This is a genomic window from Sinorhizobium sp. GQ132 (assembly GCF_059758575.1).
The window spans coordinates 56375-138753 of record NZ_JCAXDX010000011.1 but is presented as its reverse complement, the minus strand read 5'-3'; the positions used below and the strand labels follow the sequence as shown (position 1 = coordinate 138753).

Genomic DNA, 82379 nt, shown 5'->3' with positions numbered 1-82379 from the left:
AGTTGTATGTTCTATTTTCAAGCGATGAAACAATGGCTTGCCTCGACGGTTCTGCCGACGGCACCAGCCCCAGTTCCGGCTGGACTGTTCGCAACCGACATATCCTTTTTCGATAAGGGCCACCGACAGGCCGCGCCGCGCCAGAAAATAGGCCGCGCTGGCGCCTACAATCCCGCCGCCGATCACCACAATGTCCGCAGACTTGGGTAGCGTTTCATCACTGCTGATGTGGTGGATACTAGGGGGGCCTCGGCAACCAATGAGAGTTGGCAGTCTCTTCGACTGGTGCCGCAGAATGAACGGACTGCAGCTTCTTTTCGGTATTTTGCGCCGAAGATCGCCGGCATTCGGCGAGTGACGCGGACGAGGCGAGGCGAGCCCTGAGGCGTTTGCGAAGCAATGCGACAGCGCCTGCGCCGGTGGACCCGTACGTGAGTGCGTGGTGTTCGAGAATCTCTGGTCTTCAGGGGGATGCCGCTGAACGTCCCCTTCTCGCGCGTCGCACCCTGGTTTGCTCCGCAGGATAACAGCTTTTGGGGAATGGCTTAGCTCTGCTGAACGACTGCCATGTGGGGCGCAAAGCGGTCGCATAAGACGGGCCTCATCCGCCGGGACACCGCGCCGATTTCTTCCGCCGGTGCGGCGCCGGCTCCACCAAGACTTGAGCAGGTATCACAACGCGATCCTGCACACCGCCCTTCGCCATGAACGACTAGCTGCGGAGGCGAGCCACATGAGGACCCACGATTGACGAGAAAATTCGAGGCTGCCCGGCGGCGCGGGCCGATAGCAGGGCTCCATGCACAATGGCCATCATGATTTGGGCCTCCTGCTCCGGCGAAGCGTCTAGTCGAAACGAGCCTTGCTTTTCTCCATCTCTTAGAACCGATGCCAGCCACTCCATCAGGTTCTGAAAGTGACGCCGAACCAGCCCGGCAACCTCGTCGGGGAGCATCTGCATCTCGCTCGCCAACATTGCGCAGACACAGAAGGGCTGCGAGGCGTCGAGGACGCACTTCTGCCAGTAATCGAGATAGGCTTCGAGTTGGTTGGCGGGGTCCGCGACATTGTTTCGAAGCGAGTTCAGCCCGTCTTTGGCACGCCCTACATAGCGTTCGACTAGGACGGCGACGAGCGCCGCCTTGGTTGGGAAATGGGGTGGATGCTGGCCTTCCGAATCCCGATCGCGTCGGAAATGTCCGCATAGCTGAATCCGTTGTATCCCCCGACGACGACAAGAGACTGCGCGACATCGAGGATTTTTTCCGAGGTACTGAGCTCCATGTTCGGTATCTACCTTCTGATAGGATGATCGTCAAATACATCGCGACTTCGTGAATTGACCGTGCAGGGCCTACCAAGTAGTAGGTAGATCGTTCGATCTCAAGGAGCATCCAATGCATCACCAAACTAAACCGCAGTCGACGTGGCTGCGCTCCTACTACTATGCCCGTGCTGGCTTCTCGATCTTCTGGGTGATCGCGGCCACTTCGGCAGCAAGCTTGTCCCCTGTCGCCTCCTTGCTTCTCGTCATCTACCCCGCATGGGATGCGCTCGCGAACCTCGTCGACGCCAGAGCCCACGGCGGCCTCGCCGCCAACAGGTCACAGATGCTCAACGTCTTTGCCAGTTCAGTCATGGCGATCATCGTTCTCTTTGCCGTGATGAAAGACACGTACGCTGTTCTGGCAGCCTTCGGCATCTGGGCGATCCTGTCCGGACTTCTTCAGCTCTACACCGGCATCCGGCGCTGGCGGTCAGTTGGAGCGCAGTGGGCGATGATCCTGAGCGGCGCGCAGTCAATGCTGGCAGGCGGCTTCATGATCAAGCAGTCGCTCGGTTCCATGCCGCCGACCATTCTTGACGTCGCTCCTTATGCCGCTTTCGGCGCCTTCTACTTCCTGGTCTCGGCAATAGCGCTGACTGTTGCGGCCTATCGTGGGCGGAGGAACCCAGCCTGAGAAGGTGATGAGGCTGCGGAGGAACGGCGTCCCTCCCCGCCTCGCCCGTGTAGTCGGCGGCGCATAGATCATCAGTTTCGTCGTCATGTTGTTCCAGTGTCTTGAGGATCCACCGATTACTCGGGATCAGCGTCGATGCATGCGATGAGGCCGTCGGGGCCGGTGGGACATTGAGCCGACCGATCTCGGGGCGGAAATCTCCGGTGAAATCGACGCGGGCACGGATCCCGGCCGCCTTCAATTCTTCAAGCGAAAGAAGCTTAGTGGCGGTGCGGGACCCGACGAAGAACCGGTCCATGTAGTCACGAACGCCTGCGTGGCCCTCGAACCGCTCCCGGGTCGTCGATGACGGCGTCGTGAGCGAACAGGTGCAGTGCCGCCTGGGCGTCGAAAGAATTGGTAGCGCGGATTAGCGGCTCGACCACATGTCTATAAGGCTGGTTGGTGGTCATGCCTTACCTCCGTGCTGCCAGCTCCTGTAGACGAACTCAAGCGTGTATCCGTCGGGGTCGGTGACCGGGGCCGCGTAGTAGCGAGGATCTGGAGCTGAGAGCCCGGAGGGTGAAGCTCATGCACTCCCGCTGCCATCGCAGCAGAATGGGCGGCGCCCTGCAGCGCGACAAACAGGGTGAGACGTGATCTCATCCAGATTATCGCTTTATAGCGCCACCATCGCCTCGAAATTGGCAACGAATCCTACCTGCACGGCGCGGGCGACGCGGCGCCGTCTTGAAGCCACAAGAACATCCAGCCGTCCGCGCCGAAGCCGTTGAGGTCGGGGTGCCCTGGCGTCCGTCCCTGCCGTCGCAGTCGAGGCGCTGGCTCGTGAAGAACAGCTCCCTTGAGTCCTTGCAGGCATCCGGCCATCAGTGACCGGAATGTCCCGTGGGCGTTGAAAACGGACGTAAAAAGCACTTGCACAGATTGAACGAAGGACAGGTAACCTGCAAGGCTTGTGAATACGCAGGCGCGCAGGTGCGCTCCAAGGTGATCGGGAGGTGCTGCCCATCACATACGTTCCGCCGCCGCGGCCAGGCCTGCAGCGTCGCGTATTCCGGACTGATGGGCACCGATCAGCCTCGCTGCGAGTATTGCAGCCTCCTCGGAATTCAGTGGCAATGCCCGCAATTGCAGTTCGCGACGGAAAATGCCCTCGATCAACTTGAGCTCGTCAGGCCCTAGTGGATCAAGGGTGCATACTCGTTGGTGTCTCATTAGCTCTTCCTCCCGGGCCTCGCGATCGCCTCGGTGCCGGGGGAAAGTCTACGCGTCTTGGTGTACATGGCGAGTCAATACTGCGCCTCAAGGACAAAGGGTCTGGAACCGTACAATCACCGCGGAATTGGAGAAGACTGTCCTTCCGAACCATGCTGGCTTGCACATAGTCGATGGGCAGCCGGCATGCTAGAGTCATGTAACACCGATCCGCAATCCTTGGCAGAAAGCGGCCGACAGAGCCGCGGTGCTCCGGCTCCCAATGAGGGGAAGGCAATGGCGATTCCACCCCAAGCTTCGGTTAACAACCAGTTGCTGGACCTGCTTCCGGAGCTTGACTATAACCAGGTTGCGCCTGACCTCGACTATGTCAAAGTGGCTAGAGGCGCTCTGATCGCTACAGCCGGCGCCCCCATAGACCATGTTTATTATCTCACGTCCGGGATTGGCTCCCTGGTCGCCTCGACGCCTGAGGGTAACAAAGCGGAGGCGGGTATCTTCGGGAGTGAAGGTTACATTCCGACTTCTGCTGCGATGGGTGTAGAGCTCAGCGTCCACGACATCATCATGCAGATCGAAGGAGACGGCTACCGGATGGAGTTCAGCGCATTCCGGAAGTGGATGGATCTTAACCGGAATTTCGCCCGGGTGATGATCCGATGCATTGAGGCCTTCTCGATTCAGCTTACCTACACTGCGGTTTCGAACGCGTTGCACGGGGTGGACGAGAGATTGGCCAGATGGCTTCTGATGTGTCACGACCGTGTACCAGGCGACGAGATTCCGCTGACGCACGAGTTCATTTCGCTGATGCTTGCGGTTCGCCGTCCGAGCGTCACAACGTCGCTCCACGTCCTTGAAGGCTACGGTTTTATTCGCTCGAACAGGGGCAACATCATTATCCGGAACAGGCAGGCCCTCGAAGAGTTCGCCCGGGACGCCTATGGCAAGCCGGAGGCGGAATACCATCGACTTATGACTGCGCTCTTCTGAACCCGCGAAAATACGCATCCAGCCCGCCCTGGTACAAACAATGCTGCCGTCGCGGGCCGCAGGGTGTCGAGAAAAAGGCGAAGTCCCTTTCGGCGATCAGCTTGGCGGTGGCCCCGTCCATGAGGAAGCCGTGTTCGATGCACTTCACACCAGCAGCGATAGCCTTCCGGATCGCATCCGGAGTGAGAGCGTGCGCGGCGACATAGGTGCCCCAATTCTCGGCAATTTCCACGGCGGCCCGCAATTCTGGCTCGGTAAAGGTGGTGACGTCGAGCGGGCTGAAGGGTGAAGACACCCGCCCGCTCGTCTCCATCGGGGTGAGCAGGACGCCGGTCCTCCTTCGCAGGTCGGTGAGCTGGCGGAAATCGCCACGCCCGCTAGTCACTGTGATTATGGCACCGGACGGATAGATGCGCGGTCCGGGGATGATGCCCCGGTCTACCGCCCGCTTCAGGCTGAACGCCGGCCCGCCCACGTCGCGAACGGTGGTGACCCGGCGGCGGCGTTTGCCAAGGTCGCCCGCGATGCGTCCGGGCGGGCGACGTGCATGAATAGTGTGGGAGCCACGGGCGCGACAAGTGGTCCGGTGCCGTTAGGCGAACCTTGGCCCAGGCAGCAGCGGTTTCCGCATTTCCGCGCCTTTATCACTTGGCGCTCACACCATCACCAAAGAGCTTCTGCGCACGGCTGGCTTTGTTTCGATCGATTTCCTTTATCCATGCGCCTTAAGCTGGTTAAGCGAGCGGGCGGAGACCATACATGACCAATCATCTAGGCTCCGCGTCGTCATTATCAAAAACCCTTCTGCCATTTAAGATTTCACCGGCGCCGCCTAAAGACAACCAGAGATAGAACACCGACGCATGATGGGCCCCACTAAGCTGAACTTCGTCCGGTAGCGTACGGCAACCAGAGACGACCTACACTCGTTTTACGGACAACTCGACGAATAGGGAATTTCGCCAGCTATTCGGCTGACGAACCCGTCGGCTCAACTGCCAACAGAAGGCGTCCTTTGAGCTGCGCCAGGGAGGTTCAGATGCAAGTGACGGATGCTTGGGGAGAGTGGTGGCGAGGGCTTGGACATGTTGCCCGATGCAACCGCGACATGGCACGGACACGCGAAGCATTTGATGCTGGGTATGCGGCCGGCCGTCTCACACATCGACTAGCCGCTGATGGCGCAGCCGAAATTGCGCGAGGCACGCGTCCGGGGGCGCAAAGACACGAGACCTGGAGAGCTACAAGAGCAGCGCGGGAGAGCACCTAGCTGCCAGACGGAGGTTTCGCCACGGCCGTCCCTAGATGCCTGCCGTTGAGCAACTTAGAGATTGCCACCACCAACTGTGCCATAGCGAACGGCTTCCCGAGATGATGCTATTGGGGACGCCTTTCGACGCCCTATCGGGAGCGCTGTCTCCACTCACGTAGACGACCGGCATTTCGGGATCGACCTCTCGGCTGAAACGCGCGACATCCCAGCCATCGGGAGCCTGCTGAAACTGCATGTCGGTGATGACCCCTTGTGTGGTGGTCAATGCATTGCTCAAGATTTTCAATGCCTTCTTGCCACTCTCTACAGCAAGACAGCAAATCCGCCTCGACAAGCGTCTGTTCGAAATCGAGCAGAAGCAGCCCCTCGCCCTCTACCAGTAAATCGCGACCGCTTCCATGGTGCCCCCGTCGCGGCCATGCGGCCGTAGGTCTCAAACGCAGTGACGGGCCACCAGTTCGCTAGAACTTCCAACCCCCGCTCGGGTAAACGCCTTTCTCCGCCCTTCTACGGAGGTGTCGAGGTCATAACGGATGTGCCCGGACGCGGCAAAACCAAAACCTGCCGCTTCTGGAGCCTATACGTATGGAAGTGCAGGTAAGAGGATTATATCGAATCTACTTATCGACGAGCACCGCTGACCAGCGAAATGGAATGGGCGGCAGCAATTACGAGCGGGGCGAACTGCTCTTCCGCTTCCTCTGACGTGTACCGGTTGCGCGAGACGCCGATATTGATCGCGCCATAGGCTGCGCCCCTTGCATCGAGGATGGGGGCCGCCACTGAAAGATCGCCGTGGAAATACTCCTCGAAGGCGGCGTAGCCTTGCGCCATCGACTTCGTGAGCTTGGCGTTGAGCGCGTCGAGATGCCAGTAGTGTGCGGCGTGAACGGGTGCGGGTTGGATTTGGAGAGGATCGTATGCGCCTCCGCCTACGGCAGGCACGACAGGATCGCGATTCCCGGCGCCGTACAACAGGCCAGCAGGCGCGTCCCGATAATCACGTCATTGTCGAGGACGTGGCGACTCATGAAGCGTGACACGAAGACGATATCTGTGTCGTCACGAACCGTTAGATTGACGGTCTCCTCAGTCGTCTTACTGAGATGCATGAGGTAGGGCGTGACGCGTTCGACCAGGCTGCTGCTGGCCCGGCTGTAGTGATAGCCGAAATCAAGCGCCTTGACGGAGCTTGGTTTCACCGTTCTTGCTTAGATAGCCGAGCTTTTGCAGGGTGTGGGTGAAGCGCGGGAGGCGCTCATGTCGAGCCCCGTCTCCTCGGCGATCTGCGACAGGCGCGCGTTTCGTCGAAGGCTCTCAGTACGCGGAAGGCAAGCGAAACACCAATGTCCATCAATGATGTTTCGGACGATCAAGGATTATGAGGCACGTTATAGCCTTCACCCGAGCCGGGCCAGCCTTCGCGCAGCCATGCGAAACAGTGTTACCTCTTCTCGATCAGGGACACGAATTCAGCGAGCTCGACTGAATCCCGCCCGCTCCAGCGCGTCCTGCATATCAGGCGACAGCAGGGCGGCAAGGAATGCCTGAACTGCCACCCGCTCCTTCCGGTCCGTAACTAGCGCGAAATCAAAGTGCTCTTGCGTCAGCGGTATGAAACCCAAGCCAGCCGCGCGCGCGACCGGCCCGATCGTGACGCCCCAGTCGGCGCGTTTCTGTACGACAGCGGCGGCGACTGCATTGTGTGAGCGAGGCTGGTTCCAGTAGCCATCAGGGCGCGTCTGGCCGAGCAATTGGTCGATCAGGATGCGCGTACCGGCACCCTGGTTTCGATTGACCATCATGCATTCTGGATCAGCCAGAGCAGCCTCCACCGCCTCCGGCGCATTGCGGCCTTCGAAGCGCGCGTCACCGCGGCGGAACACGATGCCTTGTATGCGCCGCCAGCCCGGCACGAGCTCGATACCCTCGCTAAGGAACGGCGTGTTGTAGACTTGTGTCTGAGGGTCGAAAAGATGGATCGGCGCAAGGTCGCACTCACAGCGTTTAGCGGCTGCAAGACCGCCCAGGCTTCCGACGGCCAACGATCGCACCGAAATCCCTTGGCGCGCGATCTTGCTCACGACAAGATCAAGGCCTGTGCAGTGACTGCCGATCACAACGAGGTCGGGCACTCTGACCTGCGGCGTGAACAGCGTCACCGGCACTTGTGCGCCCGCTGGCAGATGGTCGTCGAAGGCGTCAATGCGGATAAAGCCATCAGCCTGGGCGAAGGCGGTAATCGCTCCCGAGCCCTTGCCGGTCGCATAGGCCATCAGTCCGTCCCGCCCCTGCACCAGCGAGACCATGACAAACTCGGTGCGCCCCAGTTCGGACGGAACGCGGAACGGAAGCTGCGCACTCGTCTGCGCATCAACGCGCGGCGGCAGCCCCGCCATGCGCCGCAGGATGGGCACCACCATATCGTGGAAGGTGAACATGGCCGAGGTCGGGAACCCTGGCAAGATGATAACCGGCTTGCCGCCGCATACCGCCAAACAGAGCGGCTTTCCAGGCTTAAGCGCAACACCATGAGCAATGATGCCCGGTTTCCCGAGGCGGCCAATAATACGGTAGCTGACATCTCCCGCACCCTTGGAAGTACCCCCGGACAAAATCAGAACGTCATGGGAGGCGAGCGCCTCACGCATCGCGGTCTCGAGCCTGGCTTCGTCGTCTGGAAACGCGCCCAAAAAATGAGCCTCGCCCCCGTTTTCGGTGACCGCCGCACTAACGATCGGCCCATTGGCGTCGTAAATGCCGGCCGGCTGCAGCGGTTCGCCCGGTTGCACGAGCTCATCACCCGTGGACAGAACAGCAACGCGGAGTTTGCGGGCCACCGTTACCTGCGGGGTTCCGCAGGCTGCAAGTATCCCGATCTCACGCGCGCCGATCACCGACCCAGCCCGCAACACGACCTCTCCTCGCGCCATGTCCGATCCGGCGGTGGAGACGAACTGCCCCGGCGAGACAGCACGCCGCACTTCGATGGCCCCACCCTCGGCTGGCTGAGTATATTCCACCATGACGATCGCGTCCGCACCGCGTGGCAGAGGCCCCCCCGTGGCGATGGCTGTGGCGGTCCCGGGCAATACCGCAAGTTGCGGGACGCTGCCGCAGGCAATCGTTTCCCTGTTCAGCATCAATCGAACAGGCTGTAGGTCAGAGGCGGCAACCAGATCTGCTGCCCGTACCGCAAACCCATCGACATTGGAACGGTCGAAAGGTGGAATGTCGACCTGCGCCGCGACGTCTTCTGCAAGAGCCAGCCCGAGCGCCTCAGCTAAACTCCATTTTTCAGTCAGCACCGACCAGGGAAACAGCGCTGCTTCGAAACGGGCCAGGGCCTCCTCACGTGACAATATCGTCAGAAATTGCTTCTGGTCGGTGTTTTGCGGGATCGAAGAAGGAGACTTCATCATGAGGCTGCTCAGTTCACATTGCGAAGAGGCATCGCTGTGACGGACGTGCCGACGTCATATCCCTCACTATCGCCCGGCACTGCCAGCCAGGCATCGGCAAGCCGCATGGCCTCCAGTGAAAAATTACCAACCGCAAGCGGCGTCCACATGGCCTGCTCTCTGCCGAGCAGGACAATCTCACTGAGCCCGACCTTCGACGCAATCTTTCGCGAGAGCGGCAAGGTTGTACCAATCCGCTTCGAGCGGCCTGATAAACGGTCCAGGATCGGCTGGACCAATGCAAGAAAGCCGGCAAAGACATGGTCAGGCGCCCCGGCCAAAGCGACCAGCGGTGTACTGCCAAGCAGGCCGATCGCCGTAGTATCGCCAGGCCGCATGGCGATACGATGCGCAATCAACGCGTTGGATAGCGTCAAGGCCTCGGCAGTCGCATCGAGGCGGCCTGCACCAGTGCCTCCGACCAGGAGAAGCAGATCACAATTCTCGCCGGCAAGAGCGGCCGCGATCGAAGCTGCATCACGGTTCGCGGTCTCTATCGCGGCGATCGTCGCATTCGAGGTCATCACACATTCGGCAACGAGGCGCGTCGAGAACGTCTCATGGTTTACGGAAGCGACATCGATCACACGCACGCGCGGGCTGCGTACGGGAATCTGGCTCAACCCTGCTTTGCGAGCGATCAGCAGGTCCGCGGCGCCGACTATCCCGCCTTCGAGAACCGGGGGTCGATGTGCGGTCATGTCCTCCCCCACCCGGCGCACGCCCTGACCGGGAGCAGCCTCGCCGACGGCAAGAACGATTGGGCTGCTGCAATCGATCAGATCGGCTTGCAACACACAGTCCGATCCAGTCGGCATGACGTCGCCCACTTCCACCCGGACCGGGGCCGTCGAAAGCGCCAGAGGTGAGTAGGCGGACGCTCCCACGAGGTCGAGTGAACAACACGCCCAGCCATCAATCGTCGCAATGTCTCGCAACGGCAGTGCCGGCAAGGCAGCCGGCATCGCCGCGGCGACACGACCAAGCGCCCGGTCAAGCGGCTCCGACCGGGGAGCGATAGGCATCAAACCACTGAGAAGCGCCGCAAGCGCCACTTCCAGGCTTATCAGGGCGCTCGTCGGAGGATGCACTGTCATCATCGCCCGATAATGGGACAGATGCGGGCACCTTGGCAACAGACCTCAGATGCGCTGTCCGCTCGCATTTGGAAAGAAGAGTTGCTGGCCATCGATCTTGTACTCACCGATCGCCTTCTGGCCCTCAGGCGCAAGCAACCAGTCGATGAATATCTGGCCCAGCTCCGCCTTGACATCGGGGTGTTTTTCCGGGTTCACCAGCATGACGCCATACTGGTTGAACAGCCGCTTGTCGCCCTCGACGGAAATGGCAAGATCACCGCGGTTCCTGAACGACAGCCAAGTGCCGCGATCGGAAAGGACGTAGGCATTCATGGCAGATGCGGTGTTGAGCGCCGCTCCCATCCCCTGTCCGATGTCCTTGTACCACCGGCCCTTTGCAACCTCGATATCGACGCCCGCGTCCTTCCATAGCCTGAGTTCCATAAAATGGGTGCCCGACCGGTCACCGCGTGAGACAAATGGCGCTTTTTTTGCTTCGATCGAAACTAGGGCGGCCGCGATATCCGTCATTCCACTGACGCTGGCGGGATCACTTTTCGGGCCAATCAACACAAAATCATTGTACATCACGTCGGAACGCTTCACTCCGAAGCCCTCCCGAATGAACTTCTCTTCCTGTGCCTCGGCGTGAACGAGGACCACGTCGGCATCGCCACGGCGTCCGGTGTCGAGTGCCTGGCCGGTGCCCTGCGCCACGACCTTGACATCGATCCCAGTCTCTCTCTCGAACAGCGGAAGAATATAATCGAACAGGCCCGTGTCCTGGGTAGAAGTCGTCGACGCGACGACGATCGACCGGGTTTGGGCCTGGGCCGGCGTCACGCCGGCCAGGATCAGAAGCATTCCCACAGAGAACAATCGGCGGGTCGGCATTTTCAATCTCCGTTCTGTCGATCAAAGGACGAGATCGCCGCGTATAAAGGCCGCAGCCTGCGGCGTGGCTGGACGATCGAAAAAATCCCTAGCATTGGCATGCTCGAAGAGACGGCCTTGTGCCAGGAACACGACATCTCCGGCAAGTCTGCGCACCTGGCCCAGATCGTGTGAAGCCATGATGATCTTGGTGCCCGAATGGGCCGTCGCAAGGATGATTTCCTCCACAAAGCGCGTTGCCGCCGGATCAAGGCTTGCGGTCGGTTCATCGAGCAGGAGAATTTCCGGCTGGCGCGCCAGAGCGCGCGCAAGCGCCAGTCTTTGCTGTTCACCGCCCGACAAACGGCGCGCAGGCCTCGAAGCCAGCGCACTTAGGTCAACACTGTCGAGCAATTCCTCGGTGCGCTGGGCACGCAGGCCGCGCGGGCAACCGGCGTGAGCAAGTCCATACGCAACATTCGCGGCAACCGAGCGCCGCAACATCACGGGCTTCTGAAACAGGATCGCTCGGCGTTCGGGGCCGGCATCGATCCGGCCACCCCAGCTCACGACCCCCCGCGACGGGCCAAGCAAGCCCATGCACAGCCGCAACAGCGAGGTCTTGCCCGCCCCATTGGGGCCAAGAACAAACGTCGGCGCTCCCAGCCCGATCGTCAGGCTTATTCGGTCGAGTATGGTCGTCTCACCGGCGCCCAGCGATACGTCATCGAAGATTAGGGGAAGATTGCTTGCAGCAGCGCGCATTCTAACCGGCCCTTTCCACGGCCCATACCCGCACACCCCAGGCAGTGGCATTTACCAGCAGAATGAGAAGAATAAGGATGATGCCAAGCCCGATCGCAAGGGCAATATTTCCCTTTGAGGTTTCCAGAGCGATCGTGGTGGTCATAGTCCGGGTGAAGCCATCGATATTGCCGCCGACGATCATCACCGTGCCGACTTCGGCCGCGGCCCTGCCGAAGCCTGCAAGCAAGACGGTAACGAGGCTGAAGCGGCTGTCCCACAAAAGTGTCGCAACCCTGCTGGCCCAGCCGACCCCCATGGCGCCCAACTCCTCGCGATATTCGAGCCAAAGATCCTCAACTGTCTGGCGCGTCAGCGCGGCAATGATGGGCAGCACCAGAAATGCCTGCGCGATAACCATGGCGGTCGGCGTAAAGAGGAGACCGAGTTCTCCCAGCGGCCCTGACCGCGATAGCAGCAGGTAGACGCTCAAACCTACGACAACCGGCGGCAAGCCCATGAAACCGTTCAACACCACGACCATTGCCGTGCGGCCGGGGAAGCGGGTCAGCGCGAGAATGGCACCAAGCGGAAAACCGATAACCCCCGCAGCCACGACAGCCGTCAGGCTGACGGCCAGCGACAGGCCGACGATCGCAAATAGGGTGGCATCTCCGGATGCGATAAGCTGCCATGCAGTGAGTGTTTCCGACATGAGGCATCTTCCCTTGTCGTAATTTCCGGCTTTTTTTTCCTATATGTCAAATTATTGAACAATCGCGCAAATATGCATAAAAATGCAGGATGATCCTGCTGACCACATCCGAGGCTGCTGACTATCTTCGCTTGGGAGAGCGTAAGATTTACGAGTTGATTTCGAAGGAACGAATCCCGTGCAGCAAGGTGGCAGGCAAATGGCTATTTCCACAGCACGAACTCGACCGCTGGGTCCTCTCGGGGCTCGTGCAGCCGGCGGGAATGATATCGCTCGAACTGCCACCTATCGTGGGGGGGAGCCAGGATGAATTGCTGGAATGGAGCCTGCGTCAGTCAGGCTCGGGGCTTGCCACATTGGCGGAAGGCACTGAAGACGGCGTCGCGCGGCTGCTGCGCGGAGAGGTCGCGGCCGCTGCGATCCATTTCCATAGTACGGTGGCCGATGCAAATGTCGATGCGGTAGCCGCCATGCCACGGCTAAGCGATGCGGTGCTGGTCGGCTTCGTCCGCCGCGAGCAAGGCCTATTGCTGGAGCCGGGCAATCCCAAATCGCTGAACGGTCTCAATGACGTCCTGACGAGTGGTGCGAGGATGGCCGTTCGTCAACGCGGTGCTGGAGCGGATATGCTGCTTGCTCAGTTGCTGGCGGATTTAGGTGCGAAACACAGCGACCTCAATCGACTGGAGCCGCCCTGCCTGACCGGTCCCGATCTTGCATCCGCCGTGCGGAGCGGCCAGGCGGATTGCGGCATTGCCACACGCGCCGCCGCTCGCACCGCTGGCCTGGAATTCCTGCCGCTGCTGTGGGAAAATTTCGACCTGCTCATGCGTCAGCGAACCTATTTTCAGCCCTCCTTCCAGGCGCTGTTAGGTTTCTTGCCGCAAAAGGTTTTTACCGACCGCGCCGTCGAGCTTACCGGGTATGATACAAGCCCGGCCGGCCGGATCCGGTTCTTCAAGTAGAGCGCTTGCGCGTTCTTGAGAGAATGGACAAAGGATGCTCGAACACCTTGACTGAGCATCGGAACCGTTAAAATGCGTGCAACTTTCGGTCGAAAGGGCAATGCAGCATCCGCTGGCTCATCCCAGATCGATCTCGCCTTCCACGACATGATTCAGGCCGGCGGCCTCCGACGTGATGACGGCCTTGACGATCAGCTTCCCTTGTCCTTTCAGACCTTTTTGCTCCACTGCCTTCTCTATCGCCTGTTGCGAGGTCACCCCGACCTGCTTGAGGAACTTGCGCATGGAGACGTTGAAGGGGTCGGTTTCCATATTCGTGATCATATGATTGCCTCGAACAGAGTGAACAGTAAGGTCGATCCGGCACTTTCCGTTCCTGCAACGGAGACCATCGCCAATCGAGCATGAATCCGTTTGAGGTGCAATGAAGGCGATGCTCGCTATACGCTGCCTGGTGGCAGCCGCTTCCTTCCTCTTCGGCGCGACTGCGCATGGGGCGGAACTGCGCGGCCATGGAGGCCCGGTGCGTTCAATCGCCATAGCCCCTGACGGACAGACAGCGATCACCGGCAGTTTCGATACCAAGGCGATTATCTGGTCGCTTGAAACGGGCGAGGCGCAGCAGGTGCTGCTGTTTCACGAAAGTCAGGTCGATGCCGTCGCTGCTTTGCCGCGGGGGCGTTACGCCAGCGCCGGGGCCGACGGCCGAATCGCAATCTGGGAGGCCGGACGCAGCGCGCCGGTATCCGTGTTGCATGGCCATGACGGGCCGGTTGTCGCACTGGCAGTCGCGCCCGACGGCTCTACGCTCGCTTCTGCCTCCTGGGATACGAGCGTGCGTCTGTGGCCGCTTTCCGGCGCTGCGCCGCGCATACTCAAAGGCCACCATGGCAATGTTAACGCGGTCACCTTTCTGTCCGACGGAACGCTTGCAAGTGCGGGCTATGACGCAGCCATCATACTATGGCCGCCGGGACATGACGCTGCGCCGATGCGAATATCCATGCCGGGGCCACTCAACGCCCTCGTGACGATGCCGGGCGACCGCCTGCTTGCAGCAGGCGCAGACGGGACATTGCGCCAGCTCGACCGAAGCGGCGCGATTGTGGCCGAGGTCAGGGTGTCCTCCGGCCCCCTGATCGCACTAGCGGCTACGGCTGATGAGAAATACATCGCCGCCTCGGCCATCAGGGAGGGCATCGTGTTGCTCGACTCCCGCACCCTGAAGCCGGTTCACACCCTCGGCAGTGCCGGCGTTGCGCCGGTGTGGGCCCTTGCCTTTCCACGCCGTGCCCGAACGCTGCTGGCCGGCGGTGCGGACAACATAATAAGCGAATGGGATGTTGAAACCGGCAGGCGGCTTGGAACCTCAGCCGCGATCCAGGCCGATCTCATGAGCGAATATGCCGGCAATCCGGACGCCGAAGTCTTCCGTGCCTGCATCGCCTGCCATACGCTCGGCCCGGAGGACGGCAATCGCGCCGGACCGACGCTGCACGGCATCTTCGGCCGCAGGATCGCGTCGCTTGCCGGCTATCCCTACTCCCCCGCTTTCCGGCGGATGGATATCGTCTGGACGCCGGAAACGGTGTCGAAGCTCTTCGAACTGGGGCCAAGCATATATACGCCAGGGACCAAGATGCCGGAGCAGACGATCAACGATCCCGAGGATCGTGCAGCGCTGATCCGCTTTTTGCAGGCTGAGACCCGCCGCGACTAAACTCAACCGATTTGTCTGTCGTTGCGTCGCGCTCCCGCAAGTAATCCTCCGTCGTCCGTGGAGCGGGACGGCCCGACGCTTCGTAAGGATCGAACCCTTCATTCATGACGGATTCGACACGACAGTTATCGCACATCCGCACGACATCGAGGCGTCGGGCATTCTCGCCGGAAAACATCCAGTGCTTGCCCTCCAGCTTGTCAACGATGCGCTCGACGGTACTTTTCGTTCCGAATGGCGCGTCGCATCGAATGCAATGGAACGGCTCTTCCTGTTTGATCACCCGGCGGGGCCCATTCCAGGCCTGGAAATCCAGTTGCGGTACCAACGCGATTGCCTTTTCTGGACAAGTCGCGGCACAGAGCCCGCACTGGACGCAGGCGCTCTCGGCAAAATACAAAGCTGGCCGCTCTTCACTGTCGGAGAGCGCGCCCGTCGGACAGGCCGATACGCATGACAGGCACAGCGTACAGGCATCGACATTGACGTCGAGCCCGCCAAATGGCGCGGCCGCTGGCAATGCCGTGCGCTCCACCGGCGTCGGAGCGGCCTCATACAAGCCGATCACCGAGCTTTTCAGCAAGCTGCGCTTGCCTCCGACCGGCAGGAATGTCACCGGCTTTCGCGCATCCGCTTGCGGCACCATCCGCCCGAGAACCGTTTGCAGATCATCGGGGTCGTCCGCTTCGATCACGCCGCAGAGATCGGCTCCATAACCCAGTGATTGTCCAAGAAGATTGGCGATGGTGACGTTTCTGGCTAGGCCGGTCAGGTCATGTTTCCCCCTCGCCGAAGAAAGGGCCCTGATCGCCACCGCTCCCCAGGCGGCCGGTGCAGTCCACGCCTCGACCCCCAGCTGCGTTATCTCATTCACACCGACCGGCAGCACATTCGCGGGCAGTCCCTGCCCGAAACGCGCCAGCGCATCGATAAGCGGCTCTCCATGACCTTCATCGTGAAACAGCACGATCGGATCGCTGCCGCCTACCCTGTGATAGGTGAGCAGGAGCGTGCGCAGGCGTCGAAGCAGGGCCGCCGCATCCGGGAAAGCATAGGCGGCGGCACCGGTCGGACAGGCGGCCGCGCAACTGCCGCAGCCGGCGCAGATATCAGCGTCGATCGCGACATGGTCGCCAGCGGGTGCAATCGCACCCGTAGGACAAAGATTGATGCAGCGCGTGCATCCGGTGATGCGCGAACGCGAATGGGCGCAAAGATCGGCGGAAAAATTGATATAGCGAGGCTTTTCGAATTCCCCCACAAGGCCGGCTGCCTTGGCGATCGCGGCAGCAAGGCCCGCGCGGTCGGCCGGATCCGCTCTCAGATAACCTGCCCGCAATTCATGGGCAGGAAACAGGGGAGCGCCGCCGGAAAGGTCAAGAACTATATCGGCATTCGATAGTGCGCCATCCCGCGGCGCGCCAAAACGCAGACGCTTGCGCGACGATGGCGATGGCATCGCGAAATCGTCGATCGTCAGTTCAAACGCGCCGAGATGACCGCGCGCGTTGCGGATCGTGCCCTGCACAACGGGGAAATCCCAGACGCGATGGGGCGTGACATCGTCCGGCCGCGTCAAAAGAACCGTGACGTTCATCTCGTCGGCAAGCTGCCGTCCAGCCTCGATCGCCGCTTCGTTCCGGCCATAGACGAGCACCACGCCGTTGCTCGCGAGCGTAACGCTGGTCGGCGAAGTGACCGTTTCCGCCGCCATCGCCACGAGTGCCGCGGCTTTCGGCCCGGCGGATGCCCCTTGTGCCGACCAGCCTGACGTCTCGCGGATGTTGACGAAAGCGAGTTCGCCCGCAAAGTCACGTTCCTGCGCGACTTCACGGAAAAGCCGTTCCTGCTGTGTGCAGGCTATCGTGATGTCGTCGCCTCCATTCAATGCGTTGCGGACGCGGTCGAGTTCGGCGCCGCAGAGTTGATTTCCAGATTGGATTTGGTCGCTTGAGCATCCACGGGCGACACTCTGGCCAAAGTCCGGCATGCTGCGTTCACAGGAACAAACAAAGACGGTGCGTGGTCTGTCTGGGATCATGCTCTTCTCCCCCCGCATCACGGCACCGCCCGACAACGGTGGCGCCTCCACTTCGGATGCATTATAAAGACATTAGGCTCGCCGTCATCAGAAATGGGACCGGCATCATGTTTCAGCACGCTTCGGTGATGGACCACGCCATCGAACTGCCCCCGCCCTACAACCTCGTCATGATGCGCGAGACCGGCGACGCTTTTGCACACGCTCGCGCCATTGCCGCCGAATGGGGAGCAGGGACGCTGGTCTGGGCACGACGTGACGATCTGGCAGAGTTCGCCGTCGTGCTGGAACCGGAAATGCCGCTCGTGCATGCACGCCTGGCCATCTATGCTGGGATGAATGCACTGGCCGATGCGCTTGCCACACATGCGCCCCCGTCACGACCCATCACCTTCGACTGGCCAGACGCGATCCGTGTCGACGGGGTCTTGGTCGGCGGCGGACAACTGAGCTGGCCGGCGGGAACCGGCGAGACCGAGACGCCGGCCTGGCTTATCTTCTCGACAATGATCCGCACCACGATCGTGCGCGTCCACGAACCGGGTCTGCGGCCGCTGTTCGGCGCACTGGACGAAGTGGGTTTCGAAGCCGTCAATACCGGCGAGATCATCGCCAGCTTTTCACGTCACCTGATGGTCGGCTTGGACGAATGGCACGACACCGGCTTTGCGCGGTTGGCCAGGCGATGGCTGGACCGCGTGTCGCCCGGAGGCCACAATGGACGGATCGCCGACAACGGGGATCTGCTGGTTCAGGCCGAACCCGGCCAGACTTCCCTCACGAGGCGGAGCCTGGCGCAGGCGCTTGCATCCTGTTCCTGGCTCGATCCCGCAACGGGAATGCCATGGCTTTGAACCTGCCGCGCACCATTCGCCTCGATCCGTCCGATACGTTCGTCTATTCGCGCGCCGCCGAGCCCGGCGAATGGGCAGTATCGGGCACATTCCTTTTCTTCGGCATCGACCCCGAAACCCTCGCCGGCAAGAAACGCCAGGCTTTTCGAGCCGGCTTCCTGGGCATCGAGAGTTTTGGCTGGTCCACCCTCGTTGTCGTGACGGAGGTGAAGGCGGAAGAACGCGCTGCGGCCGTTGAACGCCTGGCCGAACAGTTGGTCGCGCATTGCGGCGCCCCCGATCTTGAAACAGCGCGGCCGGCCGCCGAAGAAGAAATCGCGTTTGCGCAATCGCTTTGCGATCACCCGCCAAACACCATACTTGCCCTCCACCGCGCCAGCGAGCAGACTGGGATCCGGGAGGCGTTCCGTACCCTTCACCCGAAGGTGGGTCGACTGGATATGGCAACGGCCTTCAACGCTATAGAGATTGACGAGGAAAACGACCGGATGGAAGAGTTCGATATCCGGACGTTGGCGGGAAGGCACACGTGAAGGATTTCTGGGTATCTTCGGGTCACCATCTCCTCGATCGGGACGAGGCAGACCGGCTTATAGTGACCGACGCGTTCCTCAAGGCTTATCTCGCTCGCCCCGAACTGCTTCCGCCGGAAGGGGCGTGTGAGGTAGAATTGCGTCTGCACCATGAGCTTCTGATGCATCATCCGCGCCGTCCGGTCACTCAGGACGAGATCGCCGTCATGGGCGACCCGGATGCTCGCGAAAACTGGGCGTTCATGATCTCCTTCCGCGACCGGCTTCTTGCCACGCCCTCGCTTGAGGCCGCTTATCTGCAACTGGCGCTCGGTTCGGCAGCCGACACGCCTCCGCTGTTCATGAACCAGCTCGCGCAGGTCGTGCTGCGCAATGCACTCGACGGCGAGACCGAGCCCGCGGTGTTGCGCGCCGCCGAGCTGTTCTATCGCCCACAGCGGGTAAGCTTCCATGAAGGAGCGCTGCTGCTTGCCGACGCGGAAACAATAGAAGTTCACGAGCAGAACCGCCACACTTCACCGCTCTTGAGCATGCTCGGCGGGCCAGCCGTCACCGAACTCGAAATCCTGGACGAGACGAACGCCGATAGCTATTTTGACAGGAGCGATGCCTTTGACATGGTGCTCCGTCTAGGTGGCGCCCACAGCCCCGCGCGTCGCGGCCTTGCCGACGCAATGGAAGCCTGGATCCGCCATCTGGTCGCCGTCACGGTAACGATCGAACCGGTCGAGCGGATCGAAGACGACAACTGGGCATGGTTCGTCGGCCTTGACGCCGAGGCGACACGCATCGGTAATGCACTGTGGCGAGGCGAGGACCTCGACCCCGAAACGGCGGAGCGTATCGTTGCGTTGTTCCGCCTCCGCTTTTCCGACATTGGCGAGGTCAGGCCCCAAGTGGGTGCTCAACCGATCTGGCTGATCATGGCGATGACGCCCGATCGAATGATCCGCATGAAGCCGCAAAATCTTATTGCCGGTCTGCCGTTGTGCGCTACGGCGCAAGCGACCTAGGAGCGCAGTCATGGTGCGGGAAACGGAAAAAGTCGGTGTGATCGTGGAGAGGCGAGACCTGGATAGCCCATGGGCGGATCATTCCTGGGTGCCAGTCGCCGCGCTCGCGGGCGCACCGGTCGCGACACCATGGACGGTGCTCGAACAGACGACGAGGCTTACGCGCTATTATGCAGGGACATCCGACATTGAATTTTTCGGAACGGATACAGCGATGTACCGGGAGAACCTGCGTTCACAGCGGCCTAGCCTTTGGATCGCCCTCCGACTCACGGATTCAGCTCCGGGGATCGTAGTCCATCTGGTGACAGCAGATCCGGCTGAGGCCGAAGCTCTGACGGAAACCAACACAGACATTATCGAAGCCGTTGCGATGCCGATTGAAATACAGGAGCGCCTTGCCGCATTCGTGGAAGCTCATCATGTCGAGCGTGCGTTCGTCAAACGCAAGCGTGATCGGACAGATCCCGAAGCCATGGCAAGTCGGATTCATGGTGGCTCACAAAGCAGGACGACAAGGGATGAGTGACGGCAGCGACAATCATCTTGCCCGCTGGTCGCGCCGCAAGCTGGCCTCACGGCGAGAGCAAACGTCGGCGGCCCCTGAATTGGACCAGGCATCGGGCGAGGTCGCCGAGAATAACGATCCGGTGGCCTCCTGTCCTGAGCGCAACCAGCCAGAGGCGGAAGCAGTGGAGCTTGAGGGTGTTGGGGTGGTCGAGCCCCTCCCGCACCTCGAAGACCTGACTGCCGAAAGCGACGTTGCGGCTTTCTTGAAGAAAGGCGTTCCGTTGGCGCTGAAGCATGCGGCGTTGCGCAAGGCATGGTCACTGGACCCCGGAATCCGCGACTTCGTCGGCCCTTCGGAATATGCCTGGGACTTCAACAAACCAGGCTCGATGGGGGGGTTTGGTCCGCTCGACGCAAAGGAAACCGTCGTGGGCTTCCTGTCGAATGCGGCGCGTGCCGTTGACACCCTTACGAAACCGGAGGCCGTTCCGCCACATGAACAACGGGCCGATGCCGTGCCGGATGCGGCACTTCCTGTCGAGGATCCAGAGAATTTAGCGACGGAAAAACCAGCCACCGACGAGCCGCCCGCGACAGAGGCGCCAGCTCTCGAGGCGGCAACCAATGTAAGCGCATCGGTTGGATTCAAATCTCACACGCATTGGCCGGACAAGATGCGTCCTTCTCAGCTTCCCGGGGCTTACTCCGGGCCCCGACATGGCGGAGCGATGCCACGCTGATCCGGTAATTGCCGGGATCTTATGTGGTAACCTGTCAAGGTCAGGCTGTTGCATTCGTTCGGTATCGGGTTACTATGAGAAACCCATTCAGGCAGCACGGTCATGGTATGATGAACCCCGACTTGCTTTCAGATCAGGCCTGGGAACAGCCAGATGGAGCGGATGCTTCAATCTTCGGTGCAGGAACAGCTGTTCTCGATGACATCGACCAGGCCCGGGCGGACGAATACGCACTCCTCGCTTCACTATTGATCACCCCGCCGGACAGGGAATCGCTCGCCGAGCTTTCATGCTTGCAGGACAACAGCGATGCACCGCTCGGCCGTGCTCACATTGCACTTGCTCAAGCGGCAGCATCGTATTCGCACGATGCGATCTGTCGCGAATATTCCGAGCTGTTTATTGGCGTGGGACGCGGCGAACTCCTTCCCTACGCATCCTATTATCTCACCGGCTTCCTCAACGAACGCCCGCTTGCGCGCCTGCGGGCAGACATGGCCCGTTTCGGTATCGAGCGCGCCGAGGGCAATTGCGAACCCGAGGATCATCTGGCCAGCATATGCGAGATGATGAGCGGCTTTGCCGGCAATCACTTTGCCGTCTCCCACGACGAGGAGCAGGATTTCTTCAAACGCCACGTCGAGCCGTGGGCCGGGCGTTTCTTCAGCGACCTGGAACACGCTAAGGCCGCCAAATTCTACCGGTCGGTCGGCACGGTCGGTCGGCTTTTCATCGAGATCGACAGCGAAGCCTTCGCCATGGCGGCACGGCAAAACGCATAGGCGCATGCCCGGGCGCCAAGCCCACTGAGGAGGAGGATGCCAAGATGCAAGACGAGCGACAAACGGCATTGGGCCGGCGCTACTTCCTTAAGGCATTCGGCGGCGCAACGACGACCGTCGTCGCGGCCGCGGCGCTCTGTCCCACCGATGCTCAGGCCTACGACCCGGGCGAAGAGGAGATGCGGGGCCGGTATCGCGAAACGGACCACGTCAAGGCCTACTATCGCGTCAATCGCTATCCTGAGCAGAAGTGAGGGTGCCATGCTTACGAAGCGCAAGGATCGGCAGGCAAGCCGCACGCATCTGCAAACCCTGACCGGCGGCATGGCAGCGGCCCCCTTGGACCGGCGGACATTCCTCCGGCGCTCCGGCCTTGTCGCCGGCGGCCTGGCGGCACTCGGTTCGTTCCAACTCGGAACAGTCAAAAAGGCCGCCGCGATCAGCCCCCCCCAACCGGGCGTGCCGATTGAACTCAAAAAGAGCATCTGTACCCACTGTTCTGTCGGGTGCACCGTAACTGCGGAGGTCCAGAACGGCGTGTGGACGGGGCAGGAACCCTCCTGGGACAGCCCCTTCAATCGCGGCTCGCATTGCGCCAAAGGCGCCAGCGTACGTGAACTCGTGCACAGCGACCGTCGTCTGAAGTACCCGATGAAGCTCGTCGACGGCCAATGGGAGCGTACCACCTGGGAGGATGCGATCAACGGCATCGGCGACAAGCTTCTCGAGATCCGCGAGAAGTCGGGGCCGGAATCCACCTACTGGATGGGGTCGGCGAAATTCTCCAACGAAGGCACCTATCTCTTCCGCAAGCTCGCCGCTCTGTGGGGAACCAACAATCAGGATCACCAGGCCCGTATCTGTCATTCGACGACGGTTGCCGGCGTAGCCAACACCTGGGGCTACGGCGCGATGACCAACTCGTACAACGACATCAGAAATTCCAAGACGATGCTCGTTCTTGGCGGCAATCCGGCCGAGGCGCATCCGGTCGCGATGCAACATCTGCTTGAGGGAAAGGAACTCAACAACGCCAATTTCATCGTCATGGACCCGCGCTTCACGCGCACGGCTGCCCACGCCACCGAATACGTCCGCTTCAGGTCCGGCACCGACATTGCGCTGATCTGGGGCATGCTTTGGCATATTTTCGAGAATGGCTGGGAGGACAAGGAATTTATCGCGCAACGCGTCTACGGAATGGATGAGGTTCGAAAGGAGGTCGCCAAGTACACCCCGGACGAGGTGGAAACGATCACCGGCGTGCCCGGCGAGCAGTTGAAGCGCATCGCCGAGACGTTCGCGACCCAGAAGCCATCGACGATCATCTGGTGCATGGGCCAGACGCACCACACTGTTGGGACCGCGAATACGCGGGCGAGCTGCATCCTGTGTCTCGCTACCGGCAACATCGGCAAGCCGGGCACCGGCGCCAATATCTTCCGCGGCCACGACAACGTTCAAGGCGCGACGGACATCGGGCTCGACGTGGTCACCCTGCCCTTCTACTACGGTCTGACGGAAGGGGCCTGGAAGCATTGGGGGCGGGTGTGGGAGATCCCCTATGACGACCTGTTGGGCCAGTTCTCTTCCAAGGAACTGATGGAAACACCCGGCATTCCGTTGACCCGATGGTTCGATTCGGTTTCACTGCCAAAGGAAGACGTCGAGCAACCCGACATCATGCGGTCGATGTTCGTACAGGGCCACGCCAGCAACAGCATCACGCGCATCCCCGAGTCGATGAAGGGGCTTGCCGGACTTGAGCTGCTTGTCGTGGCCGATCCTCACCCTACGACCTGGGCCTCGCTCGCGGTGCAGGCGGGGCGCAAGGACAACACCTATCTCCTGCCGGTTTGCACGCAGTTCGAAACCTCGGGATCGCGGGTCGCCTCCAACCGCGCGCTCCAGTGGGGCGAGCAGATCGTCCCCCCAAGCTTCGAGCAGAAGGACGATTATCAGGTCCTGTACCTGCTCTCACAGAAGCTTGGCCTCGCCGAATGGATGTTCAAGAACATCGCCGTCGAAGGCGATCGGCCGGTACCCGAGGACGTGCTGCGTGAAATGAACCGCGGCGGCTGGTCGACCGGCTATTGTGGCCAGTCGCCCGAGCGGCTCAAGGCGCATATGCGCAACCAGCACAAATTCGACCTGCTCACCCTGCGCGCGCCGAAGGACGACCCGGAGGTCGGCGGCGATTATTACGGTCTGCCCTGGCCATGCTGGGGAAAACCGGAACTCCGTCACCCGGGAACTGCAAACCTCTACAGCACCGGCCTGCATGTCATGGACGGGGGCAGCCCATTCCGCGCGCGCTTTGGCGTGGAACGCAACGGCGAAACGCTTCTTGCCGAGGGTTCTTACACGGAAGGTTCCGAACTCACCGACGGTTATCCGGAGTTCACCATGGCCGTGCTCCAGAAACTCGGCTGGGATCGGGATCTCACCCCAGAAGAACTAGGCATCATCCAGACGATCGGCGATGATATGGGCGACATCGGCAAGGTGTCGTGGTCGACCGACCTGTCTGGCGGCATCCAGCGCGTGGCGCTCAGCCATGGCTGCCACCCCTACGGGAATGGCAAAGCCAGGGCGCTTGCCTGGAATTTGCCGGATCCGGTGCCGATCCACCGCGAGCCGATCTATACGCCCAGGGTGGATCTTGTAGCCAAGTATCCGACCTATCCAGACGCCAAGCAGTTCCGCCTGCCCAATATCGGCTTCAGTGTGCAGAAGGCGGCTGTGGACAATGGCACCGCGAAATCGTTCCCGATCATTCTGACGACCGGACGCCTCGTCGAATACGAGGGTGGCGGTGAGGAAACCCGCTCGAACCGGTGGCTTGCCGAGTTGCAGCAGGACATGTTTGTCGAGATCAACGTCGACGATGCAGCCGAGCGCGGCATCAGTGACGGAGGTTGGGTCTGGGTCAACGGAGCGGAGAACGACGTGAAGGCAAAGGTAAAGGCTCTGGTCACCGAGCGTGTCGGCAAGGGTGTCGCATTCATGCCCTTCCACTTCGGCGGCTGGTTCCGGGGCGAGGACTTGCGAGCCAATTATCCCGAAGGGACCGACCCTTACGTTCTCGGCGAAAGCGCCAACAGTATTACCACCTACGGCTACGATCCCGTAACGGGGATGCAGGAACCGAAGGTTACGCTTTGCCAGATCGTTGCGGTGTAGCGGAGGAACGAAGATGGCACGGATGAAATTCCTTTGTGACGCCGAACGTTGTATCGAGTGCAATGCCTGCGTTACCGCCTGCAAGAACGAGCACGACGTTCCGTGGGGTATCAATCGGCGGCGTGTCGTCACCATCAATGACGGCAAGCCGGGCGAACGCTCCGTCTCGATGGCCTGCATGCACTGTACGGACGCACCCTGCGCGGCAGTTTGTCCCGTTGACTGTTTTTACACCACTGCGGATGCCGTGGTGCTGCATTCCAAGGACCTGTGCATCGGCTGCGGCTACTGTTTCTACGCCTGTCCGTTCGGCGCGCCGCAATATCCACGCGTCGGCAATTTCGGCTCACGCGGCAAGATGGACAAATGCACGTTTTGTGCGGCAGGACCGGAGGCCGACTCGACGGAGGTCGAGTATGCGAAATATGGAGCCAACCGGCTGGCCGAAGGCAAGCTGCCACTCTGTGCGGAGATGTGCTCGACGAAATCGTTGCTGGCTGGCGACGGAGTGATCATTGCCGCGATCTACAAGGAGCGTGTGACGCAGAGAGGCTATGGCTCGGGCGCATGGGGCTGGCATACCGCCTATCGGGAGACAGTGGACGTCTAGGGCATCCTGCAGCCGATAAAGTGATCTGAATGCAGAGAAGATGATCTGGAATCTAAGGATAGAGCGCCATGCATCATCCTTTCACGCTCAGGAAGGACGCTTCAGCGCTTCGGTCGAACATCGGGATAGCCGGAAACGGGTTCCGTTTCGGTACGGTGGTCCGGGAAAATCGAGATAGCGGGTGCTGCTTGGCGTCGCAGCGAAGTTGGGAGGACGGAGCAAATGCGTATCTGGAGCCTTTATCGACTGGTCTCGGCGGCGGTTGCGGCATTCATACTGGCTTTCGTCCTATGGATGGCGCCCGCCGGGGCGCAGGAGCGCGCACCGGTCAACAACCCCGGTGCGCAAGAGGTGAGCGAGCAGCAGCTTCTTGATGAGCTCGGCAAGATCCAGGGTCGGGTCACGATACCCGACGGCAAGGCCACAACGCTGCAACAACCTCAAGGTCGGGACTATCAAACCTTCGAGCGGACTGCTCTACCCTGGGTTGGTGCGTTCATCATTATCGGCACGCTGCTCTCGATAGCGCTGTTTTATCTCATCCGGGGCCGTATTCGGACACAGGCAGGCGAATCAGGTCAAAAAATTCTCCGGTTCAACGCGCTGGAACGCCTGCTCCATTGGACAACCGCAACGGCCTTCATCGTCCTCGCGATCACCGGTTTGAACTTGATCTTCGGAAAGCGCCTGTTGATGCCGCTGATCGGGCCGGAGGCGTTCTCGACCTGGTCGATCTGGGCCAAGTACGCGCATCATTTCGTATCCTGGGCGTTCATGCTCGGCGTCGTATTGATGTTGTTGACGTGGATCCGACACAATCTCCCGGACCGCTACGACGCAAAATGGCTTAAGTCCGCCGGCGGATTCTTCGACCGGTCGAACCAAACGCATATACCGGCGGGACGTTTCAACACCGGGCAGAAACTCATCTTCTGGTCTGTCGTGGTGGGGGGGACTGCGTTGTCGGTCTCAGGCGTGTTCATGCTGTTTCCGTTCTCCTTCACTGACGTCAACGGCATGCAGATGGCCCAATATGTCCATGCCATCGTGGGCCTCATCATGATCGCGGTGATCATTGGGCATATCTATATCGGCACGCTCGGTATGGAAGGTGCCTATCAGGCAATGGGCTCTGGTTCGGTGGACCTGAACTGGGCCAAGGAACATCACAGCGCTTGGGTGGAAGAGCAGCAAGGCAAGACCGGTGCCCGGACACCGCCGCATACTGCCGCTGAGCCGGCGGAATAGACCAGCCATATTCGCACCCGAACGGCGATCTGCGTATCGCGCGTCGTTGCAGAGTTGCGCCACCTGTGCCGCGAAATACTCTGGCAGAACCTAATGCAAAGCAGTTCTGCATTGCTGAAAGGCGAGGCATCCGAGGACGAAAGGGCCAAATTTTGATACCGCTCGGATGTTCGATCAGAGGTTTTAAAGTCACCTGTGCAAAGACGCTCGGAGCCTCCTACGAAGGTTTCTCCTCGTTGTCCGCAGTAACGCTGCCGGGTTCGCCCGACCAGTTCTTTCCGACGAGATTGTGACCTGGATCCCCAACCCGGGCGCCCTCGGTCCTGTAAACCTCCCAAGCAGGCTCTGCCGGCTGTACGTTCGTAAAATAATAGCCGGTACCAAACGCGATCGCTCCTACAACGACTACTCCCGTCACGATTATCCCCATTGCGGCCTCCTTCGCTTCCGTTGCCACTCGATGCAGCCGCGACCAGGTGCCAACGGGCTATTCGTCTGGGCACAATTCCGGCATCTAATCGTTCTCCTACGGGCCGCTAGTCCCGGAGGGATTTTGAGCTGCGCCTGAATTCTGCTGATACCGGATATCCAATGCTGCCAATGCAATCAGCGGCGGTGGCATGGCAACGCCGGCAACTCTCATCTTCCGGGCCGTCTTTTGGCATTCCGCGATATCGTTCGCGTCGGCGAGTTGCTGGGCCGCTTCCATGCTCAGCACAGATTCCTTTGGCGTGCTCATCACATCGGCGGGCGGGAGCGGCGCTGCCCGTGACTCTTTCTGCGGTGCGTTTGCAACCGATCCGGCATTCGCCTGATCCTTGCCCGGCTCAGGCGCATCGGTTGCGACGCCGTCCTGTCCGGTAACGGCCTGCGCCGAATTACTCCCGCCGCCCCCCGAGGGGTCTTTGCCGGTGGTGGTCGTGCCAGCCAAACCGGCCGAGCCTTGCTGGCTCGAGGCGGGCTGCGGAGGCTTTGCCTGCTGAGCGGCCGTCACGGCAGTTTTCTTCGCATCGGCAGCTTGAGGCGCGTCTGGAGGGGGAGCCTTCATGAAGCCAAGAATCTCCTGACACAGGTTGGCCGGACCGCCTGGTGGCGAGGCAGCCGCCTCTATTGGCGAGGCAGATTGGGGAGATAGAGGCGCCGGTGGCGTCGCAGTCTGCGCCAGGCAAGTTGAAGTTGAGAGTGCGAACGCTCCCGCGAGAATGATTTCTCTCATCGCTAGCTCCTTGTCTTGTTGATCAGGCAGCGACTATGGAAATTCCTGCTTAACATGCGGGATCATCGCTTAACTTGCAAGTTCAACGGTAACCGCTGGCACCGATTTTAGGTTCCATCGTTGGCACTCCGAGCCCTTGCGGTAGCGTTGTCCTCGTCCGTTTTGATGGACTACAATCCAAAAGAGCAGTAGGGAAGGAACCGAACGGGATCGCCCGGTGCGACCCGACGGGCGCCATCGGCAAGTTCGACAAGTCCGGTGGCCCAGGAAAGCCCGCTGACCCGCCCCGAACCTTCCGACCGGAAAACCTCAGCGTGACCTTCCGGCGTCAATCGCGCCCGCAGATACTCACGCCGGCCTGCGTGCTTGTTCTTTTCGAAAGCGGCCGGAACCGTGAAACTCATTGGCTCCTCCCATCCCTCGCCGGCCAACGCGGAGACGGCCGGGCGGCCGAATATTAGAGCGCAGATGAAGGCCGCGACCGGATTTCCCGGCAGGCCGAACACCGGAACACCCCTCCACAAGCCAAGCGCCAACGGCCGGCCCGGCTTGACGGCGATACGCCAGCTTTGCATCACACCGGCCTCCTGTAACAGCGCCGAGACATGATCCTCGTCTCCCGCCGAGGCCCCGCCGGAGGTGAAGATTACATCTGCCTCTGTTGCCCCTCGGTCAAGCCGGGCGGCCAGTGCTGCTCGGTCATCGCCGACATGACCAAGGTCTACAGGCGCATGGTCCCAGCGCCGAGCCATTGCCAGAAGCATCGGCCGATTGGCGTCATAGATGCGGCCGACTTCCAGAAGGGCTCCGCCAGCATCCGCGGCGATCTCGTCACCGGTGGACAGCACACCCAAGCGCAGCGGACGGAAAACCGAAACCCTTGTCGCGCCAACGGCAGACAGCAGCGCCAGATCTGGCGGGCGCAGGCGATGCCCGGCCGGCAATGCGACATCGCCGGCGATCACGTCCTCGCCGGCCTTACGGGTATTTGCTCGCATCTTGATCGGACCGTAGAAGGCTATGCGGTTGCCATCGGTGGCGGTATCCTCCTCCAGTACCACCGTGTCGACCCCTACGGGAAGAATTGCTCCGGTCAGGATGCGGACCGCCATTCCCTCCGGCACAGGGCCTAAAAATGGCACACCCGCCGCCGCACGGCCTTCGATCAGCGGCAGCGTCTGGAGTCCCTCGCCGGTAGCCGCATGGGCAAAACCGTATCCATCGACGGCTGAGTTGGCGGCGGGCGGATTGGAGCGACGTGCAACTGCATGGTGCGCCAAAACGCGGCCGAGCGCATCAGAGACGTCGAGTTCCTGGATATCCACAACAGGAGACAGGTTTGCCCGTAGCAGGCCGAGCGCAGTATCCACAGGGGTCCAATCGACGCCCGGCGGCAGGGCGAAACAATCGTTCTTCAAGCGTGGTGGCGTAAGCGGAGGAGGCGTCATCGACATCAGCAAGCCCAATGAAAAACGAGACCGACGGCGCCGATCTTTCGTGTGCTGGTACAGTCGACCGCGTCGTAGAAGGTCATGCCAAATCTCCGTGCAGAATCGCATTGGCGCGCACCATGTCCTGCGGCGTGTTGACATTGAAAAACGGATCGAACGGCGCCGACGCAAACAGTGCAGTCGCGGTGCCATGCCGATCGGCCCAAAGCATGATCTTGCGAAGCCCGCCTGAAAGTTCGGCGTGGAGGTCCTCGCGCAAACCGACAGGCCACAAACCGAAGGTGGGATGGTGGCGCAGCGATCCCGCCTCGTCCGGAGAGGCGGCCAGCGCTATTGGAACCTTCTTTTGTGCCGCCGCGTCGCTGAGCCTGGTCACTAGGTCACGGGGGAGGAAAGGCGTATCGGCCGCCGCAGTCACGATCGCATCCGCGCCCTCTTCGGCCGCCCACTCGAGGCCCGCGAGAACACCCGCCAGGGGCCCAAGGTAATCGGGCAGCGTATCGGCAAGCACAGGAAGCCCGAAATCTGAAAAGCGCGCTGGATCCCCATTGGCGTTAATCGCAAGCTCCGCGCATTGCGGCGCAAGCCGTGCATGTACATGACCGAGCAGCGTTACATCGCCGAGCCGCAGCAAGCCCTTGTCGCCGCCACCCATACGAGTGGATCGGCCTCCGGCCAGTATGACACCCATAATTTTAGTCAATTAGTGCGCCTTTGCGGCGGTGATGTTTCTCATCCTCAGGTACGGTTTCGGGATCAGCATCCCAGATCAGCCTCTCCTCTCCCGTTAAACAGACGAAGCGTTTACCACGCATGCGTCCAATCAGTGTCAGCCCTACCTGGCGCGCAATCTCCACGCCCCAGGCCGTGAAGCCTGAGCGCGACGCGAGCACCGGAATCCCCATCATGGCGGTCTTGATAACCATTTCGGACGTAAGCCGTCCGGTGGTGTAGAGAATCTTGTCTTCAGCTCCCACTTTCTCGAAGAGCATCCAGCCGGCGATCTTGTCGACCGCGTTGTGACGACCGACATCTTCCATATAGACCAGCGGTCGGTCCTCCTTGCACAGCACCGTTCCATGGATCGCTCCAGCTTCAAGATACAGGCTCGGCGTAGTGTTGATCGTGCGGGCCAGCGTGTAGAGCCACGACGTCCGCATTGGCGCGGCCGGCAAGGTCAGCCCCACCAGGCCCTCCATCATATCGCCAAACACCGTACCTACAGCACAGCCACTCGTGCGGGTCTTCTTCTTGACCTTTTCTTCGTACGTCGTGCGGCTCTCGGTCCGGACGACAACCACGTCAAGTTCCTCATCATATTCAACATCGGTAACTGTTTCTGCAGGATCTAGCATCCCCTGATTACGCAGGAACCCGAGCGCGAGGTATTCCGGGTAGTCGCCGATCGTCATAGCCGTGACGATCTCCTGCGAGTTGAGGAAGATGGTGAGGGGCCGCTCCTCGATAACCGAAAGTTCGAGCTTTTCGCCAAGATGGTCCACGCCCATGACAGATCGCGTCAGCCGTGGATTCTCTGTGTTCGGTCCTATGATGTAGTCAGCCGCCATTGGTCACCATCAAAAGAGGGTTGCCGTTATGGGTCTGTAAATAAAGTGCAGTAGCAGGTGATGTCCGTCAAGCAGCCGACGACATCTCGCCTGCCGGTGCGATGCCGTGGCCAAGCGTTCAATGAACAGTTTTCCGTCCGGATTCAGCATGATCTCGGTGACGCTCGGATCATCCAATGCAACGCAGAGCTGATCGCCAAGCGCTTCTTGAAGCTTGCGCACGAGTCGAGGACGGGATCGAAGCTTTGTCGCGGATGTCTCCTTTAAGCTGCTTCATTACGGTGGCCAGCGATTTGAGCGCGATAGTTGGCGGGCCGGAGCTTCTTGAATGTGCTGGTGTCGGCGAGGACCAAGAGCAGGAAGTAGGCGGGCGACTCTATATTCCTTGTCAGCCGGTGAGACTCGTACATTAACAATTGTAGAATAAGTAGTTGATTTTGCGTAGTAATAATGCGGCGAAAACGCAACAAAGAATGGCCTAATCAACCGATTCCGGCCCGGACGGTGCTGAAAGAAATCTCGATGGTAACGCTGTTCGGCATTATGCGAAAAGCCATCTAGCAGGACACGCCCGATCCGGATGCGGCGTCTTCAACTGCAAGGTCTTAGTTGATGGTGAACACCTTTGCTCGGGGTTATCGACAGCCCCCATTCGGGCGACGCGCCGCTTTAACTCCGGAATTCTTCGTATGGAATCGTGTCAAAGCCGCTCAGTAAACGCTTTGATACAACTGCATAAAATCCTGAAACAGGGCAGATACGTCAGGTTCGTAGATCCCGCTCCGCACTGATTGTTGTCAATCGACACAGACAAGGAGAGGCCACATGACTGCTATCGACACATTGTCCCGCCGGAATCATATTGCTGACCGCGCCATCGCGCTTGCTATTGGGTCCATGATGCTGCTGCCGGTCACAGCCCTGCGAGAGGCAAGTGCCGCTGAAACCACCTTAGTCAGTTCCAAGAACCAGCAGGCGGATGAAAGCATTCGCCCGTTTCAAATTCATGTCCCGCAGTCTCAGCTCGACGATCTTCGCAAGCGGATCGCGAACACGCGTTGGCCGGATAAGGAGACTGTCGGCGATATCTCCCAGGGCATCCAGCTCCAACGTGTTCAGGAACTGATTCGCTACTGGGGAAGCGAGTATGATTGGCGTAAGGCCGAGCAGGAACTGAATGCCCTGCCGGAATTCATTACCACGATTGACGGGGTCGATATCCAGTTCATCCACGTCCGGTCGCGTCACCCAAACGCCCTCCCCGTCATTTTAACGCACGGCTGGCCGGGATCGCAGTTCGAGTTCATCAAGACGATTGGTCCACTTACCGATCCAACCGCCTACGGTGGTCGCGCGGAAGATGCGTTCGACGTCGTGATCCCGTCGATTCCCGGTCATGGATTCTCCGGCAAGCCTACCGAACTCGGATGGGGACCGGAGCGGGTCGCGAAAGCTTGGGACGTGCTCATGAAACGTCTGGGATATTCGACCTATGTTTCCCAAGGTGGCGACCACGGTTCGGTGATCTCTGATGCGCTGGCGCGGCAAGCTCCGAAGGGCTTGCTCGGCATTCACCTCAACATGCCCGCGACTGTTCCAGGGGAGCTGATGAGGGGCATCAATGCAGGCGATCCGGCACCGGTGAGCTTATCGCAGCCCGAAAGGGAAGCCTATAGGTCGCTTAGCACGTTCTTCGGCAGGAACGCCGCCTATGGCGCAATGATGGTGACCCGCCCGCAGACCATCGGCTACTCGCTAGCGGACTCGCCATCCGGTCTAGCGGCGTGGATTTATGAGAAATTCGTTCAATGGAGCGACAGCAACGGCGTGCCTGAAAATGTCCTCTCCCGGGACGAGATGCTCAACGACATCACCCTCTATTGGCTGACGAACGTCGGTGCGTCGTCGTCGCGCTTCTACTGGGAGAACAACAACAACAACTTCAGCTCCGACGCCCAGAAGACCAAAGACATCAAGGTGCCCGTGGCAATCACGGTGTTCCCGAAGGAAATCTACAAGGCACCGGAAAGCTGGAGCAAGCAGGCATACCCGTCTCTGGTCTACTACAACCAGGTCGAAAAGGGTGGCCATTTCGCTGCCTGGGAACAGCCGCAGCTGTTTGCCGAGGAACTGCGGGCCGCATTTAAGTCGATGCGTTAGACTCCAATTCCACATCGGTGCGGCTTCCTTCCGGAAGCCGCACGTTCGCTTTGCGGGCTTCGTCCTGCCCTTCAGCGATGATGCCCATAGCGTATGCTATGGCTCATCCCCGCGCTTCTCGCCGGCTCCGGCATCGCCGCGGGGATCGAGTTGCGAGCGTCCGCGCCCCTCCTGCGGCGACGCCCTCGTTATGAAAATTTGTAAGCAGATGTACGGCTGCGTTCTCGCGACAAACTTCGTTACACCGCCGCGCGTTTCGAACATAACGCGGATACACCCGAAAGCTCGTATTCGCGGGTCACTTCAAGCGAAAGGAGATCGATCACATGTCCCGCTACACGCATATCCTCGCGGCACTGGCAGCGAGTGCTCTGGCCCTTGCTGGGCCGGCTTTTGCCGGTCAGAAGCCTACTGTCGTACTCGTCCATGGTGCGTTCGCAGAATCGAACAGCTGGAACGGTGTCGTGCGGGAGCTGGAAAAAGACGGCTATCCGGTCGTAGGGGCCGCCAATCCGCTCAGAAGCGTCAAGGGCGATGCTGATTATGTTTCGGCCATTCTCTCCGGGATCAAGGGGCCGATTATTCTTGTCGGCCATTCCTACGGCGGCAGCGTCATCTCCAGCGCCGCGAACGGTCATGAGAACGTCAAGGCTCTGGTCTTCGTCGCGGCGTTTGCGCCGGAAGCGGGAGAAACCGCCATCGATCTCACCGGAAAGTTCCCCGGCAGTACCCTGGGCCCTACCCTCGCCCCGCCGGTCACCCTGCCGAATGGAGGTCATGATCTGTACATCGACCAGAACAAGTTTCCCGATCAGTTCGCCGCAGACGTTCCGCTCGTTGAAGCCAGGCTCATGGCAGCGGGACAACGCCCTGTCGCCGAAGCCGCGTTGAAGGAGCCGGCTGGCGCGCCTGCCTGGAAGAAAATCCCGTCCTGGTTTGTTTATGGCGACGCTGACAAGAACATTCCGCCTGCCGCGATGTCTTGGATGGCTGAGCGCGCAAAGTCCAAAGAGACCGTGGTCGTCAAGGGCGCTTCGCACGTCCTCATGGTTTCCCATCCGGAAGCTGTCTCTCACCTTATCGAGAAGGCCGCAGCGTCGGGCGAGAAGTAGTCGCAAAGCTCCCGACGACATTATCGCGCGTCGGGAGAATACACCCCACCATCTTAGTGCGGTTCATCAAAATGGTCAGCCGGCGCCCGCCCTACGCCCTGGTAGTAGGGAAGATAGCGGCGCAGGCAGGAAAGACGCGCCTTGCCGAAGCAGCAGTGGCTTCGAAGTCGTCGCGGATCGTGCCGCAGACCACCGGAAACGGCACTTCTGGCAAGGGACGGGCGACTCTCCGACCGATTGAAGCTCAACGCGGCGGCCGCAGCATCGGGACTAGCGTCGGCGACGAACCGGCCTGGATCGCGCCGAGCGGTTCGAAGCCGTAGCGTCGATAGAACGGAATGTTGCGCGGGTTTGAGGATTCCAAATAGGCTGGCGCGTGATCGCGATCGCACCGTGCGAGTGCGTACGCCATCAAGGCGTCGCCGTGACCTTCGCCTTGATGCGCCGGGTCGACGCCGATCAGGGGCAGGTACCAATGGGGTTCGGTCGGGTGGTACGTGGCCATCTGTTCGAATATGGCCGTGGCTTCGGGGGCAAGAGAGCGGGCAACCGTGCTCTCGAGCACCGCACCAAGCCCCTCCTCGTCGGAATGCACCCCGGGCGATAGCCACAGCGCCGCCCCGGCGTGGCCGTCGGTGCAAAAGGCGGTTCCGTTAGCGAATGCGCTGCTCCCGAACGCCCGGATCATTCGTGGCATGGCCGCAAGGTACTGGTGTGCATGCGGCCAGGTCCATCGCGCCATGGGATCCGCTGCAAACGCCAGCACGACCGTTTCGATCGCCAGATCTTCCTCGGCCGCGGCCATAACTCTCACCGTTGGCGATTTCACACTGCCCTCCTGACGCAGGTGGTCCGACGAGACGCCCGTTCTCAGCTACGCATCGTAACCCGGATGGCGTGGAAGCGATACCGGTTGCTGCCGGCTCAGCGGTTCCGGATTCGCTTCGGTCCATTCTGGCCACAAACGACAGTCGGCTTTGAGGGAACAATGACCAGAAGCGGCTGTTAGGGGGACAAAGCTCGAGCGGAGGTAGTAGTTGTGATCCACCATGTCTCGGTAGGGCCGAATGATGTCGGGCGCTCGAAGCGCTTCTACGATGCCGTTTTGCCCATCGTCGGCCTTGTGCCAATGGACGAAGACGAAGGTGGACTGGCTACGGAAGCGTCACTTTTCGGTTCAGCGTTCAGGTTCCGATTGGGCTGAAGCGGCTGCGGATCGCGGATGCCTCGGTCATGCCGTCACTGACCAGCGGTAATACCAACGCCCCCACCATCATGATCGGCGAAAGAAATGCCGATTTCATCCTGCGCGGTATTTGAATCCGGCTGCCTGACGCCCTGGCGTCAGGCCTTCGGCGTGGAGAAGGTTTCCAGCAGGTCCACCAGCTGTTCAAAACGTTCCTTGCCGAAATTGGCCTCCAGATCGGCAAAGATCTTGGCGCTATCGGGCGTGACCTTGCACAGCATCTCTCGCCCGGCAGGGGCGATTTCCAGCATCACGCGGCGGCCATCGCTGTCGTACGCGATACACGTCAGCACCAGGCTCTCGCTCAGCGACAGCGGCCGGAGGTTATCGCCGAGCCTCGTCGCGACCCAGATCGCGTCACCAAACGACTTTCGCGTGCGATGCTGCCAGCCGCCGGCGACCTTGACCAGCTTATACGGGCGACCGCGCAATTCCTCGCGGATGTCGTCGATGATGAGATCGAGATTGCAGTCGCGCCCGACGACCCGCGCCAATGCCTCTCGTTTTCATCGCTCTGTTGCAATGGAGGTTGGGCGTCAATGCTCTTCACGGCACCGCGAGGACTGACCGGTGGCCTTGTCATCGACCTGGAGGCTGGCGCCTTTCGCGAGTGCCAGCCCGAAGGGCAGAACCAGTATGCCGCTGAATTTGCCTTTGGCTGGCGCGTTGAGTTCGACGGCGAGAATACGCTGGCCATTGGCGGCCAAACAGGTCCACACCGGCGCGCTGCAAGGTTGTCGCGAAGGTTCGCCAGTAAGCCGGGACATGGGCATACCCCCCTTGAAACCGCATGGCGAGAACAGGAAGGTCTCGGTGCCGATGCGGCTTGGTAGCCTCCGCAAAAGCGCGATGGCGGAGACTAGGTTGAGGGGCTCTCGTTGCGGCGAGCAACCTTGCCTTACGAGGCGGCACTCCAAACTGCCGGACAAAATCGTGGTTGAAGGCCGCCTGGCTTCCGTATCCCGTTTGGAGAGCGATATCGAGAATGTTCTGGTCGCTACGGGTAAGAAGCGCGGCCGCTAGGTTCAGACGTAGACGGCGCTGATAATTTCCCAGCGTATCCCCGAGTGCACGTTTTAGCCGGCGATTGAGCTGGAACGGGCTTAGGCCCACGGAGCTTGCCAGGTCGGCGAGACCCAAGGTCGGGGAATTGATTGCCTCCATCTGAGCCAGAATTTCAATGATTTCAAAGTCATCTAAAGCTTGCGGCACTTGAAGGCCAAATTCGGACCCCGAATTCGGGAGCAATAAGGGTTCCATCCACGAATGTCCTGCTGCTTGTCATTTCGACATCGTAAGCTCTTCTACGCCATATTAAAAAAGGTGATGTGATACAGCTCTTCGTACTCACCTTCAGAAGCCGCGCCAACTTCGATAAGGGGCGCCCGGCCGAACGTGAATGCCCAACTTTGAATTCGTTATTAGGCGTCAATCAAGGATTGACAGTTATGTCATGCAATAAAGTTCCACTGGCGCTGACTTTAACTTTATGCCAAAATGTCAAATATGCGTGGACGACCCGAACCAAAGCTAAAGCGGCTTCTCCAAGACGTGCCTCCCGGTTTCCTGGTGGATACAGGGTGGATGACCCGTCATGCCATCTCGCGGCAATCCGTTTCCGGATACATCAAACAGGGATGGCTCGAGCCCGTCATGACGGGCGTGTACCGGCGTCCATTCTCGTCAGACGCCAACCCAGAAGCCGCCACCGGTTGGAAAATACCCCTGCTCTCGGCCATCTGGCTCATGCAGCATAGATTTCATGTCGGCGGGGCAAGCGCTCTCTCCCTGCGGGGCCACACCCACTACCTTTCCCCCGGCCACGAATTCCCCCTCTACCTCTATGGCGCCGACATCCCGGCATGGCTGACGAAACTGCGCACCGACGCTCGCATCTCGGTCAGACGCAACGCCCTGTTTGGCGACAGCGCGATAGGAGTGGAAAATTCCGACTTCAGCCTGTCGAATGAAGACGATCCGGAGCTGGCGCAAAGCCCATGGCGCTGGCCGATGCCGATGTCGTCCCCCGAACGCGCAATCCTCGAGATGCTGGATGAACTCCCGAAGGGCGAGAGCTTCCATATAATCGACATGTCATTCGAGAGCCTCGCCAATCTGCGTCCGAGGTTGCTGACGATGCTGCTCGCGCAATGCCGGAGCGTCAAAACCAAGCGCCTTTTCTTCGTCTATGCCGATAAGCACAATCATGCCTGGCGCCGGCACATCGACATGTCGGCGGTCGATCTCGGCAAGGGCGACCGGGCGCTAACGCAAGGCGGTCGGCTGCACCCCCTCTACCGCATCACAATTCCGACCGATCTCATGCCGCAGGAGACCCCGCATGGCACGTGAGCAATACATGCGCCAGGTCGATCTCCTGGTGCGGACCCTTCCCTTCATCGCGCGACACGACGCCTTCGCGTTGAAGGGTGGTACGGCGATCAACCTCTTCTACCGCGATATGCCGCGGCTCTCGGTCGACATCGACCTGACCTATCTGCCGATCGAGGATCGTTTGACGACGTTGAAGGGCATCGACGCGGCGCTCGAACGCATCCGCGAGGATCTGCAGCATAATCTCCGCGGCGTCGCCGTCCAGAGAATTGCCGGCGGCGGCAACAACGACACCCGCGTCCTCGTCAGACAAGGCGGCGCGGAGATCAAGATCGAGACATCGCCCGTCGCGCGGGGAACCGTCCATGCGCCGGAACTGCGCCGCGTGAGCCCATCTGTGGAAGATGCATTCGGCTTTGCCGAGATGCAGGTCGTTGCGTTCGAAGACCTATTCGGCGGAAAGCTTCATGCGGCGGTCGACCGGCAGCATCCGCGCGATCTGTTCGACGTGAAGCTGCTCTATGAAAACGAGGGGCTGACCGACCCGCTATTCCGCACCTTCCTGATCTATGTCGCGAGCTCGGGGCGCCCGCCGCACGAGCTGGTGAGACCATCTCTTGCGGAGCTCGACGACACCTTCGTCAAGGAATTTGAGGGCATGACTATCGAGACCGTCAGCTTGGATGACCTGAAAGCGGCGCGAGCCAGGTTGATGACTGACATCCGCGCCCGGCTTGACGAGAAGGCTATGCGCTTTCTGCTGTCTCTGCATAACGGTGAACCGGACTTCGAGGCTATCGGCCTGCCCCAAGCAGCAGATCTTCCGGCTGTACGCTGGAAGCTGCTGAACTTGCAAAAGCTAAAAGAGCAGAACCCGGCGAAACACGCTGAGCAACGGCGGGAGATCGAGGGAATTCGGCCATAAGGGCTCCGCCGCCGGAACCCGGGCCTCAAGCTATGCGCGTTCGCGCTCACTCGACCGGCGGGAATTCGGCCTCACGTGTCCGCGCCGCAACCACCGAGGGGCGCGCCGCGATCCGATGCATGTAGTAGGCAATTCCAGGCCAAAGTCCGAGTTCGATCGCGAACACTGGCATCCAGCCGAGGATCTTGAAAGGAACCCTGATCGCAGCCTCATCCCGTTTGCAATACGACCATTTCAGGTGCTCCCGCACAGTGATGAAGTCTGCTTGTTTGAGAAATATAGGTGCCGACTGGCCGTAGGCTGTGCAACGGCTAGAGCCTCGGAAATCATGGCATGCAAACACCGAACTCGACCGGATCGGCAGACCACTGGTGGCCGAATGCTTTTGCGGTTTGCTCGATTCCGGCAGGACGTCGAAGAGATCGGCGATGTTTCTAAAAGTTGCACCCTGCACTGCAACTGCTCGTCATGAGAACTCAAGGAGGCGCTTGACCAAGTCGATTCCGCGGCCTATTAGGAAATGAACGTTTCCTAATAGGTCGATCAGATGAGTTTCGAAAGCATCTCTCCTCGCCCCGCCGGGCGGCCACGCGAATTCGACATGCACCAGGCTCTGGATGCGGCGATCCGCATATTTTCCGAGAAGGGCTATCACGGGACCTCGATCGCCGAGCTCAAGGCGGAAATGGGACTGACCGCCGGCAGCATATACAAGGCGTTTCGTGACAAGCGTGACGTCTTCGTCGCCGCCTACGACCGCTATAAGCAAATCCGGGCCGATCTTCTGGATGAGGCGCTGTCCTCAGCCTCCACCGGTCGCGAAAAGATCGCCCGCGTCGTCGGTTTCTATGCCATCTCCGCCTGCGGCGAAACCGGCAGGCGTGGATGCCTGGCCATTGGCGCTGCCGTGGAACTGGTTCTGTCGGACGCCGAGATCGCCGAAAAGGTGGCCGGACACAATCGCCATCTCGTCTCCCGGCTCGAAGGTTTCATCCACGAAGGCCACCAAGACGGTTCAATCCGCCAGAACGTCGATCCTGCGGGGACCGCGCTTGCGCTGTTTTCCTATCTTCAGGGCGTCCGCATCGCCGGCAAAACCGGAGAGCTGGAAAACCAGATGCTCGCTTCCGCCGAAGCCGTCCTGCGCATTCTCGACTGATTGAACCGTCCGCCTCCTGCCTCCCAAGGAACTCTTCAATGACAGCTCCCGTATCCATCGCCCAGACGCAGCATCCGGCCGGGCTTTCTGCCGGCATGACATTTCTCATGGCCGCCGCCTGCGGCCTGATTGCCGCCAACCTTTACTATACCCAGCCACTCGCCGGCCCGATCGCACTCGACATCGGCCTGTCGGCAGAGGCAACCGGCCTGATCGTTACCCTGACCCAGATCGGTTATGGCATCGGATTGCTGCTGCTCGTGCCGCTGGGCGATCTCCTGGAAAATCGTCGGCTGATCGTGACAATGATCGGACTGGTCACTCTTGCCCTGATTGCGGCCGGTCTCTCGACCACACCCGGGCCTTTCCTCACAGCTTCGCTTGCCATCGGTCTAGGCTCCGTTGCAGTCCAGATGATCGTGCCCTTCGCTGCCAACCTTGCTCCGGATGCGGCTCGGGGCCGCGTCGTCGGCAATGTCATGAGCGGGCTGATGGTCGGGATCATGATGGCGCGGCCGATTTCCGGGCTGATCGCCGGCCTCAGCTCCTGGCATGCCGTTTTCTATGTTTCGGCCGTCGTCATGGTCGGGCTGGGCAGCCTGCTGTGGGTGCAGCTGCCGACCCGCCGACCGGCGGCCCGGATGACTTACGGCCAGCTCATCAAGTCGATGGGCAAGCTCCTCGCGACGCAGCCGGTCCTGCAGCGCCGCGCCGCCTATCAGGCCTGTCAGTTCGCTGCGTTCAGCCTCTTCTGGACCGTCACGCCGCTCTATCTTGCCGGCCCCCGCTTCGGGCTTGGTCATAACGGCATTGCGCTTTTTGCCCTGGCCGGTGTCGCGGGCGCAATTGCTTCCCCCATCGCCGGGCGCCTCGCGGATAAGGGCTTGATCCGGCCGGCGACGGCATTCGGCCTTGTCGGTGTAGGAGCCGCTTTCCTGATGACGCAGGTCGCTACCGAAGGGTCCACTACCGCGCTCACGCTTCTGACGCTGGCGGCGATCCTGCTCGACTTCGGCGTGACCATGACCTTGGTGACCGGGCAGCGCTCGATCTACGAACTCGGCGCGGAGTTGCGCAGCCGGCTCAACGGCCTGTTCATGGCCATATTCTTCACGGGCGGCGCCATCGGCTCTGCCCTGGGCGCCTGGGCATTTGCCTTCGGCGGGTGGTGGCTCGCCTCCATGATCGGGCTTGCGCTGCCCGCTACGGCGTTAGCTATCTTCCTGACCGAGAAAATCGATCAGGAAAGAGCCCTGAAGCACTGATCGAATTCAGATTTACGGCCACGCCCTGCGCGTCAAGCGCGAACGGCGTGGCCGGATGACGATCGGTCTACTCCTCCACCGGTCCGTAGAGACCGAGCCGGTCGAGCAGCGCCCGCTGACGATCGACACTTTCGACGAGCAGGCCGGTATAGCGATCGATGATCCGGCCGCGGTGATCCGGGTCGGCAACGGCGGCGAGCGCGCCCAGGATTGCCGCAACCCTTTCCGACGTCTGCCGCAGTTCCACCAGGAGTTCCGCCTTGCCACCGACCTCGGCGACCAGCCGCTTCGTTACGCGGCCGATGCCGGCGGGCGTGCGGCTGCCCGCCGATACGTAGCCCTCGGGCAGATCCCCCTTGAGATTGGTGACCGACTTGAAGCGGATGACATCAAAGATCTGGTCTACCGCCTGTTTCGCGCCGGTCACGCGCGAAGGATGATCCGTGTCGGCTGCCGCGTGAGGGAGGAGTTCCAGCCGGCCCTTATGGCGTTCCTCGAGCGTCAGGTAAGGCAGCATCGGGCCGCTGAGCTTGCCGGTTGCGACGTCCTTGAAGAGGTCGGCATCGATCGCCGCATGCGCGATCTTGCCTGTCGACAGCGCCTCGTCAAGCGCGGCGGTATCGACCACCTCGCCCCGGTCGTAGTTGACCAGCACGGCGCCATCCTTCATCGCGCCGAGCACTTTCTGATCGACGGTTCCGGCGTTGGAATAAAGACCGGTCACCGGATCCAGGCGTCCGAGACCGATATGGACGGAGAGCACGTCGGCGCCGGTTGCCGCGGCTACGGCACTTTCGGCATATTCGAAGCCCTCTGTCTCGATCCAGTGCTTGTGGTGGTGGCGGGCGTAGATCGCGATATGCATACCGAAGGCCTTGGCGAGCTTGGCGACTTCACGGCCGATATTGCCGTAGCCGAGAATGGCGATCCTGCGGCCCTCGAGCTTGGCGGTCGGGAAATCCTTGAGCTGACGGCCGGTATCGAAGTCGCCCTCTGCGACCATCCGGTGCAGCCTGTCGACCGGCAGGTCTGGAACGACCTTCAGTATCGCCTTCATCGCCATCTGGGCGGTCGCGCGGCTGTTTATGCCCGGCGTGTTCATCAGCGGCGCCTGGCCCCCCTCGCCATTGCCGCCGCCCCAGGAGGCCGAGCCCATGTTGCCGGTGCCGGCGCCGATGCGCACTCCGCCGAGCGGGAATACGGAAGCTTTCGGAATGAAGGTCGCCGCCGCAATCAGCGCGTCGTACTGGCCCTTGTCGGTCTGCGGCAGAATTTCCGCCTCGGTGCTCAGGTCCGGCTGGTAGAAGAAGTGGATGCGGCCCTTCTCCAGGGCAGACCGGTCGCCGATCGGCCCCAGGTGGAACACGCCGCCCTTTTCCTCGATATAGGCCTTCACCTCGCCGTGATCCGGCCGGCCATCGGCACCGAAGCGCAGTCCGACCAGGTCGGCGATCAGCACGGTGTAGGCACGGTCGGGGTCGTCCTTGCGGACGGCCTCTCCGGCTTTGGCAGGGGCTTCGAACGTGACGCCCTTCTTCGCCAGTTCCTCTTCGAGGACGACGATCTTGGCGCGCAGATAGGCGTATTGCAGGTTCTCCAGCAGTGCGACGACGTCGTCTGCCTCGCGGATGCCGCCGACCCAGGCGCGATAGTCCCCGGGTGTGCCGGGGAAGGCATTGACGTAGCGGGCCGCATCGAGGCCGGGCTCGTACTCGCCATTCGGATGGGTGATGCCCTCATAGCCGAGCAGCTGCTTCGAACGTGCAATGATGCGGGCGTGGATGTCTGTATCTGTGATGTCCTCGTCGACCACCTTCAGGAGCGTCACTGCCGCACCGCGACGCTCCGGATCGGCAACGGTCAGCTTCAGGAGCGGATGCGTCTCCACCCACTCGTCGATCACTTTGCGATTGGCGGCGGAGCGCCGGTTGAGCTCGACCACGGAGCCGACGCGCGCCTCGGACTGCAAGAGACCGAAGGTGGTCTCGGCGAACGCGAGCGCGCTGTAGGTATTTATGACGCCGCCGAGCATGCGGTCTTCGGCGGCATCGTAGAACGGGCCGGCGTCGACAGAGCGCTTGGCCGAAAATGGCTGCCTCGGGTCGACCGGCGGCGCGATCTTCAGCTGGCGCGGGATAGCCCAGGCAGGGTCTTGCTGGTTCTTCTCGATCAACGTCAAGGCATGCGGCGTGAAGGAGGCGACGAAATAACCCGAGACCCCGCCGATCGCCTTCTGGAAGGGCATGAACAGGCAGCACTTCGCCATCACGGCGCTCACCAGTTCCGGTTCCCACGGCATGGCGCCGAGCATCGAGGTGGCATCGAAAACCGCATGCCGGTTGGCCGGATCACCGTCGATCCACTTCAACAGTTCGCAAATCTCGCCGCTGGTATAGGCATTGGCGCCGGTCGTCTCGTGCCCGACGCCGACGAAGATCGACACGCCGAGGGCGGAGAGCTCCTCTGCCGTCGGAATCACGCCTTCGGAGGCTGCGAAATGAATTCGGCTCTCGCAGCCCTTCTCGGCGAATCGCTGCATTTCGACGAGCTGGGTCGCCCAGGACTGGCGGAAGAAGCCCGCGGCTCTCGAAGGATCGCTCTCTGGCCGCGGCGTATCGACATAGACGCGTTGGGAGGCGTCGTTGGCGTTCATCAGGTGCTGGACGCAGACAGTGAAACCGCTGTGGCCGCCGCCGAGACCCACTGCCATACGGTTCGTCTTCGGAAAACCGAAATAGCGATGGATCGCCCGCATCATGTCGGTCAAAATCTTGTCGGCCGGATAGCCGCGATGCATGCTGCGGGAGATTTCCGCCGTGGTAAAGCCGCCGATATCATTGCCGCTGTCGTCGAACTTGCGATAGGTCTTCTCGATCCAGGCGTCGAAGGCGATCCGCCGCAAGCGGCTGTCCACCTCATCGGTGGTCGCGTCAGTGATCGGGCCGACGCCGAAGAAAGGATTGGACGGCAGCTTCGGCGCGCCATTCCTCGTCAGTTCGAGTGCCTTCAATCGCTGTTCCTGCATCTGCGCGCTGTTCGTCATGATCTGCCATCCATTGTCGAGGCCTGAGGATGCGCGATAGTGGATCGAACGGAGCATAAACAAGACCTCATCTGCGCCGATCAGCACGCGGAATGCGTCATGCCCGTGCTCGCGAGTACCCGTACTGTTATTCGTAGGCTGCAGTGATGGCTCGAGCCGCGGCCGCGATGACGGCAGCACGTTCGGCCTGACCGGCGCGAGACTCTGCAACGAACGCAGCCACGGCAATGCGCCTCCCGTCTGGCGCCGTCAGAATGCCGACATCATTGGTCACACCATTGATGCCCCCACGGGTCTGGCTCGTGCCTGTCTTGTGCCCGATACCCCATTCTGGAGGGATGCCCGCGCGCAGCCGATCGGGAAAGGTGGTCGTTTGGCTCATGACCGTCAAAAGGAATTCCGTCGAGCCCGCAGTCAGGAGGCTGCCTGACGCAAGGCTGTACAGGAAAGCAGCCATGCCGCGGGGCGTCGCGGTGTCGCGCGGGTCTTTGATGTAGGCCTCGAAGGCGGTTTGGCGGACTGCCGCGGGGACTTCCCTGCGCGCCTGCTCCAGCCTCTGCGGAAAGACGAACTCTGGCTGCCACATCAGCCCATCGGTCTCAGTTTGAAGCTCGCGCTCGGTTCGGTCGATTCGGACGCCCGTCAGTCCCGCCTTTTCGAGGAAAACCTGTATCGCCTTCGTCCCACCCAGGCGGGCGATCAACACGTCCGTAGCCGCACTGTCACTTGCGACGACCGCCCGGCGCACAAGATCCCGAACACTCGTCTCAAAGGAGCCATGCCTGGCGACGATATCGGCGATGGGCTGGATGTTTACGCTCAGGTCTTCGCGCCTGATGGTGATTTGGTCGTCCAATCGGATACGCTGTTCGTCGACCGCCTGCATGACGGCTGCAGCGACGACCAATTTCATGACACTCTGCAGAGAGAAGCGTTGAGCGCCGTTCACACAAACAGGCGACTTAGGCCGGTCCTGCACGCAAATGCCGACGCGGCCGGGATGCGCGTCGGCGAGTGTCTCGAGCTCCAGACGAAGCCGGTCCGTTTGGGTGATCTCGCCTGCGAATATTCGAGAAGAAAAGAGGTTTATGAGAATTGCGACCGCAGCGGTCATGCAGATGTTTCTTGGCATGCTCTCACCAATGAAAGGATGTGCTTCGAGCAAGTTGTTGCCATAGGATACAAACTGAGCCAAATGATAGGATCTCAGCGTAACCTGAATGAGATTCACTTTATGGACTGGTGCAAGGTCGACCTTAACCTCTTGAAGGTGCTGGCGGTCATGTTGGAAGAGCGGAGCGTTGCCCGCTGCGCCGATCGTCTTTTTGTCTCTCCCTCTGCAGTCAGCCACGCACTCGCCCGGCTGAGAACGATGTTCTCGGATCCTCTCTTTGTACGCAGTGGCGGGGCGATGTTGCCTACAATTCGTGCGCAGAGCCTGGAACGCTCGCTTTCGCTCCTGAGTACGGTTTTGAACGCCGAGCTCGAAAAGACGCGAGGGAGCCAATGCACCACGGCGTTCCATCCGGCCGAGTCGGTGAGAGATGTTAAGATCGTTTCACCCGGGGCATTGGAGCTTACGCTGGTGCCGGCCGTTATAGCCATATTGCACGAGCAAGCTCCAAACTGGACACTGAGAGTGGAGCCGTTTGAACGGCGCAGCTATGAATCAGATCTCGCGACCGGTCGCGTCGACTTCGTGCTTTCCATCGGTGGAACCACGCCTGTCGGAGCATTGGTGGACGGAATCACCTTATGGGAGGACGAACTCGTTGTCCTCGCCGGTCCGCGTTCGGATCTCTACGATTGTGCCGATCGGATTTCGACCGAGCTTTTTCTAGCCCATCGGCACGTTTATCCGCTTCCGTGGCCAATTTCCCAGAACTACCTTGATGTGGAGTTGGCGCGGCGCGGGCAGCACCGCAATATTGCCGTCTCGCTACCGAGCTATGCCGCACTTGGCCATCTGCTGGAAGCCACCGACCTGGTTTCGTCGCTGCCGGACCGTTCCGCCCGCGCGCTGATGCGCAGCCATGCTGATCTAAAACTGCTTCGCCTTGAACCAGCGCGACGATCGGAGCTCTCGCTCCTCTGGGGGATCGCGGCTGCTCAAGAACCGGCGATCGCGTGGATACGGGACATCATTCAACGTGCCGCGGGCGAGCTAGAGAGCTTCCCGGACAACGCGTTGCCGGTGACCGGCGCATCAGCCGGTCGACCGTCGCTTAGGCCTATTCGATAGGCCTGTCGTTTCATCGGGTTTGCGTCCGAGTCTGCGCATTCGTTGAAGACCCAACGAGGGCCGAAGCGTCTTCCGCGGTTGCACTCAAAGGCGAGATCTCGAAAAGAGTGGCAGCGCCGCACCCTCCGTCGACGCCGCCACTTCTGTGCAGGAACTCCGTCGGCATTCTGCAGGAGCTATTGCTGTCCGCCGCCCGAGGGCGCTGGCGTCGCCGTGCCGCCTGAAGGCGCCGATGTTTCTCCACCAGACGGAGCCTGAGGCGCTTCGACGTTCGGCACGTTCACGTCGACATCGGTATTCCCGCCGCCTCCGCCGCCGTTGAACAGGTCGCCGCCGAACAGGAACAAGGCTCCGACGATCAGCAGAACCACGATCACTGCGACGGCCCAACCAGCACCGTTGCCTCCGGTATTCACAACTGTTGGTCCTCTATCAGCCATGTTGTTTCTCCTTGTCGTACATTCCTTCATCGAAACCATCACAGAAGATTTAAGTTCCCTGAACGTAGGTAAAAGAAGAAGATGGCGACAACAGTTCCGACAAGGAAATCGGTGATCGCGTTCGCCTCGGAGCCAACATTCGGATGGCGCAGGTTTGTCGCGAGATATCTACTTCAAGACACCTTCACAGGTGCATTGAGTCAGTAATGCCTCCGAGAAACCAATGTCATCCTCATATGTCGAGGGGAAAGGGCATTAGTATATATCGGACCTTGGTCCCATGGACCCTGACAAAAGTCTTACGGCAGTTGCCGAAAAGTTTACCCGACACATATCCCGATGAACGCCATGGCGGATCTCGTCACCTGCTATTGCGTTTGAGGCTCCGGAACTGCTCATGTCGTCCCTTGAAGGCAGTTCCGGTGCCTCATGGTCCTCTAAGGAGGCGACAATGGCCGGCAGACTGCCGAGAAAGCTTCGTAAACTCGGCTCAGCGGCTCGGCATGGCACACCGTAATTGCCGCTCTGCCTTCACCCCCCACACGCTTTCACCAGCTCTATCAACCCGGCTGCGTCGGGTCAGGTTTTCTGCAGCGAGATCGGCTGCTTCACCGCTGTCAGATCAGGGCCGCGGACGACCCGATACCGCGCTTCAATGAGGTTATAGATGCCGAAAGCAGCAATACCGACAGCCACGGCGATGTACAGGATCGAGCCGAACGGCAGTTGTCGAAGCCACTCCAGGGCATCGCTCATGCTGCCGGCCTGTTCCGGGTCAACCCGGAATCCGGCATAGGCGAACAGGATGCCGATAATCACGAAGACAGCGCCACGCGCGACGAGGCCGTAAATGCAGATTGAGGTAAGGACACGGTTCCGATCGGGAATGCGGAGATATCGCTCGAACTTTCGTGTGAGGCCTTTGTACACGGTGACGACCCCCCCGGCGATGAAGCCGATCCCGACCGCGATCGCCAGGTACGAGCCGAACGGCTTCGACATGATCCATTCCGCCAGCCCTTTCTCGCCAGATTCGTCGTTTCCACCCGCAAGAAATAGTGCATGTCCGAGGGAGTAGCCGGCCAGCCCAAGGTATACTACGGCGCTGCCGAACAATGCACTGCGCACAGTGAGACCCTTGCGATCGGATCCGTGGCCGTCACTATCCGCAAGGGACTGGGCCAGTCTCCAGGCGACGAACCCGAGCAGGCCGAGCCCGATCAATGCGACCCAGATCCGGCCGAAGGGCTGTCCGAGCAGCGTCAAGAGCGCTGACTTCATTTCGGGCCGACCGCCTGTCACTCCGGAGAAAAGAGCGAGTCCGGCAACGAGAAGGAACACGACACCACGGGCCGTGTAGCCTGCTTTCGCCAGTAGGCCGAAACGAAATCTTGAGGGCATCGTGCTCTCCGCGCTCCAATTTACTTCGTCTACTAACGCACGACCTGCCGGAAGGTTGTCGCGGTTCGACCCAAGCTCTCGGCCGGCAACAGGCAAGCACCCGTTACAAGATCGTTTTCAATGCACGGGCCTTCCCCCGAACAGCCGCTTGTCTTGGGAATTCTAAGGGTTGCCGCGGCACTCCCCACCCTCTGTTCTTTGCCATCAACGGCTGAGACATGCCATCAAATGTGAGACGCAAGCCGCCGCGAAGACCTTTGCAGTGCAAGCAAACATTGCAAGGCGCGCAGCAGAGGTACGCTCGGGCGCATCTTCGTCGGGCAGGCCCACACACTTCAGGAGAAGTCATGTTTGACCATGTCAAATTCGGCGTCCGCGACTACGCAGCGAGCAAAGCGTTCTTCCTCAAGGCACTCGAACCACTCGGCGTGACCGTCGTCTCGGAGGGTCTGCCGACCTACGGTGTCGAGCTTAGCCCAAAGGGCAAGGCTTCATTGTGCCTGTACCAAACCGAGGAGAAGCCGGCGCATCTCCACCTGGCGTTCACAGCCGAGAATCGCCAGCAAGTCGAAGCTTTCTATCGCGCGGCTCTCCAGGCGGGTGGCAAAGACAATGGTGCCCCTGGTTTGCGCCCGAACTACCACGCGAACTACTATGCAGCTTTCGTCATTGGTCCGGACGGGCACAACATCGAAGTCGTTTGCCACGAAGCTGATGCCTAATCCTGCCATCGAGAGGCATCGGCAGAAGGGCTTCGCCTACCTGCCGGGTCTTTCTCGTTCGGTGTGCGCCCAGTATACCCTCGCCCTGAACCTCAATACCTCCACTTAGGAGCGCGCTTTGCGTTGTGAAGCAACTCGCGAGCCGTGGCAAACCGGCCGAAGAGGCGGGTCAAGCGCCGTTTTTCTTCCTCGCACAAGTTTTGCCGTCGGCAAAACTCCGGCACTGACCACATTTGGTTGCAGCCACTGCTATTGCGGCTTGCGGCTGAATGCGCTCCATAGAAATCCTCCATCCCATGACGCGAGCACACTACCAAAGTCTAATTTAGCTACAAATAAACAACGACATGTGCTGAGGGGTTTTTTCGGCAGTTGGGGTTTCAGACATAATAATACGGCAGTCGCTCAGTCCCAGCATCCGCATAACCGCCAACGGCTGCGATAGGATGCCGGCCGCGCTGGCGATCAAAACTGACAAAGGTCGACCGGCAGCGCCTGGCGCCCTAGCGGGCGTGGAACTGCTTGGCAGTTGGAGTTCTGCCCAAAGTGTTTGAGCGACTAAAGCGCGACGCAGTCTACGCGCTGAAGTCAAACCCCGCAGAAACTGACAAGAATACCCGCCGCTCAGCTTTCTACTCGGCAACCACGGCCGGATCGCGCTGCAACCACTTCGGCTGCGGAACGGCCCGGAGCAGAGCTTTCGTGTATTCATGCCGAGGTGAGACGAAAAGGGCTTCCGTCTCGCCTTCCTCGACGATCCTGCCGCGCTGCATCACCAGGATCCGGTCGGCGAATTGGCGCACGATGGGCAGATCGTGGGTAATGAAGACGTAGGAGAGGCCGAGGCGCTGGCGGAGATCGGCCAGAAGCTCGATGACCTGCATCTGAATCGACACGTCGAGCGCCGAGACCGCCTCGTCGCAGACGATCAGCTCGGGTTCACTGGCGAGTGCCCGGGCAATGGCGATGCGTTGCCGCTGCCCGCCGGAAAACTGATGCGGATGCCGTTCGGCATGCTCCGCCTTCAGACCGACAAGCTCCAGCAGCTCCACGACACGGTCGTTCCAGCGTTCACGCGGCAGAATGTCCCCGTGGATCGCCCAGGGTTCGGAAATGATCGAGCGGACGTTCATGCGCGGATTCATCGACCCGAACGGATCCTGGAACACCATCTGCACCCTTCGGCGGAAACCGTCGAGCGCCCTGCCCTTGAGCTTGAAAATGTCCTCGCCGGCAAAGAGTGCCGCGCCCGACGTGGGCTCATTCAGTCTCAGCAGCATGCGTGCAATGCTCGATTTACCCGAACCGGACTCGCCAACGATACCGACCGTTTCCCCGCGACGAAGCGTGAAACTGACGTCGTCCACGGCCTTGAACTCCCGCTTGGGCGAGAACGGACCGGACCCTAGCTTGTAATGCTTGCTTAAATGGGCGACTTGCAGCAGGACCTCGCCCTGTGCGGCATTCCGAGGCGCTTTCGGCGCGTCGGCATGGGGCACGGCCGACATCAGCCGGCGGGTATAGGCGTGGCTCGGATTGGTGAACACGTCCTGGGCCTTGCCGCTCTCCACCACCCTGCCGCCATTCATCACGATGATTCGATCCGCCATGGCCGCGGCGACCTCGAGATCGTGGGTGATCATGATCAGCGCCATGCCGGTCTCGCGCTGCAGATCCTGCAGGAGTTCGAGGATTTGTGCCTGAACGCTGACGTCGAGTGCCGTGGTCGGCTCGTCCGCGATCAGGATGTCCGGCTTCAGCGCGATCGCCATGGCGATCATCACGCGCTGCCTCTGTCCGCCCGAGAACTGGTGCGGATAATAGTCGATCCGCTCGTCGGCTTCAGGAATTCCGACCCGTTCGAGCAGCCGAACGACCTTGTCGCGCACCGCACCCCCCTCGCCTCCGCCATGGCTCTCGAAAACCTCGGCGATCTGCCTGCCGACAGTATAGACCGGGTTGAGATAGGCCAGCGGATCCTGGAAGATCATGGCGATGCGGCGGCCGTTCAGTTCACGCCGGCCTTCGTCATCGAGGCGGGAAAGATCCGTCCCGTCGAACACCAGCGAGCCCGAGACGATGTCGCCCGGCGGGCAATCGATCAACCCCATCACCGTTCCGGTGCTGACGCTCTTTCCCGATCCGCTCTCGCCCAGGATGACGAGGGTTTCCCCCGGGCAGACGTCGAACGAGACGTCGTCGACGGCACGCACGGGGTCGCCTTCGGACAGGAAGTCGACCGTGAGTTTGTCGATCCGCAGTATGGGTTTGTCCGGCGCGTTCATCGCGGAGCCTTTCGCAGCGATTGCAGACGCCAGCGCTGCAGCGGATCGGCGACGGTCCGGGCCCAGCTGGCGAGAATGTTCAGGGAAAGCGTCGTCAGCAGGATCGCGAGCCCCGGCCAGAAAGCGATCCACCACGCCGTCTTCAGATAACCGCGGCCGTTGGCCACCATGGCGCCCCAGGTGAAATCCGGAGGCTGAATGCCAAGCCCGAGGAAACTCAAGGAGGATTCGGCCAGGATGACGGTAGCGAAATCGATCGCGGCTATCGTTACCAGCGTCGGCAGCACGAGCGGTGCGATATGACGGAACATGATGCGTCCGGTGCTCGCGCCCATGGAGCGCGCGGCACTGACGAACATGCGTTCGCGCAGTTCGAGCACTTCGGCCCGTGCGGTGCGGATGAAGATGGGCATGCGGGTAATCGCCAGCACGATCACCAGGTTCGTCATGCTGGGGCCGAGCGTATAGAGCACGATGAGCGCCAGCAGCAGCGAGGGAAAGCTCATCACCACATCGGCCAGGCGCAGGATGACGTGGCTGTACCAGCGCTCCGAATAGCCGGCGGCAAGGCCGAGAATGCCGCCTAAAGCCATGGAGCAGAAGACGGCAGCGGCCGCGATGCCAAGCGTGTTCTGCGCCCCGACGATCAGCCGCGCCAGGATCGGCCGCCCGAGCGTATCGGCTCCCAGAATGTAGATGAACCCGTGTTCCAGTGCGAAGGGCGGCAGGTTGCGTTGCCTGAGCCCGAGCTTGCCCGCAAGTTCGCCGACGAAGAGCGGTCCGACAAGCACGCAGACGATGAGCACGAAGAGAAAGACGGCTGCGCAGAGCGCCAGCTTGTCTCGGGTGAGATAGATTGCGAGCTGCCGCAGGGCGCCGGGCGATCTTACGGATGGCAATGCCAGGTCGGTCATTGTCGCCTCCCCTCAGTAGCGGATGCGCGGATCGAGCACTGCGTAAAGTAGATCGATCGCGATGTTGACGATGAAGATGGCGATTGCCGTGACGAGGATCGTCGATTGCACCACGGCAAAATCGCGCTGAATGATCGAATCGATCATCAGCTTGCCGATGCCCGGCCAGCCGAAGATCGTCTCGACGACGACGGCGCCGTTGATCAGCCCGGTCGCCAGGTCACCGGCGACGGTGATCACCGGCAGCAGCGAATTCCTGAGCGCGTGACCGAAGATGATCTTGCGACGCTTCATGCCTTTGGCGTGGGCGGTCTTGATAAAGGGCGAGGCGAGCGCAGAGATCATCGTGCCACGCACAACCTGGACCAGCAGCCCGAAAGGACGCAACATCAGCACGACGATCGGCATGATCCAGTGCAGGGCAGTGCCCGTACCCGACGTCGGCAACATGCCGAGCCCGACCGCGAAGACGAGAATGCCGACGATCGCGATCCAGAAATCGGGGGTGCTCGCACCCGCCAGCGAAACGAGGCCGGCGACGCGGTCGAACAGGCTCCCGGGACGGGCAGCGGCCAGCGCGCCGACGACGATGGCCAGAACGGTTGCGAGCGTCATCGCGACCAAAGCCAGCTTCAACGTGGCCGGAAAGGCCTCGAGAGCGACCTCGATCGCCGACCGGTTCTGTCGCAGGGACTGGCCGAAATCCAGGGACATGAGGTTTTGCAGATACTGGAAGAACTGCACGTAAATCGGCTGGTCCAGACCGTTCAGGCGGGCGAAGGCCTGGCGCGCCTCGAGACTTGAATCGAGCGGCAGGTAGAGGGCCGACGGATCGCCGGTCAAACGCGTGAGGAAGAAGACGAGCGTCAGCAGGCCGATCACCGAAATTACGCTGTGATATGCCCGCCGGCCGATATAGCCGAGCATCATGCGGAGCCTCTTGATTCCCTTGCAGTTCATGCGAGCGCGCGAACGTGCCGCGCGCTCGCCCGGATGGTGGCACTCAGTCCTTGAGGGCGATATTGGCGAGCGGGATCTCGCTGTTGGTCGTGATGTCCGGCTTCCACTCGAGGCGGCTGCCGACCCGGGTGTAGCCGATCATGTGGAACATCGGGATGTCGACCGCGAGATCGTCATGCACCTTCGCGAAGATCGCCTTGAACTTTGCCGTACGGTCCTCGCCGGTGGCAGCCATGGCATCGGCGACCTCCTTGTCGAGGCCCGCATCCTCGAAGGTCGAATAGCTTCCGCCCGAGGTGTAGAAGATCGGAACGGTGAAGGCGGCATCACCCTTGTTGTTGTCGTGCATCATCTGCAGCAGGTTCGGCCCGCGGCTCTCCGGGAAAGGCTTCTGCAGGTAGCGCAGCCAATCGTTCACGTCGAGCATCGTCAGCTTGACGTTCAGGCCGACATCCTGCCACATGGCCATCATGGCTTCCATGGCTTCCGTACCGTTGGGGTAGATGCCGTTGCGGCCGATCAGTTCGATTTCGGTATCGACCGGTACGCCCGCGGCCTTGGCCTCGGCAATCAGCGCGCGCGCCTTTTCGGCATCGAAGGCCCAGGGCGCCAGGTTGTCGTCGTGGCCATTGATGCCGGTGACGACCATCTGCGAAGCCCGCTGTACGTCCTCGCCGAAAAGCTGCGCGAGACCATCCCAGTCGATCGCCAGGTTCAGCGCCTTGCGGATTCGGACGTCGTCGAGCGGAGCAAAGCCGGCATCGATGCGGATCGCGGTGGTTTCGGAGTTCAGATAGGCGAAGTCCGTTTCCGGATTGGTCGCATCCTGGATCGCAATGGACGGCGTCAGATCGGCCTCGCCGGTCTCCACCATGGCGGCGCGAATCGAGGATTCCGGGCGCCAGACATAGCTGGCCTTGGCAATGGCCGGCTTCTCGCCCCAGTAGCCGTCGAAGGCTTCCAGCACCACCGTCTGCGGAGTGAAGCTCGAAAGCTTGAAGGGTCCGGTTCCGACCGGATCGTTCACGGCCTTGTCCGCCGGCGTGTTCGGCGAGACGATCATGACCACGCTGAGCAGCGTCGGCAGAATCGGCTGCGGCTTGTCCGATTTGATCTCGACCGTCAGGTCATCGATCGGCGTGACCGTCAGCTTGGCATCGCCGAACTTGGCGATGTTGCTGCAGGTCAGCTTGCCGCCGGTCATCCGCTCGATCGAGAATTTGACCGCCTCGGCATTGAAAGCGGCTCCGTCCTGGAACTTGACTCCTTCACGCAGCTTGAGCTGCCAGGTGTTCGGATCGGTCTGCTTCCACTCGGTCGCAAGACCGGGTGTCGGCTGACCGCTTTTCGGATCGACGATGGTCAGCGGCTCGACGACGTTGCGGCTCAATATCTGACCGACATTGGTGATGATGGTACCGCAGGGCTCAAGATTGGCCGGCTGTTCCGGCAGGACGATCTTGATTTCCGAGGCGCTCTGCGCGCCGGCCCAGCCGGCCCAGCCGGCCACCACCATTGCGCCTGCGATGACGCGAACAGATTTGTTTCCCATTGCACTCCTCCCCAGTTGGAACGACGACGTTTAAGGCGGGCGCCATCCTCCTGGCGCCCGGCCCGATGTTTCTTTTCAGCGGCGCGATGCCACTATCAGACCCTGCAAGATCTCCCGCTCCTCGCCGGTCAGGTCGACCAGAGGCGGGCGAACCGGGCCCGGCGCAAAACCGGCAAGCTCCACCCCCGCCTTGATGATCGAAACCGGATAGCCGGCCTTGCGGTCGCGCAGGGCCGCGAAGGGGAAGAAGAACGTATGAAGAATGCCTTCCATCACCGCCTTGTCGCCGGCACGCATGGCCCGGTAGAAGCGCTGCGCCAGTTCCGGCACGAAATTGAACACCGCCGACGAATAGGTCGTGACGCCGACGCCGTTGAAGCCTTCCGCGAAGAGCTCATGGGTCGGCATGCCGCCGATATAGCAGAGCCGGTCGCCGAGCCGGGCCGTCACATGACGCACGAGGTCCACCTTGCCGGTGCCGTCCTTGAAGCCGATCAGGTTGGGGCAGGCCTCGGCAAGGCGCGCGACCGTGTCGGCATTGGCGACCGAATTGGCGCGGTTGTAGAGAATGACGCCGAGGCCGGTCGAATCGCAGACGGCCTTCACATGGGCATAGATGCCTTCCTGCGGCGCTTCCGTCAGATAGTGCGGCAGCAGGAGAATACCGTCGGCACCCGCCTCCTCCACGATCTTCGCCGTCTCGACGGCAAGCGACGTGCCGTAGCCGCAACCCGCAATGATCGGCACCTCGCCCGATACGTCCTTGGCCGCGCGGGTGACCTGGCCCACTTCGTTCGGCGAGAGCGAAAAGAACTCGCCGGTGCCGCCGGCAGCGAACAGGGCCGCGGCCTCAAAGCCGGAAAGCCACTCCACATGACGTCGGTAGCTCTCCAGATTGAGCTTGTAGTCCGACGTGAAGTGCGTGACCGGAAAGGACAAGAGCCCCGAACCGACACGCGACTTGATTTCTTCAGGCGACAATGAATTCCCTCCGGCTGCGAGCTTAAGACGGGAAATTCATATGATGACTTTTGAGATGAGTCAATCAACCTCGCCGGATTTTTCGCTCGGGCGCCAGGTCGTCAGCGAGCGGTACCGCTTGATCCCGGTGACGAGATGGCGACGCATGGCCTCCCGGGCCCGGTCCGGATCCCGCGCAAGGATCGCCTCGGCGATCTCGCGGTGCTCGAGGAGAATGGGCTCGTCCCGGCTCGGCAACGGATCAACGCCGCCCATGACCGTGCGAAACTTCACGCGCGGGATCATGCGGCGCCCGACATGCTCCAGAAAGGTGCGGAAGCGGGTGTTGTTGGTGGCCGTCGCTATAGCCATGTGAAACTGGAAATCGGCCTCATCCGTAGGCTTTCCTTCGGCGACGAGATGGGCAAAGCGCTCGACCTGAGTCTGGATTTCGGCCTCCTGCGCCGGGGAACTGCGCGCCGCCGCCAGGCCTGCCGCCTCGACTTCGATACCGATGCGCAGTTCGAGCTCCTCGATGATATCGGAAATCTTGTCGGTCTCGCCGGTGAAAAGCCTGAGGCCCGGGTCGCTCTGCCGCGGCCCTATCACGAAGACGCCCGACCCCTGCCGCGACTCCACCAGCCCATCGGCCCTAAGCGCCGCGATCGCCTCCCTTACCACCGTCCGACTGAAGCCGAACTTGTCGATCAAGGCCGGCTCGGTGGGCAACTTGTCGCCCGGCGCGTAGTATCCCGCCTCGATCTGCGCCTTTATGGCGTCTGCCACCTGTGAGGACAGCGACGGGCGAGCGCCTCCCTTTTTCGTACTCGGCATGAATATTCCCATACCCCGCATCTAAAATCATCATATGACTACGACTGTTAGTTGTCGCAGACATCTTATGGGATTATCGAGCGGCGGTACAGCAGATTTCGAACCGGTCACGCGCAGGCGAAATGTCGCAAAGTGCTCCAAGGCCTTTTGAGATTCGGGCCATGCGCCGCCGCTTGTTTGATTGCCTCATTCCTGTGCTTGTCACAGGAATCCAGCCAGACCAAAGTCCTTGGGCTGGAAGAACTCTCCCGCGCCGCGCGTCTTATGAGACGCGCAAAGGGAACTGTAGCACTTTGAGCTGCTGCATGTTTTGTAGCAAGTGAACCTGTGGCCCCCAACTGTCAGAGAGTGCAAAACCATTCTTGAAGGGGTCCTCGTCGGAAATTCGGAGCTGTTCGCGACCGTAGACCCAGCCGCGCCCCGTAATCCGGGGCAGCACCGCGGGATGCCCGCCCACTTCCGTGATGCCGATCGCTTCGGCAACAAATTCGCCGCCGATGATCGAGCGGGACGTCCGCCGGTCTCCCACGAGGACTTCACCGCGCGCATAGAGCGTCGCAAGGTTTGCCGAGCTTCCCGTGCCGCACGGCGACCGGTCGACGCGGCCCGGTTTAAGCGTCGTACATGTGCGAACCACCCCGTCAGGCTCATGGCCGCGGAACATCACATAGGCGATCTCATCGATCCCGGGGAGATCCGGATGTTTTACTTTCACCTGCTCGGCAAGCAACGACTTCAGCTCGATGCCCGCCTCGGCCAGATAGCGCGCATTGGCCGGCGCGATATCGCTGCCGATTTGATCGACATCGACGATCGCGTAATAGACGCCTCCGAAAGCCACATCGACTTTGATGCGGCCCCAGCGCGGCGTCTCTATGTCCCGGTCCAACGCTTCCGCGAAACTTGGCACATTGTCGAGGCTGACCGAGAGGCAGCGCCCTTGGAAGCAATCGGCCCGTGCGACGATCAATCCCGCAGGCGTGTCGAGCCGGACGATCGTTTCGGGTTCACGCATCGCAACCCGTCCGCTTTCAAGCAGTGCGGTCACGACGCAGATGCAATTGCTGCCGGACATGGGGTGAGCGCGGTCGGCCTGCAGCACGATGAAGCCCGCATCGGCTTCGGGCCGCGTCGGCGCGACGAGCAGATTGACCGACATGGCAACGCCGGCGCGCGGCTCGAAGGTCACGAAGCGGCGGAGGCTGTCGTCCACCATGTTGATGTGGTTCATTTTGTCGAGCATGGTCGCGCCCGGGATTTCCGGCGCACCGCCCACGATCACCTTGCCGATCTCGCCCTGGCAATGAACCAGAAGCAGATCGAGCGAGTTGTCCCAATCCATCGAAATACTGCCGGTCATCTGATGTACCAACCCCATTTCTCGCCAGCGGCAAAGCGGGTGATCTGCTTCGTCTCGAGATAGTTTTCGAGACCCCAGCGGCCGAGCTCGCGGCCGATGCCCGACTCCTTGTAACCGCCCCAGGGCGCCTCGGTGAAGGTCGGCTGCGAACAGTTGATCCAGACGATGCCGGCGCGGAAGGCTGCGGCGACCCGTTCGGCGCGGACATCGTCCTTCGACATGACAGCCGCAGCGAGGCCGAAGCGGGAATCGTTTGCAAGCGCAACCGCTTCGTCTTCCGTCGAGAACGGGCGGATGCAGAGCACCGGCCCGAAAATCTCCTCGCGCCACGCGTCGCTTTCCAAGGGCACGTCGGTCAGGATCGTCGGCTCGAGGTAGTAACCCCTGTCGAAACCTTCAGGGCGCTTGCCGCCGCATGCGACGGTCGCGCCGGCCGCTTTCGCCGCCTCGATCGCCCTGAGCACCTGCTCGTATTGGCGCCTGGAGACGAGCGGCCCGAGCAGTACGCCTTCCTCGAGACCGTTGCCGATAATGATCTTTTTCGTCTCCTCGATCAGACGCGACAGCAGGCGATCATAGATCCGCTCCTGCACGAGGACGCGCGACGTGGCCGAGCAGACCTGACCCTGGTTCCAGAAGATCCCGAACATGATCCATTCGACCGCGTCGTCGATATCGGCATCGTCGAAAACGACGAAAGGCGACTTGCCGCCAAGTTCGAGGCTCACCCGCTTAATGTCGCGAGCCGCAGCAGCCATGATTTTCGAACCGACCGGACCGGAGCCGGTGAAGGCCAGCTTGTCGACCGCCTTGTGGTCGATGAGCGCCTGCCCGGCAACGGGGCCTGCCCCTGTCACGATGTTGAGGACTCCCGGCGGTAAGCCCGCCTCATCGGCCACCGCCGCGAGTTCGAGTGCGGTAAGAGACGTAACCTCCGCCGGTTTCAGCACGACCGTGCAGCCGGCGGCGAGCGCCGGCGCAACCTTCCAGGCGGCCATCAGAAGCGGGTAGTTCCAGGGGATGATGGCGCCGGCAACACCGATCGGCTCCCTGACGGCCTTCGAGGTGAACCGGGCATCGGCGAGCGCGATCGGCTCCTCCGGATCATTGTCGAGCTGTTCGGCAAGTCCGGCGTAGAAATCGAAGCAGCCCGCGGCATCGGCGACGTCCCAGTCCGCTTCAGGAAGCGGCTTGCCGTTGTCGATAACCTCCAGCCTCGCGATCTCCCCCTGCCGTGCCCTGATGCCGACGGCGATCGCCCGGAGGTAGCGCGCGCGCTCTCGGCCGGAAAGCTTCGGCCAGCCGTCCTTGTCGAAAGCACGGCGTGCCGCCGTGACGGCAATGTCCACATCCTCGGCGCTCGCTGCGGCAGCCTTGTGAATGACCTCTTCCGTGGCCGGATTGACGATGTCGACAGTTCCGCCTTTGACCGGTGCCACCCATTTTCCGTCGATAAAGAGTCCGCTGCGCATTCGTCGCTCCATTCGTTCTGGTCGCCGCCCGTTCCGAAATCAGAACCGGTTCACGCGGTATGGTTTGATGTCGATCGGGAGTTGGGCGCCCGTGACGAGGTCGGCGATGAGCCGCGCGGTCGTCGCCGCATAGGCGAGCCCCAGATGCCCGTGACCCGTGGCGTAGAAGATGCCGGGATGCTTCGCCGAAGGGCCGATGATGGGCACCGTGTCGGGGAGCGCCGGCCGATGGCCCATCCACTCCGTGGCCTTCTCAGGTCGCAAATCCGGCAGGGCATCCTGCGCCCGCCTGACGAGCACCTTTGCCCGCCGATAGTCCGGAGCGGCGTCGAGGCCGGCCATCTCCACCGTGCCGCCGACGCGGATGCCGCCGGCCGTCGGAGTGACCATGAATGCACGCGCCGGCCAGATCACCGAGTGGCGCATCGAAATGCCTGAAGCCATGATCTGGGTGTGGTATCCGCGTTCGGTTTCGAGTGGAATCGGCTCGCCGAGAAGTCGCGACAGCCTGCCTGTATAGGCGCCGGCGCAAAGCACGATCGCGGATGCATCAAGCGAACGACCCTCGTCGAGGCGCAGCCCTTTGACACCGTCCGCATGCTTGAAGCCGAGGACCTCCGCTTGCTCGATCCTGCCGCCCAGCGACAGGAATTTCTCACTCAGTTTCACCACGAGCTTGTACGGGTCGACGACGGAACGATTGTCGGGAAAAAGAACCGCCTTCTCGATCTTCGACGTCAATGCGGGTTCAAGGTCGCGAATCCCGGACGCGTCCAGGATTTCGTGACGAAAGCCGAAGCGCTCGATAACCTCCATATGCTCCCGGTCCGCCCGAAACTCGGCTTCGTCCGCATAGAGGCTGAGGCAGCCCTCCTCCGTCAACATGTCCGCAAGATCAGCCCTTCTGAGGAGAGGCAGAAGATCTTCGTAGACGCGGCTGCACAGCACGGCCCCTGCCGCCTCCAGCTCCCTCACACGCGACGGACGGCTCGCTTCGACAAACCGAAGAAACCAGGGCGCGAGCTTCGGCAGATAGGAGGGGCGGATGCGCACCGGTCCTTCCGGATCGACAAGCCATTTCGGCATCTTCGCCCAGACCGAAGGCCGCGAGGCGGGCATGAACTCCGTGATCGCGATCGAGGCCATATTGCCATAGGAGGCACCTTTGCCCGGCCCATCGCGATCGACCAGCACCACGTTCAGTCCGCGGCGCTGAAGCTCGAAGGCGATGGTGACACCGATGATGCCGGCGCCGACGACTGCGATGGGAGACACGATCTATCCTCTAACCCTGAGCGTGAGAACCGAAGAGCAACGTCCATTTCTCCCTCGGCTCTCAGGTCACGATGATTTTTGAAACGCGGGATGCGGGCAGAAAACCGCACGCTTCTCGTCATCCCGCTCTAGCAGTTCAGGATCGGCTCCATCGCAGCGCGGAACTCGGCCTTTTCATCCTCGGTCAGAGGACCGAGCGGCGCGCGGCACTCACCCACGGGCAAACCCTGAAGCTCGCAACCATATTTGATCTTCTGGACGAACTTGCCGCTTTCGAGAATGTTCATCGCCCGGAAGAGCGTCTTCATCTGCTGACGTGCCGTGTCCAGATCGCCGGATTTGAACGTCCGGTCGAGGTCACAGCAGGCCTTGGCCATGCAATTCGACGGTCCGCAGATCCAGCTCTCTGCTCCCCAGAACATGAAGTCGAGCGCGATGTCATCCGAACCGGAAACCAGTTGAATGCGGCCGTCGTAGCGACTGGCGATGTCGATTGCGCGCTGCAGCACCCCGGAGCTTTCCTTGATGCCGATCACGCGCGGATTGTCGGCGAAGTGGTCCATCAGTTCGTAACCGATATCCGACCCATCCTTGGCCGGATAGGAATAGAGGACCAGGTTTACGTCGACGGCACCGAGCACGGTTTCATAGTGCCCGATCAGTTCGGCTTGCGTAGGCCGGGTGTAGAACGGAGGAGCGAGCAGCACCGTATCGTAGCCAATCTCTTTGGCGATCGCCGTCTGTTCTATGACCTCGCGGGTGGCGGATGCGTTGGTGCCGGCGATCAGAATTTCCCCCGGTCTGGCGAAATCCTTGACGAATTGCAGCACGTCGCGGCGCTCTTCAGTGGATTGGCTGAAATACTCGCCGGTCGAGCCGTTCGGAACCCAGCCTGTGACACCCGCGTCGCGCAGATGCGCCAGAAGCTTTTCAAAAGCCTTGAAGTCGACCCTGTTGTTCGCGTCGAACGGAGTGACGAGCGCGGGCATGACGCCAGACAGTTTCATGGAATATCTCCTTTAGAAAGAATTCGGTTCAGATAGCGAGCTTGGCGAGCACGCGCCGCTCGACGAGCGTGACTGCGCGCGTCAGCGGGAAGGCAATGACGAAGTAGATGAGGGCGACGACCGTCAGCACCTCGACCGGGCGCGCGGTGTTGTTGGAAATGTTCTGTCCGACGAACATCAGGTCGGCCATGCCGACTGCCGAGACGAGTGCGCTTTCCTTGAACAGGCTGACGCAATTCGACAGCAGCGTCGGGACGGCGCGCAGCACCGCCTGAGGCAGGATGACGCTCGTCACCTGAACCCGGCGCGACAGGCCGAGCGCGACGCAGGCATCGAGTTGCTCGCGGCCGATGGATTTCAGCGATGCACGGAACGTCTCGCTGGTGACCGCGCCCATGTAGAGGGTGAGTGCGATCACTCCCGAGGCGAGATTGGAGAGCTCGACGCCAAGGATCAATGGCAGGCAGAAGAATATCCAGAAGAGCTGGATCAGCACCGGCGTGCCGCGGAAGAACTCGACATAAATGCCGGAAACGGCCCGCAGAATGCCGCTCCGCGTTGCGCGGGCGAGACCGACGAAGAAGCCGAGGCTGCATCCGAGGACGACGCAGATCAGCGTCAGCTTGATGGTCATCCAGAGACCGAGCGCAAGGGCTTCCTGGAAGCGGAGGACGATAGAGAAGTCGAGAGCCATCAGTATTCTCCTCAACTCGTCATCAGCTGACGGCGGCGTTCGAGATAGCCGACGACCTGCGAGACCGGGAACGAGACGGCGAAATAGACGAGCGCGACGATCGTGAAGGTCTCGATCGGCCTATAGGTCTCCGTCGCGAGCGTCTTCGCCTGATACATGAGGTCCTGTACTGCGACGATCGCGACCAGGGCGCTCTGTTGGAAGATGCCGATACCATTGGTGAGCAGGACCGGGATCGAAGCACGAACCGCGGTCGGCAGGACGATATGGAGGGTGCGCTGGAGCGGATTGAGCCCGAGCGCGATGCCCGCATCGAGCTGTTCGCGCGGCACCGCCTGGATCGAGGCGCGGTATGCCTCGGCGTTGAAGGCCATCAGATTGAGGCCGAGTGCCAGGATGCCCATCGTCATCGATCCTAGGAAGACGTTGAACAGCATCGGCACGCAATAGAAGAACCAGACGATCTGCACGATCGCCGGCGTACACCGGAAGAATTCGACGAAAAGCACCGCCGGCAGCCGTACCGGCGCAAAGCGGCTCATGATGAGGAGTGCCAGCGGAAATCCGAGCACGACGCCGATGAGATTGGCAGCGGCTGTCAATTGCAGCGTGACCATAAGCCCTTCCCATAGCGGCCCGAAGGAGATGGACTGGAAGTCGAAAGTGTAATCCATCGCCCGCTCCTAGTGCCGGATATGGAAAACGCGGTCGATGAATTCGCGGGTGCGCTCTTCCTTTGGAGAACCAAGTACCTGCTCCGGCGGCCCGTCTTCAACCACGATGCCGCCGGCACAGAAGATGACGCGCGAGGCGATGTTCTTCGCAAACCACATGTCATGGGTGACGATCATCATCGGCATATCTTGAGCGGCGAGTTGCAGGATGACCTGCTCGACTTCGGCGACGAGCTCGGGATCGAGCGCCGAGGTCACCTCATCGAACAACATCAACTTGGGGTCGAGCATCAGAGCGCGGGCGATCGCCACGCGCTGTTTCTGGCCACCGGAGAGCTGCGCCGGATAGGCATTGGTCTTTGCGCCAAGGCCAAAGCGCTCGAGCAGCGCCTGGGCACGCTTAGTGGCACTGGCTTTGTTCTCGCCGCGCACCTTGCACGGCGCGAGAATCAGGTTCTGAGTGACGTTCAGATGCGGGAACAGCGTGTAATGCTGGAACACCATGCCGATCGAGCGCCGCACCTCGGTGTCGATGACGGTTTTCTTGTCGGCTCCCTGCGATGATATGTATGGCTTGCCGCCGAAGCTGATCGCACCGCTGTCGATCTTCTCGAGGCCCATCATGACGCGCAGCAGCGTACTCTTCCCGCCGCCGCTCGGGCCGATGACTACGACCCTTTCGCCGAGCTTCATTTCGATGTCTAAGCCCTTGAGCACCTGGATATGCGGTCCATAGCTCTTGTGGAGAGACTGGATTTTGACAAGGGGGGCACTGAAGGACATGGTCATCGCCGATCTCGCTGGTCAAAAGAAGGGATGAGAGGCCGGGCAAACGGTGGCGTGCCCGGCCCGGCCCTCGTCATTGAGCGCTCTTGAGCACTTCGTCGACAGCCTTGCGGATCAGCTCATCCACGTGACCGGTCGCGACCTTTTCCTCAAGAAAGATGTTCAGCACTTCGACGTCGGCCGCCGACAACCGATGCGGCAAGCCGAATGCAACGCCTTGCTTCGCCAATGCCGGCGTAGGGTTCAACGCAACCGCCCACTCGGGATTGGACTGGGTGAAGAGTTGATTGGTGTCGGAGGCATCGACGAGGATATCTGCGCGCCGTGATACGAGGGCGAGTCGTGTCTCGTCGTTGCCGGGAAGCCGGAGAATCGTCGCGTTCTTGATCGCGGCGGTAATCGCCTTGTCCTGCGCAGTCCCGGACATGACGGCCAGCGTCACGTCCTTCTTGTCGACGTCGGCAACGGACGTTGCGCCGCTTGGGACCTTGGGGTTTTCCTTATTGTAGGCGAGCGATATCTGATATTCCATCGCGGGGATCGAGAACTGCACGGCCATCGCGCGGGCCGGCGTCCTGTTCAGGGCAAGGGAGAGGTCCCATTTTCCCGCCTGGAGTCCGGCGACGATGTTGTCCCAGCTCGTGTCCACGAATTCCGCCTTCACTTTCAACGCATCGGCGAACTCGCGGCAAAGATCGGCGAAGAAACCGGAATAATTCCCGGAAGCCGGATCGCGCATGACGTAGGGCGGCGCGACGGCGGCGCCGCAACGAAGGACGCCGGCTTTCTGTACGCCTTGCCAGTAGCCTTCGGCGGTTTCGGCCGAGGCGGCAGCGGTTGAAAGTCCAGTCATCAAGGCAAGCGCAGGCAGCACCCGCAGCACGGGCGAAAGCATCTTCGAAAGCATCGTCGTTTCCTCTGTTTGACGTGCGCGTGACGCGCGGTTCCTCTCGCCGGCTTGGAGCCGATCTTCGCAGCTTTGGTGTCGTCTTCGTGTCGACATTCAAATTAATGTCGTCTGTGTGTCGACATTGTCAAGCGGAAAAATTACATTGTCTTGGGATGCGCGTTCTGGCGTTATGCAGCCGGACAACGGGAAAGGGACGTAAGTGTCTGAGGAAACAGAGACGAAACGGGCGAAGGGTACCGGCTGGAAAAGCGTCTACGAGACGCTGCGGAACGAGATTCTGGCGCTTACCATCCCCCCCGGCCAGCTTCTCGACGAAAACACGCTCGCCGAGCGGTTTGACATGTCGCGCTCACCCGTTCGCGAGGCGTTGATCCGGCTTGCCGGCGAGGACCTCGTCGTCACGCTTTCGAACCGCAGCACCATCGTCGCGCCGATCGAGGTCGGAACCTTCCCGAAATATGTTGAAGCGCTTGATATCGCGCAACGCATGAACACCCGCCTTGCCGCCGAACTGCGGACAGAGGCAGACCTGAAGGCGATCGCCAGGCGGCAGAAGGAGTTCGAAGCGGCGGTGAAGTCCGGCAATCATCTGCAGATGTCGGAGGCAAACAAGCAATTCCACATTGCGATCGCCGCGGCCGGCAAGAACCCTTATCTCGCCGCGTTCTACGAGCGGCTGTTGAACCAGGGGCAACGGATGCTCCATCTCCATTTCGAGTATCTGGAGCGAACGCATGAAGGATATCTGCTGACGGACGAGCACAATCTGATGCTAGAGGCGATCCGGGTGAAGAACGTCGACCTCGCCGACGAGCTGGCGCATGCCCATACGCGGCAGTTCCAGCAGAATTTCATCGACTTCATGCGCGAAAACTACACGACGGACGTCTCGCTCGGCCGGCGTAAGGCGGCAGAGTAGAACACGAGCCTGCCGACCCGCCGGGAATCGCAGTGAGCTCACATCGTTGCGGAGAGCTCAGGCCAGCGATACCTGGCGCGTCTCGGCGTCGATCAGAAAGGCCGCAACGGCAGCCACGAGCAGAAGGCCGGCAAAGATGCCGATGGCGAGACCGAAACTCTGCGCCACCACCAGCCCCATCAGCGATGGAGCAAGCAAGCCGCCGAGTCGGGCCATGGCGCCGGCAGCACCCATTCCCGTCGCCCGCGATGCCGTCGGATAGAGTTCCGGCGTATAGGCATAAAGCGCGCCCCAGGTGCCGAGCAAGGCAAAGCTCATGATCAGGAGCGAGGCGGCGATCAGCGTTGCATTGCCGGCAATCACGAAGAGCAGGCAGCCAAGTGCCGAGAGGAGGCAGAAGCCTATCAGCGTAGGCCTTCGGCCCCATTTCTCGACCCCGTAGGCGGCCAGCGCGTAGCCGGGGATCTGCGCCAACGCCAGGACGACGAGGAAACCGTAGCCCCGAACGAATCCGAAGCCTTCGCCCGCGAGCCGCGGAGGCATCCAGGTAAAGACGCCGTAATATGATATCGAGACCAGAAACCAGATGGCCAGGATCATCAGGCTGCGCTTGCGAAGATCGACGGAAAAAATGCCGGCGCTCTGCGCCACCGGCGACGGCACCAGCGATGCGTCGGCACCAAGCTGCGTCTTGCCGTTGACGACGAGGATCCGATCGACGATGGCCTTCGCCTCGGAGGTCTTTCCGCGGCGAAGCAGATAGAGCGGCGATTCCGGCACCAGGAAACGCAACCCCAGGCCGATCAGCGCCGGCAGTGCAGTCACGGCGAAAATGTAGCGCCAGGCGTCCGCTACCCCGGCGAGGCTCGCACCCCATGCGGCGAGCGCAACGATGAGCGTGCCGACGGCCCAGAAGCCCTCCAGCATCACCAGCCAGCGGCCGCGATTGCGAGCAGGCAGAAACTCCGCCATCATCGCATAGTCGACCGGCAGAGTTCCCCCCACCGCCGCGCCGGTGAGGAACCGCAGCAGAAGCAGGACGGAAAAATCCTGTGCAAAGACCGACAGCAGGCCGAAGACTGCGTCGCAGGCGACGGTGGCAATCAGGACGCGCCGGCGGCCGATACGGTCCGCAAGCCTGCCGAAACCCGCGGCGCCGAACAACATCCCCAGAAAGAACAGCGTGCCCGTCTGCAGCGCCTGCGGAACCGACAGCCCGAAAGTGGCGGCGATCGATGCGGCCGTGAATCCGACCGCCAGCACCTGCATCGCGTCGGCAGCCCAAACCAGACCGAAAATGGCGATGAGGCGGCGCTGGTAGGCGCCGGTTCCGGCGCGGTCGAGCGCATCGTCTATCGTGATTGTCGTCATTCGCCCTTTCTCCAAGTTGGCGAGCCGCTGCAATCAGCACCTCGTCCTTGCTGCGCCGGTCGGGGGCGTGCTGGTGGGCGCGGCGTGCCGTAGCCGCATCGTCAACCGGCAAATCCGTCTTGCGCAGTTTGGAAACGACCTTGCTACCCAGCAAGTACCTCAAGACAAGTCCACATCGCGGCGCCTGATCTCGACGCGGTGGCGCACGAAATCGATTGCCGACAGGCCAGGCCTGGCCAAAGCGTCGACAAGGCTGCGTTGCTTGCCGGTCAAGCGCCCGTTTTCGTCATAGCTCGCCAGGGCATGGGAAGGCGTGCCGCCGTCGGTGATGATTACCGGACCGTTTTTCGTGATGTTCACGGCTCAACTCCATAGGTCATTACCTACGTTTACCATTGGCAGAGGCGATCGCAAGCCATGCGGACGCCGAACCCGGATCAACGCGAACCCGGCCAAACGTGGCCGGGCCGACGCGGTTGTAGAAGGATAATCCTGTGTTTTAGTCGGGGTGCAAGATGCAGCAGATTGGTGATTTTACGAGGCGCGCCCTGTCCCCCCTCAGCCTGATATCTCCACCGCCACTGCGGTCGCCTCGCCGCCGCCGATACAGACGGAAGCTATGCCGCGTCTGAGGCCGCGGCGGCGCAGCGCATTGACGAGCGTGACGATCACCCGAGCGCCCGAGGCGCCGATTGGATGGCCCAACGCGCAGGCGCCGCCGTGGACGTTCACCTTTTCCGCATCAAGGCCGAGCTCGCGCATTGCCGCCATCGGAACGACGGCAAAGGCCTCGTTGATTTCGAAGAGATCGACCTCACCGATGTCCCAGCCGATGCGCAGGCAGAGTGCCTTGATCGCTCCGATCGGCGCCGTCGGAAAGAGACTGGGGGCATCAGCATGGGTGGAGTGACCGCAGATCGTCGCCAGAGGCGCGATGCCCTTTTGATCCGCCGCCGACCGGCGCATCAGCACCAGTGCGGCCGCACCGTCCGAAATCGAAGAGGCGTTGGCAGCCGTGATCGTGCCGCCGTCGCGAAAAGCCGGTTTCAACAGGGGAATCTTGTCGAACCGCGCCTTTTGCGGCTGCTCGTCCAGGCTGACGGTTCGTTCCCCCTTGCCCGAGGCGATGTTCAAGGGGACGATCTCCTCCGCAAAGCTGCCGTCGGCACTTGCCTTTTGCGCCTTCTCGAGGGACGCAATGGCATACTCGTCCTGGGCGCTGCGGGTGAATTGGTAGGCTTCGGCGCAATCCTCCGCAAAGGTGCCCATCAGGCGCCCCTTGTCATAGGCATCCTCGAGGCCATCGAGGAACATGTGGTCCAGCACCTTCTGGTGCCCGATGCGATAGCCCTGCCGCGCGCGGTCGAGCAGATAGGGGGCATTGGTCATGCTCTCCATGCCGCCCGCAACCACGATCGAGGCGGAGTCCGCCTTGATCAGGTCATGTGCCAGCATCGCCGCCTTCATGCCCGAACCGCACATCTTGTTGACGGTGGTCGCGCCTACGCCGGGAAGAAGACCCGCACCGAGCGCAGCCTGACGGGCTGGCGCCTGTCCCTGTCCCGCGGTCAGGACACAACCGAACATCACCTCATCGACCGCATCCGGGGCAAGCCCGGCGCGCTTCAGAGCATCGGCAATCGCGGCCGCCCCTAGCTCGGCGGCGCAAAGGTCCCTCAACTCACCTTGGAAACTGCCAAGCGGGGTTCGGGCCTGCCCGACGATGACCACAGGATCCTGCTTGTTCATTCGAACCTCCCTGCATGGCCATGCTTACCGGGGCGCCATGCGCAAAGCCCCGTCGAGGCGGATGACCTCGCCATTAAGCATCGTATTCTCGCAAATATGCTTCACGAGGGCGGCATATTCCTCGGCCCGACCAAGACGCGGGGGAAAGGGCACACTTGCCGCGAGCGCGTCCTGAACATCCTGAGGCATACCGGCCATCATCGGCGTATCGAAGATGCCAGGCGCGATGGTGACGACGCGAATTCCGAAACGCGCGAGCTCGCGCGCGGCCGGAAGCGTCAGCGCGGCGACGCCGCCTTTCGACGCAGCGTAGGCGGCCTGGCCGATTTGCCCGTCGAAAGCGGCGATCGAGGCGGTATTGACGATCACCCCCCGCTCTCCGTCGGCGTCCGGCACTCCCTGCGACATGACCTCGGCGGCAAGCCGTATCATGTTGAATGTCCCGATCAGATTGACGGCGACCGTGCGGGCGAAACTGCCCAGTGCGTGCGGGCCGCTCCTGCCGAGAATCTTCTCGCCTGGCGCAGTGCCGGCACAATTCACCAATCCGTGGACGTGCCCGAATTCCTGCTTCGCGAATGCCAGAGCGGCGGTGGCGTCGGCCTCATTCGTCACGTCGGCATTTCGGAAGCACACCGCCGCGCCGAGTTCGACGGCAAGCGCCTCTCCTGCTTGAGGCTTCAGGTCGAGCCCCAGCACCCTCGCGCGCTCATGAGCCAGCATGCGCGTCACAGCCGCGCCCAGTCCGGAACTGGCCCCCGTGACGATAAAGACGCGGCCCTTGAGTTGCATAGGCTCCAGCTCCAACTTTTTCCAACCGGGATGATGCAGAGGAGAAATATGGTATGCAATGACCGAATGACTCAGATTATGTGATCGCTTTTGCAATGTTCGACGAGAGGGACGTCGCCCATGGAACGCCGGTTGATCGCCCCATGTTTCATGGACGATACGCTCGAATGCCTCCGGCGCCATGGAGTGGATGCCGAACCCCTCCTTGCACAAGCCGGCCTGCCATCCGTCGTCACCGGTCCGGTTTCGGCCGAACAATACGGCGCCTTCTGGCATGCGGTGGCACAGGCGATGGATGACGAGTTTTTCGGCGAGGGCGCCCGGCCGATGCGCGCCGGCAGCTTCGCATTGCTGTGCCACGCCATTCTTTCAACCGCGACGCTCGAACATGCGCTGCGGCGAGCGCTGCGCTTCCTCAGGGTGGTTCTCGAGGAACCGCATGGCGAGCTGGTCGTCGAAAACGGTCTGGCACAGATTGTCCTGAAGGACGCCGGCGCTACGCGCTCGGCCTTCGCCTATCGTACCTTCTGGATCATCCTGCATGGCGTCAATTGCTGGCTGATCGGACGCCGGCTTCCGATCCGCTGGGTCGACTTCCGCTGCAGTGCGCCCCCCGCCGGAACCGATTATCGGCTCTTCTTCGGCGCGCCCGTCCACTTCGATCAGCCCCGGACGCGGCTCGTTTTCGATGCCGAGTACCTGAAACTGCCGCCCATTCGTGACGAGCGGGCACTGAAGCACTTCCTCCGGCATGCGCCTGCAAATATTCTCGTGCGCTATCGCCACGACGCAGGATTGTCCGCGGCAATACGCCAGCGGCTCCATGCCACGGCTCCGTCCGCCTGGCCGGGTTTCGAGGCGCTTGCCGCGCGCATGCGGATTGCAGCCCCGACCCTTCGACGGAGATTGAAGCAGGAGGGCCAGACCTATCGATCGATCAAGGAGGACCTGCGCCGGGCGCTTGCGATGGAAGCGCTCGCCGACGGCCGGACGAATGTGGCCCAGCTTGCCGTCGAGCTCGGCTTTTCCGAGCCGAGCGCCTTTCACCGCGCATTCCGGAAATGGACCGGAAAGTCCCCGGCGCAATTCCGGCGCAATGCGACGCGGATGGATTTCGCGGAAAGCACTCCACCACGGAAACGCAGTCAGCCCCAGGAGAGCTGATCTTTAGGCAGCCGGCCACTTGGATCATACACGTCGACGCGATGCGGCAGATCCGGTCCCCACGTCCAAAGTACGAGATTCCGGTCTTCCGCTTCGGTCCCCGGTGCGAAACTCGGAACCAGGATGCCGGCGGTCCCGCGCGGATGAAGACGGTCGTAAATGGCCCAGGAAGCCGGACGTCTCCCCTCGGCAAGCGCGCCCGCCCAGCTGCAGGCCATCTCCTCCAGCGATACTCCGTGTTCCGCCCTCCCCTTCTCGGTCGTCAGATCAGCGATGTCGGCGCAATCGATGTCGTAGGAGCAAAGCACGCAAGGATCGATACGATGGGCGAAGCCCTGATTGGCCTCCTTGACCGCTGTCATGATGCTGAGTGCAAGGTAAAGCGTCTTCACGCCCTTCGGGTTGAAGCGCGCGCCCTTTATTGCCGCGCCATCGCCGGATGCAGGTTTGAAAGCCCAGCGTGGGTCATGCGCGCGATAGCAGGTTCCGGTGAACCTCAAGCAAAGCCCCCGAGGGCCATGTGGTCGAGATAATCGCGCACGGCCGCCGCCTTGCCGTCCTTCACCAAAGCTTCGGCCGTTCGTCCGCCGAATGCCGGGAGGGGCTGGGCGCGATACCAGGCCATTGCCTGCTCCTTGCCGCCCGCCCAGTCGGTGACCCGGCTGATGATCTCGAGCATTTCGCGGAGGCGGTTCTGCGTCTTCGTCGCCCGGCTGCGCTCCAGCCGGTAGAGCGTTTCACGCGCAAGCCCGGCCGTTTCCGCAAGTTGCGTTTTCGACATGCCGAAGCCGTCCGCGACCTGCTGAACCGCGATCTTTCCGCCCTTGTCCATGTAGGACAGTATCAGCGGTCCGCCATCGCTTTGGGTCTTTTGAGCCTGAGCCATCTTGCGTCATATCCAAGAACATATTTCCTGTGCAAAATATATGGCAGGGAATGCGATTTCGCAAGATAGACACGACCCATCGATAATCGCTTTCACCTCTAACGAGGATTTCGACCGTCCTTCGATTCCGAAAGCGAAACCGCCTTCTTCCAGTGATCGGCATTGACGAAAACGGGCTGCTTTCGTCCGGAGTGGCCGGGAAGCCTTACGCCGGCGGCGCCATGGGAGGCGACCAGATCATCCATCGCTTCGCAGAAGCGATCGGCGGCGAAGTGACCAGGGTCGATGGCGATCAGGAATTGGCCGACATGCGGCGGCCCACCCTCGTCGCTTCCGAAGGCGCTCGCCTCCGTGCTGAGGGCCGAACCGGTCAGGGCGGCAGCAAGGATTTCCACGAGAAGGGCGATATTGGCGCCCTTGCGACCGCCGGCGGGCAGCAGCGAGCCTTCCAGCCCGGTGGCCGCGTCGGTCGTCGGCTGGCCGTTCCCGTCCTGCGCCCAGCCGATCGGGATTGCCTCGCCGCGATCGCGGCGCAGGATCATCTCGGTCTTGGTGACGGCACTCATGCTCTGGTCGACGACGATTGCCGGAGCCCCTTCTTTCGAAGGTACGGCGAAGGCAAGCGGGTTCGTGCCGAAGAGCGCCCGCGTCGCCCCGGGCGGCGCAACGGAGGCAGGCGCATTCGAAACGCAGATGCCGATCAGGCCGGCGTCGGCAAGGGGCCGGACGTGATGACCGAGGGCGAGGCAATTATAGGAGTTGCGCACCGCCATTGCCGCGAGGCCCGCTTGGCGTGCAAGGTCGATCAGGACCGGCGTACCGGCGGCAATGGCGGGATGTGCGAAGCCGGATCTCGCGTCGACCGTGACCGTCACACCGCGCGTCGTCACCTCGGGAACGGCTTCTCCAGCGACCTTTCCGATCGCCAGGTGCCTGCAGAAGATCGGCAGGTAGTAAAGGCCGCAGACGCGATTGCCGTCGGCCTCCGCCGTGGCGATCGCGCTCGCCACGGCGCGTGCGTTTTCGGCTGCCGCACCATGGACCGTCAGCGCCTTGAGGCAAACTGCCTCGATCTCTTCACGGGAGGTTTCGACCGGTGTCATCGACTTGCTGCGTAGCGTCTTTCGCCTTCGGCGACCAGGTCTTCGGCGAGCTGGAAACCGAGTCCTGGCTTCCTGAAGGCATCCAGCCAGCCGTTTTTGGGAGCCAGATCGGGCGAGGAGACGATATCCTTCTGGACGAGCTGCCACATGATCTGGTTACCGTCGTCGAGATTGGGAATGGCGAGCCCTATTTGGTGTTCCGCGCAGGTGGTGATGCCGGTGGTAAAGGAAGAATGGATGCAGATCTTCAGTCCGGCGGCCTCCGCCACGGCTGCCGCCTTCATCATCGGCTGTATGCCGCCGATTTCACGCGGGCCGATGCAGATCATGTCCGCAGCACGCTGGCGGCATATCTCATAGACGTCGTAGAGCGTAAAGGCGGCCTGATCCGCAACGATCGGGATACCGACTTTCTCGCGGACATGCGCCATGGCCGGAATGCTCCAGCTCACCGTTGGCTGCTCGATGAACTCGATGTCGAATTTTTCGAGCTTTCGGCACATGTTGATCGCGTCATGGACGCTCCAGCCTTCGTTTGCATCGAGGCGCAGGCGCGCGTCGCCGATCTCGCGGCGAACCGCCGCGGTGATCTCCAGGTCGAGCTTCTCGCCGCGGCCGACCTTGAGATAGAAGACCCGCTCGCCCTGGGCATGACCGACCGCGGCATCGCGCGCAAGCTCCTCGGCGGTCTCGCCCTGCAGGAAATAGAAGTAGCCGACCGCCTTCCGGTGAGCCCCGCCGAGCAGCTGGTGGACCGGCAGGCCGGCGAGCTTGCCCTGCAGATCCCACATGGCCATGTCGATACCGGAAAATATCTGATTGGCCGCCCGCATGATATTGGCGCCCTGTCCGAGATATTCCTGGTGGAAGATGCGCGCGATGAGCGGCGCCACATCATGGGGCGAATGGCCGACGAGATGTTTGGCGAGGCGATATAGGATAGCCGCCGTACCGGTCTGGTCCGGCGCGACCGTGCACTCGCCGACCCCTACCGTGCCGTCATCTGCCTCGATCTCGATGAGGTTGACCGCGAAGGATTCACGGATGCCGTAGGACCAGTGGTAGGGTTGCTTGAGCGGCAGTACCAGCGGGCGGACGCGGACGTTTGATATTTTGACCATTCTCGGAGTTCCTCGAAAAGACGGCCGGCACGGCCGGTCCGGTATATCTGCGCCCGGTTCTCCGGCACGCACCCTTCCCGCCCGCCGGCAGAAAACCTGCAGGCGGGACGAGACGTTCGTCGATAGATGCGGCGCGTTTACATGCCGAGCGACTTCAGATAGTCGGCGGCGACCGTTTCGATGGTCTTCTTCTCCACATCGACCTGGCTGTTCAAACGCTGCATCGTGGCGTCATCGAGCTTCTTCGAGACCGCTTCGAGCGTTTCCTTGAGATCCGGATTCGCGTCGAGCACTTCCTTGCGCACGACGGGGGTCAGCGCATAGTTGGGGAAGAAGCCCTTGTCGTCCTTCAGCGTCTTCAATCCGAGCGCCGCGATCTGGCCGTCGGTCGCCTGCGCGGCGATCGTGTCGAGATCGCCATTGGCGAGTGCGTTATAGGCGAGACCGAGATCCATCGGCCGGATATTGGCTCGGCCGGTTTCGAAACCGTAGACCTTCTCCAAGCCGATCAGGCCGTCCGGACGCTTCGGAAATTCGGCCGTCGTGCCCATGAGGACATCCTTGCCGTCGTTATACGCCTTGGCGAGGTCGGAGATCGTCTCCATGCCGTCCGTCTTGGCGTTGCCCGGCTTGATGACATAGGCGTAGGTGTTGTTCGCCGCGGACGGCGCCAGCCAGACGAGGCCTTTCTCACCGTCGAGTTCCTTGACGCGGTTGTAGGTCTCCTCCGGCGAAAGCCGTTCCGTCACCTTGTTGAAGGTGATGAGCGACGTCCCGGTATATTCCCAGTAAAGATCGACCTCGCCGTTCTCCAGTGCGGCGCGAACGATCTTCGTGCCCATGCCGTCTTTCTTGTCGACCGTGTGGCCCTTGCTCTGAAGGAGCTGCTTGGTGATCTCTGCGATGATCAGCTGCTCGGTGAAGTTTTTGCCGCCGACGGTAAGGCTGGCGGCCCAGGCAGTCGTCGTGACGAGCGCGATGGCGGCCGCCGACAGAAGGGTTCTGGCAAGTTTCGGTGCGAAGTTCATTTCAGTTCCTCTCTCTCATTTTGTTATCGCAGCGGATTGATGCCCCGTGGAACGAGGTAGTACTGAATCTGGCCGACGATGAAATCGACCAGGACCGCGAGCATTGCCGTGGGAATGGCCCCGGCCATCATCATCGGGAGTTCGTCCAGCGAGATCCCGGTGAAGATCAGTTCGCCAAGCCCGCCCGCGCCGATCAGAAAGACCAGGGGCGCCGAGCCGACGCAGATCGCGAGCGCCGTGCGGATGCCGCCGAAGATCACGAAGAGGGCGTTTGGAAGTTCGACGCGCCACAGAACCTGCCGCGGCGTCATGCCCATCCCGGTTGCGGCCTCCACAAGGTGCGGCGGCACGGCGCGCAGGCCGGCATAGGTGTTGCGCACGATCGGCAGGAGGGTGGCCGCCCAGAGGCCGAACACCGCGGGCACCGTACCGATCCCGAGCAGCGTCATCGAAAGCGCCAGGATCGCGAGCGTCGGCACGGTGCTGCCGATATTGAAGATCTGCATCACGGCTTCCGAAACGAGGCGGAAGGCAGGCCGTGAAAGGACGATGCCGACCGGTACGGCCACAAGGATGGCGAGCCCTCCCGCCCAGGCGACCAGCTCCAGATGCTGCACGGCGAGATAAGAAATGTCGTCGGAATAGGCGAGGATTTCCTCCGCCATGCCGCTCCACCACAGCCAGACGACGGCTCCGGCCAGCACGACGAGCACGATCATCGGTGCGGTCTCGATCCGGCGGCGATGCTGCGGTGCGGCCTGGCCGGCGAGAGCGCTCATGCCTTCCCTCCATGGCCGAGATTGTGCACGATGGAACGGTAGCTCATCACGCCCGCCATCCGCCCGCCCTCGTCGACGCAAGGCAGCAGCGCCATGTCGTGTGCGAACATCATCGACACGGCCTGCCTAAGATCGCCGGTGGTCGGGACGGCGGACTTTACCGGTTCCGCATGATCGCCCACCGTACCGGAGCGCAGCTCCGCCACCTGCTCGCTCAAGAGAGATTGCGGTGCGCCGTCGGCGTCCAGAACGAAGACTGCAGCGCTACGCGACGATCGCATTCGCTCGAGCGCATGTTCGACCGAGTCCGAGCTCCGGACCGTGATGAAACCCGTCTCCATGGCGTCGCGCACCGAAACGAGCCTCAACCGCTTGAGTGCCCGGTCGGAGCCCAGGAAGTCTTCGATGAAGCTGTTGGCGGGACGGGCGAGCAACTCGTCGGGCGCGGCATATTGTTCGAGCCTGCCGCTGCGGAAGATCGCGATCTTGTCCGCCATCTTCACCGCTTCGTCGAGATCGTGCGAGACGAAAATGATCGTCTTGCGGATCTCCCGCTGCATCTTCAGAAATTCTTCCTGGATGACTTCGCGGTTGATCGGATCGATCGCCCCGAACGGTTCGTCCATCAGCATCACCGGCGGATCGGCCGCCAGCGCGCGCAGGACGCCGACACGCTGCTGCTGGCCGCCTGAAAGTTCCTTCGGATAGCGCGTGAGGAAAAGGTCGGGCTGGAGACCGACAAGCTCGAGGAGCTCTTTGGCACGGTCGCGCGACTTGCGGCGATCCCAGCCGAGGAGGTCCGGCACGACACAGATATTTTCCTCGATTGTCTTGTTCGGGAAAAGGCCGATCTGCTGGATCACATAGCCGATGCTCCGCCGCAGCTTGATCGGATCGATGGTGCTCGTGTCCTTGCCGTTGATGAAGACCTTGCCGCTGGTGGGCTGGATCAGCCGGTTGATCATCTTCATCGTCGTCGTCTTGCCGCACCCCGAAGGGCCGAGCAGCACGCAGATCTCTCCGGTGGGTAAGTCCAAACTTACATTGTCGACGGCAATGAGGGGATCATGCGCCGGGCCGTAGTGTTTCGTCAGATTTTCGAGCCGGATCATGGCGTGACCTCCCCCTGAATACCGCGTGACGTGAGAAGGCGCTGTACGAGCGCGAGGAAAAGGTCGGCTGCGATCGCAAGCAGCGAGACCGCCAGCGCCCCGGTCACCAGCTGTCGGGGATCGGACTGGCTGATGCCGCGCGAGATGAACGTGCCGAGGCCGCCCGCGCCGATATAAGCCGCGATCGCCGTCACGCCGATGTTCATGACGACGGCAGTCCTGACGCCGGCCATGATGACGGGAATGGCAAGCGGGATTTCGACCTGGCGCAGACGTTGCCAGGTGCTCATCCCCATGCCTTTCGCGGCCTCTCGAAGAGACGGATCGACATTGGTGATGGCGGTGTAGGTGTTGCGGATGATGGGAAGCTGGGAATAGAGAATGACGGCCACGACCGCCGGGACATAGCCGATGCCGTGGCCGATCGGCGAGAGCAGCGGGATCATCAGGCCGAACAGCGCAATCGACGGAACAGTGATCATCATCGACGCGAGATAGAGGACGGTATCGGCCGTGCTCTTCGACTGCGTGATCGCAATCCCGATCGGCACGGCCGTCGCGATCGCAATCCCGACGGCCAGGAAGACGATCGAAATGTGCTCGATCGTCCGCGTGCCTATGACGTCCAGATTGTCGATGATGAACCGTATGATCTCCATTCGTTGCGGCCTGCCTTTCCTAAACTGGGTCACGATGTCTCAGTCGGATTCGACCTGAACCGTGCGTGACCGATTCCAAAAAATCAGAGCGGGCGGCAGGCGGGACACCCGACCTTCCGCACTGATGCGCGCCCCTGTCAAACGCTCGTCAGAGCTCGCCGTACAGTTTAGCGGCATTCCCGAAAGTGTAACGCAGAGGCACCGATCCCTCGACCCGCCATGCTTCGACCGTATCTCCTTTCAGAAGGGCGCAAGCGGCTTCGGTATCGACGACCGCGCCGCCATAGAGGCGGTTCGCCAGGTTGAGAATGCCGGTCTGGTGCATCGCAAGGCCGCCGCTGCCGCAGGCGTCCTTGACGAGCAGGACATGCAGGCCAAGGTTGATCGCGTCCTTGACCGTTGCATCGACACAAGCCTCGGTCCAGACGCCGGCGATCACCAGCCATTCCACGCCTGCGTCCCGCAATTCGCCGATCAAGGGGCTCTTGCCGAAGGCGCTCGCTTCGTTTTTGACAAGCAGCCGCTCCGACGGAAGCGGAGCGACCTCCGGGCAGATCGCCGTGAGCGGATCGTCCTTGTCGCTGAAGGCGGAACGTCCATCCAGTCCGATGGGATGGAACGGGCGACGATTCTCGGCGAGATCGACGATATAGGCGCAATGAAAGACGGGGATGCCGCTGCGGCGGGCCGCCTCCTGAAGGCGCGCGGCATTGCCGAGCACCGTCTCGTAACCGTCTACGAGATAGCGCTCGTCGTGGCGATGCTCCTCCTGGAGATCGATAAAGAGAGCGGCAGCTTTCGCACGGTCGATCCGCAACGGTTTCTTCATCAAGTCTCCCCGCTCAGGAATTCGTCCTCATAGGGAAAGCGCGACAGGAGTTCCGTGCCGTTCTCCGTGATGAGGATCTCGTCTTCGAGTTTCACGCCCTCGCGGCCGCCCTTTTCGCCGATGTAGCTTTCGACCGAGACGACCATTCCGGGCACGAGACATCCATCGCGACCGTAGGTCTCGTAGTCCATCGCATGGGCGATGAACGGCGTCTCGCCGTGCATGCCGACGCCGTGCATCACGGACGTGTAACGCTGATCGACGAAGCGGTCCGGTATCTTCCAGGCCTTTTCGGCGATCTCGCGGAAGGCCATGCCCGGCTTGACGATGTCGATATTGTGCTGAACCTGTTCGTAGGCCATCCGGTAGAGCGACTTCTGGTAAGGGGTCGGCTTGCCGGGACCGCAGCGGAAGGTTCGCGAGAAATCGGAATAGTAGCCGTAGCAGCCGATCGTATCGGTATCGAGGGCCACGAGTTCGCCCGGCCTGATCTTGCGGCCGCTTGCCTCGTTGAACCAGGGATTGGTTCGCTGGCCGGAACTCAGCAGCCGGGTCTCGATGAACTCGCCGCCCTGCCGGATCACTTCATGATACATGATCGCGAAGAGCTCGTTTTCGGAAACGCCCGGCTTGATCGCTTCACGTACGGCGGCCACGGCAGCTTCGGCGCCGGCCATGGATACCTGAAGGCATTTGATCTCTTCGGGAGTCTTGACGGCCCTGACGGCGAGAATTTCGCCCTGACAGTCCTTTACCTCGCACCCGCGCTTTTCGAGCGCCAGTGCCTGCAGATGGCTGCAGCGGTCCATGCCGAGCTTCATCGACCCGCCGCCATGCTGCTTGAGCAAATCGGCAATCTCGTCCGCGAACGGCCCGGCGGTCTCGTCGTCCTTACCGGAGACGGAGGACCAGACAAGCTTGGAAGGGCGGGCCTCGTCGATCGTGTCGAGGACCATCGAGACATGATAGCTCTGCGGATATTCGAAGAGGACGACCGGACCTTCAGTGGGGATGAAGAAATAGCGGGTGGAGTTGCGCAGGAAATACCCGAACATGTTTCGGGAACCCGTCGCGTAGCGCTGGTTATAGGGATCGAAAAGGACCACCGCGCCGTAGCCGGCGGCGCGCATCCAGTCGCGAAGCTTCTTCAGCCTCCCCTTGCGCAGGGCGTCGGCGTCGATGAAGGACGGTTCCGTGTCCGAAAGCCACATGCCGCCGGCCGGATCGGCTGCCTCCGGATGGCGCATCCGGTCCTTGAAGTCCACGTCATCCACGCTGTCGGGATCGAATACAACAATGCTCATGACATTCTCCTTTTCCAGCAGGATGGAGAAGAGTCGGAGCGCGCATTTGCGCAGATTCCGCGGTATCTATGCCGGAATCCGCAGAGTTTCATTATTTCAGCCCCGCGACTGCGCGAGGCGCCTCGCCCGCTCGCGAAACGCGGCGGCGAACGCTGTGCGGGACATATCCGAACTGCTCTTTGAAGGCGCGGGAGAAGTTGGCGGCATTTCCGAATCCGCAGGCGACCGCGACTTCATTCACCTTGAGACTGGAATGCGTCAGCATGTCTGCCGCGTGACCAAGCCTCAGATTGCGGTAATAGCTGTTGGGCGACACGCCAAGTTCGGCCTTGAAGGCGCGTTCGAGCTTATCGGACGAGACATTCAGCCGGTCGGCCAGGTCCCCGATCCGCAATAGGTCCTCGATCGCATTCTCCATCATCGCCACAGCGGAAAGGACGAGGTCGTCGGCGATGCCGCTCCGGATACGCAAGGTCAGCTTCCGGCGATCGGCGTCGGGTCGCAGCGGGCTGTGCATGAACCAGCCGGCGACGCCGTCGGCGAGCTCGGCGCCATAGTCCCGTCCGATCATGTCCAGCATCATGTCGAGGCTGCCGATGCCGCCGACGGAAGTGAAGCGGCGGCGGTCGATCACATAGAGGTCCGAGCGCATGTCGAGCTGCGGGAATGCTTCCTTGAAGGCCGGCTGGCTGGTCCAGTGGAGCGTGCAGGAATGGCCGTCGAGCAACCCTTTGCGCGCCAGGAAGAAGGCAGCGTCGGCTACCGCACCGAGTTGCGCACCGGATCGGAGATTCTTGCGGATCCACGCCATCTCCTCGTCCGCAACGAGATGCTCTGCGTCACCGCCCGAACACACGACAATCCGGTCGACCTCCGGTGCGTTGCGTACATGAAAGTCCGGCTCGATACCGATGCCGTTCGATGCCGTGATCTTCTCGCCGGCCGCCACGGTAATCCAGGAATAGCAGCGCTTGCCGGAGAGCGTATTGGCTGCGCGCAGCGGCTCGATGACCGAACTGAAGGCCATCAGCGGAAAGTTCGGAAACATCAAAACCGCGAAGCGGATTTCCTGCGTATCCCTCATCTGCCCCTCAAGGTTCGCCCGCCCCGATCTCCGCTCGCCGCTTGATCATGTAGGCATCGAGCTCTTCCCGGATCGCCGGGTCGAGGGCCGGTTCCTCGTATTCGCTCAGGGCTTGCTGCCAGATGCCGGTCGCGCGGTCCAGCGCGTCGTGCCCGCCGGCCTCCTGCCAGCTGCCGTAATTCTGCCAGTTGGACAGCATCGGCTGGTAGAAAGCCGTTTCGTATCGCGCCATCGTATGTTCGGAACCGAAGAAGTGTCCTCCGGCCGGTACCGATTTGATGGCGTCAAAACCGAGATCGTCCTCGGAGAATGGCATGGGCTCGAGGAAGCCCATCATGTTCTGCAGGATCTCCACGTCCAGCACCAGCTTCTCATAGGAGGCCGTCAGGCCACCTTCGAGCCATCCGGCAGCGTGATAGATAAGGTTGGCACCCCCGAGCACCGCACCCCAGGTGGCCATCTCCGTCTCATAGGCCGCCTGAAGGTCGACGGCGTTGGAGGCATTGGCGTTCGACGTGCGATAGGGAAGCTTGTAGCGGCGCGCGAGCTGACCCGCGATGATGTTGGCCTTGGCGTTTTCCGGCGTGCCGAAGGCGGGGGCGCCGGACCGCATGTCCACATTGGACGTGAATGCGCCATACATGACCGGCGTACCCGGATTGACCAGTTGCGCAAGCGTGACGCCGAACAGCGCCTCGGCATTCTGCTGGCAGAGTGCCGCCGCAAGCGTCACCGGCGTCATGGCGCCCATTAGCGTGAAGGGCGTGATGGTCACGGGCTGCCCGTGCTCGGCCATGGCGATCAGTCCGTCCGCCATCGCATCGTCGAAAAGCCGCGGCGAGTTCACCGAGATGATCGTGATGACGCCGGGGGATCGGCGCATCTCCTCGACGCTGATGCCGCGCGCGATCGCCATCATGTTGATCCCGTCCACGGCCCGCCCCCTCCCGATAGCGGTGCAATGGAAGCAGAGATCGCTGAGCGTGATGTTCGCCTTGTAGGTATCGAGGTGCCGTGAATTGGCCGGCAGCTCCATCGGCGCGCAGACCTGGTTCCCGAGAATGTGGATCGCGTTGAAGTGGTGGGCGAGACGCGTGAAGTTCTGGTAATCGGCGAGATTTCCCTGCCGCCGGCCGTTGATCCGGTCGTGCACGTTCGGAGGACCTGCCACGAGGCCGAAGGCGATCCTATCGCCGCCGATCGTCAGGCGTTTTTCGGGATTGCGGCTGGTCAGCGTGAAGGAAGACGGCGTCGTGGCGAGCGCCTCCTCGACGATGGATTCGTCGATGCGGATCATCAGGTTCTCGCGGTCGACGATGGCGCCCGCCTTCTCGAACAGCGCCATCGCCTTTTCGCTCATGACGCGGATACCGATTTCCGAGAGGATGCGCATCGAATTGCGATGAAGCGCCTCGAGACGATCCTCGTCGAGAAGCTGCATCGGGGAATAGGTGTTGACGACCTCCTGCCATGGCAGCTGCGAGATGCCCTCGCCGCCCCGGATTGCCCGCGATCGTCTTCCGCCGCCGCGTCTGCCGCTCATCGAGAACTGCCTTTCATCCCCTGATCCGCGCAGCTGCGCCATAGAAGGCCCTGCTCCGAATACTTACGATTTTTCTGTTCCGCTCCCCGAAACTATGGCCAATCATGGACCGGTCTTCACATGATAAGTTCGGCGGCAATGGCCAAAAAAAACCATGTCATGGCACGCGTGCACCTTGCAAGTCCCGGACGGGCCTGACTAGCATGCAGCAAAAGGGGAACTTCAGATGAAGCCGCCGCCGCCATTGAACTACATCCGCTCCTTCGAATGCTCCGCCCGGCATCTCAGCTTCACCGAGGCGGCCAACGAACTGGGCTATACGCAGGCCGCCATCAGCAATCATGTGCGGGCGCTCGAGCAATATCTCGGGCGTCAGCTCTTCATCCGCTATCCGCGCAGCCTCAAGCTGACCGAGATGGGAGAGGCCTTTCTTCCGACCCTCCGCCAGGCTCTGAA

79 protein-coding genes and 6 pseudogenes (1 of these 85 cut by a window edge) are annotated in these 82379 nt (G+C 61.4%); 27 read left to right on the top strand and 58 right to left on the bottom strand.

Annotated features, from left to right (window positions below):
* Together AC6CIG_RS24175 and AC6CIG_RS24170 are read right to left on the bottom strand one after the other, a co-directional pair.
* On the bottom strand, nt 1-237 hold a 237-nt coding region (locus AC6CIG_RS24175), incomplete at its 3' end, for an FAD-dependent oxidoreductase (RefSeq protein WP_498323985.1).
* Nucleotides 238-712: 475 nt separating this feature from the next.
* Nucleotides 713-1284, bottom strand: a pseudogene (locus AC6CIG_RS24170) (TetR/AcrR family transcriptional regulator).
* Nucleotides 1285-1397: 113 nt separating this feature from the next.
* On the opposite strand from AC6CIG_RS24170, the gene AC6CIG_RS24165 reads away from it, so the two are divergent.
* Nucleotides 1398-1961, top strand: coding sequence for a DUF308 domain-containing protein (locus tag AC6CIG_RS24165; RefSeq protein ID WP_324765344.1), 564 nt, complete (start codon nt 1398-1400; stop codon nt 1959-1961).
* Between the two features lie 302 nt (nt 1962-2263).
* On the opposite strand, the gene AC6CIG_RS24160 is transcribed toward AC6CIG_RS24165, so the two are convergent.
* Nucleotides 2264-2413 carry a hypothetical protein gene (locus AC6CIG_RS24160; protein WP_498323981.1) on the bottom strand — a complete coding sequence of 50 codons (150 nt, stop codon included), beginning with the start codon at nt 2411-2413 and terminating at the stop codon, nt 2264-2266.
* A gap of 556 nt (nt 2414-2969) precedes the next feature.
* Nucleotides 2970-3176, bottom strand: a complete 207-nt coding sequence (locus AC6CIG_RS24155) for a hypothetical protein (protein WP_498323980.1) — start codon at nt 3174-3176, stop codon at nt 2970-2972.
* A gap of 276 nt (nt 3177-3452) precedes the next feature.
* Between AC6CIG_RS24155 and AC6CIG_RS24150 the strand changes: the two genes are divergently transcribed.
* Entirely contained in the window at nt 3453-4169 is a 717-nt protein-coding gene (locus AC6CIG_RS24150; RefSeq protein ID WP_275598326.1) for a Crp/Fnr family transcriptional regulator, read from the top strand.
* An 82-nt stretch (nt 4170-4251) separates the two neighbouring features.
* On the opposite strand, the pseudogene AC6CIG_RS24145 reads toward AC6CIG_RS24150, so the two are convergent.
* Nucleotides 4252-4668: pseudogene (locus AC6CIG_RS24145) on the bottom strand (amidohydrolase family protein); the annotation flags it as partial.
* 1007 nt (nt 4669-5675) lie between these two features.
* Here AC6CIG_RS24145 and AC6CIG_RS24140 point away from each other — a divergent pair.
* On the top strand, nt 5676-5825 hold the full coding sequence (locus AC6CIG_RS24140; protein ID WP_498323979.1) for a hypothetical protein: 150 nt from the start codon (nt 5676-5678) through the stop codon (nt 5823-5825).
* Between the two features lie 238 nt (nt 5826-6063).
* Here the strand turns inward: AC6CIG_RS24140 and AC6CIG_RS24135 are convergent, their stop codons facing one another.
* The 7 genes from AC6CIG_RS24135 to AC6CIG_RS24105 form a co-directional block, all read right to left on the bottom strand.
* Nucleotides 6064-6387, bottom strand: coding sequence for an IclR family transcriptional regulator domain-containing protein (locus tag AC6CIG_RS24135; protein WP_498323978.1), 324 nt, complete (start codon nt 6385-6387; stop codon nt 6064-6066).
* Nucleotides 6375-6644 (bottom strand): IclR family transcriptional regulator domain-containing protein, encoded by a 270-nt coding sequence (locus AC6CIG_RS24130; protein WP_498323977.1) that lies wholly within the window; start codon nt 6642-6644, stop codon nt 6375-6377. Before AC6CIG_RS24130 ends, AC6CIG_RS24135 begins: the two co-directional genes overlap by 13 nt.
* Nucleotides 6645-6914: 270 nt before the next feature.
* Nucleotides 6915-8864, bottom strand: coding sequence for a molybdopterin biosynthesis protein (locus AC6CIG_RS24125; protein WP_498323976.1), 1950 nt, complete (start codon nt 8862-8864; stop codon nt 6915-6917).
* Between the two features lie 8 nt (nt 8865-8872).
* Nucleotides 8873-10000 (bottom strand): molybdopterin-binding protein, encoded by a 1128-nt coding sequence (locus AC6CIG_RS24120; RefSeq protein ID WP_498323975.1) that lies wholly within the window; start codon nt 9998-10000, stop codon nt 8873-8875.
* 45 nt (nt 10001-10045) lie between these two features.
* Complete coding sequence (locus AC6CIG_RS24115) at nt 10046-10876, bottom strand: extracellular solute-binding protein (RefSeq protein WP_494296725.1); 831 nt, start codon at nt 10874-10876, stop codon at nt 10046-10048.
* 21 nt (nt 10877-10897) lie between these two features.
* Nucleotides 10898-11620, bottom strand: a complete 723-nt coding sequence (locus tag AC6CIG_RS24110) for an ATP-binding cassette domain-containing protein (protein WP_498323974.1) — start codon at nt 11618-11620, stop codon at nt 10898-10900.
* 1 nt (nt 11621) lies between these two features.
* The gene (locus tag AC6CIG_RS24105; RefSeq protein ID WP_437416567.1) at nt 11622-12314 is read right to left on the bottom strand and encodes an ABC transporter permease; all 693 of its coding nucleotides are present in this window, start codon (nt 12312-12314) and stop codon (nt 11622-11624) included.
* Nucleotides 12315-12403: 89 nt separating this feature from the next.
* Between AC6CIG_RS24105 and AC6CIG_RS24100 the strand changes: the two genes are divergently transcribed.
* Nucleotides 12404-13279 (top strand): substrate-binding domain-containing protein, encoded by an 876-nt coding sequence (locus tag AC6CIG_RS24100; RefSeq protein WP_498323973.1) that lies wholly within the window; start codon nt 12404-12406, stop codon nt 13277-13279.
* A gap of 117 nt (nt 13280-13396) precedes the next feature.
* On the opposite strand, the gene AC6CIG_RS24095 is transcribed toward AC6CIG_RS24100, so the two are convergent.
* Nucleotides 13397-13603: a DUF6494 family protein gene (locus tag AC6CIG_RS24095; RefSeq protein ID WP_018099301.1), complete on the bottom strand. Its 207-nt coding sequence runs from the start codon at nt 13601-13603 to the stop codon at nt 13397-13399.
* 100 nt (nt 13604-13703) lie between these two features.
* Between AC6CIG_RS24095 and AC6CIG_RS24090 the strand changes: the two genes are divergently transcribed.
* Nucleotides 13704-14999, top strand: coding sequence for a hypothetical protein (locus AC6CIG_RS24090; protein ID WP_018099300.1), 1296 nt, complete (start codon nt 13704-13706; stop codon nt 14997-14999).
* Here AC6CIG_RS24090 and AC6CIG_RS24085 read toward each other — a convergent pair.
* A complete protein-coding gene (locus AC6CIG_RS24085; protein WP_498323972.1) occupies nt 14935-16989 on the bottom strand; it encodes a 4Fe-4S binding protein in 2055 nt (684 codons plus the stop codon). The genes AC6CIG_RS24090 and AC6CIG_RS24085 overlap by 65 nt on opposite strands.
* A gap of 158 nt (nt 16990-17147) precedes the next feature.
* Between AC6CIG_RS24085 and AC6CIG_RS24080 the strand changes: the two genes are divergently transcribed.
* From AC6CIG_RS24080 to AC6CIG_RS24035, 10 genes are all read left to right on the top strand, one after another.
* On the top strand, nt 17148-17894 hold the full coding sequence (locus AC6CIG_RS24080) for a biotin/lipoate--protein ligase family protein (RefSeq protein WP_437416563.1): 747 nt from the start codon (nt 17148-17150) through the stop codon (nt 17892-17894).
* Nucleotides 17885-18427 carry a DUF6505 family protein gene (locus AC6CIG_RS24075; RefSeq protein WP_498323971.1) on the top strand — a complete coding sequence of 181 codons (543 nt, stop codon included), beginning with the start codon at nt 17885-17887 and terminating at the stop codon, nt 18425-18427. Before AC6CIG_RS24080 ends, AC6CIG_RS24075 begins: the two co-directional genes overlap by 10 nt.
* Complete coding sequence (locus tag AC6CIG_RS24070; RefSeq protein ID WP_018099296.1) at nt 18424-19440, top strand: DUF6352 family protein; 1017 nt, start codon at nt 18424-18426, stop codon at nt 19438-19440. The genes AC6CIG_RS24075 and AC6CIG_RS24070 overlap by 4 nt, the downstream gene beginning before the upstream one ends.
* 10 nt (nt 19441-19450) lie before the next feature.
* Nucleotides 19451-19969, top strand: a complete 519-nt coding sequence (locus tag AC6CIG_RS24065) for a DUF3305 domain-containing protein (RefSeq protein WP_102763336.1) — start codon at nt 19451-19453, stop codon at nt 19967-19969.
* Nucleotides 19962-20690, top strand: coding sequence for a DUF3306 domain-containing protein (locus tag AC6CIG_RS24060; RefSeq protein WP_498323970.1), 729 nt, complete (start codon nt 19962-19964; stop codon nt 20688-20690). The genes AC6CIG_RS24065 and AC6CIG_RS24060 overlap by 8 nt, the downstream gene beginning before the upstream one ends.
* A 107-nt stretch (nt 20691-20797) precedes the next feature.
* Complete coding sequence (locus AC6CIG_RS24055; RefSeq protein WP_498323969.1) at nt 20798-21472, top strand: TorD/DmsD family molecular chaperone; 675 nt, start codon at nt 20798-20800, stop codon at nt 21470-21472.
* A 44-nt stretch (nt 21473-21516) separates the two neighbouring features.
* Nucleotides 21517-21726 carry a formate dehydrogenase gene (locus tag AC6CIG_RS24050; protein WP_102763934.1) on the top strand — a complete coding sequence of 70 codons (210 nt, stop codon included), beginning with the start codon at nt 21517-21519 and terminating at the stop codon, nt 21724-21726.
* A 7-nt stretch (nt 21727-21733) separates the two neighbouring features.
* Nucleotides 21734-24655 carry a formate dehydrogenase subunit alpha gene (locus tag AC6CIG_RS24045; RefSeq protein ID WP_102763334.1) on the top strand — a complete coding sequence of 974 codons (2922 nt, stop codon included), beginning with the start codon at nt 21734-21736 and terminating at the stop codon, nt 24653-24655.
* Nucleotides 24656-24668: 13 nt separating this feature from the next.
* Nucleotides 24669-25265: a formate dehydrogenase FDH3 subunit beta gene (gene fdh3B, locus AC6CIG_RS24040; RefSeq protein WP_018099290.1), complete on the top strand. Its 597-nt coding sequence runs from the start codon at nt 24669-24671 to the stop codon at nt 25263-25265.
* Between the two features lie 222 nt (nt 25266-25487).
* Nucleotides 25488-26513 carry a formate dehydrogenase subunit gamma gene (locus tag AC6CIG_RS24035; RefSeq protein WP_498323968.1) on the top strand — a complete coding sequence of 342 codons (1026 nt, stop codon included), beginning with the start codon at nt 25488-25490 and terminating at the stop codon, nt 26511-26513.
* Between the two features lie 526 nt (nt 26514-27039).
* Here the strand turns inward: AC6CIG_RS24035 and AC6CIG_RS24030 are convergent.
* From AC6CIG_RS24030 to AC6CIG_RS24010, 5 genes and pseudogenes are all read right to left on the bottom strand, one after another.
* Entirely contained in the window at nt 27040-27729 is a 690-nt protein-coding gene (locus AC6CIG_RS24030) for a hypothetical protein (RefSeq protein WP_437405459.1), read from the bottom strand.
* Between the two features lie 170 nt (nt 27730-27899).
* A complete protein-coding gene (locus AC6CIG_RS24025) occupies nt 27900-29372 on the bottom strand; it encodes a molybdopterin-binding protein (RefSeq protein WP_498323967.1) in 1473 nt (490 codons plus the stop codon).
* Entirely contained in the window at nt 29260-29871 is a 612-nt protein-coding gene (gene mobA / locus AC6CIG_RS24020; RefSeq protein WP_498323984.1) for a molybdenum cofactor guanylyltransferase MobA, read from the bottom strand. The genes AC6CIG_RS24025 and mobA overlap by 113 nt, the downstream gene beginning before the upstream one ends.
* Nucleotides 29872-29875: 4 nt before the next feature.
* Nucleotides 29876-30748, bottom strand: coding sequence for a formate dehydrogenase accessory sulfurtransferase FdhD (locus AC6CIG_RS24015; protein ID WP_026169086.1), 873 nt, complete (start codon nt 30746-30748; stop codon nt 29876-29878).
* A 70-nt stretch (nt 30749-30818) separates the two neighbouring features.
* Nucleotides 30819-30970, bottom strand: a pseudogene (locus AC6CIG_RS24010) (P-type conjugative transfer ATPase TrbB); the annotation flags it as partial.
* Nucleotides 30971-31645: 675 nt separating this feature from the next.
* Between AC6CIG_RS24010 and AC6CIG_RS24005 the strand changes: the two are divergent.
* Together AC6CIG_RS24005 and AC6CIG_RS24000 are read left to right on the top strand one after the other, a co-directional pair.
* Nucleotides 31646-32908, top strand: coding sequence for an epoxide hydrolase family protein (locus AC6CIG_RS24005; RefSeq protein ID WP_498323983.1), 1263 nt, complete (start codon nt 31646-31648; stop codon nt 32906-32908).
* Between the two features lie 326 nt (nt 32909-33234).
* Complete coding sequence (locus AC6CIG_RS24000; RefSeq protein WP_440854273.1) at nt 33235-34020, top strand: alpha/beta fold hydrolase; 786 nt, start codon at nt 33235-33237, stop codon at nt 34018-34020.
* 244 nt (nt 34021-34264) lie between these two features.
* On the opposite strand, the gene AC6CIG_RS23995 is transcribed toward AC6CIG_RS24000, so the two are convergent.
* Entirely contained in the window at nt 34265-34849 is a 585-nt protein-coding gene (locus tag AC6CIG_RS23995) for a GNAT family N-acetyltransferase (protein WP_498323966.1), read from the bottom strand.
* A 368-nt stretch (nt 34850-35217) separates the two neighbouring features.
* Between AC6CIG_RS23995 and AC6CIG_RS23990 the strand changes: the two are divergent.
* Nucleotides 35218-35340 (top strand): annotated as a pseudogene (locus tag AC6CIG_RS23990) (GMC oxidoreductase); the annotation flags it as partial.
* Between the two features lie 198 nt (nt 35341-35538).
* Here AC6CIG_RS23990 and AC6CIG_RS23985 read toward each other — a convergent pair.
* The 3 genes and pseudogenes from AC6CIG_RS23985 to AC6CIG_RS23975 all read right to left on the bottom strand — a co-directional run.
* Nucleotides 35539-35769, bottom strand: a pseudogene (locus AC6CIG_RS23985) (SMC-Scp complex subunit ScpB); the annotation flags it as partial.
* A 33-nt stretch (nt 35770-35802) separates the two neighbouring features.
* Complete coding sequence (locus AC6CIG_RS23980) at nt 35803-35973, bottom strand: invasion associated locus B family protein (RefSeq protein WP_498323986.1); 171 nt, start codon at nt 35971-35973, stop codon at nt 35803-35805.
* A gap of 196 nt (nt 35974-36169) precedes the next feature.
* Nucleotides 36170-36430: pseudogene (locus AC6CIG_RS23975) on the bottom strand (helix-turn-helix transcriptional regulator); the annotation flags it as partial.
* 333 nt (nt 36431-36763) lie between these two features.
* On the opposite strand from AC6CIG_RS23975, the gene AC6CIG_RS23970 reads away from it, so the two are divergent.
* Both AC6CIG_RS23970 and AC6CIG_RS23965 read left to right on the top strand, forming a co-directional pair.
* Nucleotides 36764-37618 carry a type IV toxin-antitoxin system AbiEi family antitoxin domain-containing protein gene (locus AC6CIG_RS23970; protein WP_498323965.1) on the top strand — a complete coding sequence of 285 codons (855 nt, stop codon included), beginning with the start codon at nt 36764-36766 and terminating at the stop codon, nt 37616-37618.
* A complete protein-coding gene (locus AC6CIG_RS23965) occupies nt 37608-38525 on the top strand; it encodes a nucleotidyl transferase AbiEii/AbiGii toxin family protein (RefSeq protein WP_440854270.1) in 918 nt (305 codons plus the stop codon). Before AC6CIG_RS23970 ends, AC6CIG_RS23965 begins: the two co-directional genes overlap by 11 nt.
* 46 nt (nt 38526-38571) lie before the next feature.
* Here the strand turns inward: AC6CIG_RS23965 and AC6CIG_RS23960 are convergent, their stop codons facing one another.
* Nucleotides 38572-38979 carry a hypothetical protein gene (locus AC6CIG_RS23960; protein ID WP_498323964.1) on the bottom strand — a complete coding sequence of 136 codons (408 nt, stop codon included), beginning with the start codon at nt 38977-38979 and terminating at the stop codon, nt 38572-38574.
* A 93-nt stretch (nt 38980-39072) separates the two neighbouring features.
* Here AC6CIG_RS23960 and AC6CIG_RS23955 point away from each other — a divergent pair, with 93 nt between their 5' ends.
* A complete protein-coding gene (locus tag AC6CIG_RS23955) occupies nt 39073-39684 on the top strand; it encodes a TetR/AcrR family transcriptional regulator (RefSeq protein WP_440854269.1) in 612 nt (203 codons plus the stop codon).
* Nucleotides 39685-39722: 38 nt separating this feature from the next.
* Nucleotides 39723-40949: an MFS transporter gene (locus tag AC6CIG_RS23950; protein ID WP_498323963.1), complete on the top strand. Its 1227-nt coding sequence runs from the start codon at nt 39723-39725 to the stop codon at nt 40947-40949.
* Nucleotides 40950-41016: 67 nt separating this feature from the next.
* Here AC6CIG_RS23950 and AC6CIG_RS23945 read toward each other — a convergent pair whose 3' ends face one another.
* The gene (locus AC6CIG_RS23945) at nt 41017-43992 is read right to left on the bottom strand and encodes an NAD(P)-dependent oxidoreductase (RefSeq protein ID WP_498323962.1); all 2976 of its coding nucleotides are present in this window, start codon (nt 43990-43992) and stop codon (nt 41017-41019) included.
* 127 nt (nt 43993-44119) lie between these two features.
* Nucleotides 44120-45106, bottom strand: a complete 987-nt coding sequence (bla, locus tag AC6CIG_RS23940; RefSeq protein ID WP_498323961.1) for a class A beta-lactamase — start codon at nt 45104-45106, stop codon at nt 44120-44122.
* On the opposite strand from bla, the gene AC6CIG_RS23935 reads away from it, so the two are divergent.
* Nucleotides 45038-46234, top strand: coding sequence for a LysR family transcriptional regulator (locus tag AC6CIG_RS23935; protein ID WP_498323960.1), 1197 nt, complete (start codon nt 45038-45040; stop codon nt 46232-46234). The genes bla and AC6CIG_RS23935 overlap by 69 nt on opposite strands.
* Before the next feature lie 176 nt (nt 46235-46410).
* On the opposite strand, the gene AC6CIG_RS23930 is transcribed toward AC6CIG_RS23935, so the two are convergent.
* Entirely contained in the window at nt 46411-46674 is a 264-nt protein-coding gene (locus AC6CIG_RS23930; RefSeq protein ID WP_100673320.1) for a hypothetical protein, read from the bottom strand.
* A 579-nt stretch (nt 46675-47253) separates the two neighbouring features.
* Complete coding sequence (locus AC6CIG_RS23925; RefSeq protein WP_498323982.1) at nt 47254-48075, bottom strand: DUF1206 domain-containing protein; 822 nt, start codon at nt 48073-48075, stop codon at nt 47254-47256.
* Between the two features lie 347 nt (nt 48076-48422).
* Here AC6CIG_RS23925 and AC6CIG_RS23920 point away from each other — a divergent pair, with 347 nt between their 5' ends.
* On the top strand, nt 48423-48797 hold the full coding sequence (locus AC6CIG_RS23920) for a VOC family protein (RefSeq protein ID WP_498323959.1): 375 nt from the start codon (nt 48423-48425) through the stop codon (nt 48795-48797).
* 632 nt (nt 48798-49429) lie between these two features.
* Here the strand turns inward: AC6CIG_RS23920 and AC6CIG_RS23915 are convergent.
* From AC6CIG_RS23915 to AC6CIG_RS23850, 14 genes are all read right to left on the bottom strand, one after another.
* On the bottom strand, nt 49430-51082 hold the full coding sequence (locus AC6CIG_RS23915) for an ABC transporter ATP-binding protein (RefSeq protein ID WP_498323958.1): 1653 nt from the start codon (nt 51080-51082) through the stop codon (nt 49430-49432).
* Complete coding sequence (locus AC6CIG_RS23910; protein WP_498323957.1) at nt 51079-51996, bottom strand: ABC transporter permease; 918 nt, start codon at nt 51994-51996, stop codon at nt 51079-51081. The genes AC6CIG_RS23915 and AC6CIG_RS23910 overlap by 4 nt, the downstream gene beginning before the upstream one ends.
* Nucleotides 51997-52008: 12 nt before the next feature.
* On the bottom strand, nt 52009-52923 hold the full coding sequence (locus AC6CIG_RS23905) for an ABC transporter permease (RefSeq protein ID WP_029961544.1): 915 nt from the start codon (nt 52921-52923) through the stop codon (nt 52009-52011).
* A 76-nt stretch (nt 52924-52999) separates the two neighbouring features.
* Entirely contained in the window at nt 53000-54508 is a 1509-nt protein-coding gene (locus AC6CIG_RS23900) for an ABC transporter substrate-binding protein (protein ID WP_498323956.1), read from the bottom strand.
* Nucleotides 54509-54583: 75 nt separating this feature from the next.
* A complete protein-coding gene (gene kdgD, locus AC6CIG_RS23895; protein ID WP_498323955.1) occupies nt 54584-55489 on the bottom strand; it encodes a 5-dehydro-4-deoxyglucarate dehydratase in 906 nt (301 codons plus the stop codon).
* Nucleotides 55490-55549: 60 nt separating this feature from the next.
* Nucleotides 55550-56314: a FadR/GntR family transcriptional regulator gene (locus AC6CIG_RS23890; RefSeq protein WP_100673307.1), complete on the bottom strand. Its 765-nt coding sequence runs from the start codon at nt 56312-56314 to the stop codon at nt 55550-55552.
* 250 nt (nt 56315-56564) lie between these two features.
* Nucleotides 56565-57644: a proline racemase family protein gene (locus AC6CIG_RS23885; RefSeq protein ID WP_440854291.1), complete on the bottom strand. Its 1080-nt coding sequence runs from the start codon at nt 57642-57644 to the stop codon at nt 56565-56567.
* 14 nt (nt 57645-57658) lie between these two features.
* Nucleotides 57659-59134, bottom strand: a complete 1476-nt coding sequence (locus AC6CIG_RS23880) for an aldehyde dehydrogenase family protein (protein WP_440854262.1) — start codon at nt 59132-59134, stop codon at nt 57659-57661.
* A 39-nt stretch (nt 59135-59173) separates the two neighbouring features.
* Nucleotides 59174-60409, bottom strand: a complete 1236-nt coding sequence (locus AC6CIG_RS23875; protein ID WP_498323954.1) for an NAD(P)/FAD-dependent oxidoreductase — start codon at nt 60407-60409, stop codon at nt 59174-59176.
* Nucleotides 60410-60537: 128 nt separating this feature from the next.
* A complete protein-coding gene (locus AC6CIG_RS23870; RefSeq protein ID WP_100673301.1) occupies nt 60538-61416 on the bottom strand; it encodes a dihydrodipicolinate synthase family protein in 879 nt (292 codons plus the stop codon).
* 28 nt (nt 61417-61444) lie between these two features.
* Complete coding sequence (locus AC6CIG_RS23865; protein WP_498323953.1) at nt 61445-62110, bottom strand: amino acid ABC transporter permease; 666 nt, start codon at nt 62108-62110, stop codon at nt 61445-61447.
* 11 nt (nt 62111-62121) lie between these two features.
* Nucleotides 62122-62784 carry an amino acid ABC transporter permease gene (locus AC6CIG_RS23860; RefSeq protein ID WP_440854258.1) on the bottom strand — a complete coding sequence of 221 codons (663 nt, stop codon included), beginning with the start codon at nt 62782-62784 and terminating at the stop codon, nt 62122-62124.
* 9 nt (nt 62785-62793) lie between these two features.
* A complete protein-coding gene (locus AC6CIG_RS23855; protein WP_440854257.1) occupies nt 62794-63573 on the bottom strand; it encodes an amino acid ABC transporter ATP-binding protein in 780 nt (259 codons plus the stop codon).
* 70 nt (nt 63574-63643) lie between these two features.
* Nucleotides 63644-64477 (bottom strand): substrate-binding periplasmic protein, encoded by an 834-nt coding sequence (locus AC6CIG_RS23850; protein WP_498323952.1) that lies wholly within the window; start codon nt 64475-64477, stop codon nt 63644-63646.
* A 202-nt stretch (nt 64478-64679) separates the two neighbouring features.
* On the opposite strand from AC6CIG_RS23850, the gene AC6CIG_RS23845 reads away from it, so the two are divergent.
* The gene (locus AC6CIG_RS23845; RefSeq protein WP_100673296.1) at nt 64680-65399 is read left to right on the top strand and encodes a GntR family transcriptional regulator; all 720 of its coding nucleotides are present in this window, start codon (nt 64680-64682) and stop codon (nt 65397-65399) included.
* Nucleotides 65400-65456: 57 nt separating this feature from the next.
* On the opposite strand, the gene AC6CIG_RS23840 is transcribed toward AC6CIG_RS23845, so the two are convergent.
* The 4 genes from AC6CIG_RS23840 to AC6CIG_RS23825 all read right to left on the bottom strand — a co-directional run bounded on the left by AC6CIG_RS23840 (nt 65457) and on the right by AC6CIG_RS23825 (nt 69311).
* Entirely contained in the window at nt 65457-66770 is a 1314-nt protein-coding gene (locus AC6CIG_RS23840) for an MFS transporter (RefSeq protein ID WP_440854255.1), read from the bottom strand.
* 159 nt (nt 66771-66929) lie between these two features.
* Complete coding sequence (locus AC6CIG_RS23835; protein ID WP_498323951.1) at nt 66930-67130, bottom strand: prevent-host-death protein; 201 nt, start codon at nt 67128-67130, stop codon at nt 66930-66932.
* A 198-nt stretch (nt 67131-67328) separates the two neighbouring features.
* Complete coding sequence (locus tag AC6CIG_RS23830) at nt 67329-68519, bottom strand: acetyl-CoA C-acyltransferase (protein ID WP_498323950.1); 1191 nt, start codon at nt 68517-68519, stop codon at nt 67329-67331.
* Between the two features lie 24 nt (nt 68520-68543).
* The gene (locus AC6CIG_RS23825; protein WP_498323949.1) at nt 68544-69311 is read right to left on the bottom strand and encodes an SDR family NAD(P)-dependent oxidoreductase; all 768 of its coding nucleotides are present in this window, start codon (nt 69309-69311) and stop codon (nt 68544-68546) included.
* A gap of 120 nt (nt 69312-69431) precedes the next feature.
* Here AC6CIG_RS23825 and AC6CIG_RS23820 point away from each other — a divergent pair, with 120 nt between their 5' ends.
* Nucleotides 69432-70475 (top strand): AraC family transcriptional regulator, encoded by a 1044-nt coding sequence (locus AC6CIG_RS23820; RefSeq protein WP_498323948.1) that lies wholly within the window; start codon nt 69432-69434, stop codon nt 70473-70475.
* Here AC6CIG_RS23820 and AC6CIG_RS23815 read toward each other — a convergent pair.
* The 12 genes from AC6CIG_RS23815 to AC6CIG_RS23760 all read right to left on the bottom strand — a co-directional run bounded on the left by AC6CIG_RS23815 (nt 70457) and on the right by AC6CIG_RS23760 (nt 81923).
* A complete protein-coding gene (locus AC6CIG_RS23815) occupies nt 70457-70975 on the bottom strand; it encodes an RES family NAD+ phosphorylase (protein WP_498323947.1) in 519 nt (172 codons plus the stop codon). The genes AC6CIG_RS23820 and AC6CIG_RS23815 overlap by 19 nt on opposite strands.
* Nucleotides 70972-71361: an antitoxin Xre/MbcA/ParS toxin-binding domain-containing protein gene (locus AC6CIG_RS23810; protein ID WP_018096321.1), complete on the bottom strand. Its 390-nt coding sequence runs from the start codon at nt 71359-71361 to the stop codon at nt 70972-70974. Before AC6CIG_RS23810 ends, AC6CIG_RS23815 begins: the two co-directional genes overlap by 4 nt.
* 98 nt (nt 71362-71459) lie before the next feature.
* Nucleotides 71460-72464, bottom strand: coding sequence for an Ldh family oxidoreductase (locus AC6CIG_RS23805; RefSeq protein ID WP_498323946.1), 1005 nt, complete (start codon nt 72462-72464; stop codon nt 71460-71462).
* Complete coding sequence (locus tag AC6CIG_RS23800) at nt 72461-73585, bottom strand: mandelate racemase/muconate lactonizing enzyme family protein (protein WP_498323945.1); 1125 nt, start codon at nt 73583-73585, stop codon at nt 72461-72463. Before AC6CIG_RS23800 ends, AC6CIG_RS23805 begins: the two co-directional genes overlap by 4 nt.
* Before the next feature lie 137 nt (nt 73586-73722).
* Nucleotides 73723-74613 (bottom strand): glycine betaine ABC transporter substrate-binding protein, encoded by an 891-nt coding sequence (locus AC6CIG_RS23795; RefSeq protein ID WP_018096323.1) that lies wholly within the window; start codon nt 74611-74613, stop codon nt 73723-73725.
* Nucleotides 74614-74636: 23 nt separating this feature from the next.
* On the bottom strand, nt 74637-75392 hold the full coding sequence (locus AC6CIG_RS23790) for an ABC transporter permease (RefSeq protein ID WP_324764657.1): 756 nt from the start codon (nt 75390-75392) through the stop codon (nt 74637-74639).
* Nucleotides 75389-76504, bottom strand: coding sequence for an ABC transporter ATP-binding protein (locus AC6CIG_RS23785; RefSeq protein ID WP_018096325.1), 1116 nt, complete (start codon nt 76502-76504; stop codon nt 75389-75391). Before AC6CIG_RS23785 ends, AC6CIG_RS23790 begins: the two co-directional genes overlap by 4 nt.
* On the bottom strand, nt 76501-77163 hold the full coding sequence (locus tag AC6CIG_RS23780; protein WP_102763215.1) for an ABC transporter permease: 663 nt from the start codon (nt 77161-77163) through the stop codon (nt 76501-76503). Before AC6CIG_RS23780 ends, AC6CIG_RS23785 begins: the two co-directional genes overlap by 4 nt.
* A gap of 148 nt (nt 77164-77311) precedes the next feature.
* On the bottom strand, nt 77312-77992 hold the full coding sequence (locus AC6CIG_RS23775) for an isochorismatase family protein (protein ID WP_498323944.1): 681 nt from the start codon (nt 77990-77992) through the stop codon (nt 77312-77314).
* Entirely contained in the window at nt 77992-79296 is a 1305-nt protein-coding gene (locus AC6CIG_RS23770) for a M24 family metallopeptidase (protein WP_437405437.1), read from the bottom strand. Before AC6CIG_RS23770 ends, AC6CIG_RS23775 begins: the two co-directional genes overlap by 1 nt.
* 91 nt (nt 79297-79387) lie before the next feature.
* Nucleotides 79388-80380: a GlxA family transcriptional regulator gene (locus AC6CIG_RS23765; RefSeq protein WP_018096329.1), complete on the bottom strand. Its 993-nt coding sequence runs from the start codon at nt 80378-80380 to the stop codon at nt 79388-79390.
* 7 nt (nt 80381-80387) lie between these two features.
* Nucleotides 80388-81923, bottom strand: a complete 1536-nt coding sequence (locus AC6CIG_RS23760) for a trimethylamine methyltransferase family protein (RefSeq protein WP_498323943.1) — start codon at nt 81921-81923, stop codon at nt 80388-80390.
* Nucleotides 81924-82149: 226 nt separating this feature from the next.
* Between AC6CIG_RS23760 and AC6CIG_RS23755 the strand changes: the two genes are divergently transcribed.
* Nucleotides 82150-82379 carry the 5' portion of a LysR substrate-binding domain-containing protein gene (locus tag AC6CIG_RS23755; RefSeq protein WP_100673278.1) on the top strand. It continues 658 nt past the right edge of the window, so the window shows 230 of its 888 coding nt (coding positions 1-230); its start codon is at nt 82150-82152; the stop codon falls past the right edge of the window.

Coding starts and splice junctions, on each gene's coding strand:
- AC6CIG_RS24165 (WP_324765344.1), top strand. CDS start 1,398: ATGCATCACCAAACTAAACCGCAGTCGACGTGGCTGCGCTCCTACTAC.
- AC6CIG_RS24160 (WP_498323981.1), bottom strand. CDS start 2,413: ATGACCACCAACCAGCCTTATAGACATGTGGTCGAGCCGCTAATCCGC.
- AC6CIG_RS24155 (WP_498323980.1), bottom strand. CDS start 3,176: ATGAGACACCAACGAGTATGCACCCTTGATCCACTAGGGCCTGACGAG.
- AC6CIG_RS24150 (WP_275598326.1), top strand. CDS start 3,453: ATGGCGATTCCACCCCAAGCTTCGGTTAACAACCAGTTGCTGGACCTG.
- AC6CIG_RS24140 (WP_498323979.1), top strand. CDS start 5,676: ATGTCGGTGATGACCCCTTGTGTGGTGGTCAATGCATTGCTCAAGATT.
- AC6CIG_RS24125 (WP_498323976.1), bottom strand. CDS start 8,864: ATGATGAAGTCTCCTTCTTCGATCCCGCAAAACACCGACCAGAAGCAA.
- AC6CIG_RS24120 (WP_498323975.1), bottom strand. CDS start 10,000: ATGACAGTGCATCCTCCGACGAGCGCCCTGATAAGCCTGGAAGTGGCG.
- AC6CIG_RS24115 (WP_494296725.1), bottom strand. CDS start 10,876: ATGCCGACCCGCCGATTGTTCTCTGTGGGAATGCTTCTGATCCTGGCC.
- AC6CIG_RS24110 (WP_498323974.1), bottom strand. CDS start 11,620: ATGCGCGCTGCTGCAAGCAATCTTCCCCTAATCTTCGATGACGTATCG.
- AC6CIG_RS24105 (WP_437416567.1), bottom strand. CDS start 12,314: ATGTCGGAAACACTCACTGCATGGCAGCTTATCGCATCCGGAGATGCC.
- AC6CIG_RS24100 (WP_498323973.1), top strand. CDS start 12,404: ATGATCCTGCTGACCACATCCGAGGCTGCTGACTATCTTCGCTTGGGA.
- AC6CIG_RS24095 (WP_018099301.1), bottom strand. CDS start 13,603: ATGATCACGAATATGGAAACCGACCCCTTCAACGTCTCCATGCGCAAG.
- AC6CIG_RS24090 (WP_018099300.1), top strand. CDS start 13,704: ATGAAGGCGATGCTCGCTATACGCTGCCTGGTGGCAGCCGCTTCCTTC.
- AC6CIG_RS24085 (WP_498323972.1), bottom strand. CDS start 16,989: ATGCCGGACTTTGGCCAGAGTGTCGCCCGTGGATGCTCAAGCGACCAA.
- AC6CIG_RS24080 (WP_437416563.1), top strand. CDS start 17,148: ATGTTTCAGCACGCTTCGGTGATGGACCACGCCATCGAACTGCCCCCG.
- AC6CIG_RS24075 (WP_498323971.1), top strand. CDS start 17,885: ATGGCTTTGAACCTGCCGCGCACCATTCGCCTCGATCCGTCCGATACG.
- AC6CIG_RS24065 (WP_102763336.1), top strand. CDS start 19,451: ATGGTGCGGGAAACGGAAAAAGTCGGTGTGATCGTGGAGAGGCGAGAC.
- AC6CIG_RS24060 (WP_498323970.1), top strand. CDS start 19,962: ATGAGTGACGGCAGCGACAATCATCTTGCCCGCTGGTCGCGCCGCAAG.
- AC6CIG_RS24055 (WP_498323969.1), top strand. CDS start 20,798: ATGATGAACCCCGACTTGCTTTCAGATCAGGCCTGGGAACAGCCAGAT.
- AC6CIG_RS24050 (WP_102763934.1), top strand. CDS start 21,517: ATGCAAGACGAGCGACAAACGGCATTGGGCCGGCGCTACTTCCTTAAG.
- AC6CIG_RS24045 (WP_102763334.1), top strand. CDS start 21,734: ATGCTTACGAAGCGCAAGGATCGGCAGGCAAGCCGCACGCATCTGCAA.
- fdh3B (WP_018099290.1), top strand. CDS start 24,669: ATGGCACGGATGAAATTCCTTTGTGACGCCGAACGTTGTATCGAGTGC.
- AC6CIG_RS24035 (WP_498323968.1), top strand. CDS start 25,488: ATGCGTATCTGGAGCCTTTATCGACTGGTCTCGGCGGCGGTTGCGGCA.
- AC6CIG_RS24030 (WP_437405459.1), bottom strand. CDS start 27,729: ATGAGAGAAATCATTCTCGCGGGAGCGTTCGCACTCTCAACTTCAACT.
- AC6CIG_RS24025 (WP_498323967.1), bottom strand. CDS start 29,372: ATGGCACCGCGACTGCACTGTTTGCGTCGGCGCCGTTCGATCCGTTTT.
- mobA (WP_498323984.1), bottom strand. CDS start 29,871: ATGGGTGTCATACTGGCCGGAGGCCGATCCACTCGTATGGGTGGCGGC.
- AC6CIG_RS24015 (WP_026169086.1), bottom strand. CDS start 30,748: ATGGCGGCTGACTACATCATAGGACCGAACACAGAGAATCCACGGCTG.
- AC6CIG_RS24005 (WP_498323983.1), top strand. CDS start 31,646: ATGATGCTGCTGCCGGTCACAGCCCTGCGAGAGGCAAGTGCCGCTGAA.
- AC6CIG_RS24000 (WP_440854273.1), top strand. CDS start 33,235: ATGTCCCGCTACACGCATATCCTCGCGGCACTGGCAGCGAGTGCTCTG.
- AC6CIG_RS23970 (WP_498323965.1), top strand. CDS start 36,764: ATGTCAAATATGCGTGGACGACCCGAACCAAAGCTAAAGCGGCTTCTC.
- AC6CIG_RS23965 (WP_440854270.1), top strand. CDS start 37,608: ATGGCACGTGAGCAATACATGCGCCAGGTCGATCTCCTGGTGCGGACC.
- AC6CIG_RS23955 (WP_440854269.1), top strand. CDS start 39,073: ATGAGTTTCGAAAGCATCTCTCCTCGCCCCGCCGGGCGGCCACGCGAA.
- AC6CIG_RS23950 (WP_498323963.1), top strand. CDS start 39,723: ATGACAGCTCCCGTATCCATCGCCCAGACGCAGCATCCGGCCGGGCTT.
- AC6CIG_RS23945 (WP_498323962.1), bottom strand. CDS start 43,992: ATGACGAACAGCGCGCAGATGCAGGAACAGCGATTGAAGGCACTCGAA.
- bla (WP_498323961.1), bottom strand. CDS start 45,106: ATGACCGCTGCGGTCGCAATTCTCATAAACCTCTTTTCTTCTCGAATA.
- AC6CIG_RS23930 (WP_100673320.1), bottom strand. CDS start 46,674: ATGGCTGATAGAGGACCAACAGTTGTGAATACCGGAGGCAACGGTGCT.
- AC6CIG_RS23925 (WP_498323982.1), bottom strand. CDS start 48,075: ATGCCCTCAAGATTTCGTTTCGGCCTACTGGCGAAAGCAGGCTACACG.
- AC6CIG_RS23920 (WP_498323959.1), top strand. CDS start 48,423: ATGTTTGACCATGTCAAATTCGGCGTCCGCGACTACGCAGCGAGCAAA.
- AC6CIG_RS23915 (WP_498323958.1), bottom strand. CDS start 51,082: ATGAACGCGCCGGACAAACCCATACTGCGGATCGACAAACTCACGGTC.
- AC6CIG_RS23910 (WP_498323957.1), bottom strand. CDS start 51,996: ATGACCGACCTGGCATTGCCATCCGTAAGATCGCCCGGCGCCCTGCGG.
- AC6CIG_RS23905 (WP_029961544.1), bottom strand. CDS start 52,923: ATGCTCGGCTATATCGGCCGGCGGGCATATCACAGCGTAATTTCGGTG.
- AC6CIG_RS23900 (WP_498323956.1), bottom strand. CDS start 54,508: ATGGGAAACAAATCTGTTCGCGTCATCGCAGGCGCAATGGTGGTGGCC.
- AC6CIG_RS23890 (WP_100673307.1), bottom strand. CDS start 56,314: ATGGGAATATTCATGCCGAGTACGAAAAAGGGAGGCGCTCGCCCGTCG.
- AC6CIG_RS23885 (WP_440854291.1), bottom strand. CDS start 57,644: ATGGATTGGGACAACTCGCTCGATCTGCTTCTGGTTCATTGCCAGGGC.
- AC6CIG_RS23880 (WP_440854262.1), bottom strand. CDS start 59,134: ATGCGCAGCGGACTCTTTATCGACGGAAAATGGGTGGCACCGGTCAAA.
- AC6CIG_RS23870 (WP_100673301.1), bottom strand. CDS start 61,416: ATGAAACTGTCTGGCGTCATGCCCGCGCTCGTCACTCCGTTCGACGCG.
- AC6CIG_RS23865 (WP_498323953.1), bottom strand. CDS start 62,110: ATGGCTCTCGACTTCTCTATCGTCCTCCGCTTCCAGGAAGCCCTTGCG.
- AC6CIG_RS23860 (WP_440854258.1), bottom strand. CDS start 62,784: ATGGATTACACTTTCGACTTCCAGTCCATCTCCTTCGGGCCGCTATGG.
- AC6CIG_RS23855 (WP_440854257.1), bottom strand. CDS start 63,573: ATGACCATGTCCTTCAGTGCCCCCCTTGTCAAAATCCAGTCTCTCCAC.
- AC6CIG_RS23850 (WP_498323952.1), bottom strand. CDS start 64,477: ATGCTTTCGAAGATGCTTTCGCCCGTGCTGCGGGTGCTGCCTGCGCTT.
- AC6CIG_RS23840 (WP_440854255.1), bottom strand. CDS start 66,770: ATGACGACAATCACGATAGACGATGCGCTCGACCGCGCCGGAACCGGC.
- AC6CIG_RS23830 (WP_498323950.1), bottom strand. CDS start 68,519: ATGAACAAGCAGGATCCTGTGGTCATCGTCGGGCAGGCCCGAACCCCG.
- AC6CIG_RS23825 (WP_498323949.1), bottom strand. CDS start 69,311: ATGCAACTCAAGGGCCGCGTCTTTATCGTCACGGGGGCCAGTTCCGGA.
- AC6CIG_RS23820 (WP_498323948.1), top strand. CDS start 69,432: ATGGAACGCCGGTTGATCGCCCCATGTTTCATGGACGATACGCTCGAA.
- AC6CIG_RS23810 (WP_018096321.1), bottom strand. CDS start 71,361: ATGGCTCAGGCTCAAAAGACCCAAAGCGATGGCGGACCGCTGATACTG.
- AC6CIG_RS23805 (WP_498323946.1), bottom strand. CDS start 72,464: ATGACACCGGTCGAAACCTCCCGTGAAGAGATCGAGGCAGTTTGCCTC.
- AC6CIG_RS23800 (WP_498323945.1), bottom strand. CDS start 73,585: ATGGTCAAAATATCAAACGTCCGCGTCCGCCCGCTGGTACTGCCGCTC.
- AC6CIG_RS23795 (WP_018096323.1), bottom strand. CDS start 74,613: ATGAACTTCGCACCGAAACTTGCCAGAACCCTTCTGTCGGCGGCCGCC.
- AC6CIG_RS23790 (WP_324764657.1), bottom strand. CDS start 75,392: ATGAGCGCTCTCGCCGGCCAGGCCGCACCGCAGCATCGCCGCCGGATC.
- AC6CIG_RS23785 (WP_018096325.1), bottom strand. CDS start 76,504: ATGATCCGGCTCGAAAATCTGACGAAACACTACGGCCCGGCGCATGAT.
- AC6CIG_RS23780 (WP_102763215.1), bottom strand. CDS start 77,163: ATGGAGATCATACGGTTCATCATCGACAATCTGGACGTCATAGGCACG.
- AC6CIG_RS23775 (WP_498323944.1), bottom strand. CDS start 77,992: ATGAAGAAACCGTTGCGGATCGACCGTGCGAAAGCTGCCGCTCTCTTT.
- AC6CIG_RS23770 (WP_437405437.1), bottom strand. CDS start 79,296: ATGAGCATTGTTGTATTCGATCCCGACAGCGTGGATGACGTGGACTTC.
- AC6CIG_RS23765 (WP_018096329.1), bottom strand. CDS start 80,380: ATGAGGGATACGCAGGAAATCCGCTTCGCGGTTTTGATGTTTCCGAAC.
- AC6CIG_RS23760 (WP_498323943.1), bottom strand. CDS start 81,923: ATGAGCGGCAGACGCGGCGGCGGAAGACGATCGCGGGCAATCCGGGGC.